We start from the raw sequence: 115,343 nt of genomic DNA, 5'->3' as shown, positions 1-115,343 counted from the left end.
ACTAATGGATGATCTTCTGAATGAAATTTTGCAAGCCTTACAAGGCTTGAAGCAATCAGATGAGGAAAATGGCTTACAATTCCAGTGAGAAAATCATGATCTTCAGGCTTTACGGTTAAAAGTTTAGCTTTTGTTCCTTTCAGCCATTCTTTTGCTTCATTCAATCTGCTTTCTGGTGTGTTTGACACAGGGGTCAACATATAAAAAGCATTTTCGAAAAGATGTACTTTCGCACTTTCTACACCCGTTTTATGGGAGCCTGCCATTGGGTGGCCGCCTATAAAAGCTATACCGTTTTTGGACAGTTTTTCTGCTTTTTGCATAATTGTATGTTTTGTACTTCCAACATCCATTACGAGTGCTTTGATAGCGGGAGATAATGAATCTAGCGTATCCATTATCCGTAATGTTTCTTCAACTGGCGTTGCGATAAGGATAAGATCTGCTTTTAAAGCATGTTTTTTCCATTCAGCAGCTATTTTATCAATAACACCTAAGGAAACTGCTGTTTCACAATTTTTATTTACTACGTCATAGCCAAATATGACAGCTTCGTGCTCTTTTTTAATCGTTAATGCTATCGAGCCGCCGATTAATCCTACTCCAATCAGTAATACATTTTTCATGGGAAAGCTCCTTTTTCTACCCCTCTTGCAAAAATTCATTCAGCTTACTTTCTAATTCATTTGTATCAATGCTTGATAAGTACGGTACTCCTATGTCTTTTAAAAGAACCATATTGATGTTGCCTTTTGTTGCTTTTTTGTCTTTTTTCATTCTGCCAATTAAAGAAGGTGCAGTTAGATGGTTTGGCAGTTCAGGATACCCTAGTTTTTTAAACCACTTTTTTAGATCCTTGCCAAGCTGTTGCGTTTCTTCTTGTAGTGATAAAGCAAACAGCATTCCAAGTGCAACTGCCTCCCCGTGGGTAATCCCTTTAAATAGAAGCTCTGCCTCTATTGCATGCCCAAGTGTATGTCCGAAGTTCAGATAGGCTCTGACACCCATTTCTCTTTCATCTTGTGTCACGACTTCATTCTTAATCTGAATGCCTCTAGTGAGGGATTTTAATAATTGATCCTGCGAAAATGTATGAAAAGTATGAACGTTTTCTCGAAGCCAGAGATAAAAGTTCTTGTCAGCAATTAAAGAATGCTTTACAACTTCTGCAAAACCTGACCTCACTTCATTTTCAGGTAAGGTACCCAGTAAATCGGTAGAATAGATCACCGCTTCAGGCTGATGAAAAACACCGATCATATTTTTGCCTTCAGGATGGTTGATGCCTGTTTTTCCACCTACAGCACTGTCATGTGCAAGAATGGTTGTAGGAATTTGTATGAACCTTATTCCCCTCATATATGTTCCTGCAACAAATCCGGCGATATCGCCTATCATTCCACCGCCTAAAGCAAGGATGACTGAAGTACGGTCAAGTCCATTTTCTAAGGCAAAGCTTTGACAAAAATAATAGTTTTCGAAGGATTTTTCGCTGTCTCCTGCTTTTAATTGAACAGTTTTATATGAATAATGACCTTCTAATAATTTCTCCACGTCTTTTAAATAAAGCTGTCCGACATTATCATCCGTGATGATTAATAAATTCTTTGGAGAAGGTTTCATTGTTTGTAACAGCGGAACCAATTGGGTTAAAGCGTTCTCTCCAATATGAACGGGATAACATTTAGATGGAGTTGTGATTTTAATGGTCTGCATTTTAAAACGTCCTAGCACGTTCTTGATGCTGCCTAATGTTTTTCTTAATGCTTTCCATGTTATCTAAGCCAAACTGTTCAACGACTGCTTTAGCCAGCTCCCAAGCCACTACTGATTCTGCGACAACGCTTGCTGCAGGAACGGCACAGCTGTCAGACCGTTCAATACTAGCTGCAAAAGCTTCTTTTGTTTCAATATCAACACTTTGAAGTGGTTTGTATAAAGTCGGAATTGGTTTCATAACGCCTCTGACAACTACAGGCATCCCAGTCGTCATTCCACCCTCAAATCCACCAGCGTTATTTGATTTTCTTGTATATCCGTTTTCAATATCCCACTGAATTTCATCATGCACTTCACTGCCAGGTTTTCGTGCTGCATCAAAGCCAATACCGATTTCTACACCTTTAAAGGCATTGATGCTCATAACTGCTGCAGCTAATTTTGCATCGAGTTTATTGTCATAATGAGTATAGCTTCCGACACTTACTGGCATTCCTTCAGCAATTACTTCGACTACGCCTCCAATGGAATCCCCATTCTCTTTTGCGGTATCAATTGCTTCCATCATCTTCTTGCCAGCTTTTTCATCTAAACATCTTACAGGTGATTCTTCTGTTATACTGCGTAATTCTTTTATATTTTCATACTTCGTTTCAGTAGCTTTAATACCGCCAATTTCGAGTACATGTCCTCCGATTTGAACACCAAGTTCGCTTAATATTTTTTTGGCGACTGCACCTGCAGCAACTCTTACAGTAGTTTCTCTTGCTGATGAGCGTTCCAGTACATTTCTCATATCTCTATGGTTGTATTTTATTGCACCATTTAAATCTGCATGTCCCGGACGAGGGCGTGATATCACCCGTTTTACCTCAGTTTGATCATCTTCTAATGGTTCGGCACCCATGATTTTTGTCCAGTGTGTGAAATCTTTATTCTCTACTGCAAGCGTAATAGGTGAACCTAATGTTACACCATGACGTACTCCGCTCAATATTTGGACCTGATCTTTTTCGATCTGCATTCTGCGGCCTCTGCCATGTCCTTTTTGTCTTCTTGCCAGCTCTTCATTAATGTCTTCTGCTAAAAGAGGCAGGCCTGCAGGAACTCCTTCTATAATTGTTGTTAATTGCGGGCCATGTGATTCTCCGGCTGTTAAATATCTCATTTCACATTCCTCCTGTTTAAATGTACAAAAAAATCCCTGCTAATAAGCAGGGACGAATTTCTCGCGGTACCACCCTAACAGCAAAGCATTTGCTTTACCACCTTCATTGAAATAACGGATAATCCGGCTTATAAAAAAGCAGCTCCAGAATTGTAATTCATGAGGGATTTTGTACTGATTTGCACCACCATCAGCTCTCTGATACAGGGAATCCATTCATTACTATTGTTCTATCATAGCGTTTTGTATTATAAAGTTATAGATAGTTTTAACACGTTGAAGCGTTGTTGTAAAGAAATTTTAAATCGTTTTTACAAATTTACAGCACACTACTATAATCGTCAATATATAGAAAAAAGAAAACACATTTTGTAAAAATTTTTAATAAGGTATTGACTTTCTTTCCATTTCCCTTTAAAGTTACAAACAATACTTTACGAGACACACGCTTTAAAGCGCGAAAGTGTCCTGTGTTTAATTATGATAAATGTTAAGCCTATTTGCGGCCGCTATATAGGATCTAAAAAACAGAGATATATGAGGAGGAAATGCTGTGTCAAACGAATTGGATGTATTACGAACTCAAATGGATGATGTTACCCTTAAAATTTTAAAGCTTTTAAATGAACGTGGTGACATTGCACAACAGATCGGCAAGCTAAAAGAAATGCAAGGAGTTAAACGTTTTGACCCAGTACGAGAAAGAGAGCTTTTAGATTTAATTGCTGCTCATAATGATGGCCCTTTCGAAACATCAACGGTTCAGCATATTTTCAAACAAGTTTTCAAAGCAAGTCTAGAACTTCAAAAAGATGATAATCGTAAAGCACTGCTTGTTTCCCGTAAAAAGAAACCGGAAGATACAATTGTTAATGTTAAAGGTGAAAAGATTGGAGACGGAAACCCTCACTTCATAATGGGTCCTTGTGCTGTTGAAAGCTACGAACAAGTAAAACAAGTGGCAGAAGTTATCGCGGGAAAAGGTTTAACATTAATCCGCGGTGGTGCTTATAAGCCTCGTACTTCTCCATATGACTTCCAAGGTCTTGGTCTTGAAGGTCTAAAGATTTTACGTAAAGTAGCTGACGAGCATCAGCTTGCAGTAGTGAGTGAAATTTTAAATCCAAATGATATTGAAACAGCCCTTGATTATGTTGATGTTATCCAAATTGGTGCTCGTAACATGCAAAACTTCGATCTATTAAGAGCAGCGGGTTCAGTTAATAAACCAGTCCTTCTAAAACGTGGTCTTGCTGCAACAATCGAAGAATTCATGTATGCTGCTGAATACATTTTAGCACAAGGCAACAGTCAAATCATCCTTTGTGAACGCGGCATTCGTACGTATGAAAGAGCAACCCGCAACACTTTAGATATCTCTGCTGTTCCTATTTTAAAGAAAGAAACGCATCTTCCGGTTGTTGTAGACGTTACTCATTCAACAGGAAGAAAAGATCTTCTTTTGCCCGCTGCAAAAGCGGCGATGGCTATCGGAGCAGATGCTGTAATGGCTGAAGTACATCCAGATCCGGCGGTAGCATTATCTGATTCTGCACAGCAAATGGATATTCCAGAATTTCACGAGTTCATGGATGCGTTATTAAGTAAAGAAAAGCTAAAATACAGTCACCAATAAGCTGGGAATATATAGAATTTAAAACAGACATGCTCTTGCAGCGTGTCTGTTTTTCTTTTGTTCCTAAGGGATGAAAGTTTGTTTACAGAAAATATTTAATTTTATTAATATTTTAACTTTTAAATATATACTTGAAGTTGAATATTTAGTAAATTATAATTATTTATGTTCGACAAAAAACGACAGGAGTGAAAACTATTGGAAGCAGCGTTAACTGATGCAAAGACAACTAGAAAACATCCCCGTGGTTTATATCTCTTGTTTATTACTGAGATGTGGGAAAGATATAGTTATTATGGGATGCGTGCAGTATTAGTCCTTTACTTGACTACTGCTTTAGTTAGCGGCGGTTTAGGTATGGATCCTGCTAAAGCTATGATGCTATATGGGTTTTACACAGGTGCAGTCTACTTTACTCCGCTTTTAGGTGGCTGGTTAACAGATAAGTTTATAGGACTTCGGACTGCTATAACAATTGGCGGTATTACGATGGCGCTTGGTGACTTTTCATTGTTTGCCTTTGATTCAAAGACAGGAGTGTATCTGGGACTTTTCTTACTTATTATCGGAAACGGATTTTTCAAGCCCAACATTTCTACACTTGTAGGAGAATTATATCCAGATCGAAATGACAAACGGAAAGATGCAGCATTCACCATCTTTTATATGGGAATCAACTTAGGTGCTTTCTTTGCTCCGCTAGTTGCGGGTTATTTAGCAGAAGACTTATTTCATTTTACAGATACAGACGGAATCGAGCATTTTGGTTTTCAATATGCTTTCTTAGCCTCTTCTATTGGTATGATTATCGGTCAAATTATCTTTACTATTTTCAGCCGAAAGTATTTAGGCGAAACAGGAACAAAGCCGATGAGAACCCAATCGGTAACACCAGAAGGTAAATCTAAACCATTAACCAAAAAAGAAAAACAACGTACCATTGGACTTATTATTGTGGCATGTTTCGTTGTCTTTTTCTGGGCAGGTTTTGAGCAAGCAGGAAGTTCCTTCACCCTTTATACTCAAAAGTTTGTAGACCGAAATGTATTTGGATATACAGTCCCAACTTCTTGGTTCCAATCGGTAAATCCATTATTTATCATTATTTTAGCTCCCATTCTTTCAGCTTTTTGGTATAGACTTTCAAATACTCCTAGAGGAGACTTGAAAGCGACAACGAAGATGGCATTTGGAATGATATTATTAGGATTAGGATTTTTAGTGCTTATTCCAGCAGTTCTGCAAACAGGCAGTGATGAATCTCATATTACGGTTAAAGCAAACATGTTATTTATCATTGTGACTTATTTATTCCATACAATTGGTGAACTGTTCTTATCACCTGTTGGATTATCTTTAGTTAATAAAGTATCTCCGGTAAAAATCGCTTCCCTTATGATGGGAGTATGGCTGTTTAGTTCTGCAGTAGCCAATTTTGTCTCCGGTAAACTCGCAGCTCTCACCCACTCATTGGGTTATCTGGAAATTTTCATGGTAATAGGAGTAGCGGCATTTGCATTAGGGTTAATTCTTCTTTTGGTTTCTAAAAAGCTGCATGGTATGCTTTTTAATGAAGAATTGTAATGAAATAATGAAAGCCTGGCTCATTTGAGCCAGGCTTTTTCGTATATTGATTAACCTTCGAAATATTCTTTGTAATACCCCCCTACTTTGCCGGTGTTATCGATAACAAAGTAGAATTCTTCTGTTTCATTTTTTAATTCATACGCTTTTCCTGCTGTAAGTGCCCGGTCAACCATATATTTCTCTGCATCCGTATGTACGCATTTTATTTCCCTAATTGTAGGTCTCTCTGCCCAATCTAGATGAATCATTTTGTATCTCTCCTTTTATCTATTTTCATTCTTATTAAAATTTGTTCTTTTTAAATTTTAATGTGGCAATAGGTTTCATGTCAAATTGGTATAATCAATAGACAATTTCATAGCCAAAGGCATCTGGATATGGTTACAATAATAGTGATAATAGCCAACAAGAGAAATGGAGAATGAGTATGAAAGCACTCGTGTTTGATAAATTTGGCGGACCAGAAGTCTTGGAATATCGAGAAATACAAGATCCTTCTATTGGACCGGATGATATTTTATTAGAAATGAAAGCAATTGGTTTAAATTATGCAGATGTTTATAGAAGAAAAGGCAACTATCATTTAGAAGGTCAGCCTCCCTACATACTTGGTTATGAAGGGGCTGGCATCGTAAAACAAGCCGGAGAAAATGTAGAAAATATTAAGGTTGGTGATTCAGTTGCGTTTGCAGATGTGCCATCCGCAAATGCCGAATATGTTGTTGTCCCGAAAGAAAAAGCGATTCCAATTCCTGATGGTGTTTCTTTTGAATCAGCAGCTTCCCTATTACTTCAGGGTCTTACTGCACATTATTTAACAAAAGATAGTTTTCCCATTAAACAAGGAAATCTTGCATTGGTTCACGCTGCTGCTGGAGGTGTAGGCCAGCTTCTTATTCAAATTATTAAATTGTTGGGTGGGAATGTAATTGGACTAACCTCTTCAGACGAAAAGCGTGAAAAGGCACTTTCTGCTGGGGCTGATGAAGTTTATCTATATAAGGAAGATTGGAAAGAGAAGATTAAGGAATATACGTCTGAAAGAGGCGTAGATGTAGTATATGAATCTGTAGGCTCAACGATAATGGATAGCTTTGAAGTAACTGGCATCGGTGGAACAGTCGTTTTTTTTGGAATGGCAGGCGGTGATCCTGTAAAAATCGATCCTCGTATGCTCATGGATACTTCTAAAACATTAACTGGTGGAGATCTCTGGAATGTACTTACATCGCACGAAGAACGAATAAATCGATCACAAGAGTTGTTTGAATGGGTAAAAAGCGGAAAGTTGAATGTTTTACAAACTACGTTTCCATTAAAAGATGGCGCACGTGCACATGACTATATTGAAAGCAGGAACAGCAAGGGTAAAATATTGCTTATTCCATAAACAAAAGTTAGATTCCTTTCGTTAATAAAAAGGATAGCATACCATTTTTTTATTAATGACATACGAAATTATGAAGCGGCTAAGATTTAGCCGCTTCATTTTGTGATTGAATGAATGAGATAAAACAAAACTTGCATTTTGCAAATTAGTTATATGCCCTTAACTTGCAATTAGCAAATGTTTTTACTTGCACTTTGCAATTAATGATCAAAAAAAGCCCTGGTCGCCTAAATGGACGATCAGGGCTTCGTTATATCAACCTTCTAATAATAATGATTCTGGATCTTCTAGCAGGTTTTTAACTGTTGAAAGAAAGCTTACTGCTTCTTTTCCATCAACGATACGGTGATCATAAGAAAGTGCAATGTACATCATAGGACGGTTTTCCATACGTTCTTTATCAATCGCAACAGGTCTCCACTGAATTGTATGCATTCCTAGAATACCAACTTGAGGCGCATTAAGAATCGGTGTTGATAGCATTGAACCGAAGATACCGCCGTTTGTAATTGTAAATGATCCGCCTTGCAGTTCTTCAAGCGTTAATTTCTTAGAACGTGCTTTTTGTGCGAGATCTCCAATTTCTTTTTCTATCGCAGCAAAGCTCATTCGGTCAGCATTGCGTACAACTGGTACAACTAGTCCTTCTTCAGCACCTACAGCAATTCCGATGTCATAAAACTTTTTCAAGATCATTTCGTCGCCTTGAATTTCTGCATTAACTGCAGGGAATTTTTTTAATGCTCCTACAACTGCTTTTGTAAAGAACGACATATATCCTAATTTAACACCATTTTGTTCAAAGAACTTGTCTTTTCTGCGAGCGCGAACTTCATTAATCGCAGTCATGTCGACTTCGTTAAATGTTGTAAGCATTGCAGCCGTTTGTTGTGCTTCAACTAAACGCTTAGCGATCGTTTGACGTCTGCGGGACATCTTTACACGTTCAACAGGCTTGTCCGGATTTACCGGTTCAGCAGCTTTGGTTTGCTGAGCTGCTGGCTTAGTAGTGCTTGGAGCCGATTTTTCACTTGGACCTTCAGAATGACGCTTTACATCTTCTGTACGAACTCGGCCAAGTGGATCACGAGTAGAAACTTCTGAAAGATCGATGCCTTTTTCTCTTGCAAGTTTACGTGCTGCAGGAGATGCGATCGGACGATCAGTTGCTTTCGTTTCTTCTGTCTCTTCCTTAGCAGCAGTAGTTTCTTGCTTTGGAGAAGCTTCTTCCTTCGGCGCATCTTCCGTCTTTTCTTTTGAAGGACTTTCTGTTTCAGCACCTCCATCAGCGATCATTGCGATAACATCTCCAACTGATACAGTGTCACCAGGCTGCACTTGAATGCTTTTAAGCACTCCATCACGTTCTGCACTTATTTCGATGTTGACTTTGTCAGTTTCTAATTCAACTAAATCCTCACCTTTAACAACTGCTTCCCCTTCTTTTTTTAGCCATTGAGCTACTGTACCTTCTGATATAGATTCGGCTAATTCCGGAACTTTAACTTCAAACATGTTCACGGCCTCCCTCTCGCGATTGAATGTCTATTGCTAACGATGTTTGGATGATTTGTTCTTGTTCTTTTTTATAAATGTCAGGCTCTCCGCCAGCCGTACTTGAACGTTCTTGTCGGCCAATGTAAGAAACATGTGCTCCATTTGGCGCTACAGCACGAAGTTTTGGTTCAATGTAAAGCCAAGATCCCATATTCTTAGGCTCTTCTTGAACCCAGATCAAATCTTCTACGTTCGGATATTCTTTTAAAAGAACATTCATTTCTTCTTCCGGGAACGGATAGATTTGTTCCACACGGACAATATGCAATTCTGTTCTTTCGATTTGATCTTGTTCAAGTGCTTTCTCAAGATCAATCGCAATTTTACCTGAACATAATAAGATTTTTTTCACTTTCTCTTTTTCCTTGCCAAGTCCCTGCTGCTCAAGTAATGGTTTGAAAAGATCGTTTTCAAAATTTTCTGCAACGGACGCGACTTTTGCATCACGAAGCAAACTCTTAGGTGTCATAACCACTAATGGACGTACTTCATCCATTGAAAGAAGCTTAGCTTGACGTCTTAAAAGATGGAAATATTGGGATGCTGTAGTTACGTTTGCAACAGTCCAGTTGTTTTCTGCACCAAGCTGTAAGAAACGCTCTAAGCGGGCACTTGAATGTTCAGGCCCTTGTCCTTCATATCCATGTGGTAAAAGCAGAACCATTCCGGATTTTTGTCCCCATTTCGCACGGCCGGCTGATAGGAACTGGTCGAACAATACTTGTGATACATTAGCGAAGTCCCCATATTGAGCTTCCCAAATAACGAGTGTCTCTGGTGCAAAAACGTTATATCCGTATTCAAAGCCAACTACTGAAGATTCAGAAAGCGGACTGTTGTGGATAGCAAAAGAAACATTAATATCGTCAACGCCATGAAGCGGCGAGAATTTCTTTCCGTTTTCGCTGTCATTTAGTACAAGATGTCTTTGAGCAAAGGTTCCGCGTTCAGAATCTTGACCTGTAATGCGAATAGGCGTTCCATCTTTTAGTATGGATGCAAATGCTAGAGATTCTGCCATTCCCCAATCAATTTTTTCATCCTGGAATGCCTTGCGTCTGCGTTCCAAAATACGCTTGATTTTAGGATAAACATTGAAGTTTTCTGGCCATTTTAACATCTTTTCTGTTAAATCCTGAAGCTCGGATACAGGTATTGTGGTATCGATATCAGGAAGTGCTTTTGATAGCGGTTCAGGAAGTCTAGTGTCTTCCAGCTTGAACTTTTCTTTTCTGCCTTGAACTTTATCGTATTCTGTTTGATGCTTCGTCAACACTTCATCTTCAATGGATTTAACATTTTCTTCAGTTATTGAACCATTTTTCACAAGCTGCTGTGCGTATAAAGTACGAACTGTCGCATGACTGTTTACCTGTTTGTACAGCTTTGGCTGTGTTGCAGATGGATCATCCATTTCGTTATGGCCAAAACGGCGATAACCGATAAGATCGATTAAGACATCTTTTTGGAATCGTTTGCGGTATGCATAAGCTAGACGAACAGCTGCAATACATGCTTCAGGATCATCAGCATTAACATGAATAATTGGGATTTCAAACCCCTTTGCAAGGTCACTTGCGTATTTCGTTGAGCGTGAATCATCACTGTTAGTTGTAAATCCAACTAAGTTATTTGCAATGATGTGCAGTGTCCCGCCAGTTTGATAACCTTTTAGACGGCTTAAATTAAGCGTTTCTGCTACAATTCCTTCTCCTGGAAACGCTGCATCACCATGGATAAGAATCGCTAATGCCTTAGATGTATCTTGTTCTGGATAACCTTTACTGTTACGTTTTTCTTGTGCAGCTCTGGTATATCCTTCTACAACTGGATCTACATATTCTAAATGACTTGGATTGTTAGCCAATGAAATTTTAATTTTATGCTCTTTATCTGCTTCTATAGTACGACTTGCTCCTAAGTGGTACTTAACGTCACCTGTCCATCCGAAATTGATTCCTCTTGAACCTTCAGAAGGTACAAGTTCCTTGTTCGGTGAATGGTGGAATTCAGAAAAGATCAGTTCGAGCGGCTTGCCAAGGACATGCGCAAGTACATTTAGGCGGCCGCGGTGAGCCATACCAATGAGCGCGTGCTCAGCACCATCTCGAGCGCATTCTTTTGCTGCTTCATCCAACATAGGTACAAGCATATCAACGCCCTCAATTGAAAAACGCTTTTGACCAACAAATGTTTTATGAAGGAATTTTTCAAATCCTTCTACTTCCGAAAGTCTATAAAGCAGTTCTTTCTTTTCGTCAGCTGAAAAATCAGGGTAATGCTGACTCGTTTCTACCATTGTGTTCAACCATTGACGTTCTTCTGTTTCGTGAACATGGCTAAACTCATAAGAAATGTTCTTTGTGTACACTTCCTGGAGCAATTGGATCGCTTCCCATCCGTTATTTACAGTCGATGGCGCCTCTTTCCAAATAAAGGAAGGTGGTATCGCTTTCAAATCTTCAATAGTTAAGTCGAATTCTTTCGGGTCAATATGGTGAGTGTCTTTTGGAAATTCTCCAACCGGGTATACGTTAGCTGCTAAATGCCCGTATGTGCGAATGTTTTCCGCAAGCTTATAGGCAGCTGCTAATTTTTCTAAATTCATTCCATCAAGATTCTGTACAGCAGGTTCTTGAGCTGAACCTTCACTTGGAGCTCCCCAAGCATCAAACTTTTCTTTGAATGAACTGTCAACAGATTCCGGATCCACTCTATATTGGTCATATAGTTCAAGGACATAAGCCAGATTTGGACCATTCAGTCCTTGCCAAGGATTTTCTGATTTGGAACGTTGATGACTCATCTTTTGTTCCCTCCTGCTTCCTTTTGAGAGTATTGTGCTGTTGCTGTTAACAGGTGATTCATGATGATAACGTCCTTAAATTTTTCCCCATTTAAAGCGCTGTCAAACTATGAACGGAAAGAACCTTATCCTGGATAAGGTTTCATCTGTAAGCAATGGTCAATTGCCATTATACTATATTTTCGCAGAAAGTGAATTTTGTTTTTTACGATTTATAAGATAATTTGCCCATTTTGTTTTACTTATAGTAAATATAAGGAGTGCTACCCAAATTAAAGTAAATGAAATCACGTGAATCATTGTAAAAGTTTCATGATAAATAAAGACACCGAGAAGAAGCATAATCGTTGGAGCAATGTATTGCAAGAATCCGGTCATAGTCATTGTGATTCGTTTAACGCCTTGTGCAAAACAGATCAGTGGAACAGCCGTTACCAATCCAGCTCCCCATAGTAAAACCGTCGTATTCATTCCTCCGAATAGGAAAGAACCTGTACCCTTCCATTCAATATATGCTAAATAAATAAAAGCGATCGGTACAACAAACATCGTTTCAAATGTTAGCCCTGTTAAAGAATCAAAACTCCCTAACTTCTTTGCCAATCCGTATAAACCGAACGAAAGGGCTAATGATAATGCCACCCAAGGAAATTTTCCGTATTGCCAAGTTAATAAGAAAACACCGCAAGCTGCGATAACAAATGAAGTGATCTGCCAGCTGTTTAGTCTTTCTTTTAAAACGATCATTCCTAAAACGACATTTACAAGCGGATTGATGTAATAACCTAAGCTAGCTTCGACAACATGGTTAGCATTTACTGCCCAAATATAAAGAAGCCAGTTTCCGCTTATTAATAGCGAAGCAGCAAAAACAGAAAAAAATTGCTTTTTACTTGAAAAAAGGAACTTCACATCTCGCTTAAGCTCTTTTGTTCTTTTTAATACAATCATTACTGCCAGCATTAAAACGAATGACCAAAAGATACGGTGTGCTAGTATTTCTCCAGAACCGACCATATTTAACGGCTTCCAATACAAAGGCAAGAATCCCCAGATTAGATAAGAGACAGCCGCATACCAGATTCCCTTTGTTTGTTCAGTGTATGTTTTCATTGATTTCCCTCGATTCCGATTGGGTTTAAGATTATAAGATTATATAACGGAATGTTTGGAATTTACCAGAAAAGTAAACTGAAAACATTAGGATTTATTTATCTTTTTATGAATGTAAATAAAATAAGTATCCCACCGCTCTTTAATTAATTCATTCGTTAGACCTTCTATTCCAAAATCAACCCATGGTTCATAAACGCCCGGTTCAGGGAGACAGTCCAATAATGTAATGAAATCCCAGTAGGACTGATCAAAAACATCAATTTGTGATCTTTCCTTATAATAGTTTAAAAATAACTCGGCCTCCTCGATCCCATAAAGCAATGCGAGGTTTAGTCTGCAATGTCCAATATCAACTTCCTTTGGGCCAAAGCATGCGTTTGGCCAATCCACAATGCCGGTAGCTTTCCCGTCTTCCCACAATACGTTTACGGGGTGAAAATCTCTGTGGATAAAACCAAGATTCGATTGGGGTGAATACGCTTTTGTTAGCTCTAATGCTTCTTGCAACTCCCGTTTATACTTAGACCAATTTGGAATCGTTATGGATTCAATTGTATTGTAAGGATAATAACGCCATGGAAAATCTATGTGAGTATCTGTTGAATGAAAATCAGCCAATAAATAAGCTAACTCTTTCAGCCATTCCGACTGATCCTCATATGGCAGAGTGACTTCACCAGGCAGATAGCTCATTAGAACAGCTGGATAAGGTGTAATTTCTTTGTTATACGTATATGCGAAAAGGGATGGTGTGTTAATACAAGTCTTTGCTGCTGTTTGTAAAGAAAACGCTTCATGTTTGGCAAGATCTGGTTCACGCCTGTTCCAATCCTTGTTCGTATAAAATCGAATAACGGCTTTCTTTTGATTCGAATCTGTTAACAGAAAGAGTGCAGATGATGTTGCTCCTTTTAGCCGCTGTATGGTGTTCAAATCTGAAATAATAGAATGTTGGAATATCCAATTTGATAATTTTGATGACCAGATAATGTCTGTCATTATTTCATTCCTTCCTACATTCTTTGGGGAGTTTTCATCCCTAATAATCGTAAACTTTCTTTTAAGACTATGAGGATACATGCACATAGAGCCATTCTTTCAGACGCTTCATTACCATTTAATATTTTGACGCTTCCATAATAATGGTTGAATTTATGAGCAAGTTTTAACGCATATTTAGATATTATGGAAGGCTCTCTGCGCTTAAACGCGGAATGAACAATGTTAGGAAAATCGTTCAGCGTCATTACTAACTCCCAGCTTTCATTTTCAACTGTTACTTCTTTTGGCAACTCCCCGTTAAATTTACCTTTAATTAATAAAGTTTGTATTCTCGCTGCTGAATACTGGATATATGGTCCTGTGTCTCCTTCAAACTTCAGCATTTGATCAAGAGAAAATTCTACATCGTTTCCTTTTTCATTTTTCAAGTCATGGAAGATTACCGCTCCTACCCCAACTTGTCTTGCTACTTCTTCTACATCCGTCAAATCTGGGTTTTTTTCTTTAATGTTTTTTTCAGCAAGCTGAATGGCCTCTAAAAGCACATTTTCCAGCAGAACCGTTTTACCTTTTCTAGTACTCATCTTTTTTCCATTTTGTAAAATGAGCCCAAACGGGATGTGCTCCATATCATTTGCCCAATTGTAATTCATTTTGGATAGAACTCGTTGTACTTGTTCAAAGTGCAAAGATTGCTCATGGCCCACAACATAAAAAGCATGATCAAAATGATAGACCATTTTTCTATAGATGGCTGCCGTTAAATCGCGTGTTGCATATAAAGTAGCACCGTCGGATTTTTTTATTAGACATGGAGGAAGATCATCTCCTACTCTTACGACTTCCGCTCCGTCTGATTCCTCCAACAGGCCGAGCTGCTTAAGCTGCACAACTGTACTTTCCATTTTATCGTTGAAAAAGGCTTCACCATTGTAAGAATCAAAGTTCACATCTAATAATTGATAAATTTTTTGAAACGCTTTTAATGAAACTTCTCTAAACCAAACCCATAATTCTTTCGCTTTTTCGTCTCCCTCTTCCAATTTTTTAAACCAATATCTCCCCTCGTCGTTTAAAGTTGTGTCTTGTTCCGCTTCTTCATGAAACCGGACGTAAAGTGAAAGCAGTTCTGGAATAGGATTCTTTTTAACAGCCTCCTCGTCTCCCCACTTTAAATATGCTGAAATTAATTTTCCGAACTGTGTACCCCAATCTCCAATATAATTTATCTTTACCGTTTTATAGCCGCATTTTTCACTAATGGCAGCTATTGATGAACCTATAACGGTAGAACGGAGATGACCCATCGAGAACGGTTTTGCAATGTTTGGAGAAGATAAATCCATTACGATTGTTTTATTCAAACCGAAAGTATGATTGCCGTAATGATCATTTTCTTCTAGTATTTTTGTAAGCAACTCGGAAACCAACTGTTTTTTATTAAGAAAGACATTCACATAGCCACCGACTGTCTCAACTTTTTCGAATGATACTGGCAGTTTTCCAGATGCTATTGTTTGAGCAATTTTATTCGGCGACGATTTATAAATTTTAGCTAATTGGAAGCAAGGGAAAGCTAAATCCCCTTGATTCAGTTGTTTTGGCTTTTCGATTAATCCTTCAATTTCATCTAGATTTAGTTCATCCTTTATATTTTGTTTTAGAAAGACGGCAAACTGTTTTTTTTCGTTCATTTTCTTCATCCTCCGAATCTTTTAAATAAATAGCGGTTTTCGTATTCGTTGTTGCTTTTGAAAGTAGTGATTTTCGTTCTAGCTTGCTCGCTTTCCGCGGGGCACGCGGTGAGGCTATTTGTTGCTTTGTGACTTTAAATGGTTCTGAAGGAAAAAAACGGGTCACCTTATAAAATTCTCGAGGCGCAACAGCCTTATGGAAAAAAGCCAAATAAAAAACCGTCTCTTCTATACAAATAGAAGAGACGGAATAATCCGCGGTACCACTCTCATTGCCTTTAAAGGCCGCTTAAACTTTTAACGGGAGTCCCGGCTTTTCCTATGAATTTAGAAAAGCATTTCCAAAGTGCGTTTCAACTGCAGTTTGTACCAGGCTTCCATCGTCCCCAGCTTGCTTAAACAAGCATGCAGTCTACTCTCTTTTTCATAAATGTTCGTGTATATTTTTAACATATTATATGAGGTGTTTATATAAAAGTCAACATATTCCAATTAATCAAAATCTAAGTAATTCCTCATTCTTTTTATGTAACGTTTTAAACGAAACATGGTTTCGGTTCGCAAGTATTTAGAAGTAAATGCTGAAGATATGGCATTGACGGATACAAAAACCCCATGTTCTGTAACTTTAACAGGGATTATACCTGTAAAGAGTGTTTCTCCGTTTTGTTTATGCAGCAGTTCCACTGAGACAAGAACTGTTTTTTCATTTGGGAAATTTCCAGGCTTTACAGAATTTACTTCAAATAAAAATTGGACACTCATAATGGCTCCTTTGCTTATATTCCATAATAGTATGATATAATGCATTAGCTTAATTTGTCAGGTGAAAACAATAAAGGAAGTATGCATATGTTTCAGACAAGTTCGATAAAAGAAAAATACAAACGATTTTTGCTTTTAGTTGTTCCGGTTTTAATTACTCAGCTAGGTCTTTATGCCATGAATTTTTTTGATACAGTTATGAGCGGTCATTCCGGTGCTAACCAGCTTGCGGGAGTAGCAATTGGATCAAGCCTTTGGGTTCCGGTCTTTACGGGATTAAACGGGATTCTAATGGCACTGACTCCTATTGTATCTCAGCTCGAAGGAGCCCGAAATGACAAACATGTACCAAATGCCGTTACACAAGCCGTATATTTAGCTGTTATGATTTCAATTAGTGTGATCGCGGTTGGCTTTTTAATATTGGATCCAGTATTGCAATCCATGTCACTTGAAAATGAAGTTGAACGAGTTGCTAAAGGATATTTAATCGCTCTCTCCTTTGGAATCGTTCCGCTCTTTATTTATGGAGCACTTCGTTCGTTTATTGATGCCTTAGGTCATACTCGAATTACGATGGTCGTCACACTTATTGCTTTACCCGTTAACGTTTTTTTTAACTACTTGTTTATCTTTGGAAAAGCAGGTTTCCCTGAACTTGGAGGTATTGGAGCGGGTGTTGCAACGGCCATATCTTATTGGATAACTGCGTTCTTTACCATTTTGATACTTTATAAATGGCAGCCATTTATAAAGTATCAATTATTTAGAACATTTTATAAACCTTCGTTAAAAGCATGGAAAGCACAACTGAAAATAGGAGTGCCAATCGGCTTCTCTATCTTTTTTGAGGTGAGTATTTTTGCTGCTGTAACTTTATTGATGAGTGATTTTAATACGGTTACGATCGCTGCCCACCAAGCAGCATTGAATTTCGCCTCATTTTTATACATGCTGCCGCTAAGTATTGCCATGGCCTTAACAATAGCAGTTGGTTTTGAGGTAGGTGCAAAAAGATACAAAGACGCAGCCCAATATAGTGTTATCGGCATTATCACTGCTCTAGGGTTTGCGGTAGTTTTTTCTGCATTGCTGCTTATTTTTGATGAACAAGTGGCCAGTATTTATTCCAATCAAAAGGATGTTATACAATTAACCACTTCATTTTTATGGTTTGCCGTTTTTTTTCAGCTCGCAGATGCGATTGGCGCTCCGATACAAGGTGCACTAAGAGGTTATAAGGATGTTAATGTCACCTTCTTTCTCTCGTTTATTTCGTATTGGGTACTCGGATTGCCTGTCGGCTACTATTTGGCAAATTATACTTCACATGGTGCCTATGGCTACTGGATCGGTCTGATATCAGGATTATCAGCTGGTGCAATCATCTTGTTTTTAAGGCTGAAATATATTCAATCGCACACATTTTCATCGGGAAGACAAAAATAAACCAGCCACCGGCTGGTTTATTTGTTTTGTACTTTAATAATCGATTAACTTGCTATCTATTCTTGACCTAGAGACAAGTTAATAAAGGTAATGGTATACCGTATGCCTTTAAAAAAGTTTAAGGTATTCTTCATAGCCTTCTTCTTTTAATCGTTGTTTAGGAATAAAACGAAGTGCAGCGGAATTGATACAATACCTCAAACCGCCTTTCTCTCTTGGACCATCTGTAAATAGGTGCCCTAAATGGGAATCGGCATCCTTGCTTCTTACTTCCGTTCGAATCATGCCATGAGAAAGATCTTCTTTTTCGTCAACACTTGAGGAACGAACAGGTTTTGTGAAGCTTGGCCACCCGCAGCTGCTGTCAAATTTGTCAAGAGAGCTGAAAAGAGGCTCTCCTGAAACGATGTCAACATAGATCCCTTCTTCAGTATGGTTCCAAAATTCATTTTGAAATGGAGGCTCGGTTGCATCATTTTGAGTAACATTAAACTGAATGGGACTTAATGTTTTCAATACTTCCTCTTTTTTCTTTTTATCTTCCCAGTGTTCTTTAATAAAACGGTCACGTCCAGAGCCTGTGCGATAACGTTTGTAATGGAAGGGATTCTTTTTATGATATTCTTGGTGGTATTCTTCAGCCGGATAAAATGGTTTAGCAGGCAAAATTAATGTGGCAATAGGTTTAGAAAATCTGCCGCTTTCTTCCAGCTCTTGTTTAGATTGCTCTGCCGTCTCTTTCTGTTTTTCATCGTGATAAAAAATGGCTGTGCGATAAGAGTCGCCTCGATCATAAAATTGTCCGCCTTCATCAGTGGGATCAATCTGTTTCCAGAAAACCGCCACAATTTTTTCATAAGAAATGACAGCTGGATCAAATGTGATCTGTACGGCTTCAAAATGTCCTGTTGTTTCACTGCATACTTCTTTATAAGTAGGGTTTTCTTTATGACCGCCTGTATAGCCAGATTCAACTTTTATAATTCCTGGCCACTCTTCAAAAGGTGTAACCATGCACCAAAAGCAGCCGCCGGCAAAAGTAGCTATTTCATATGTACTCATGAAATCAAACTCCTTTTTAATAGATTAATTTCATCATATAAGAATAAGAATAAAATGAACAGAAAAAGGAACTGCGCTTTCTTTAAGCTTGAAAATTGTCTCGTTCATCTTTTATTATAGAATCACCGTTTCTCGGCTTTGAAGTCATTTTTGCTGTGTTATTTTTATGTTGTTTACGGGTATTTTGTAGAAAGAAATATAGACCCAGAAGAACGATTAATCCCCCTATAAATTGGGTCAAAGACAAAGGTTCGTTCAGTAAAAGAATAGCGAGTAAACTTGCGCCAACGGGTTCCCCTAAAATGGCCATTGAAATCGTTGCAGCTGTCACTTGCTTTAAGAGCCAATTAAAAAGTACATGTCCAAATACGGTCGGTACTATTGCTAGAAGTAAAAAGATACCCCAATCGGCATGTGAATATCCTGTCATCGGAATATCCAGAGTCATGTTATAAAGTGCAAACACCATCACCGCAACTAAAAAGACCATAAAACTATATAAAGTAGATGGAATGGATTTAAGGAGACTTTGACCAATCAGCATATGAATAGCTACTACTATCGTACCTAGAACAGATAAAATATCTCCTTGTATATTTGTAATTGAAATTCCTATGTCACCCCAGCCGATCATACTAGCTCCAATGATTGCTACAACCATGCTTAACATGGCAGATTTAGAGGTCTTTTCCTTAAATCCGATATAGGCACCAATCATGACAAAAATCGGCTGTAATGATAACAAAATGGTTGAACTGGCCACGGTTGTTAATTTTAATGATCCCATCCAAAACAAAAAGTGAAGTGCCAATAAGATACCAGACAAAAATAACATGATATACGTTTTCACGGTAAGATTTTTCAGCCAGTTTCTATGTTTCCAAACAAATGGAATCATAAGGATCAAAGTAAACAGCAACCGAAACATGGCTTGTACAGAAACAGGTGCTGTAGACCACTTCACGAATATGGAAGAAAAAGAAATGGCGATGATACCAATTGTAATCGGGATAATAACAGGAATTTTGAACGAATGATTATTCAAGAAATGTCCCCTATTCGTTTATAGTAAAATGATGATAGTATAGCTCATTAACATAGATGTATTCTTAAGGAGGAAATATGAAAAAAAGATATATTTTTACGATCCTTCTTTTGTTTCTGATTATTGGAACGGCAGGATGGTATTACTATCCACAGTATAAAATAAATCAGATAAAGAAAGAATCGATGGTTGTAAAAAATGATAAGAAAGATACAAATCAGGAAACTTATCTAGAATATTTGAAACAAAGCCCTAAATCAAGTTTTGTTCACATCGTTTTAGGTGATTCTGTTGCACAAGGCAGAGGGTCTGATCAAGGCGGATTTCCTGTTAAGGTAAATAAAAGTTTAGAAAACCTTACTGGTAAGAAATTCGAACTTGAAAACCTTGGAGTTTCTGGCGCAACGAGCAAAGGGCTAGTGAATCAGCTGAAGCAGCCTGCCGTGTTGGAAGCTGTTCAGAAAGCAGATATTATTTCAATTAATATTGGCGGAAACGATATTGTACAGGTTGCAAAAACTGAAGGGCCTCTTAAAGCTATTCAAGGCTACGATCATGTAAAGAATGAATATGAGAAAAATTTGCAGGATATTTTTAAGGTTATCCGTTCACAAAATCCTAATGCCATCTTAGTATTAAATGAACTTTATAATGTTGTGAATACCGATAAAAACTATTATCCAGCAAGTGAAAAGCTCTTAAACGACTGGAATCTTATCGCATATGAAACAGCCCTTTCAAATAAACCTGCACTTGTAGTTCCCGTAAGTGAAGCACTCCCTACGAAAGATATGGATAAATGGCTATATGATTCCATTCACCCTAATGAAGAAGGATACGAACGGATAGCTGAAAAAACAATCACCGTATTTAAAAATCATTCCTATAAAACCGAACATTAAACAAGGATTAAATCTGATAATTCCAAAATATTTCCATTCCAGCGTTTTATCTGCGGCAAATAATAAAAAGTAGTTGCTTCCATATAATTATCTAGGACATCACAAGGGTCATACAGAAGGATACACTTGTTTCCTCCAAGTGCAATTCCTAGTTCTGTATGGCACCCTTTCCCTCCTGGAAGAATGACAATTACAACATCTGAATCCATTACCCCTTTATATTCTTTTGTCCCGATGTGGACAAGCTCCTCAAAAGTAATTGCCCGCTCATTTTTGGTCCAGTCATATGTAAGATTCCAACCTAATACCTTTTGAATTTCTAAAGACATATTTTTTACAAGTGTAAGATTCTGAAAACCTGAAGCAATGTAAAAATTCATAGTATCCCCCTTTTATCCCTCTAATTTATGTATTGTTAAAATCATATTACATTCTTGTAATAAAGGATAGATTGACTTGCAACTATTTGTGAGCATGTTAATATAAGAACTTGTATTCATTTAAAAATGATTTAAAAACGAAAAAATTTGGAAGAGGGGTTGCATGCTAAAATACAGAAATATTACTTTTATTGGTGCAGGATCTATGGCAGAAGCAATGATATCAGGGTTGATCAATAAAGAAGGAATTGCGCCTAACCAAATTACTGCAGCAAATCATTCAAATATTCAAAGAAGAATTGAACTTATTGATAAATATGAAATTAATGCTGTTTCGTTTGATGAAGTTTCTTTAAACAATACAGATATGATTATTCTTGCGGTAAAACCAAAGCAAGCGGAATTGGTATTACAACAATTGAAACCAAATCTTCAAGATCACCATATTATTCTTTCAGTGTTAGCTGGTATCTCTACTGGATTTATGGAAGAGATCATCACCAAAGAGCTCCCTGTTATTCGTGTCATGCCTAATACATCCAGTATGATAGGTGAATCGATTACAGGAATCAGTGCTGGAAAATACGTTAATAAAGATCATTTGGATTTAGCTCAAGAATTATCTGAAGCAATTGGGAAAGTTAAGGTCATTTCTGAAAAACATATGGATGTTTTTACAGGAATAGCCGGAAGTGGTCCTGCCTATTTTTATTATCTTCTTGAGCATATGGAAGAAGTGGCGGTTGAAAAAGGGATGGACCGTGAAATAGCGCGTGATATCGCAGCACAAACTTTATATGGTGCAAGCAAGATGGTTATTGAAACAAGTAATTCCCCAGAGGAACTACGGAAAAAAGTTACTTCTCCAAACGGAACGACTGCAGCTGGACTGCTCGCTTTAGATGAAAATGGCGGTGGAAAAGCAATCGAAGCTGCTGTTGAGAACGCAGCAAAGCGGTCTAAGACACTGCGTGAAGAATTTGAAAAAGTTCCGGTGAGATAATTTAAATAATTTGAAATCGCACTAGCCACAAGGCTAAGTGCGATTTTTTAATGTTAATAAAATTTTGTGAAATTAGCTTGGCCGTTATTTGTTTCCAATGCTCACCGCACACTGACAAAAAATACGAGCACATGTGAACGGATATCAACTATTATGAAAACTGTCAGAGTTATTCTAATTCTGAAAAACCTAATTCATATAGAACTACAGCAATTACTTGGTACCCTTTTTTATTTGGATGAACAGTATCAAATGATACAAGCTCTTTTTCTCTTCCTTTAAAGGCATCATATAAATCCCCCACTTTAACACAGGGGAATTTTTCAAAGGTTTTAATATACTTATTAAAAAGATTTACCCATTTCACAGCTGGTTGAAAGTTGGAATACGGATTATATAACGAACAGATTCTTACTAAGAACGGTTCCTTTGAATTTCTTTTGATTTTAAATATAAATTTGAAAATTTTATTGATATTCTTTTTACAATTATTTAAGGCTTCATACAATGGATTTTCTTCAAAGGTTAATAAATATTTGATTCCAGCCTGGATTAAATCGTTTCCACCAGCTGTTATAAGTATCATTTTAGATTTTCGAATCGATCGGATTACCTTTTTATCTCTCAGAGAATTTAAAATTTCCTTTGAGGTTAATCCGGTAATCGCAAAATTATTAACAAGAATTTGCTTATTAAATAGCTCTTCTGTAAAGCTGACGTATCTGCCAACATATCCTTTTCCTAATAAAGGTGCCCCTACTCCGACAGTTAAGGAATCTCCAATTGCAGTTAAAATCCAATCAAATTCTCTTGTTTTTTTGGGCATAATTCCTTCCCTCCATTTCGGAATCGCATCTTACTACTATAAATATGATGCAAGACAAAAATGGACAGGGCGTTTTAATCACTTCGCCAATAGGATTATGTCCCTTTTTAGAAAATTGAATATACATATATTGAAACTATTTTGAGGTGATTTTTTTTGAAAGAGAAGTTTGTAAGAATGTACCCGTATGGAGGGTATGATCCGTTTTCCACTCCTTCAGCAAAAGCTTTTTCACAAAGTCCTGTAATACCAGACCGGCCACCATACGCACAATCCCCGGCAGCGACACCATCTTCATTTACGCAGCCCTATGCACAAAACTATTCTCAAGGATTCATGCCTTATATGCCGCCAATGATGTCTCCAGGAGTGATGCCATATCCTATGATGCCTGGGATGGGTATGCCATTCATGCAGCCTCCGGGTAAACAAAATCCGATGATGATGGGTGCTAATAATCAGCAGCAGGGTTCGGGTCTTACGTTTGGAAAAGCAATGGGTGGAGCAAATCAATTAATGGGTCTTGCCCAACAGATGGGGAGCATACTTTCATTATTTAAATAGATGCCGGCTAATTCGGCATCTTTTTTTTATTCTGATAAAAGGCTTTTAATAAATAGGCAGCTTCTGTTTTATGAAGTCCAGCCCAATAGGTAAGCCATACATTTTGATTTGCTTTTATGTCTAGGCTGAATAAAGACGGATCTATTTCAAAATTAGAAAACCAGCTAGAAGATGAAAAGGGTCCTGTATACGGTTCTTTCCATACGTTCAACAATTCCGGACTATAAATTGGAGCATTCTTCGTTTTGAAAAAAGAGAGTTTTTCCTTTGTTTGTTCTTTTTGCAATGATTTACTTGTAAATACGGCGGGGTCATAATCTTTTCTAGACCCAGTATGAGTTCTACTGCAAGCAAATTTGAAAATACGATCATATATGTTATTTTGAAACAGTAAAACATATAGATTTTTTCCTAGCGATATACGTTTGTTAAGATTTTCAAAGTTCATCATTGTTTTTCCTGTTGCTTTTTTAAATGGAATGACGGGAAAAAGGATCTGTGATAATTGCAGCCAATTTTGCAGCCGGAAAGGAAGACTGTTTTTAATTGACTGAAATTCTTCCGTTTGAATTAAATGCTGCTCGATATGGTTTTGTTCATTAATGATCTGGGCTACAGGTAATAAAGGACTGACTTCACCATCAAAGCACAGCTCCCATATTCCTTCCATAAAGGGAGATACATTAAAATATTTACATAAATAAAAAAGTGATTGTTTTTCCTTCTTGCTTTCTTCATATAAAAGCAGCTGTGGAAAGGCATCCTGAAAAATCAGGCTGTTCCCCTTTTCCAGCATCTCATACAGCTTTTCCCTGGTAGAGTGCTCTATTAAGTGGGGTAAAAACTCTCCTTTCAAGTCGGTCATAAAATAACCAGCATTACGAGAAACCATATGAGCTAAAAAAGCCCAATGTATTTCTGGGTGTTTCTTGAAAAAAGTAAGATAAGCGGCTGTTCTCGTTATATTATTTTGATTGCAGTGCTCCGTTTGTTTTTTTATTTGTTGAATTAATTCTGTATTTCTTTTTTGAAAATGAATAATGGGAAGTGTTTTTGCAGATTTAATTTTACACCACTTTTGTTTGAGTTTTTGATAAAGTGTGTCATCAATTAACCAGATATTCTTTTCTTTTTTAACTAAATAAAAAAACTGAATAAAGAAATGAAACGGCAGAAGTGTTAATTTTGTAAGTATCCTTTTTGATCTTTTCAAAGTTAACACCACCTTTGTTTAAGAACAATATATGTTCCGATTACTTACGTAAACACAAAAAAACATCCGCTCTAGAAAACGGATGCTTTTTCATATTATTTGGTTGCGACGCCGCCCGATAATAAAAATTTCATTGCCTCTTCTGGTTTAACATCAAGGATTTTTAATTTTTCTTTTGGTACTAAAAATGTAAAGCCGGCAATCTGAAAGGTTTGCGGGATGTAGACCGCTACATGCCCTTCTAAATCTTCGCCTAGGCTGCTAAGTTCTTCTGTTGTAATAAAACCAATACTTTTCATGCCGATTTCAGGATATTCAATTAATACAACTGTTGAAAAAGAGCGCTTTTCGCCAAAAAATGAATGTATGGTATCTTTAATTACTGTGTAAACCGTTTTAACAAAAGGTGTTCTTTCTAAAATTCGGTCAATCAGTCTGAATATTTTCCCAGTAACATATTGCGTTGACATCCATCCAAGAAGTGTAATTAATAAGATGGTAGTAATTAATCCAATTCCAGGGATATAATCTTCTTTTAAAACATCCTTTAATAGGTTTCCAAGGATGCTATCTAGGAATGTAAAGATCTTATAGATGATATATACAGCTAGAACGATTGGAAGGATTGTCAGTAATCCATTGATAAAATATTTAAGTAATCTCTTCATGTTTTCCTCTTGCTTTTTATTTTAGGTTCTTCGATAAATGATCGTTGCTTTCAGGTCATTCTGCAAAGCTCTTTTCTAAACGCTCTTTTTTGAAAGATTGTTGCTATTTAGTAAGTGGTTTTCAAGCAAACCTTCTTTGGAAAGTTAATTGGAGCGAAAGGGCGAGACTCCTGCAGGATGAGTGGGCTCACCGCACACACTAAGGAAAGCGAGCCGCTGCAGAGGAGATTAACTCATTCAAAAGCAACAAAGTTTGCGAAAACAGTCTAATTTTATGATTTTAATGTTGAAGCACTGTTTTGAATCTTTGCCTTAAAGTGCTTTTGCAGCTCTGACGTAACAGGACCGATCTTATAGGATTGTTCCTGCTGCCCTTTCAATTTTACAACAGGAGTAACTTCCATCGTTGTACTTGTGATAAAAACCTCGTCAGCTCCAAGAAGATCATCAATCAAAAACGCTTCTTCCAAAATTGGTATTTGAAGCTCCTTTGCGACTTGCAAAACGATTTGTCTCGTAATTCCATTCAAAATAAGATTACTTGCAGGATGAGTTTGCAAAGTCCCATTTTTTACGATAAAGACATTTGAAGAAGACCCTTCAGTAACCATTCCTTCCCTATGCTGAATCGCCTCTTGGCAATCATAATCAGCGGCTTTTCGTTTAGCCATGACATTTCCAAGTAAGTTCAAACTTTTAATGTCACAGCGCAGCCATCGAATGTCTTCAGTTAAGTATGTTTGAATGCCGTTAGCATGAGATTGAGCGATTGATTCTAATGTAACCGATTTAGCATAGCCTGTAACTACACTTTGCATGTTTCGTTCATACAAATGATTTCGGGGTGCAACTCCTCTTGTCATCTGGATATAAACCATACCGTTCTGTACATTATTTTTCTTGATTAACTCATCAGTAAGGTGTTTAAACGTTGGAATATCGTAAGGTAAAGCAAGTTCCAGTTTGTTTGCGCTTTGAACAAAACGGTCAAAATGTTCATCAAAAGCAAAAGGCTTGCTGTCATAAACAAAGACGACTTCGTAGATCCCATCTCCGAATAAATAGCCTCTATCTTCAGGATCAACAGGAATCGAACCGTTTTTTATGATTTGGTCATGATATAGAACATATGAATTTTCCATTGATTTACCACCTCATCTACATATTATGTATACAATTGAGCTTTCATCTACTTTAAATGAAAAAGTGACTCCATTCAAGGGTCACTTTCAATTAAATTCATATTATTTCGAAGGTTCTTTCTAAGCTGTAGCTTTTTTCATTTGTTCCCTATTTTTATCAAGAAGAGGAACAGTCGATTTAAATAATAGGAAACCAATGATCGCACAAACGGCAAAGATAGTGGTCATACTTAGTGGAGATAGATAATGTCCCAAAGTGATACTGGATGCTGCAATGACCATTGCTCCATTATAAATCATGCCGCTGACAGCCATATACGCACTTCGGGAATCTTCAGGCGGAATTTCTGCCATGTATGCTTGTTTTACAGGAACATACATTAATTCACCGATTGTTGCGAGGATCATAACAGATAGAAGCAGCCAAACAGAGCTGCTGTAGGATATAACGAGATATCCAATGGAATATGTAATTAAACCTATATATAATACATTCCTATCCTTATATCGATTAATTAATTTACTGATGAACACAGCTAATAAAACGACAAGCACGGTATTCTCAGTACGAAGTATTCCTAACATCTGAACTCCATCAATATGAAATTGAAATAGATCTTGTGCTGGCATATGTTTGCTCAGTTTAACAGATATGTAGTTTGTTAAATGGAATTCTAAAGAAAGAATAAGTAAATAGCCTATTGTGAATTTAATAAAGATAGAATCTTTGAAGACTGTTTTATAATTTGAAAACATATCTTTTATGACATTAGGCTTAACTTTCTTCTCTCTCTTTACAGGTGTGTATGTTTCTTTAATAAAAAAGATAACGAGTAATGCTGATAGTAATGAAGCACCGGTTAATCCTAAAAAGAGTTCAAAGAGATAATTTTTAAATAAAAAGCCACCTAATAAACCACCAATCGCAATAGATAGATTACTAGTCCAATACGTAATACCATACATGAATTTGCGGTTTTCAGGTGTACTTACATCAATTAACATCGCTTGTGATGCGGGTCCTGCGAGTCCCCAGCAAATGCTGTTTACCATCATCATTCCTATAGTTATATAGGCGGCCAGTGTATTTGAGCTGACTAATGGACTGTTTGCTATTGCCATTACTAGGATCCCTGCAAAACGAAGAGACTCTGCATAGGCCATTATTTTTTTCCGCCCCATTAAATCTGCGTAATACCCACCGTAAAAACCAACAATGAATCCTACAAAGATATTAACGATAAGCAGTATCCCGGTTAATGTTTCTCCTACTCTGTCGGCTAGATAAATAGCCATAAAGGGATAAATCATTCCACCGATTGAACCAGAAATCAAAGATTCAATGATTCTAATTTTAATATTAGGATGAAAATCTCTAAAACGCATGGTTAACACCCACCTTTACACATTCATAATCAACTTTCTAACTATATGAAAAAAAGTAATATAATGTCAATGGAATCGTAAAAAAAACCGCAAAATGAGCGGTTTCAATTTACTGTTTTACAGTCTTAACGACCTTATTATTTTTCACGGTTACCACATAGTAAGCTTTATTCATACTAATGAGAAAGTCATCATCATATTGGTCTTTTAATTCTTCTTCTAATTTAAAAGACTGTTTAAAATGCTCATCTATTGCATTAATTTTTTCTTTACGTGCATTCTCTCGATTGATCGTATTAAAAACAAAATAAATTAAAAATAACGTTCCTAGGATGATGATCGTTTTTGCAGTTTTACTCAATTTGACTTCCCCTCTCCCTTATCTCCAAAATTCAGTATAACTCAATTGTCTCAAAACAAAAACACCCGGATTTACCAGGTGCCGAAATTATTTCCACCACGTATCATGCAGTGAGGCTGGGAGGTGCCGTTTATGTTTTGTGATCAGAAACCGTTTTTCTATTTTTTCTTTTGAGACAGTAGATATTTCCTTCCCCTCTAAATAATCATCGATTTCATCATAAGTAACACCTAAAGCTGTTTCGTCAGGAATCAATGGTTTATCATCTTCCAAATCTGCAGTCGGGACTTTTAGGTAAATTTTCTCTTCTGCTCCAAGTTCTCTTAATAAAGCTCTTCCCTGGCGTTTGTTTAGACCAGTCAAAGGTACGACATCACATGCGCCATCACCATGTTTTGTGAAAAAGCCGGTTATCGCTTCAGCAGCATGATCCGTTCCGATTACTAGCGATTGATATGCTCCTGCAATATCGTACTGTACTTTCATCCGTTCACGTGCTTTATTATTTCCTTTTAAAAAATGGGAAAGTTCCTTGCCAGTTGCATCCGTGAAATTTTGTAAGGATGCATCAACTGCAGACTTAATATTAACGGTTAAGGATACATCAGGTTTAATAAATGATAATGCTCTTTGTGCATCTTCTTCATCCTGCTGAACGCCATAAGGAAGTCTGACAGCTATAAACCGATAATTTTCTCCAGTCTCTTCGCGAAGCTGTTCCATCGCCATCTGTGCCAGCTTACCAGCTAAACTGGAATCTTGTCCTCCGCTTATTCCTAATACATATCCTTTTGCACCAGATTTTTTCACATAATCTTTTAGGAAATTTATTCTTTCATTGATCTCCTTATTAGCCTCTATCACTGGTTTTACAAGAAGTTCTTTTATGATTTCTCTTTGTAGTTCCATGAATATCGCCGCCTTTATTAATGATTTATTTCCTCATTTTCCACAAAGCTGACTTCTTTAATCAAGATTGTAATCTTTCTCTAGCTCTTCAAGGCAATGCAGTGATCGTTTGGACCAATCACTATTCTCTTCTCTTAATTTGATTTTATAAGTGTTCAGTGCTTTTCTTAATGACTCATTATAATCAGGAATGGTGTCCTCTTTATATTCTGCAACTGTATGTACCGGCATCCATGCGCGCTCCCGGTAGCTTAAAGCTTTTCTCTCTTGAAAGAATGGTACATTTGCTTGTTTAGGGTTATGTAGATCACCTTGCCAGGGGTGCTTTTGAACAGCAAGTACTTCAATCAGCACCATTTGGTTTCTTTCGTCCTCTGCCTTGCCTATATATTGCCCTGTTTTATAACTGGCAACAACAATATTTTTACTTTCTGTCATTTCTGGCCTCCAAAGCGCGGATCTCTTCTGAAACGGTGAAAGCTAGATCTTCATTCCCGAATAAGGATAAAACTTGAAGCAAGGTTTCATGAGGGATCATTTCTGCTTCATCTTTTGATACCGTTTGTTCAAGCATGTGCATCACATATTCATTTTTTACTTGGTCAGGATATGCTTTTAAATAGACAGCCTTTGGATCTAAATCATTATTTACACACCATTGTGCATAAATGATAATCATCATCCCTTCATCTTTTTGATAATTATTAATCACTTTTTCCGAGATCTCATCGGCACGATTCATCGGTTTTTTCCTCCTAGGCTCATTTCTACAAGATTGTTTACCACTTTATTGAAAAGTTGATTGTAGTGCAAGGTGCGAAACTCATCGAAAATGAAAAACACATTTTCTTCATTCGATATTTTGCGGCCGTTGCCTTCCTTGTTCTGCGGGATCAGTGGGGTCATCGCACGCCCCGGGAAAAGCCAGCATCCTGAAACGGAGATAAACTCCACCAAAAACAGCCTTTAGATTAGAATGTTATAATTTAAGTCTACATTAATTCAGGGTAAAAGAAAAAGCCAGTAAATTACTGGCTTCAATGATTAGGCGTTCTGTTTCTCTTTTTTCTCTTCTTCATAACGGTTACGTGGATGTTCAAGACACTCTTTCGTACAAGAACGTTTATGCTTTACTTCACACTCCGTACAGCAAACATGCTGTTTGTTGCATTCAGGATTCGCACAGTTCACGTATCGGTCTTCTGTTTTACCGCAATAATAACAAGTTGAGATAACTGTATCTTCTTCTGTTTGATTAACGGGTACAGAAATTCTTTCATCAAAAACATAACATTTCCCATCCCATAAACGGCCTTGAACTTCTGGGTCTTTCCCGTAAGTAACAATTCCGCCTTCAAGCTGTGATACGTCTTTAAAACCTTCTTGCATCAGGAATCCAGAAAATTTTTCACATCTGATTCCGCCAGTACAATATGTTAATACTTTCTTGTCTTTAAATTCACTTAAATTTTCACGTACCCATGTAGGGAAATCACGTGAAGCTTTTACATCAGGTTTGATTGCACCACGGAAGTGGCCAATCTCATATTCATAATCGTTTCGGCCATCAATTACGATTACATCTTCATCTTGAAGTGCTTCGTAAAATTCTTTTGGAGACAGTCGTTTACCTGAAAGCTGATTCGGATTAACATCTTCCTCAAAGCGCCATGTAACAAGCTCCTTTTTATGCCGGACGAATATTTTTTTAAAAGTATGTTCTTCAACTTCATCTATTTTAAAAACGATATCCGCAAACCTTGAATCCGATTTTAGATGATTCATATAAATTTCTGTTTGTTCGTATGTTCCTGAAACGGTTCCGTTTATTCCTTCAGGAGCTACTATAATTCTCCCTAAAAGTCCTAAATCCTTACAAAACTTTAAATGTTCGTTTTTAAAGTTTTCCGGATCATCAATCTGTACATACTTATAATACAAAAGTACTCGCATTTTCTCTGACATGATTTAATCACCAACCTGCAACGTTAGTTATTTTATGACGCCAAATAAAAAACCACTGGTCCCAATTACATAACCCCGTGATCCCCTTGGTGAATACCGGATAAACCGATAATCATTATTAAATTGGAAGTGGCGCGCCCACCAGGATTCGAACCCAGAATACGAGAGCCGAAATCTCGTGTGATATCCATTTCACTATAGGCGCTTATTACGTCACGATTATTATCATAAACAATAAATCGTGATTTTACAAGTACTTTTTACAGCATTTTAATAAACAGTCCTTAATTTACCAAATTAAGGGGATTGAGGGCCTTTTCATTACTCTCATATATCGTGATTAACGGTTCTTCGGGATGCCATTTGAATACACCGTTTTCTCCGTTTAAGATAGCCGGAATATGCAGTGTTGAAGAATATGGATCTTCAAACCAAACTCCATGAGATAGAATATTGGCAATGAACAGTTCAGCTTCGAGTTCCAAGTATTGAATCCTTTTTTCCCATTCCATCTTTTCTTGAGGGTTCAATTCAGATTCAACCTGCTGAAAAGATTGATGCCATAAGTCAAATTCTCTTTGCAGGTTATGCAATGAATCGAGCTCTTTCACTATAACAGGCAATAATTGGTTCGCTTCTTCTAGTGTATAACGCTTCATCGTATAAACTCCTTCACATTCTTGAATGTATTATATCAAAAGAAGGAATAATTGCCCATAAAGAATACTTGGTTGAATTTAAATGTTTTCCGTCAGTCTTTATTGGACTTATACTTTAATCAGAAATTAATCTTTATTTAAATGGCAGTATTCGTAAATCTTTGTTGTTTTTTGAAGTAGTTGATCTCCGTTTCAGAATACTCGCTTTCCGCGGGAATTAAGGGATCATACTAATTGAACCTGATGTGACTCTCCAGTACCAAAGAAAAAACCTTTTGGTTTCCCAAAAGGTTAAATGGTAAGACATAGATCTTTTTTAGGACATTTCAAATCTAAATAAAAATCTCTAACCGTGTCATCCTCAAGCAATTCTGGAAAATCTCTTCTATATTCGGAACTGATTAAAATTTGTTCAACGAGGTCAGAAGATCCTTTTCTTAACAGCAATTTTAACGTTAGCCATTTGTTTCGTTTTGACTTTAGATGGAATTTTGTAATGAAAAGCATGATTCTATCATCGCTTGAAAATGTCTTTTCCTTTTCTTTTCGTAAATTAATATGAGAAACGGTTTTCATAGTGAAACACCCTCCTTTAATTTGCGAGCTCTTAATACCATTATTATTCAGTTTTTTCTGAAATATACTTGTCCATTTACAGAAATCTAGTTTTAATGTGGACGGGTATTAATAGAACACCTTACATTTGCTGTGAAACTCAACATTTGATTTAATAAATCTATGAAGCAAATACTAGGAGCTGTGTTAAATGAAAAACTTACAAAAAGAAATTATCTTAGGTGATTTTCAATCGATTCTCTCTGAATCAGGTACTTGGAAAATGGGTGGCTTCCCTCTTCCAGATGGATCATTCCATGAGTTTAGAGAACCAGAGGCAGTAGTTATCGTTCGGAATAATGAATTATACGTTCGAGTGAGCCCTTTTACAAAATCACACCCTTCTGTTCAATTTTTAGATAATGCCAAACACATGTATTATTCAAATGAATCCATCAAGGTTCCAAATGAAGGAATGATTTCTTTCCAATGGAAAATGCGTGCCCGCCCAATTGGAACAAATCCAAATGATCTATATGATGGTTTTGTTTCTGTAAATTTATTAGATTTTACTACAGGTGCTGCTCTTGATTTTTTTGCAGGCAATGATCAGTTTGCCAGTGTATATGCCGTTTTGCCGTTTCCTGGTGTTCAAGTACCTGAAATAAAGCAAACAAGATATTTTTGTATCTTTAAAGAAGATTCATCTTTTCACAATAGAGAGTGGAATGACTATCAAATTAGTTACAATCGTGAGCTTGATGAAGTGATGTTCTCAATAAATGGTACAGAAATTCGCAGAGAAAAAAATGTGCCAATTAAGTTCAATGAATTTACAGTTGCACTTGGATTAATGACAGAAAAAGATTTATCTCCTGAAGGGAGTACTTCTCTTCATGGACAAGGCATCATTGGAGAATGGTCACCAATGAAAGTTACAATTGACAGCTGATAATAGGAACGATAGATTGCCAAAGGTCTGCAGCATGCGGGCCTTTTTTTATTTATTCTATCAATAGTATGAAAATTCCTTTTTTTGCGACAGTTTTATATAATAAGTATTGAGATAATAAGAGAGGATGCGGCAAAATGAAACAAATTAATCAAATAAGCATTAAAGAATTAACATTAGATGAGCTTACCCTCTATCTTGAAACCGGAGACTTAACATCTGTTGAACTCGTAAAAGGCTATTTAGAACGCATTGCAGCCTTTGATCAAGCTGGTCCTAGTATTAATTCTGTGCTGGAAGTGAATCCAGAGGCTTTATTCATTGCAAAAAAGATGGATTTCGAACGTTCAAATGGAAAAATCAGAGGTCCGTTGCATGGAGTACCCGTTATCATTAAAGATAATATTGATACAGCCGATCAAATGCATACAAGTGCAGGTTCTCTCGCTTTGCAAAATCATTATGCTGAAAAAGATGCGTTTATTGTAAAAAAATTGAGAGATGCTGGAGCCATTATTCTAGGGAAGGCGAATATGACAGAATGGGCTAACTTTATGGCTTATGATATGCCTAGTGGATACAGTTCTAGAGGTGGTCAAGTATTAAATCCTTATGGCCCTGGAATTCATGATGTAAGTGGATCGAGTTCAGGTTCAGCTGCTGCTGTCGCTTGTAACTTTACAATGCTTGCGGTTGGTACTGAAACTGCCGGTTCTATACTTTGTCCAGCTGGAAACAACAATATTGTAGGCATAAAACCAACTGTAGGTCTTGTATCAAGAACAGGAATTATTCCGATTTCTATTAGTCAAGACACCGCTGGCCCTATGGCTAGAAACGTGAAGGATGCTGCTAGGCTGCTAGAAGTACTGGCGGGTTATGACGATGGGGACGCTGCAACACATTCTGCTACTATTTTACATTCGTATACAGACGGATTGGAAAATGCAACGTTGAAAGGAAAAAGAATCGGAATCTCCTATCAATTCTGTATAAGAGATCTAAATGATAAACAAAAATCTGTATTTGATGAATCCCTGGCTTTGCTGAAAACTAAAGGAGCAGAAATTATCTATTTAGATCAAATATCCCCATTAGAAAATGAAAATTTCAATTATAAGGTATTACTTCATGAATTCAAATCAGGAATTAATAATTACTTGAAAACCGTTTCCCCCGCGTTAGGTATCAGGACTTTGTCGGACATTATTGAATACAATAACCGTCATCAAGAGAATTGCCTTCTACATAACCAGGAATTGTTGATAGAAAGTGACCAAACAGATGGAAAATTAACGAGTGCAGCCTATTTAAATGCCAGATTAAACGATTTGAGAAGCTCACAAGACGACGGCATTGATTTAGTAATGAAAGATCATCAGCTGGATGCATTAATCAGTCCTAATGATGTTTGGTATGGAATTCCGGCAAAAGCAGGCTATCCCTCCATATCTGTGCCATCGGGATTTGATGACAATGGTTTGCCGTTAAGTATAATATTAACAGCAGGGGCATTTTCAGAGAAAAAGCTGATCGAAATCGCATATGCATATGAACAAATCACACAGCATCGAGTCCCTATTAAATATTAAATTGACGGTGTTAACTCGGCTTTTATAAAAAAAGGTTTAAAAAAAGGAAGGGTCTGTCCCGGGACAGACCCTTCCTTTTATACAACTTTGCTGATAATATCAATAGCTTGTTCAATATCATTTGAATCTACATCGTAATGAGTAGTGAATCGAATAAGCCCTTCGCCAAAAGAAACGGCGAGTACTCCCTTTTTCTTTAACTCTTCTAAAAATTCTTCATTTGATTTATGAGTTTTTTCAATGTTTACGATTACGATATTAGTCTCAGGCTTATTGACTAATGAAATGCCTTCCATATTTTCGATTGCATCCGCTAGTCTTAAGGCTTTAACATGATCTTCTTGAAGTCTGTCCACCATTTCTGTTAAAGAAATAATTCCGCTAGCGCCTAAAATACCCGCCTGTCGCAGTCCGCCACCAAGCCGTTTTCGCCATTTTCTTGCTTTTTGTATCATTTGTTTGTTTCCTGCCAAAATAGAACCAACAGGTGACCCCAGTCCTTTAGATAGGCAAATTTGTACACTATCGCAATATTGTGTATAATCAGCTGCTTTTTTATGTGAAGCAACAACCGCATTGAATAAACGTGCTCCATCTATATGTACAGGGATTGATGCAGTTTGGGCAATATCATAAATGGCCTTCATGTTATCAAAAGATACGATGGAGCCTCCGGAACGGTTATGGGTATTTTCTAAACAGATGAGTGAAGTATCGGGAAAATGAATATCTTGTGATCGAATGGCATTTCTAACATCCAATGGTTTCATCTCGCCATTTTGGCCGCTAACCACACGAGGCTGAACCCCAGCTAAAGCTGATATTGCTGCACCTTCATAGAAAAATATATGTGATTCAGATTCCACAACGATTTCATCGCCGGGTGAACAATTTGCTAAAACAGCTAATTGGTTGCCTTGAGTGCCGCTTGTAACAAATAATGCATTTTCTTTCCCTAGCATATCTGCTGCAAGCTCTTCTAATTTATTAATGGTTGGATCTTCACCATAAACATCATCACCAACGGTTGCTTCAAAAATTGCTTTCCGCATTTTTTGTGTAGGCTTTGTAACAGTATCACTTCTTAAATCAATCATTTTTCACACCTCTTTTTTCTATTACTCCAAATATAAAACCGGCATTTCGTTGTATCACATCGAATCCTAATTCTTGAAACTTACTGCTCTTTTTATTGTCTTTCATCACAACACGCTGCGATGCAACCCTTTTCGCTTCAGTTATTATTTCGGGTGTTATCGAGCTATAATTTGCACTTCCCTTTAGTCCTTCTAATCCAGGTGATTGAATAGTAGATTCAAACATGGGATCGAAATAAACAACATCATAGCTGTTCGTTTTACATTTTTTTAAGTAATCAAAGTGATTCGCGTGAATGACTTGGATTCTTCGCATGGCTTCGTTCATGTCTGAAACTTGGCTATCCCATATTTTCAATCCGCTTTCTACAACAAAAGAAATAGCTTTGCTGCTTTCTATGCCAGTTACACTCCCCTGTTCTCCAGTTGCCAGACTGGCAACGATAGAATCAGATCCTAAACCTAATGTGCAATCCAGTACTGACATTCCCTGCTTAAGTTTTAATGCTTCGATCAATGGATCAGTTTCTCCTCTAAGAATTTGCTTGACTCTGAACATGGAAGAATTGGGATGAAAGAAAAAAGGTGCAGTTCCCTCTTTTGGATGAAAAGATATTTTATCTACTCCAATCATCATAACATCATCTTTATACTCTTCAATTATGGACGAGATTGATTGTTTTTCTCTTACTAAAAAAGAACATTTTAAGGTTAGTGCAATTTTTTCTGCCTTGCTGCGAATTTTATTTGCATTTTTTCCAGCTGTTGTAACAATCATATAACCCACCTATCTAAATATTAACCTTTTTAACATATTGCGTAATATTTGCATAACTTTTGGAACAAACCTAAAATATGGGAAGATACATATGAGGAGGCAACATCATGAAAAGTAACTCTCCCTTCCTTCGCTTAGGAAGAATGATATACCGTTTCCGCAAAACTATTATATCATTTTGGATATTGACGACCATTCTTTTAGGTTTTTATGCTTTAAAACTCCCTGGTATTTTAAATGGGAGCGGGTTTGAAATGGATGGTTCTTTTCAAAAAGTAGAAAACATCCTGAAAGATCAATTTCACCAGCCTAAATCATCCGTTATGCTTGTTTTTGATTCTAAAAAATTTCAGACTGGCGATCCCGCTTACAAAAAGTTTGTTTCGAGCACACTAGCATCTATGAGGGACGTGGATGATGTTGTAGGCGTGCAAAACCCGTATGATGTACCAGACAAAATGATGAAAGAACATGTATCATATGCTTCTGTTCAGTTCGATAAAAGTTTTGGAGATTTAAAGAAATCAATAGAACAAATAAGAGACAGGCTGCCGAAAGAGGATAATATCTCAGTAGCACTGACAGGGGGACCTGTTATTGCTGAGGACATGAATACGGCTAGCCAGCAAGATTTAGCAAGAGCTGAAGCAATTGGCATTCCAGCTGCTCTTATTATTTTGTTATTTGCATTTGGAGGATTAATTGCGGCAGGTTTGCCCATTATAGTGGGTTTAATCAGTGTTGCCAGTTCTCTTGGTCTATTATATTTTTATGGTTTAGAAGCTAACGTAAGCATATTTTTACTAAATGTTGTACCGATGATAGGGCTTGCACTAGGAATTGATTTTGCCTTATTACTCGTTAATCGTTTTCGAGAGGAACTTCATCGCGGTATTGAACAAGCAACGATTATCTCTGTTCAGACAGCAGGAAGATCGATTGCCTTTTCTGGCCTATGTGTGTTTTTAGGATTGTCAGGCATGATGTTAATCAATGTAGATATCTTTAAAACAGTAGCAATAGGCGGTATGGTAGTAGTTATCTTATCCGTATTAAATGCAATTACGTTTTTACCGGCGGTTCTTGCTGTTCTTGGGCCAAAAGTGAATGCATTAAAATTATTTAAGACGAAAGAACAGTCTAAATCAGTATGGTACAAATTTGCTTCTTCTGTTATGAAGCGTCCTGTCATAATGGCTGTATTAGCAGCTCTTATACTAGGACTTTCTGTTACACCTATTAAAAATATGAAACTTTCAATCCCAGAAGCAGAGGCACTGCCCCCTGATTACGAATCACGTACAGCATTTGAAAAGTTTGAAAAAACATTTGGTGAAGATGAATTATATCCAGTGTTACTTATTGCTAAGGCAAAAGGATCGTATCTTAAAAATGAGGATTCATTTCAATCTTTACAGCAATTAGTTAACGACCTTAATAAGGAAAAAGAAATTTCAAAAACAGAATCGATTTTTGATTATACGAAACAATTTAGCAATAAAGAATTATTTCAAATGCTGCAGACCGATGAAGGGAAAAAGCAACTTAATCCGATTATCAAACCTTTTATTAATGGAGATACTGCGGTTGTGCGAGCCTACTTATCCGTTGATGTCACAGGCAGTAAAGCTAAACAGTTTGTAAAGGATTGGGAAAAGGAACATGATGGCCTCAAGCTTACTATTGGAGGAGCCACAAAATTTAACCAAGAAATTTTCGATGAGATTATTCAAAAAGCTCCCTATGGCTTAGCTATTGTACTTATTACAACTCTATTTATTTTGATGTTTGCTTTCCGATCAATTTTTATTCCGATAAAAGCAATCATCATGAACATGCTGAGTCTTTGTGCTACGTTCGGTATCGTTGTATGGATTTTTCAAAGCGGAATTTTTATGGAGCCAGTAGAAATAGGATTGATGATTCCCGTCTTTACATTCGGTATTGTTTTTGGATTAAGTATGGACTATGAAGTATTTTTGATATCAAGAATACAAGAGATTTACGAAGAAACTGGCGATAATGATCATGCAACTCTATCCGGTTTAACTTCTACTTCCAAAATTATAACTTCAGCTGCAGCGATTATGATTGTTATAACAGGATCGTTTGCATTTACAGATGTTATGCCAGTTAAACAAATTGGAATCGCCATCGCTCTTGCCATCTTTATTGATGCAACGATTGTAAGGATGATTCTAGTACCCTCTCTCATGAAACTGCTAGGACACTGGAACTGGTGGATGCCTTTCTCCAATAAAAATAAAGCCAAAAAACACAGTACTCTTTCATAAGAGTGCTGTGTTTTTTAATTAGGCTGTTTTAGTAAAGTTTGTTGCTTTTGGAAGTAGTTGATTTCCTTTCCAGATTGCTCGCTTTCCGGGGGGGGGGGTGCGGTGAGCCTCCTAAGCGCTTCGCACTTTCCGGAGTCTCACCTGTCTAGCTGCAGCGGTTAGCCCCTCGAGGTCAAAAGTTAAATGGTCTGAAAGCAAAAAACGCCTTTTTAACCCATTTTCCTTTTGCTTGTCGGGGCTGTACAAACCGTTACCGCTTTTCGTTTGTCCCACTAATCCCCCAGGAGTCTCGCACCTTGTACTTCAATCAACTTTTCAATGAAGTCAGCAAAAATGCCTTGAAAGTAACAATCCATCAGAAAAAGAGCATTCTATAAAAGATTTTTATTAAGAAAAGATTGAGAGGTTTAGTAAACGCATGTCCTCAATCTGGTTTTATTTAAACAGTTGTGGGAATTCAGGATGTTTTGTCCTATAATAAGAATAAGCTTTTTATATGTAGAGGTGTATATATGGTTGAAACTGTACTTATTCTGATTCTTTCTTATTTACTCGGCTCTATCCCCTTTGCACTTCTTGTCGGAAAGCTCGGGTTTGGTATTGACATCAGACAGCATGGAAGCGGCAATTTAGGCGGGACAAATACTTTTAGGGTGTTAGGAAAAAAAGCTGGATTTATCGTTTCAGCTTCAGATGTACTAAAGGGTACACTTGCAGCAAGCCTTCCCTTTTTGCTGAATGCCGATCTTCACCCATTACTTGCAGGCATTCCTGCTGTGATTGGACATTGTTACCCGGTATTTGCAAAGTTTAAAGGTGGAAAAGCAGTAGCTACTTCTGGCGGGGTATTGTTATTTGTGGAACCTTTATTATTTTTGTTAGTCGTACTGATCTTTTTTATTGCGTTATACATATGTCAGTTTGTCTCACTGTCATCCATAATTGCTGGAATTGGTTCAGTTGTTTTAGGTTATTTTTTCTCAGATTTGCTTACAACTTATATTCTTATTGGGTTTACACTATTCCTGGTATATAGGCATAGACAAAATATTGTGAGAATCGCAAATGGGACTGAGCCAAAAGTAAAGTGGATAAGAAAACGTTCTTCTTCTTGAGAACGTTTTTTATTTTGTGCAATAACATAAATACAGGCTGTTGCCTGCTTAATTCATCCTATAAGTATTATTTTTCATTTAGGTTTTGTATGAGCTTTTCGAAAAAATAGGCTCTTCTCCCAAAAAAGTACAGGCGATTTCACTAAAAACTCCGCATTTGTCCGTGTCCGTTTTATGGTTTTGGTCATATGGTGTAATGTGACGTTGACCTATACTTGAAAATTTGGAGGGACAATAATGGAAAATAAGAAAATGAATATGCCTTATGGTGAAAATATGAACATGAAGCCAGTTGCAAACATGCCATTATATCATCACCATCATCATGGTGGCGGATACGGACATGGCTGTGGATTCCTTATTATCGTTGTGTTGTTTATCCTATTGATCATCATCGGTGCGACAGCTTTTCATGGTAAAGATGACTGTGAAAAAGACGAGTCATCATCCTCATCTTCTTGTCATTAATAAATATTTATTCTATTAAAAAAGAGCTGCTTAATAGCTGCTCTTTTTTTTAGTATATGTTACCATATTTATGTAAATAAAAATCCAGCAGAGCTGGATTTTTTAGCAGTGTTTATCATATGCACTGATCAGATTTTCAAGAATTTCTTCCGGTGCGTGATTTTCAATATTATGCCGGTGAATAAAGTGCACCACTTCTCCGTTTTTTAAAAGGGCCATAGATGGTGATGATGGCGGGATATCACCAAAAAATTCTCTAATTTGAGCTGTTGCTTCTTTATCCTGTCCTGCAAATACTGTAACGAAGCTATCAGGCTTTACTGAATGATTTAGTGAAGCAACTGCGACAGGACGAGCTAAACCTGCTGCACAACCGCACACTGAGTTAATTACGACAAGTGCTGTACCTTCTGTTTCATTCATAAAATAATTTACTTCTTCTGGTGTTTTTAATTCCTCAAAACCAGCACGGGTTAATTCATCTCTCATAGGCTGAGCCATTTGTTTCATATATTCTTCATAGGCATTCATAAATGTTCCTCCTGAAAACAAATTCTTTTACATACATTGTTATTATAACGGAGAAACCGTAATTTTTAAATGTTTCTACTTATTTTGTGAATCATTACGTTATCTATTACATTTACTTTCTTATTTGCTTCGTTTGGGAAAACGAATTGGTTAATCATCACCTTTGCTACGATTTCAGCTTCAATAGGCTGATATTTTTTTGGGAAAATGAATGGAAAAGCTTTATATAGTTTCTCAGCAAACCTTTCACCAAAACGGAATTCATCACGATCTCCGATTAGCAGCGACGGTCTCATTATTGTTAAATGATTTAAGTAAAGCGCTGATAATTGATTCTCCATCTCACCCTTTACTCTATTATAAAAAAAGGCTGATTTTGAATCTGCTCCCATAGCTGATATTACTACAACATCAGCTTGCATTTTTTTAGCAAGCACCCCTAATTTAAGAGGAATATGTAAATCAACTTCTTTAAAAGACTCTTTTGTTTTTGCCTTCTTCATTGTAGTTCCGATACAGATCAACATACAATCAGCAGAGACATCATTCAATGTATATTCTTTTTTGGAAAAGTCGAATTCAATTTGTCTTATTTTAGGGTCATCCACATTTATTGGGTTTCTTACGAGTAAAATAATTTCTTTAAATGCAGGGTCGTTAATAAGCTGCTTTACTGCTTCTCTCCCAATCAGACCGCTAGATCCTGCTACAATTACGGTTTTATTTTCCATAACATGATTATCCCTTCAATTGGATTCTTTTTTATAAAAGGCCGTTTTCGCAATCATTGTTGTTTTTGAATGCAGAAGAGCCTAAAAAAATAGACAGGTTGGTGTTTAAATTTGGAACATACTTATTTTATCACTGGTTTTCCTGGATTTATAGCTACTAGACTTTTGAATGGATTACGTAAAAAGTACCCAAGTGCCTCTTTTTATTTATTAGTCTTAAAACAAGAAATGGAACTGGCAAGTAAATCAATTAAGGCAAATGACGCCAATATTCATCTTATTGAAGGTGATATTACACAAGTAGATCTTGGCATACCACAGACAAAAATGGATGAATTAAAAGAGAGAGTTACCCATTTCATCCATTTGGCAGCATTGTATGACCTAACAATACCATATACTCCAGCCTATGCATGTAATGTACAAGGAACTGAACATATCATTCAACTCGTGAAAAAATGTAAACAAATGAAAAGGTTTTGTTATTTCAGCACTGCCTATGTTTCTGGTAATGAAAAAGGAATAGTTGTTGAAGACCGTTTAATTAAACCTGTTAGTTTCCGAAACCATTATGAACATACCAAATATTTGGCAGAACAAAAGGTGCAGGCTATTAAAGATCATATTCCTGTAACCATAATTCGGCCAGGGATTATTGTTGGCGATTCAAAATCTGGAGAAACAACAAAATTTGATGGTCCATATTTCATGATGAAATTTCTAAAACGATTTGCATACTTGCCTGTACCTTATATAGGTAAAACGGAGTCTCGTATTCACTTGGTTCCAGTAGATTTTATTATAAATGCCTCTATTTTTTTGATGCATGATATCCGTGGTATCTCAAAGACCTATCATTTAGTAAGTCCTGATTCTCCTACTGTAGAAGAGGCATATAGGTTAATTAGCCATGAGCTGAATAAAAAAGAACCAAGCTGGTATTTACCTAGAATTGCAGCAGAAAGTATTTTATCTATTTCTTTTATTTCAAAATGGCTTGGTGTACCAAAGGAAGTTCTCTCCTATTTTACACATGAAGCACACTACGATACTTCTCAATTGGAACACGATTTACATGGAACAGATATTGAGTTTCCACAATTTGAACAATTCATAAAACCAGTTGTTCAATACTTTAAAGAAAATGCACATAATCATACATTAAAGCGATATTAATGGAAGCTCTTTAATCTTGTATTAACTAGCTATTTTCAAAAACAGCACTATAGCAACAATCTTATAGAATAGAGCCATTAAAAAAGAATTCAGGAAATTCCTGAATTCTTTCTCTTTAAAAAGCTTGTTTTTGCAAAATAGTTGCCCCGAGTGTGTTTTTAAAATGTGAGAGTGCCCATGTATGTCCTGCTTGATCGAAACTTTGAACTGCATCTTCGTGGATAACGATTTTAAATCCTTTATTGTAAGCATCAACGGCAGTATGCAAAACACAAATATCCGTACATACTCCTGATAGATGAATTTCACTAATATTTCTTTCTCTTAACTTTATTTCTAAATTGGTTCCCGCAAATGCACTATATCGGGTTTTATCAAGCCATAATAGATGTTCTGAGTTCCGGTTCTCGATATGTACATTTTTTAGTAATCCATACAATTCTCTGCCTTCTGTATCCCGGATATTATGCGGAGGGAAAAGTTTGCTCTCTGGGTGATAATCGTCATTTTGATCATGTACATCTACTGCAAAAACGACAAAATCATTATTTTTTAAAAAATCGTTCGTTAAGGAAACAATTCTTTCTTCGATTTCCTGGGCTGGCTTTCCGCACGTTAATTTTCCTTCATCAGCTACAAAATCATTTGTATAATCAATAACCAATAATGCCTTCATAAAATCCTCCTATTAATTAAGTGTTTCAATTTCAATGCTTTTAATCCCGTTAATTTTCTTCAAGTCATCATAAAGATCTGTCGTATATCTTCTTTCATAGATTTTTGTAGCCAATTCCATCTTTCGATTGTCGTTCTCCAAATCCTTTATTCTTACATTCACAATTTTAACTTTTAACTCATTTATTTGTCTCATCACTTCACTCATGTTGGTATCGGAATCTACAATAAGTTTTAATTTAATCTCGATTTGCCTCAGTGCTCTTGGGCCAATCCACTTCATTATTAGGGGTACTAATTCAACACTAATCATAATAAAAAAAGCACCAATAGCGGCTTCTTTAAAAAATCCAGCTCCAGCTGCGATTCCTAAACCTGAAGCTCCCCATATCATAGCTGCGGTTGTAAGACCGGATATCACATCGTTATTTCTTCTTAAAATGACGCCAGCGCCTAAAAAACCGATGCCGCTTACAATTTGAGCGGCTAAACGCATAGGGTCCATAACCGTTTGTCCGGTAAGCTGTGAATAATTTTCAGCTGACTCAATGCTGACAATCGTAAGAAGACAGCTGCTGATCGAAATAACAAGGCTTGTTTTAAGCCCCACCGGTTTGTTTTTTAATTCGCGTTCAATGCCGATAATTAATCCAAAGATAGCGGAAAACCCTAGTTTGACAAATATGATGCTCATGATGTTAACACCTCTCTCTATAAATGCTCTTATATAATAATACGCAAAATAAACCATAAAATCCTTCTGAAAAATGATTCACCGAATTGAAAGAAAGGTTGTTTGCGTTTATAATAGGATTTAATTGTCAGAAAATAAAAATAATTCAGTTAAAAGGAGGTTTTGGTATTTTTTTCACCATTAAAATAAAGGAGGAAGAGCTATGCTGCCAAAAAAACAGCCAAACGTTAATGTTTCCAATTACAGTGCTATTGTTCAATCCAGCTATTTTAAACAACTTATGGAAAAGAAAAAACGTTTCATTGTACCGATGACTTTGTTTTTTTTCGTGTTTTATTTTAGTCTTCCCATTCTTACTGCTTATACAGATGTCTTAAATAATCCAGCCATTGGAAGTATAACATGGGCATGGATTTTTGCTTTTGCTCAGTTTATCATGACATGGTCACTTTGTGTGCTGTATACGAAAAAAGCTAAAACATTTGATGAACTCGCTGATCAAGTAATTGCAGAAATGGACAAGGAGGCTTCTTCATGAATGTTACTGCCTTTTCATTGTTTTTAGGAATCGTCGCTTTAACACTCGTTATTACGTATTTTGCTTCGAAACGGACGAATACAACTAGCGAATTTTATACGGCAGACGGCGGCCTTACAGGTATGCAGAACGGACTTGCTATCGCTGGAGATTATATGTCTGCTGCCTCATTTTTAGGTATTGCTGGGTCTATCGCTTTATCTGGTTTTGATGGTTTCTTCTACAGTATCGGATTTCTTGTTGCCTATTTGGTGGTCCTTTATTTAGTAGCCGAACCGTTAAGGAATTTAGGCAAATATACAATGGCAGATATGATTGCAGCCCGTTTTAACGACAAGAAAATTCGCAGTGTTGCGGCATTAAATACAATTTCAATTTCAACGTTTTATATGGTTGCTCAGCTAGTTGGTGCAGGTGCACTTATTAAATTATTGCTTGGATTAGATTATGTTTATTCCGTTTTAATCGTCGGGGTATTAATGACGGTTTATGTAGTTTTTGGAGGTATGACAGCAACATCATGGGTTCAAATTGTAAAAGCTGTATTGCTGATGCTTGGAACATTTATCATATCTGTAATGGTATTTGCTAAATTTCATTTTAGTTTTACAGAAATGTTCGATCACATGAAGTCTGCTACTCCACTTGGAGAATCCTTTTTAAATCCAGGAAACAAATTTAAGGATCCGCTCGACACGATCTCACTAAATTTAGCACTGGTTTTAGGCACGGCTGGACTACCGCATATATTGATTCGATTCTTCACAGTAAAAGATGCGATTACAGCCCGGAAATCAGTCGTATATGCGACTTGGTTAATTGGTGTGTTTTACATTATGACGATCTTTTTAGGATTTGGTGCTGCTGCGTTTGTTGGCAACGACAATATTATTGCTGCAAATGCCGCTGGAAATATGGCAGCACCACTATTAGCTGAAGTTTTAGGAGGCGAATTTTTATTTGCATTTGTTTCCGCTGTAGCCTTTGCTACTATCTTAGCAGTTGTAGCAGGATTGGTTTTGTCAGCAGCTTCAGCATTTGCGCATGATTTTTATACCCACATCGTTAGAAAAGGGAATGCCACTGAAAAAGAACAAATGAAAGCAGCGAAATGGGCATCTGTCGGTGTGGCTGTAATATCAATCATACTTGCTCTATTTGCACAGAAATTAAATGTGGCGTTTCTTGTTTCCTTAGCATTTGCGGTAGCAGCAAGTGCCAATTTGCCAATCATCTTACTTACAATATTTTGGAAGCGGTTTAATACTGCCGGAGCAGTGACTGGCATGCTTGTTGGTTTGTTGAGCTCACTTCTGTTAGTAGCTATTTCTCCGAGCGTATGGTCACCAGTTGAAGGTGCAGCCATTCTAACGGGAGATCCGCTCTTCCCTCTATCTAACCCAGGAATTGTTTCAATACCACTTGGATTCATAGGTGCTTTTGTTGGTACTCTTCTTTCTAAACCATCTGATGAAGAAAAGTTTAATGAAATATTAGTAAAAGCAAATACTGGATCAGGGATTAGAAAAGGAGCGTAAATACAGGAAAACCCGGTTGTTATTCAACCGGGTTTTTTTCTTTATGATATCCTTTTTTAGGTACAAGAGGATAGAATACAATCCCCGAAGCAAGAAGTGCTACACCAAATAAAAATGTTTTAATGTCAGCAGTCCCTGCATAGATCACCCATATTGAGTAGATCGTTGCAATCGCTGCAATGATTCCATCAACCATTCGTTTATGATCTGATTTTTCGTATGTGTCTCCTGTAATTACAAGCTTTAATTGATATAGTGCTGCAAAGATGTAGGGAACTAAAAATGCCAGTGTAGCTATAAATATCATAAAATCAAAAGCCTGGGCCATTGAGTTGGATACCACTGAAAATATAAACAGCTGAGTACATAAGTTCGTAATCCATAAAGAAATAACAGGTGCTCCTTTTGGATTTTCTTTTAAGAAGGCAGGTATAAACATTTTTTGCTGAGCTGCTTGAAAAGGAACTTCAGCAGAAAGTAAAACCCACCCAATCGTTGCTCCTGTTAAAGAAATAATACCTAAAAGGGCCATAATCATACCCCCGGAGGGTCCAATTGCTACCTTTAAAGCATCCACTAATGGTTTTTGAGAAGAAACAAGATCATGCTGTGTTAAAGTGCCCATTACTAATAGAGTAATGCTGAGATAGAGAGCAAGTGCAATTAATAAACCAAGAATGGTAGCCTTTTTAACGTCACTTTTCTTCTTAGCCCTTGTTGCAAATACAACTGCCGACTCTACTCCGACAAATGCCCAAAGAGTTGCTATCGCAGCGCTATTTACCTGTCCTAAGAAACCGGTAGATACGCCGCCTTCCCCTTCAACAGGCTGATAGAAAGGCAGAAGATTGCTGCTTTGAAAAGCGAACAGACATGCCATAATGAATAATACAAAACCTAATACTTTAGCTGCTGTTGCAGCAAAGTTAACTTTCCCTGCACCTTCAACTCCATTTAAAATCAGGATATGAACACCCCATAGAAGAATCGAACAAACAATAAAAGTAATTACTCCGCCGCTTGTTATCGTTGTTCCGGCTATTTTAAAGAGCGGGTTTTTACTTTCCATCACCGGAAAAAAAGTAGAAAGATAACTTGCGAATGTTGTTATGATTGCTACGTTTCCAGACCAGTTAGCTACCCAATATCCCCAACTTACAAGATATCCGCCTAATAAAGAAGAATGCGTGTTTTCTTTAAATAATGCTTTTGCATAGTTTTGAGGGCCGCCATTTAATTCAGGTTTTCTTAATGACAAATTCCCAAACACTAATGCGGTCATCAATACTCCAAATCCGGTAATCACCCATGCTGATATGACACCGCCAGGACTTGCTACTTCTGCTAGAGATCTTGGCAGCATAAAAATACCAGATCCAACCATGTTTCCTACTACTAGGGCAGTTAATACCCATAAACCAAGGTTTCTTTTATCCAATGAAATACCACCTTTCAATCACTTACTATTTTTACCCTAAAAGATAGTATTCAATTCCTCTTTCAGAAAAAAAGAACTTGTACGGATACAAGTTCTATCAATACTATATTTGAAGATAAGTCTTACCGTTTTCTTGAATAATCTTCTCTTCTTTCAGGAGTTTACCCAATGCACGTTTGAACGCTGCTTTACTCATTTGAAACACAGCTTTTATTTCTTCTGGCGAAGATTTGTCTGTCAGTGGCATTTGGCCTTTATTTTCACGAAGATATTGATAGATACGTTCAGAGTCTTCGTTATAAGCTTGTTCTTTTCGGGGACGCATCGATAAGTTCATTCGACCATCTTCTCTGACGAACGAAACTCTAGCTTCTAATTTTTGTCCAAGCCGAGGTTTTACTTTTAATTCATCGTTGTGAATAAATCCAATATGCTGCGAATCAGTAAAGATCAAAACACCTGATTCATTCATTTTATACACATGACCCGAGACATGTTGGTTAAACATTTCTTCAGTTGCGGCTTCAGCTTGTTCAACCATCTCTTCTTCTGTCCCTAAGTCAGCGAACAAACGTCCTTTTTTATCTAGTTTCAAACCAGAATATAATTTATCGCCAAGCTTTGGCCATTCTTCCCATGATTCCGGAAGATCATCTTTAGACAACAGCACATCTTTTTTTATGCCGACGTACAAAAACACACCGAGTTTATGATTCACACCTGAAACATCAAGCCAGGCAAGTGAATCCAGCTGTACTTTTGGCATTGTTTCAGTAGCTGCCAATCTGCCTTGGTGATCTTGGTACAAAAATACTTCAACGATTGCTCCTTCTTCATGTTTTCCCTTTGCTTCAGATTTATGGAGAAGAACTTCTTCTCCATTATCTAAGTCTAAAACAAATCCTAAGTCAGAATCGCGCTTGACTTTCAATGAATATACTAATCCAGGTCTTTTTGATTCCATGTTTTCATTCCTTTTCATAGTTGTAGTTAATAATGCTGTTTTCGTTTTCTTTGTTGCTTTTGAAGGAGGTTAATTTCCTCTACAGGGGCTCGCTTTCCACAGGGTGTGCGGTGAGCCCCGTTAGTCTCGTCCTTCCGATCCAATAATCTTTTCTATGAAGCACTTCTTTAAAAATCTTTTAATATCAACAATCTTTTAAAAAGGCTGTTTTCGCATTCATTGTTGCTATTGAAAGTAGTTGATTTCCGTTTCGGTTGCTCGCTTTCCGCAGGGCAGGCGGTGAGCCACATTCGTACGTTTCACTTTTAAGTGTCTCACCTGCCCGCCTGTCCTGCAGGAGTCTCACACCTTACACTCCGATCAACTGTCAAAGAAGACAATATATAAGATTAAAAGCAACAATCTTTAAGAAAAGAGCTTCTAAAAAAGAGCCAAAAAGAAAAACCTACATTAGTAGGTTTTCGCCTTCTTGTTCTTAATTATTCATCCTTTTTATCTTTGGATGCTTCAAGTTCCATCAGTTTTTTTACTAAAATATGCTGAGGCATGTGCATTAACTGTTCAAGTGGAACATTTAATTCTTTTGCTAATTTTACAGCCGTATCAGCAGAAAGTTGTAATGGTTTCATATGCATCCCTCCTAGCAAAGTATAACAGGGTTATTCCTTTATGACACTAAAAGACTATAAATTTTAAAACAAGCCAACTGCTTTTCCATCTGCTGTAACATCCATATTGTTTGCGGCGGGCACTTTCGGTAAACCTGGCATTGTCATTACATCACCTGTAAGTGCAACAATGAATCCGGCTCCAATCGATGGTTTTAACTCTCTAATTGTTATAGTAAAGTTTTCGGGTCTGCCGAGCTTTTTAGGATCATCTGAAAAAGAATATTGTGTTTTTGCCATACAAATCGGAAGGTTATCCCATCCAAACTCTGTATATTGTTTGAGTTGTTTCATAGCTTTTGGTGAAAATTGTACATCACCAGCACCATATACTTTTTTGCATATCGTTTCTACCTTTTCTTTAATTGGTAAGCTTAATTCATATAAAGGTTTATAGTTATTTTCTTCTGTGTCAATAACTTCTATTACGCGGGCTGCAAGGTCTTCTCCGCCTTCTCCCCCTTTTGCCCATACATCTGCTTCTTCTGCTGCAATACCTTTTGCGGCACACCACTCTTTAATGAAAGCAACTTCTTCTTCTGTATCTGTTATAAACTTATTAATCGCTACTACGACAGGTACGCCAAACTGCTTTAATGTGTCTAAGTGTTTCTCCAGGTTAGGCATACCTTTTTCTAAAGCTTCTAGATCTGGATTTTTTAAAGCGTCTTTAGGAAGTCCTCCATGCATTTTCAAAGCACGTACAGTAGCTACAATAACAACTGCACTTGGATTAATTTCTGCATATCTGGCTTTAATATCCAAAAACTTTTCCGCTCCAAGGTCAGCTCCGAAGCCTGCCTCTGTTACGACCATTTCTCCTAGTTTGGATGCCAGTTTTGTTGCGATTATACTGTTACAGCCATGTGCAATATTTGCAAACGGACCACCATGTACAAGAGCAGGTGTGTTTTCCAGAGTTTGAACGATGTTTGGTCTGATTGCATCTTTTAATAAGAGTGTAAGTGCTCCTTGTGCATTTAAATCGCCTGCAGTGACAGGCTGATTGTCATAATCAAATGCCACTACCATTTTTGATAGACGAAGCTTTAAATCTTCTAAGTTGTTTGCCAAACAGAAAATTGCCATGATTTCTGAAGCAACGGTTATATCAAATCCATCTTCACGCGGCACACCTTGTACAGGACCGCCTAAACCAATAATAATTTTTCTTAAAGCACGATCATTCATGTCTAGTGCTCGTTTCCAGACAATACGACGAGGGTCAATATTCAGCGCATTACCCTGATGAAGGTGATTATCGATTAAAGCGGCAAGGGCATTGTTTGCTGTTGTAATCGCATGAAGATCACCAGTAAAATGAAGGTTAATGTCCTCCATTGGCATAATCTGCGAATATCCGCCGCCAGCAGCTCCGCCTTTAATACCCATACTCGGGCCAAGAGAAGGTTCACGCAAAGCAATAATTGTCTTTTTCCCTACACGATTCAAAGCTTGTCCCAATCCAACAGTAACAGTAGATTTTCCTTCTCCTGCAGGTGTAGGACTAATAGCAGTAACTAACACTACTTTTCCTTCTTTAACAGTTTGCAGCTTTTGAAAAAGATCTAATGAGAGCTTCCCTTTATATCTACCATATGGTTCCCAGTCTTCATCATCAATTCCTAGCTGGCCTACAATTTCTTCAATTCGCAGCATTTTTGCTGATTGGGCAATCTCGATATCACTTTTAATGGTAATCTTTTCTAACATATTGACAAAACCCTCCATCACATATATTGAAGTCTCATCTTCTATCTTATAATAAACAAGTATTTGATTCTATCAGTTTTTCTATTACAACTACAGTTTAGTTTACTTGAAGTTAGGATATCGTATAATAAGATGGTAAGTTATTCCCTAGGAGGTAGTTGAATGGCAAAGATTGATGTTCAGGGTTATGGCACTTATAACATTGAAAACGGTAAAAAACTAGTTAACGCACTAGAAGACAATGGAGTTGACATGCTTCACCGCTGCGGCGGAAAAGCGAAGTGTACAACTTGCCGTGTTGAAGTTCTTTCTGGTGACTTAGGTCCTATCGGTGAAAAAGAAGCAAACATACTTGAAACGAAAGGACTTTCTGGAAACATTAGACTGTCTTGCCAGATTTGTGTTTCTGAAGATGCGGCGATTAAACCTATCGTAACAGTGAGTTCTGAAGGCTTAGATGCAGGGCCTCGTCCTGTAGAGGAATGTGAATAAAATATTGAATGAGAGCTGTCACAAAAATTTTGGCAGCTCTTTTTATATGCTCGCAGGAAGTAATAGAAGTAGGTCGTTTTAATGTCGGATTTTGACGACCCGTCGATATATGACTGAAAAGTTTCGATATATGATTCAAAAATCTCGATAATCTACTTAAAAACCTGGATATATGAACGAAAAATGTTTCGATAAAAAACAGATGCTTAAAAGGAACATTATTTGTCCGCTAAGCATCATTTTTTATATATTATTACTTTTTCCCTTCCCACTCTGAGAAGAACTGATCGAGGAATTGCTTTAAAAAATTATGGCGTTCTTCTGCAAGCTGTTTGGCATAGGAAGTATTCATATAATCTTTCAGTTTCAGCAGTTTCTCATAAAAATGATTGACCGCTGTACTTTTTTGATTGCGGTATTCATCTTTTGACATTGTTTCTCTTACTGGTATTTCAGGATCATACATCAACTGTCCTTTTGCTCCTGAATAAGCAAATGTCCTTCCGATGCCGATCGCTCCGACCGCGTCCAGGCGATCTGCATCCTGAACTACTTGTCCTTCGATTGTTGTCATAGGTGATTGGTTTCCGCCTTTAAACGACATCGTACTAATTATAGAAAGAATATTTATTAAATCTTCATTGTCCACATGAATGGATTGGAGCCATTGTTTAACATCAGCAAGCCCTTTTTCTTCGCTTCCGGCAATCTTTTCATCGGCTAAATCATGCAATAAAGCTGCCATAATGCATATAAATCGATCTGCTTTTTCTTGTTCTGCTATATTTTCTGCTAATTGTTTTACACGGTAAATATGATACCAATCATGTCCACTGCTATCATTTACTAATTGCTTTTTCACAAATGCTTCTGTTCGATCAATCATTAACTGTTTCATATGTTACCCCATTGTACAAGACTGTTTGCTTTCATTATTTTCTTCTAACTGACTAAGTAAAGCATATGCTTTTTTCTTTGAAAAAACGTTTTCTTTCACAAACGATTCAAGGAGCGCAATAAAATAGCTTCCATCAAAAGAAAGCTGATTGATCAGTGTTATTTCAAGTGCGATTTTTACTTGATAATCGGATGCATCTGTATAATGTCTTCCAAAATCAATAAAATAAAGATCTCCCTCAGGCAGACGAAAGCCTTTTGAAGCGAGCAAATCTATGTAATCTTCTAACATATTATCTTCCATACATCTCAACCCCAAAATCAACAGATTCTAGTAAATTGTACCAGTTGTATTCAATAATTATCAATGACTTCTTTTACAGCCTTAATTAATTTACCATTGAGCGCCTGTTGACTTAGTTGATCGGCAATTTTATTTTCATTACGAGTTACCCACTCGTAAATTGGTTCAACTTGCATTTTCTTAAATAATGTTTCGATTTTATCTGCCCAGTTCTGGAGGTTCGGTTCATAACATGGCCATTCACCTTTCATTTGTTCAATAACTACTTTGGAATCCCCTTTAATGCGGATTTCTTCGTATTGAACCCCAAGAGCTTCTAGTTCTTTAGCAGCAATCCAAAGAGCCGCATATTCTGATTCATTATTAGATTCTAAGTGATCCAAGCTGGTGTTTTTCTTGAGTCTATATTGTACCCCATTCTGGGAGTATGAGATTACGATTCCCTGTCCGCTTTCTCCTGTTTCTGCTTTGAATCCGCCATCAAAGGCTACACTAATATCACGCGGTTCTTCTTTTTTTACTTTTGTAAGTTTTAACAGTTCTTTTTTGTTCCAACTCACGCCTTTACTATCGATAAAAGCAACCTCAGAGAGCCGGCCGGTATTATCGAGATCTGATGCAGTGAATAATGCTTCTTCTAATGAAACTGGATCCGAAACGAATCGAATCTTAACTTGAGACTTCGGATGTTTGTATACATATTCGATAGAAAACTTCATAGTCAAACTCCTTTTTGATTTTATAAAAGTGCTTTATAATACATATCAAATGACGTTAAACGAAGGAGAGACACAATTGATAGAGGTGTATATAGATGGTGCTAGCGCGGGTGATCCCGGAAAGTCTGGTGCAGGTATTTATGTAAAAACTGGCGATGGACAGACACATTCTTATCGTTTCCCATTAGGCAGCATGTCTAACCATGAAGCAGAATATCATGCTCTCATCCATGGATTAAAGATATGCGTTGAAAATAACTGGAAAATTGTTTCGTTCCGAACGGATTCACAAGCTGTTGAAAAAGCAGTAGACAAACGTTTTGCTAAAGATAAAAGATATGTTCAATTATTAGAACAAGCTTTATCCTATGCAGATCAATTAGAATTATTTTTTATTAAATGGATCCCTTCAAAACAAAATAAAATGGCAGATGAACTGGCGAGACAAGCGATTCAGCTGAATGGGAGACCAAATCATGATTAAAAAAACTTGGTTTGCTGATGCTAACTTATTATTGGTAGCTTTGGTGTGGGGGACAACATTCGTTATCGTTCAGCGAGCTATTGCCTTCCTGCAGCCCTATTCTTTTAATACGATTAGATTCAGTTTTGCAGCCATTATATTACTGTTTTTTATCCTCTTTTTTAAACGTAAACCTCTATTTCACTTTAAAAACACAGCTTTATTAAGAAATGGAATGATCTTAGGGTTTTTTCTTTATTTAGGCTATGGTTTTCAGACGGTTGGACTTTTGTATACCACTTCTTCAAAAGGCGGGTTTATTACTGGACTTAGTGTTGTATTGGTACCTTTATTCAGTTATCTATTTTTAAATCAAAAACTAAATTGGCAGATTGGAATCAGTTCTTTATTGGCCCTCTTTGGATTATATTTATTAACGATCCAAAACGCTTTTTCGATTAATATGGGTGATGGGTATATATTATTGTGTGCTATTTCCTTTGCTTTGCACATTGTCTTCACGGGTAAGTTCGCCAAAACCTTTGATGCATTGTGTCTTACGGTTGTTCAATTGCTCACAGTCTCATTATGCAGCTTTATTACAGCTTTATTTTCAGAGAATTGGCAAGCTATGTTTGCATCCAGCAAAGTTTTTAAACCCGAAGTAATCGTTGCCCTTCTTATTACGGCATTGTTTGCAACAGCATTAGCTTTTTTGGCTCAAACATATTTTCAGTCGTTCACAACTCCAGCGAGAGTGGCTTTAATTTTTGCGATGGAACCAGTATTTGCTGCTGCAACAGCATTTATTATGATAAACGAGCGTTTGGGATCAAAAGCAGTATTCGGTTGTTTTCTCATTTTGTTAGGCATGATTTTATCAGAAGTAAAGATTAGCAGACTAACTTTTAAACAGCAAAAAGAGTGGGATATCCATTAGCCCACTCTTATTTGTATTTCTAAAGCTTGCAGCGCTTCTCTGACAGCTTGTTTGTCTAGTTCGTATTTACATATTTCAAGATCATGTTCAATAAGATCAGGGACATCAGTAAAAATGGTACAAAGATCCTTGCTTAAGATTGCCATGTCTCTTCCTGCTTCTAACTTCTTAAGGTACCGTTTGTACTTTGGATCTAGTGTTTCAAAATTCTCATAAATAAATTCAATAGCTCCATACTGCTGAATTAAAGGCAATGCTGCTTTATCACCCACTCCTGCAACACCCGGTATGTTGTCACTTTTATCGCCGAGCAGTGCTTTAACATCGATCCACTGTAATGGTGTAATTCCATACTCTTCCTGGAAATGTGAAAGTGTGTATTTTATTTCATCTCGTTTGATTGAAATAAGCTGAGACGTTTTTTCACATAATAGCTGCAATAAATCACGATCATTGCTGTAGATAATACATTCTCCATCTTTTTCTTTTCTCCAGCGATTCACGAGCGTACCAATAATATCGTCTGCTTCATATCTCGGGATCGTTAGTTGGCTGATGCCAATCGTATCAAATAATTCAACAAGTGTTTCGAACTGCTGAATCAACGGCTCTGGTAATTCGTTTCGAGTTCCTTTATAATCTGCATACTTTTCGCGGCGCAATGTTTCATCTCTTTTTACATCCCAGGCAACTGTGATATGAGTAGGTTCATGCTCTCTTACTAACATTAATAATTTTTGAATCGTTACTCGAATCGCGTTCGTGAATTGTCCTTTAGAGTTTCTCGGAAGATCGTGCATTTCTTTACCGTAAGCTGTAGCAAAATAACATCTGCTCAGCAAATTAAATCCATCAATTAAAAGCAATGTTTCTTTCTTTTCCATGTTTTCTTCCCCCGGTATCACTGTACTATGTTATGAAAAAAGCGCATTTTACAATGATGTAAAATACGCTTGTTAAAAGTTAAGTAAAATCCGCTCTGCCGTGACTTTATATGCCTTTGGAACCTGATCTCTCAGGTGGGTATCCGCAGCTGCCGTTACAGTCTTCCAAGTCGAATGCAAGGCTTGACTGCCTGACAGATCATATTGGATTCCCGTCGTTAGCACATAGGTTAAAGACATTGGAAAGCCACGAACATCGCAGATTTTTATTATACAATCTCTTTATTCAGATGTAAAATTATTTTGTTTTTTTACCGTGATGCATTTTTTGAACTTCCATTTCAGCATATGAAGCAAATTCGGTTTGGTTTTCTGCTCCGTTTTCTTTCACATTGTTGTTTCGCTGCGCATTTGCGTTTGCCTTCTTCTGTTTGCCCATGTTTAATCCCTCCTTTTTACTTACTATGGCTAAATTGCATCTAAATATTTATTACATAAAATTTCCTTATTTGGTTAAGCTATTTATTAAAAGGAGGGATAGATTATGACGAATCCTTATTTATGTCCAAACTGTAAAACCAATCGAACACGCTTTAATGTGATCGAACAAAATCCGGTTTCAGTTAAATTAGATCCTGCGACTGGCAGTGTTGTTCAGCAATATGGCGATGGCGATGAACTCGATATGTTTCATCTCCCCTACAAAGGTGCTCAAAAGCTTATTCAATGTGCAGCATGCGGAGTTGTCGGCGAAGAAGAAATGTATATTAAACGAGCTCAAAATAATCCAAGAACTTAACTAAAAAGACTGTCAGTAAAAGCAACATACTGACAGTCTTTACTTATTTGTGTGGAATTTTTAATGGAATAACAACTGGCCTTTTTAATGGTTCAATACTAACTAGATTTGAAAGAGTGACGGTAAGATCTTCGGTTGGCAGACCGTTATTAAAATAAATAAGAAAGGCTTGTTCATCCTGATTGAAAGTTTCGTGTATTTCAAAATTTTCGTACTCATTACCATTGTGATTTTTTATCGATATTAAGTTGGTTAAATTATTTTCTTCAGACCCGATCTCTTTAAATTTATATTTTGGACGCGGATAGATCAAATAATCAAAAGCTTTTGATACAGTGCTTATTTTGAATTTTATAACAGGTTTTTTAGTTTCAGGATCCAGCGTTAAACCGTTATATGCTCCTGTAATACCGTTTTCATTAACTATCATGAAGTTTTTAATTACATCTTCATTAGAATTAGCTTTAAAGTTATTTATTTCTTCTTTAGAAACGGTAAAATCGTATGAATTATTTGTTTTATGTATGGAATGAGAAATGATTAATTCTGCTTTTTCCTTTTCCTCCAGAGAGATTAAGTCATAAATTATTCCATAGGCTTCTATATAATTTCTTCCTTTTCCATCTCTTGAAATTTGATATTCAAATGAATGGACTTCTTCATCACTGTCTCTAAAATATTTCTTGAAATTACCAACAAGTGAAATTAAGGTAGGATCATCCTGTTGAACAACGGATAATCTTGAACCCATTTGATAAAATTGTAAATTACCAATTTTTATCTCCTTGTTATTTTTCAGTAAAAATGTCTTATTTATTGGTTCTGAACTAATAATTTTTGGTTCTTCATTCACATTAATTGGAGTGACCTTAATAGAAATAGGATCAAGTTTAAACGTGCCTTTTTTTGAGTATAAACTTAATTTTGTAAACTCCAACCGGTCACTTTTGATGATTTTTTCCCAATCAGTCTCATCTTTTACATTTTCAAAATTAGAGCGTAAGATTACGGACCGATATAATCGATGTTTATAGACATATCCATCTAGTGAAATTTCCCCATTATAACTTTCAGCAGGAGTTTCGAATGAATCTCCATTACTCGATGAAAGTTTAATTTTGTCTACAAATAATTTTGGAATATCGTCCAAGTTATTATCTCTTTCTAAAAGATCTACACTGTATAAAATATATAACTGATTGGAATAATACCATGTTTTCTCGATTTTGAATTCTCGTTGCTCGTTAGGAATGGGGATTATAATTTTACTGTCTTTCAACAAATGAAAGTGATTAACGAACTTCAAATCTTGGAATTTCAATTCTTCCCATTTCAATAATTCGTTCCAGCTATCTGCAACTTGGAAATGATCTGTATTGACTTCCCATGCCGGTTCAGCACTTTTTTGAAACTGGGTATACGAGATAAATGCAATGATTAAAACAAGACCGATGAATAATTTTTTCCATCTAGTATGCAAAACACTATTCCCCTCGCTGTGTAGATTCCTATTTTATCTTTTAAATAAGGTGGCTTTCATTTTTGGAATTTTATAGGTGATTGTCACAGGGTTGGGCAATAGTTTCGAATATACGAGATCAGAGATGGAAATCGTTAAAGTCTCTTCTGGTATATTAATCGTGTTTAATGCCCCATTATTTATCTCCTCTTTAAAAAATGTAATAAAATATTGCGTTTTCAAGTCGTCTTCCGTGTTAAACAAATCAAAATTTTTCAATGCTTTATTATGACTGTTGAATACATGCAGTATGTTTTTTTTGAAGCTTCTTTCGTATTCTTCCTTTACACCATTATCTGCAAAATAGCTTCCAGGAAGCAGTCCATCTGTCATGTGATTTCCTTTTTCCTTTTTCATGGCACTGATTTGTATGGAAGGCTTGCCGTTATATATTCGAAGCCCCTCATAAATGAAAGTGTAATTATTATCTGTCTTTATGGGCTCATTTCTCACAATTTCTTCATCAGGATTTGAGTTCATTTTAACGATATCTTCTTTAGGAATTGTCCATGAGTAAGATCTTTTATCTTTATATAAGGTGGCATCAATAGTAATCGCTTTTTTCTTTTTTGAATTCTTTTGCTCTAATTGTTCCTCAAAGGTCGGCAATGAAAATCCTTTCTCCGGTGTACCTACAAGATCCCATGAGAAGGGGGTGCCGGGTTGATCAATCCATCCGGAAAAACCGATTAAATCTTTATCATCCCTTGGAATATTAACCGCAAACTGGCGGCTGTACAATAAAATCTCATACGCGTTTATTTCCGCTTTTTTGTTGCCATCATAAGTGAATTGTTTATGTATTGGAGATGATTCCAGTACTTTTTCTAAAATGTTTTCTGATGAAACTTTAAAACCAATATTTTTAATTTTGTCAAAACCATCTCTATTAAACACTTGAAGATTTTGAAGTTCGAAATGATCAGCATCTGTTAAAATGCTCCAATCATCTCGTTCAAGTTTTTCAGGATTAGGAACTAAAAACATGGAGCGATACAATCTATGCTTAAACACAAATCCAGAATCTGCAGTGAAATTATCGCTTGCTTGAAATGAGAATTCTTCGTCTTTTTCATTTGAAAGCTGCATATTTTTAACGAGTAAACGCGGGACATCTTGTGCATTTTTGTCCCGTTCTTTTAAATCTACACTGTATAAGATATATAAACGGCCTTCTAAGTTCCAAACTCTTTCTATCGTTAATGTCCTTAATTCTTTTTCTAATGGAATAGTTTTATTTATTTTTTTCACAAGCTTATAACGATCTACTACTCTAAGCTCTTCAAATTTTGTGTATTCCTTTTCCATTCCTTCATTGAAACTGTCCACTACATGGAATTGTTTCTCATTAACTTTCCAAGCGGGTTCAGCGCTTTTGGCAAACTGGGTATAAAAGATGAAGCCGCCTAGCAAAATACCCCCAACGGCTAGCTTTTTCCATTTAATCAACTATGACATCCCCTTTTTCTCTCTATATAGAGAAATAATACCATAATATTTAGAATAGTCGCTAAAATAGTTTCCCTTATTTTTACATTGGAAAAACCTTGCCAAATTGACAAGGTTTTAGTCTGCTATAAAGAAACAGTTTCACTGATTTTATTCAATTGAGCTTCCATGATATTGAGTCCTTTTTGAAGCTGCTCTTTTGAAATAACGAGAGGTGATAATATTCTGATCACGTTGCTGTATAAACCTGCTCCCATTATGGCTAGCCCATTTTGATTGCATGCAGCTATAATTTGTTTAGCTTTGAACGCATCCGGTTTTTTACTAGACTTGTCTTGAACGATTTCGAGTGCACACATGGCACCTATCCCTCTAACATCTCCGATAAAATCAAATTGATTTTTCCATTTATTAAATGTATTTAATATGATTGAACCAATTTCTTCAGCTTTCGTTAACAATTCTTCCTCTTCAATCATGGCAATAACCTCTAAAGCTGCCACACATCCGAGGGGACTTCCTCCATACGTTCCTCCGATTTCTCCAGGTGCGGGTGCATCCATAATCTCAGCTTTTCCAGTTACAGCTGAGATCGGAAGTCCTGCTGCAATAGACTTTGACATCGTCATAAGATCAGGAACAACATCAAAGTGTTCAATCGCAAACATCTTGCCTGTACGGCCAAAACCGGTTTGGATTTCATCAGCAATGAGCAGGATATTATATTTATCACAAATCTTCCGAAGACCTTGTACAAACGTTTTAGAAGGAACGACAAATCCACCTTCACCTTGTACAGGCTCAAAAATAATAGCTGCTATTTCTTCTGGCGGAACTTCACCTAAGAAAAAATCCTCAAACTTACTAAGAATAGCTGCATCCGTTTCTTCCACATTACGTTCATCACGATAGTAATAAGGATATGGCATTTTATACGTCTCAGGTGCAAAAGGGCCAAATTCAAATTTATAAGGTTTTACTTTACTTGTTAATGACATCGCTAAAAGGGTCCGGCCATGGAAACCGCGCTCAAACGAGATGATTGCTTTTCTGCCTGTATACTTACGTGCAATTTTTACTGCATTTTCAACAGCTTCAGCACCGCTATTTAAGAAAAACGTTTTTTTGTGATGATTACCCGGAGTGATTTGATTCAGTTTTTCTGCGAGCTGGATATATGGTTCGTACATCATGACGTGAAAACATGGATGTATATATTTTTCGATTTGATTCTTTAAGGCATCTACAATACGAGGAGGACAATGACCTACGTTTAATGTCCCGATGGCACCGGCAAAATCAATGTATTCTCTTCCATCTACATCTGTCATCGTACTGCCGCTGGCATGATCTAAAAAATTTAATACTGTATTAAAAGGGCCTCTAGGAACATTCAGCTCTTTTCGTTTTAAAAGGTCTTCAGATTTCTTCATTCGCTATACCCTCCGCACCAGTCATATATAGTTAAAGCAATAATCTCAGCAGCTTCTATGATCTTATGAATCTCTATATATTCATTTGGATAATGAGCTACAGCCGTCACACCTGGTCCAAACACGATGGAAGGTGTATTACCGGCTTGTGTTAAAAGGCCGCCGTCTGTTCCCCATGGTGAAGCCTCAATCATTGGCTTTTCTCCCAGCACTTGTTCATAATTATGAACAAGATTTTTCATTAAGGGGTGCGATGTGTCAATGGATCCCGGCAGCCACTGTGCCCCAAACCATTCAATAATCACTGGATGATCTTTTATCCACGAGTCACCAATAGCAGCCAGATGTTCTTCCAATTCTTTTTTTACTTGTTCAAGTGTCTCATGAGGAGCAACCCCGATTCGACCTTCAAGAAGAACGGTGTCCGGAACGCTAGATGGCCAATTTCCTCCAGAGATTTTACCGATATTTATAGGGACAGGTATGGGAATATTCTTATATAATGGATCAGTTATTCGCTGATTCCGTATTTCTTCAAGTTTTTTAACAGCTGCAAGGACGACAGCTGCTTTTTCAATGGCACTGACACCTTCATACCGTGTACCGCCATGTGCCGCTTTTCCTTTGACAGTTAGCCTGAACCACATGGAGCCTTGCTGTGAAGGGAATATTTTCATGTTAGTAGGTTCTGGTATGATAGCTGCGTCAGCTTTATAGCCTCTAAGTACTGCGGCAAGTGTACCCGCACCGCCGCTTTCCTCTTCTATTACACTATGAAAATACAGATCTCCTTTAAGTTTGGTACCTGATTCTTTTAATGCCTGAATGGCTAATAAAAGGGCTAGGTTTCCACCCTTCATGTCAGTTGAACCGCGGCCGTAAAGTTTACCATCAATAACTTTACCGCTGAAAGGGTGATCATCCCATTGTTTAAGATCCCCTTCAGGTACAACATCAATATGTCCATTTAATACCAGTGACTTTCCATTTCCTGTACCTCGCCAAATGCCAACAACATTAGGACTCTTGCTAAAGTCTGTACGTCCTGCACAAAAATAAGGATGGGCTGCCAGCTCTTCTCCATCCGGATACCACATATCAACTTCCAAGCCAATCTCTTCTAATTTTGAAGCAATTAGTTTTTGTACGCCTGCTTCATTTTCAGTCGTACTAGCTTCTTGAACCGTTTTTTGTAAAAAGAAAACTGCATTTTCTTGTTCTTGAAGAAGCCAATTAGAGAGTTTTTCTTTTACAAACATCTATAACTACCCTCTTTCTTTTTATTGGACGTTGTTTTCTAAAAGATTTTTTCAAAAGGCTCATTTCTAAAAGGTTGTAGTTTTTAAGGCATTTTCAATAAGAGACTTCATTGACATGTTGATTGGAGTGCAAGGTGCGAGACTCCTGCGGGACAGGTGGGCAGGTGAGACACTTATACGTGAAACGTACGAATGTGGCTCACCGTCTGCCCCGCGGAAAGGGAGCAACCTGGAACGGAAATAAACTACTTTCAAAAGCAACAATGAAGACGAAAAAATCCTTATAGAAAGACAGAAACTTTTTCGTCTACAATTACGTTTGCCCCTGTAGAGCTCAACACATCTTCTACGGTATATGGATTCATCACTTCTTTTAATACTAATTTTCCATCTGCACAATGAAATACTGCTTTTTCTGTAATGATCATATGTGCTCCTTCTTTAACTGTCAGCGGCAGTGAGCACTCCTTGACAATCTTTGGATTTCCATATTTATCTGTATGATTCATTAAGATAATGACCTTTTTTGCCTTTTGTGCCAGGTCAATCGCCCCACCCATTCCCGGAACGCGTTTACCTGGGACGATCCAGTTGGCGATATCACCCTTTTCACTTACTTCCAGAGCACCAAGTATCGTTACATCAAGTAACCCTTTACGAATAATTCCGAATGCTGTAGCGCTGTCAAAATAAGAGGCTCCTGCCTTAATGGTTACTGGATATCCACCGGCATTTGATAAATTCCCGTCCTCTTCTCCTTCTCTAGGTGAACCGCCCATTCCTAATATGCCGTTCTCAGTATGCAGCATGATATGTAGATCACTGGAAATGTAATCTGCAACGAGGGTAGGAATGCCTATTCCTAAATTAACAACCATTCCATCTGTTATTTCGAGCGCTGCTCTTCTTGCAATCCTGTGCCTTGTTTCAGCTCCCAGACCCATTTCCAGTCCACCCCTTTACTTTGAATAATATAATCAACAAATACACCAGGTGTAATAATTTCTTCAGGGTGCAAAGAGCCGATAGGAACGATTTCTTCAACTTCAGCTATTGTAATCTGTCCAGCTGTTGCAACGAGAGGATTCGTATTTCTGGCGGTTTTATCATAAACAAGATTGCCGTAAAAATCTGCTTTTTGTGCGTAAACAATAGAAACATCTGCAGTTAATGCAGGTTCAATCATATATGTCTTATGATTCACATCCACTTTTTGTTTGTTCGTTTCAACAACCGTTCCAAGACCGACATCAACCAAAATTCCGCCTAGTCCCATTCCTCCAGCTCTTATCTTTTCGGCTAAAGTACCTTGAGGAACAAACTCAACTTCGAGAAACCCTTCCTGCATTTGCTTTCCTGCTTCTGGGTTAGATCCAATATGGGAGGCAATTAGTTTCTTTACACGTTTTTCTGTGATTAATTTACCTGGTCCAATCCAAGGAAAACCTGTGTCGTTACTAATTAACAAGATGTCGTGTATATTTTTCTCCAAGATCATATTAATTAAGGAAGGAGGAGCACCAACCCCTCCAAATCCCCCTGCCATCAGTGACATGCCGTTAAAAAAATACCGAGAGGCGTCTTCAATGGATATTTGCTTATTCACTTTTTGTTCCACTATTTGCACCTCTTTCAACTTGTGGCCTTTGTAATATACAATCCTTCAGTGATTAGTAAACTTGTGAGTTCGCCAACTGCATGATCGAGAATATCAATGATGTCATTAACTTGTTCCTTCGTTATTATTAAAGGAGGAGAAACAAGTATCGAATCCCCTGAAAACCCAGTAACACCTCCAACTGCAGGATAAACAAGCAGCCCTTTTTCAAAACAGATAGATAATAAACGCTCTGTTACTTTACTAGAGATTTCAAAAGGTTCTCTTGTTATTGGATCCTTAACAAATTCAACTCCGCACAATAGCCCTTTTCCCCTAATATCACCGATTATTGAATGTTTCCATTGAAGTCTTTGTAAGCTGTTAAGCAAATACTCCCCAATTGTTTCTGTATTTTCGATAAGGCTATTTCTCTCCATGAATTGTATTACGGCTAAACAAGCAGCTGCTGATTGAGGGTTTGCACTAAATGTATGTCCACCCATAATGATTTTGCTTCCATTTTCTATTTCTTTCATTACACGATCTGAAATAATAGTGGCTGCCATCGGCGTATAACCTGCACTCATCCCTTTTCCAAGTGTGATGATATCAGGAATAACATCCCAATGTTCCATAGCAAACATTTTTCCTGTCCTGCCCATACCAGTCATAACTTCGTCTGCAATCATTAAGATGTTGAATTTTGTACAAATCGATCTTATCTTGGTGTAATATTCATCTGGAGGAACGATAGCGCCGCCTGACGCTCCGATTACGGGTTCAACAATAAAAGCTGCAATTTGCTCTGGACCAATTGCTTGAATGATCGTTTCCAATTCATCAGCGCATCTGACCCCGCACCCAGGATACGTATCTTTTAATGGACATTGATAGCAATACGGTGCAGGAGCAACAGGGAAATCCTCTAATAAAGAACTAAAACGCTGTCTTCTTAAAGGGTGCCCCGACATTGAAAGGGCTCCTAAGGTGATTCCATGATAGCTGGTCCATCTGGATAAAACTTTGTTCTTTGTATGAATTCCTTGTTCTTGAAAATATTGAATAGCAATTTTCAGTGCCGTTTCCGTTGCTTCTGAACCACTATTAACAAAGAATACGGAGTTAAGATCTCCTGGTGCATATTCTGCTAGTTTTTCAGCCAATCGTTCAGCTGCTTCATTCGTAAACTGAGACCGATAAACAAAGGATACGTGCTTCGCTTGATTCCACATGGCTTCAGCAATCTCTTCAACACCATGACCAATATTTGCTGTTATAGCACCTGAAGAGCCATCGATATATTGCTTACCATCTTTATCGTATAAATAAATTCCTTTTCCGTGGCTGATCACTGGGTAATCATTTCCTAGAACCGGTTTAATGAGATGTGATTTTCTCATAAAAAAGGCTCCTTCCTCATGAGGTTAAAACGGAAATGACACGGATGGCATTTCCGTTATCAATAAAACGCTAGAGTTTAAAGTAATTCTTCTTTAAGAATCTTGGGATTGCCATCAGCTCATGATACGAAATAGATGAATCTATCTTTTTAGTGTCAATTAGCATTAATTGATCTTCTATTTCATCAACAATATGATCTTCCTGATATTCCATTCCGCAAGAACGGCAGGAAACAGAAGGAATAACTGTGATTTCTACTGCTTTGGATCCATCCGGCAGTTCCCAATATCCCGTTAATTCTGATTGTTCTGCTTTTTCGTTTTCACACCATAAACACTTCATGATTTCCTCCGTTCTTATGCATTCTTGTGTTCTTCAGAAGACGAAGAATTTCCTTCATTTTTCTCTTGCTCAAATTTATATTTTTTCTCTTTCAGTTCATCACGTTTATCACGTTTATCTTTTAATGAGCTATGTTCAGGATTAGTGTGATAATCTTGTCTTCTTTCTAACCGTTTAAGACCTTTTGGAACTAGATTAAAAGCCTCATCGTTCATAAGTGCAGATACTCCGATGGCAGGCTTAATATGATTTGTGCCCATGATCTCATTAAAGTAGGCATCAGCTCTGCCAGCTTGATAGTTTTGTGGTTCAGGATATGAGGTAATAACACCCTCAAAGTTTCTCAAAACTACTTTTTCGGGTGATTGTGAAATCAGATAGTTTGGCTGTACAGCAATTTTCCCACCACCGCCTGGAGCATCCACTACAAATGTTGGGACGGCGTAACCGGAAGTATGACCGCGAAGACCTTCAATAATTTCAAGACCTTTTGAAACAGGTGCTCTGAAATGGCCAATTCCTTCTGAAAGGTCACATTGATAAATATAATAGGGACGCACTCTTATCTTGACCAAGTCATGCATGAGTTTCTTCATGATTGGAACACTGTCGTTGATTCCAGCCAAGATTACAGATTGGTTTCCAACAGGAACTCCTGCGTTGGCTAGCATTTCACAAGCTCGTTTAGATTCTTCGGTAATTTCCAATGATGTATTGAAATGAGTGTTCAGCCATACTGGATGATATTTCTTTAAAATATTGCATAAATTCTCCGTAATCCTCTGCGGAAATACGACCGGCGCTCTTGTACCTATCCTGATGATTTCCAAATGAGGGATTTCTCTTAAGTTCTTTAATATATATTCTAAAATATTGTCATTGATTAATAATCCATCACCGCCGGAGATCAAACAATCTCTTACTTGCGGATTACTGCGGATGTAGTTGATTGCTGCATCCAGCTGTTTCTTCGGCACACCCATTCCTATCTGACCCGAAAATCTTCTTCGCGTACAATAGCGGCAATACATGGAGCATTGATTTGTCACTAGAAACAATACACGGTCCGGGTATCGGTGAGTTAGGCCAGGTACAGGGGAATCCTCATCTTCATGCAGAGGATCCTCTAAATCATACTTTGTTTTTAAAATCTCTTTTCCAATAGGAACAGATTGCATACGGATCGGACATCTAGAATCATCTTGATCCATTAGCCAAGCATAGTAAGGTGTAATATTCAACGGAATCGTCATCGTTGAAATTTTTACTCCTTCTTCTTCTTCTGGCGTCATGTTAATGACTTTTCTAAGATCTTTCAGATTTCTGATGGTGTTCGTTAGCTGCCAAAGCCAATCATTCCATTGTTCTTCCGTAACATCCTTCCATAGATCGTACTCTTTCCAATGTTTCTTTGGTTTGAATAGTCCGTTAACGATAGGCATTCTATGACCTCCTTTATTTCTGCACCTGTAAACTACATGCAAGTTCTGTGCCAAAATATCTGAAATTTCCGAATATGTGCGTCGGCCTTATAGTTTATGCATCTTTCTTTCATTTCGGGCCATGATGATTATGAAAATAACAAAAGTAACCGCCGGATTTCCGGCGGTTACTTTTGCTTCATTTTATATTGTAAAGTTTGCCTAGGGACTTGAAGAAGCTTTGCAGCTTGCTGAATATTCCCTGACGTTTGTTTTAATGCTTTATCTATTAATTGTTTTTCTAATTCATCCAATGCAAGTTTAAGTGGTGGTATATCTGCATTCTCAAAGCCTGTTTGTCCTTGGTCTATAGCACCTGCTTGTTTTACATGACTCGGTACTAAATGCAGTTCGATTACTCCTTCTTCATCAGCAAAATTCATTGCGTGTTCGATGGCGTGTTTGAGTTCTCTAATATTTCCTGGCCAGCCATAATGACAAAATGCTTTTTCAGCTTCAACTGACAAACCGCTGATTTTTTTATGAAATGCTTCATTAAATATTCGAATAAAATAATTTGTTAAAAAAGGGATGTCCTCTCCCCTATCTCTTAATGGAGGAAGTTCTAAATAAACAACGTTTAATCTGTAAAATAAATCATGGCGAAGGATTCCTTTTGTTAAACAGTCTTCCGGCTTTTCATTCAGTGCCGAAATAATTCGAACATCTACTCTATGCGCTATACCGCTGCCAATTCTCTGAACGATTCCTTCTTGGACCACTCTTAGAATTTTACCCTGAAGTTCAATAGGCATGGAGTTAATTTCATCTAGAAATAACGTCCCTCCATCAGCCAATTCAAAAACACCAGGCCGGTCAACAGCTCCTGTAAAGCTTCCTTTTGTAGTCCCGAACAATATACCTTCTAAAAGCGGACCTGGAATAGCAGCACAATTTTGCGCAATAAAGGGTTTGGTGTTCCTATTAGATGCATTGTGGATGGCTTGAACAAACAATTCTTTACCCGTACCAGTCTCTCCGTAAATCATAACAGGTGAATTCGTCCTGGAAGCCATTTCACTCTGATTCTTAAGTTCATTCATAAGTGGATTTCTGCTTAAAATATCTGAAAAGTGATAGGAAGCAAATACTCGTTTATTCGCTTTCTTAGCTGGACTTTTGATTTTTGCTTGTAGATCTAAAAGCTGATCTGAAAGCTGTTTAATTTTCGAAATATTTTTTGCTACTTCTACAGCACCAATTAATTCACCATCCAGCCATAAAGGAAGTGTTGAATTGATTGTATCAATTTGAATGCCTTTTCTATTTCGATAAGATTGGTGCTGATTATGAATCGGGATTCCGGTTTGAATCACTTTTAATAACGTACTTGTTTCTTTAGTTAAGGATGGAAAAGCATCCAGCACATGATAATTATGAACTTCTTCAGGAGATAAACCATCTAATGAGGCAGCTACTGAGTTATAAAAAATCGTCATTCCATTTGCATCAACTACATGTATTCCTTCATCAATTGTTTTTAAAATCGCTTTTAAAGTTTCTGCTGTTTCTACAGTTCCAGAAATCATGAAGTTCCACCACCCCAGGCGCCGAATATTTGTCAGTACATGCCGGATTTTAAGCACTACTTATTATCGAGATAAATCCTTCACCCATATATTCATATCTTCAAATTTGTCAAATATTTTACAGTTATTTGCAAGCCTGCCAGTATACGTGTAACCTCTTTGATAAAATACAGCGTTCATTCCAAAGGATAAAGCTCTTGCGATGGAATAAGAGCAATAAATATTGCGCATAAACAATTCTTTTTCAAGTTGTTCAACAAGGTGTTTCATGAGACCATATTTGCGGTGTTCAATTAAAGTCGCACAGTCTGTTATTTCCGCATTATGATAAGTTGAATTAATATCTGCTGAGGCAGCGCTTACAATTTTTCCATTGTGCAGTACTAAACAAAATAACGTCCCTGCTTGCATCATTTCACGAACGTATTGGGGATCGTTCATTGGTGTAGGGTAAATTTCAAAAACAATTCCATATAATTCAGCTAATTCTTTAGCATCCTGTTCATTTGCCATACGCATGTTATACTCGACCGGCAACTGATTTGGCAAATTGCTATTTGAAAGCTGTCGAACCTTTTTTAGGATGTTATCCTCTTCTGCCCAATAACCGCTGTTTCTTCTATCATTCGAAATATACTTGCACATTGCTATTGCGGCAGCACCATTAAAATAACTTGAAAACTCACCTTCAAATATAAATCCATATTGAAGCCAATAAGACACATCATCTGCACGTGATTTAATAATGACCTTTTGAAACGGATGTATTGCTGTTGTTTCATTGATCCATTCCACAAGTACGCGGACATTCCCACGGTAATCATCTATACGCAGCCGCTCATTATAATAGTCAAAACAAGCATCTGCTCTGAATTGCGGTTGTTGTATTTTACGATTTTCATAATAGGCCGTGTTCATAATACCCCCTCCTGTCTCTATAAAATAACTTCCATATTTATACGGATAAATCCTGCAATGAAGAAAACTTGGGTGACGCAAGCCATTTTCGTCAGCCTTAGTTGCACATATACTATCGACTTTGACTTGATACTGTGCTTAGAACATCATTTTGTTAACAAGTTATACTTTATGATAGTGCAAAAAAACCACCCGTAAAGGTGGTTTATACTCAAACTATAGTGCTCGATGGGGAAGCTTCCAATTGTATTTAACTGAAAGCATTCTAAAACATACGAGAACGATGAAAAGTATCATGTAATCAACTAAACTGTTTACCATGTTCAATCCTACAATTAGTCCTCCAAGCAAAGCCCAAACGGCATAAATTTCTTCCCTTAGTACTACTGGTTTTCTCCCAGCCAAAATATCACGAATAATACCTCCGCCGATTCCGGTTAAAATCGCGGCAACGATCACTGCACTTATTGGATGGTTCATGCTCGTAGCTGCAATAGCACCTTGGATGGCAAACGCCGATAGACCGATAGCATCAAAAAAGTGCAGACTTTTTTTAGAAAACTGTATGAAGTTAGATGGCATGAAGAATACAATTCCCATTGCTGCTAGTGCTGATTTAAGCAATAAACCCTGCTGCCAAATAGAATCTACTGGTATTCCAATAAGAACATTTCGAATGATTCCCCCTCCGAAAGCAGTAACTAAGCCTAAAATTATAACACCGAGCAGATCATAATCCTCTTCCATTGCAACTAATGCACCTGAGATGGCAAAAGCTATTGTTCCAATGATGTTTAATAAATCCCAAGTCAAACCCGAACTTCCTCTCTACATTCAATATTACTCCGTATTGAATACTATAAGGTTATGGGTTAGCTGGCAAGTACTATTTTCATTTGTTTCTTAATTTTGTTAATGTGCTGTATGGAACTGTACAGCAACCGATGTCTCCATGAAAAACCTCACCGTTTCGAAAACCATGAAAATCACTGCCTGCAGTTTTTATTAACGAATATTTTTCCGCAAGTCTTTCATAGTGTTTTACTTGTTCTGCTGTATGATCGGGATGAAAATATTCCATTCCTGCCAATCCGTTTTCACACATTATAGGGATCAGCTCATCTGCTTCATATATGCCAGGGTGTGCTAATACCGGTATTCCATTAGCTTTCTTAATAAGTGTTATCGCTTCGATCGGAGAAATTCTTTCGATCATTGCATAGGCTGCCTTGCCTTTTCCTAAATACTTTTCAAATGCGTCAGGTATTGATTTTACGATTCCTTTTTCCATTAGAAGTTCCGCAATATGACCTCTTCCCACATTGCCATCTCCATGTCTTTTAGCTTCTAGCTCCGATTCCTCAATGTGTATACCTAAATCGTTCAGGTTTTTAATAATCAGATGATTTCGTTGATCTCTAACTGACTGCAGTTTTTGTAAACTGGATAAGAATTCTTCATCTTTATAGTTGATGAAATATCCTAAAACATGTATGTCTTGACCATTGTATAAAGTACTAATTTCAATACCAGGTATACATTCAATGCCTTCATGCTTTGCAGCTTCTGCGAGGCCCTCTTCTATACCGTTAATGGTGTCGTGATCTGTGATGGCTATGGCTTTTAATCCTTTTTCTCTGGCTCTCAAAATATTTTCTGCGGGTGAAAAGGTGCCATCCGAAGCCGTTGTATGTGTATGTAAATCGATTTGTTTCATTGTTTATCCCTCACATTTTATAAAACAATTACGGTACGTGAAATTTTAATGTTAATCTGTTTCAACTTCATTTTCTTCATAACTGATCCAATCACTCCAGCTCCCTGGATATAAGGAAACATTCCCTATTCCTGCTTCATCCATTGCAAGAATATTGATACAGGCTGTAACCCCTGAACCGCAATAAACGATTTGTTTTTCTTTTTTATCGGCGTATGACTTGTAGATGGTTCTAAGCTCTTCCCTGCTCCGCCAAATTCCTGGTGACCGATAGTTTGATTTCCAGGGAATGTTTACTGCTGTTGGTATATGTCCCGCTTTATGATCAATAGGTTCAAAGATCCCTTTGTATCGTCCTTCTTCTCTTGCATCAATAATGGTGTCTTCACCACTTTTAATTTTCCTTAATAGTTCATCCTTATCTATCTTCATAGTGTTTTGGACGTTTGGAGTAAAATTCCCGGACTTTTCTGCAGGCATTTTACTTGAGATTGAATACCCTTTTTCCTTATAGTGTGTGTAGCCGCAATTCATGACAAAAACTTTAGAATGCCCAAGGTACTTTAATATCCACCAAAGTCTGGACGCATAAGCACCAGCTTCATCGTCGTATGCAACGACAATTTTTTCACCGTCTACTCCACAATTACTAAAAAATTGTGATAGTATGTTTACGGAAGGCAATGGATGGCGGCCGCCGTGAGTTGATAAAGGTCTTGATAGATCGTTATTTAAATCAGCAAAATAAGCTCCTTTAATATGATCCTTTTTGTATAGCTTAAATCCCGCTTGAGGATCTGCCAGTGAAAACCGGCAGTCAAAAAAAATGACCTGAATATCATTAACATGCTCATTCACCCATTCAGGACTTACAAAATTGGACATAATAAAAACCTCCTTGTAAAGTTTTCGTTAATTTTACTTCATGCAGGGAAAACTAACACATAAACAACAGATAGAAAGAAGTGACTTGTAAAATGATACATAGTATTCCGAATGCTTCTATTGTAATTTTTGGAGCTACAGGTGATCTGGCTCATCGAAAATTGTTTCCTGCACTCTATCAATTGTATCAAAAGGGACATATGAAAGAGAACTTTTCAGTAGTCGGCGTTTCTAGAAAAGAATATTCTCACGAAGAGTTCCAAAAAGATGTTTATGGTGCAATTGAAGAGCATACTCCTGGTGCTGAAACTGAGAAGATAAAAAAATTCGCCTCCCATTTTTATTATTTAAAAATGGATGTAACAAGTGAAAAAAGCTACCACGATCTAGAAGAACTGCTGAATTCGCTTGACCGCGACTACAGTACGAATGGAAACCGACTGTATTATTTAGCAATGGCGCCAAGCTTTTTTGGAACCATTCCAACGTTCTTAAAATCAGAAGGTATTACAAACACAGAAGGCTGGCAACGAATTGTCATTGAAAAACCGTTTGGCCATGACTTGCCTTCTGCCACAGAATTAAACAAAGAGATTCAGCAGAGCTTTAATGAAAACGACATTTACCGCATTGATCATTACCTTGGAAAAGAAATGGTTCAAAACATTCAAGTGATTCGTTTCGGCAACGCCATTTTCGAATCGATTTGGAACAATAAATATATTGATTCCGTACAAATAACTTCCAGTGAAACGCTGGGTGTGGAAGATCGAGCCCCGTATTACGAAAAATCGGGAGCGCTTCTTGATATGGTGCAAAACCACATGCTTCAGATGGTCATGATGGTTGCTATGGAACCTCCTGGCGAACTTAAGCCAGAGCATATCCGTGATGAAAAGGTAAAAGTTCTCCGTTCTCTTCGCTTCTTTAATGAAGAAGAAGTTCAGAAAAATGTAGTTCGTGCCCAATATGGCGAAGGTAAGATGAAAGGGGAAACGGTTCCAGCCTATCTTAATGAGGATAAGGTTGACCCTGAGTCTAAAACAGAAACATTTGTAGCCGCTAAACTCTTTATTGATAACTTTAGATGGACAGGTGTTCCATTTTATATTCGTACTGGAAAGCGGATGGCAGTAAAATCAACTGAAATTGTAATTCAGTTTAAACAAGGACCAATGGCACTTTATCACGCAAACAAAGAGCAATATCAGCCTAACTTGCTACGAATTCATATTCAGCCTGATGAAGGTGTAAGCTTGACACTTAATGCGAAGCCAAAAGGAGACACTTCTGATCTTCTTCCTATCGACATGAGTTACAATAATCAAGCAACTGCTGATATGAACTCTCCTGAGGCATACGAAAAACTCATTCATGATTGCCTTCTAGGAAAATCAACTTATTTTACCCGCTGGGATGAAGTCGCTCTAAGCTGGGAGTTTATAGACCGCATTACGAGTGCATGGCATAACAATCCTGATGCATCGTTAACACATTATGAATCAGGAAGTATGGGACCTGTTGAAGCGGATGAGATGCTGCAACGTGACGGACACTCCTGGTGGGAGCCTACAAACTTAAGAAAGGACTGTGATTGATGAAAATACATGACATTTCACTGCCTATATTTGAAGGAATGCCCGTCTATAAAAACAAGCCTGAAAAACAGCCTTCGTTTAATACTGGACAATCAGGACACGTAACCGAAACACGTTTAGAAATGGATGTTCATACAGGGACACATGTTGATGCCCCACTGCACATGATTCCTGGCGGAGATACAATCGAAACCCTTCCGTTAGATAAGCTTGTAAGAAAAGCAAAAGTAATCGATTTAACCAATGCAGTTGATTCAATCAAAGCAGATGACCTGCAAGGTAAAGACATTAAACAAGGTGATTTCGTATTATTTAAAACAAAGAATTCTTGGGATACAGAATTTAACTTTGAATTCATATATGTTAATAAAGAAGCAGCTAAGCTTCTTACAGAAATCGGGGTTTCTGGTGTTGGAATTGACGCACTCGGTGTAGAACGTGCACAAGAAAACCACCCTACTCACAAAGAACTGTTTCAAAACAATGTCATTATTATCGAAGGTCTTCAATTAAAAGATGTAGCTGAAGGTGAATATTTGATGATCGCAGCACCATTGAAAATCAGAGGACTTGATGCATCTCCTGCACGCGTTGTGTTAATTGAACAATAGAAAACATAGCTAATATAAGGTAAAACAAAAGAAACAGCGGAATAATCCGCTGTTTCTTTTTAATGGTTCTATTTTTTAAAATTGTTGCTTTTGGCTGATATTTTACATTCTCTTCATTGAAAGTTGATTAGAGTGCAAGGTGTGAGACTCCTGCGGGACAGGCGGGCAGGTGAGACACTTATACGTGAAACGTACGAATGTGGCTCATCGCCTGCCCCGCGGAAAGCGAGCAACCTGGAACGGAAATCAACTACTTTCAAGAGCAACAAAGATTGCGAAAACAGCCTTTTTATTCAAGCGCAGGCTTTAAGTTATCAACTTGCTGTTGCTTTTTGTCTTTATTTTCTTTGTCTCCTCCCCCGCCTTTTTCTTTTTCTGGTTTAATCGCAAAGAATGCTGCCAGTGCTGCTACAGCACTTACTCCAGCTGATGTATAAAATACCATCTCATGTGATGACTTCATTAAAATAGCGTATATGGGTGGTCCTAATGCTACCCCGACAAATCGCATGGAGCTATATATAGAAGTAATTGTACCTCTGGCTTCTTTTTCTATCCCTTCCGTAATCAGTGCATCCAGACTAGGAAGTGCTGCTCCAATTCCTATACCAGCTACAAAAAGTGCACCAAGAAGGAAATATACATTTTCGGTAAAGGTAATTAAAAAAGCGGATCCTCCTAATAAGACCATCGATAAAAAAGTACACCATTTCATGACAACTTTGTTTTGTTTTATTTTTTTTCCGGCTATATAAGAACAAATGGATAATGCAAGAAGAGGCACAGCAATTACGAGACCTTTCATTACTCCATGTATGTTATATTTCTCCTCTAAAATAGTGGAAAGGTAAAATAATATACCAAATAAAACAAACATAATAATTCCACCGATCAAGAAGATAGCAGTTAACCACTTACCTTCAATATGAAAAATCTCTTTAATATTTTTAACAAATTCTTTAAATGATTGCTTTTCTTGTTCCTTTTTTTTAGGAACTTTAACTAAAAATAAAACGAATACAATGGAAATAACACAAAAAACCGGAATCAGCCAGAACGGTAAAAACCAAATAATGGTCGCTAAATAAGCGCCCAAAATGGGACTGATTACTTTCCCGATTGTATTAGATGTTTCAATTAGCCCTAATCCAGAACTGACTTCTTTTTCATCTTGAAACATATCTCCTACTAGTGGCAGAACAACTGGTGCAGCACCTGATGAACCTATTCCTTGAAGAAAACGTCCAATTAAAATCACCATAAACGCATGATCGGATTGCCATGCGGCCCATCCAGAAATTAACCCTCCAATTCCTGCAATGAGCAAACTAGGAATTATGATTTTCTTCCTTCCGAAACGATCAGATAAATAACCAGCAATCGGAATTAACAATATAGCTACAACAGAATATACCGTGATAATCATAGAAACCTGAAACGAAGAAATATTTAACTTCTTTTCAATATCAGGCAATACTGGTATCAGCATAGAATTCCCCAAAGTCATAACGAGAGGAATTGATGCCAAGGCTAAAAGGTCCCACTTTTTCTTTGCTTCCATAATATCCTCCACAACCGTACTATTACCTTCATTAGTATTGGGAAAAGCCTTAAAATCATACAAGAAAATCCACCCATTGACGCACGAAAGGAATTAAAGATACACTTAGTGGAAAAGTCATCTTTAGACCCACCGATTCAACAGTATGAAAGGAAGATACATAATGGAACATTTATTAAACAATCGTGCAAAATCCATTCAAATATCAGGGATTCGGAAATTTTTTAACGAAGTAGCACAATATCCGAACGCTATTTCCCTTACTTTAGGTCAGCCTGACTTTCCAACACCTCAACATGTAAAAGAAGCTGCCATCATGGCAATACATCAAAATAAAACGGTTTATTCACATAATGCAGGATATGAAGAACTTCGATGTGCAGCTTCTGGTTTTCTTTTGGAAAAATACGGCTTACACTATGACGCATTAACTGAGGTCATTGTAACAGCAGGCGCCAGTGAAGCAATCGATATATCGTTACGGTCTATTTTGTCTGAAGGCGATGAAGTACTCGTGCCTGGCCCGGTTTATCCTGGATATGAACCCGTAATTACGTTATGCGGTGCGAAGACTGTACATATAGACACGACAAATACATCCTTTAAAGTGACTGTAGAAGAAATAGAAAAAGCAATGACCGACAAAACAAAAGCCCTTATTCTTCCCTACCCTTCCAATCCTACAGGTGCGGTTCTTGAAGATCATGAACTTGAAAAGTTAGCTCAGTTCTTAAAAGATAAAGATTTATTTATTCTTTCGGATGAGATTTATAGCGAACTTCGCTATAATGGACAGCATCGTTCTATTGCTTCATATAAAGGAATGCGTGAGAAAACCATCGTCATAAACGGGCTTTCGAAATCACACAGCATGACAGGTTGGAGAATCGGACTTTTATATGCACCACAAGAAATTACACAGCATGTACTAAAAGTCCATCAGTATAATGTGACATGCGCTTCTACAATCTCACAAGCTGCTGCGATAGAAGCTTTGTCAAATGGAAAAGATGATGCACTGGAAATGAGAAATGAATACAAAAAGCGGTTAGAATACTGCTGTGAAAGGTTAGAACAAATGGGGATTTCCTTTGAAAGACCTAATGGTGCATTTTATTTGTTTATCAATATTAAACCATTTAAGCTGTCTTCCCATTCATTTGCCCTAAAACTTTTACATTCTCAAGCAGTTGCTGTCATTCCTGGCGATGCATTTTCTCATCTTGGAGAAGGATATGTACGGATTTCATATGCAGCTTCTTTAAAAAAATTAGAAGCAGGAATGAATGGAATTGAGAAATTTATTAAAACTCTCCTTTAAACTGTCCTAAATTGGGCAGTTTTTTCGAATAGTTTACATAAACATATTACGGTTAATGTTTATGTATAAGAACTCGAAATAGAATAACACTAAAAATAATTCAAATAAAGGATGACGTTTCAGTGAAATTAAAAGCTTTATTAGCACACTTGCACATCAAAAGTGAAAATATCGAAAATCTCAATATTACGGGTATTACATCCCATTCAAAACAAGTAAAACCAGGCTACTTGTTTTTTGCTATTTCTGGTGTGCAAGCTGATGGGCATCAATACATACAAGAAGCTTATGAGAACGGTGCCGCAGCTGTTATAGGCGAATATCCTGAAACGAGGAGCAAAGGGATCTACTTTTATTCAAAAGATACAAAAAAATTGTTAAGCAGAGCCGCATCTTTTTTTTATGGCCAACCTTATAGAAAGCATAAAATGACCGGTATTACTGGCACTAATGGGAAAACAACTACATCATTCATACTTAAGCATATCCTTGAATCCCAAGGCGTCTCTTCATCATTATTCGGGACTGTTCATCATTATATCAATTCTGAAATCGTAAAAAGCTCCCACACAACTCCCGACCCTGTTACCTTGCAAAAATTGCTCCATGAGAGCCAAGACGAAACTGTGGTGATGGAAGTAAGTTCTCATGGGATCGAACAGAAAAGAATTGAAGGCATTATTTATGATCAGGCCATTTTTTTGAATCTAACGCATGATCATCTTGATTATCATGGTACGATGGAATCTTATTTTCAATGTAAAGCTCAGCTATTTAATTATTTGAAATCGGAAGGCACAGCTATTATTTGCAGTGAAGGAAATTATGGAAAAAGACTTGTTGATGAATTATCACTGCGAAAAGATCTTCAAATATGGACATATGGGAGAAAGGAAACAGATCAATTTTATATTGAAAATGTTGGAAAAAATTCTTTCGATCTCGTTTATGATTCTAAGCAAGTTATCGTCCCTCTTCCCTTGCCTGGTGAATATAATGCGTTAAATACAACCGCAGCCATCGCGGCAGCTTATGATTATGGGATTTCAATACAAAAATCCATTTCTTCCCTCGCAAATTTTCCGGGAATTCCTGGAAGGTTTGAAGAGCTCATGTTAAACAATGGAACGCTTGTTATTATTGATTACGCACACACACCCGATGGCGTTCATCAAGTTTTAGAAGCCGCTCGCAAAAAAGCTGGAAACAGAGCACTATATCATGTATTTGGTTTTAGAGGAAATCGTGACGTATCAAAACGAACAGAAATGATTCAATTATCACTAGAATATAGTAATCATACCGTTTTAACAGTAGATGATTTGAATGGAATTCCGCAGCATCAATTAATTGAAGAAACTAAAATATCGCTTGCAGACTGCAATCACTCTGCTGCAATTATTCCAGACAGAACAGAAGCCATCTTTTATGCACTGAAAGAAGCTCCCGCAGAGAGTGTTGTAATAATTACAGGTAAAGGGCCTGAAAACTATAAAGAGTCTTACCGTTATCCAACAAAAACAGATATATCAACGGTTGAATATTACAAGAGTGTAAGCCATAAAGCTCTCTAACCTTTTATACTTCATATCAAACGAAAAAGCTGGCTCAATTAAGCCAGCTTTTTTGGTGCAATCTTATTATAAATTTTCGATCTGTTTTAAACTGCTTTCAAGAACTTCGATTCGTTTTCCAAGATCCCCTGGCTTTTTCAGCTCTGTAAAATAATGATTAATCTGCTGAATATAATGAGCCTTAGTGTGCTCAGCCGCATTTTGGGCAACAGTTTTATAATGCTCCCTCAATACATCTTCCACCGTTTCAATCCAGACTGTGATTTCTTTTTCTACTGTTTTAACAAGTTCATTTCTTAAGTCAGAAGATCCGCCTTTTTCAAAGAATTGTTTTGTGTTTTTGAAATATGATAACCATTCATTGTTTCCTTCAGCCGCTATGTTTGCTAAAGCTGCAGGAACCGGCGGTGTTAGATAATTCTCCTTGTCCTCCGGAGAATGCTGAAGACTAACTTGTTTCTCGTTTGCATCATTCAAAATGATTTTTTCTTTTTCATCCAGCCGTAACTGAATCCATTTGTCTAATCTAAGTGAACTTGCTCTGTATTCTTGTTGAAGGTCATGAGCCACTTTTTCATACAATTCTTGGAGACTTTGTACTAAATCAGGTTTAGCTGTTTTTACTGCAGCAGGATGAATCGTTTCTTTGTAAAAATCATGATACCGAATGAGCGCTCTTTGTTTTACATAAAAAAGAAGTTCTTTCATCTCCTGGTGTAATCGCTTTGTTGGTATAACAATTTGGTCCTCGCAAAGCTTTAATAGTTCATCTTCTCTTTGCTGAACAGCATGTATATATTCGTCTTCTTTTTCTATTCGTAAATTTGTTTCAGCGATCATATTCTGTATGACTTTTTTGACATGATTTTGTGAGTTTTCTGCACTTAAAACCATAGCTCTTTCTAAATCGTTTTCCAAATAGTCATTTAAACTGCTTCTAAAATCAGAAAAGCCCGGATCTAATCCTTGTGCACCCATTAGTTCATTTTTACTCGAAACAGGGAACAACCTTGGATGTCTGACTCCAAAGGTTTGGAGGTTGTTTTTGACATGATCAACTACAGCCAATTCATCTTCTTTGGTTTCTGCAAGATCTGAAGCATTTATCGCAAAAAACATTTTATCGGAGGAAAAAGTATCTTTAATTCTGCCTAGCTGAATCAAAAATTCACGGTCGGTATAAGAAAAGGCATGATTAAAGTAAGTCAAATAGATAATGATATCTGCATGTTTCATATACTCAAATGCAACTTCCGTATGTCTGGAATGAATCGAATTTGCTCCAGGTGTATCGACAAGAACGATCCCCTTTTCTGTTAAAGGGCAGCTGTAGTAAATTGTAATTTTTTTTACGAAGCAAGCGTTATATTCTACCGCCGCATATTTAGATACCTCAGATAAATCCGTTGTGATCGTTTTGTTCAAGGCATTTTCTGCCCATTGATATCCTTCTTTAAAGGCCTGTAAATGCTTGAGATGTTTTCCTTGTTCTTGTTCTAAAGATTCAAGATTTAATTGATTCATAATAGATGGCAAATGATCAGAATCAAATTTTAGTATGTTGTTGATTTCATCTCGAACTTCAATCTCTGATTTCATTTCGATCTTCACTGTACCGTGTGCGTAACCCTTTTCAGGTTTCCGTACTTCATTGATTGCAGCTGTTGTTGGATTGGGTGAAGACGGAAGAATATTTTCACCTAAAAGAGCATTGGCGAATGATGATTTCCCTGCTGAAAATGCACCGAACAAGACCATTGTAAAGTAACGGTTTCCTAATCTCTTTGCTAGATCATCGAGCTCTTGAGATAGATGTTCAAGCTGTGTGATTGGTTTTAATAGTGAAGCTGTTTTAATAAGCTTTTCCGTTTCTTTTTCTAGAGACCCGGAAGTTTGATTATCTTGTGAAGTCACATTTACTGATTCTTTTTCAACTTCTAACTCTTTTTCATCCTTTTGGCCAAAGTATTCCTCTTTAAATTGTTCAGCTGATATCGGCTTAAACTGAGAAAGATAATAGCTTTTGAATTCATCTGCATCATACAAATCTTTTGTTTTTACTGAAAGAATATGGTTCAATTCATTTTTATTGTCTTCCCATTTCATTGCACTTTCTTTCTCAATTGTTAATGACTCGATTTTCTTATTTAGTACTTCTTCATCCTTATTAGAATATAATGAAGCTTCATTGTATTCTTTATATATTTCCTGCATCACTAAGCTCATAATAGCAGCAATCTGCTTTCGAGCTTGTTTTTTTGCCTCTCCAGCGATATTATCACAATAATTTAATAGTCCTTGACCTTGTGAGGACAAACCGGGTTGAACAAATGATAAAAGGGTTTCTTCATTTAAAACAATTGGATCCCATTGGGGAATCTCTGTTTTAAGCTCTTTCTGCAAATTATTTATTTGGTTTTGAGCGTGCCAGTTAATATGAGCATCTATTGATTCTTGTAACTTTTCCTGAAATGCTTCTTTTCTAGCATTGCGTTCTTGATTGGTTTTTTGTTTTGAGAAAAACAAACCAACTTTAAAATCATTCTTGACAGAGTCTATGAACAATCCTGCTTTTTCTCTTGTTTCATAGGGCATCAGCTGTGCCGAATCAACAATTTTCATAAACTGGGTTCTAATCGACTCTTCTTTTTCATTCATGATTTCTTTTTGCTTAATCCGATCGGAAAGAAGTTTATCTTTTTCTGCTTGCCATGTTTCTAGCTTTTCTAAAATAATTTCTAAAGAAACCCTATTCTCTTCTTCTGTCTCAATGTATTGATTAACCAATTCATTGATTTGGCGTCCTGTCCCTTCCACTAAAAGACGATCTTTGTTCATTTCAATTTTCTTAAGATAGGCTGTTAAAGCTGACAGATCATTTTGTGGAAATGTTCTGTTTTTAACACTTGTAAAAAAGATATTTTCTTTCTTGATTCCGTAAGTGTTAAAACTATTAAAGACCTTCTCTTTAAAATCTTTAAAAGAAAGCTCTTCATCTCTATGCTTATCGATTTGATTTATGATTAAGCGGACTTCTTTACCTTTATTTATTAATTCTTTAATAAATTCTACATTGGTTTCTGAGAGTATATGATTGTAATCCATCACATAAAAGATTAAATCTGCTAAATGAATAACATTTTCTGTTGCTTCCCTGTGAGCTGGATCAGTAGAATCAATTCCAGGCGTGTCATAAAAAGCTAAATTTGTACCACTTTGATCTGATTCATAAAAGATTTCGATCGAATGAACAAAATCTCCATCTTTGCAAAATTGTTTAATTTCTTCAACATCATAGGGATAATTAAATGTTACTTCTTGTTTAGTCTTTAGACGGACTACGGCTTTCGGTGCTCCTTTTTTCATTTTTACAATGTTGGCACTCGTAGGGATCGGACTCGCAGGTAAAATACCCGTACTCGATAAAGCGTTGATCAAACTAGACTTGCCAGCTGAGAAATGTCCACAAAAAGCGATGGCATATTCCTCTTGTGCTGCTTTTAAAAACAGCTCGCTTAACTGTTCTTCTTTTTTTTGTTCGTTCATATTATGGAACGTTTCGCAAAGAGCGATCAAACGCTGTTTTTCAATGGTTAATAATTCTTTTTCTGTTGATTTCATTATTCGTCACCTATCTATATCCTAGTTATCTTTATCCACTTTACCATATATATGATAACGATTTCACCTATGTTTATTTCGAAGGCACATTCAAATTGTTTTATAAATTCATGAATTTAAAAAACTGCAGTGATATACCGCAGTTTACTGAGGAAAAAAATAACTCATATAAATTTCATCTTCATACTTTCCGTTTATTTTAACTTGATCTTTAAGTCTGCCTTCAATTACAAACCCCACTTTTGAATAAACATATGCTGCTTTTTCATTTCCCGAAAAGACAGTTAGCCAAAGTTTATGTAATGAGTTTGCCTTCCCCCATCTTAATGTGTAGTTCATTAATTCTTTTGCAATTCCTAGTCCTTGGCTATCAGGGTGAATCCATGTTCTGAATACGCCTGTGTGCCTTTTCATTTCTAACTGGCCTCTAAGGATTCTTGCAATGCCTACAACCTTACCTGCCCTTTCTACGGCTGTATACATATGATTTAAGGTGTTTACTTGTTTAATAAATGTTATTTCTTCGAGCAGAGAACGCGGCTCTTCTTTTTGAATGTATTTCCCTTCCTTGATTATGGTTTCAACACTCTTAATAATTTCTTCCGCATCACTTTCATTGACTGGCCGTAATATAATATCTTCATCGCTCTTTGACCTAAATGTGTAAACTTCCCCGTATTTCATTTCTCAATTCCTTTCGTTACTTACCTATTTCCTTATTATCCCTTTCTTGAAATTACTTCATACACATATAAAAAAGGATGGCTCAATAATAGAGCCATCCTTTTACTTGTTTTATCTGTTTTTATTATCTTCACGAACTCTTTTTTGTGAACGGTATGATTGATCACGGCTGCTGCTGCGGTTTCCGCCATCTCTGCTGGAAGAGCTGCTGCGTTCTCCTCTTGGAGCTCCGCTTCTTTCTCCGCCTCTTGAAGAATATCCAGAACGACGGTTGTTGTTATCAGGTCTTCCACCTTCGCGTTTACCACCAGAACGTCTGCGATCTGAGAAACGATTGTTTGGACGTCTCTTTTTCACAGAAAGCGGCGGCTCATCCGTCAAGTTAATTGGAGTTGTATCAGGTTCTTTTGTAAGAAGTTTAAGTGCAGCTGCTACTAGCGTTACTGAATCATTTTCTTCTAATAATTCTACAGCTGTTTGCTTATAACCGCTTAAGTCATCCTGCTGAATAACTTCCATTAATTTTTCTAATGCAAGCTGCTGCTGTCCTTCCATCGCTTCTGATACAGAAGGAACAGCACGCTTAATCATTTTACGCTGTGTAATTTTTTCAATCGTGTATAAGTGATCAATTTCACGCGGTGTAATAAAAGTTAATGCATAACCTGTCTTTCCTGCACGCCCAGTACGTCCAATACGGTGAACATAGCTTTCTGGATCTTGAGGAATATCAAAGTTATAAACGTGTGATACTCCAGAAATATCAAGTCCGCGTGCTGCTACGTCTGTAGCAACGAGAACTTCAATTGTATTGTTTTTAAATGCACGCAATACCTTATCACGTTTCGCCTGTGGAAGATCACCATGAATCCCTTCCGCAGAATATCCGCGTTTGCTAAGAGCTTCAGATAACTCATCAACACGGCGCTTTGTACGTCCAAAAACGATTGCAAGTTCTGGTGAGTGAATATCCATGAAGCGGCAAAGCGCATCGAATTTTTGACGTTCTTTTACTTCGACATATTCTTGTTCAATGTTTTTAACTGTCATTTCAGAAGCTTTTACTTTTATAAGTAATACATCCTTCATGAACTTAGCTGCAAGATTTTGAATTTGTTTAGGCATTGTAGCAGAGAAAAGCATAGTGTGACGTTCTGTTGGAACGTTTTCTAAAATCTTCTCGATATCTTCCACAAAGCCCATGTTTAACATTTCATCAGCTTCGTCCAATACTACTGTATGAACGTTTTCAAGCTTTAATGTTTTTCTGTTGATATGGTCTTGTACACGTCCAGGTGTACCTACAATGATATGTGGACCATTCTTTAATGCTTTAATTTGACGCACAATGGATTGTCCACCGTAGATCGGTAAAGTTTTAATTCCTTTAAACTGACCGATTTTATTAAGTTCTTCAGCAACTTGAACAGCTAGCTCTCTCGTTGGTGCAAGAACGATTCCTTGTACTAATCTTGATTTTGTATCCATTTTTTCGATTAGCGGAATACCAAATGCAGCTGTTTTTCCCGTACCTGTCTGTGCCTGACCGATTAAGTCAGTTCCTTTGAAAGCTGTAGGGATGGTGTCACGCTGAATTGGTGTTGCTTCCTCAAATCCCATGTTATTGATTGATTGAAGCAACTCGGGACTAAGTCCCAATTCTTGAAATGTTGTCAATGTTCTATCTCCTTTTCTTTGACGAAAAAGGTTTTACGATAACCTCGTGGACCTGACATTTTTTTAAGATCATGCAGAATGTCAGCCAATTGTTTTTCAAAATACATCATGAATTGCACATAAAATAGCATTTCCTAATAATAATTGACTGGAAATGCTTAGCCATGTGAATATGCGTAAAGGTTAAAAGTTAAAAGTTACAAGGCTATCCGTAATTCAAACTTGTTCCGTCCATATATATTCCGTTGTTTAACTTATCACGTAACAATAATAAATGCAACTGTTTCCCGTGACGGTACTTTTAATTTATCCCATGTTAGGTCAAATGAAACATATATCATTCAACAAATGTGATTCTTATTTCACTGACTTAAAAAGAATATTTTTTTAAATCCATCACACGCTAACGTTATGACTTTAATGAAAGAAGGACAAAGATGGATAACAACTGGGTTTCAATCATTCCCTTTTTGGTCGTCATACCGATCGCAATAAAAACAAGACAAGTATTACCCGGATTGATTGCTGGTCTTTTAACAGGCTCCTATCTGCTGAAGCCATCATTCGTCGGCGGTATGGAAAAAATGGTGCACTATCTTGTTAAAGGGTTAATCGACCCAAAGAATATTAAAATCTTAGTATTTCTATATGTCTTTTCAGGACTGATATCCATGATAAAACTTTCAGGTGGCATTCGTGGATTTGTAGAAGAAGCATCCAGCAGAATACAAACGAAAAAAGGTGCTTTATTATTAACTTACGTATCAACGATTGGAACATTTGCAGCTCCAAGCTTCCGATTTGTAACAATCGCTCCCATTATGAGAGCACTGCTGAAAAAAGTCAAAATGTCTACACAAGAATTAGGGTTTGTAATTGAAACGACTGCTACACCAATCATTGTATTGATTCCAATAGCAACTGCTTTTGTAGGGTATATGACATCTATCGTTGGTTTATCCTTGAAAAATGAACATTTGAGTGCAGATCCATATTCCATGTTTCTTAAAAGCATCCCTTTTAATTTTTTTTCAATTGTCATGATTATCGTAGGTATTTATTTAAGTTTTTTTCACCATTCCAAATCTACGGAAGAATCGGATCCGGATGATGTTGGTGAAAGCAACGACGACGATTGGCACTCCTGTGATCCTGCAGTAGGCAAAGATTTGCCGAACAAGCCATGGAATTTGTTGATCCCGCTAATAATGGTTGTATCCTTAACGTTATTACTTACATGGTGGGATGGTTATAAGAAAACTGGTGGATTTATTAAAGCTTTCATCTCTGCTGATGTTATGGATGCTATGCTTATTTCTCTTCTTTTTACAGCGATTTTCACTTTTCTTTTCTTAAGATTACAAAAGATGAAGATAGGAGAACTATTGAGTGGATTTATTTTAGGCGGAAATGAATTAATGAGCGTTATCGTTCTGTTGACCATTGTCTGGGGATTATCATCAGCGACTGAAGAACTTGGTTTTTCAGAGTTTGTTACGAAATATGCGGCTTGGATCCCCTCATCCTTAATTGTTCCCCTCTTATTTCTCTTTGGTTGTGCAGTTTCTTATTTTATAGGATCTGCTTGGGGAACTTGGGGTATATTAATGCCGCTCGGTGTTTCTATGTCGGGTGTAGCAGACGTATCAGTCCCTCTCGTGATAGGAGCTGTTTTTGCAAGTGGTACTTTTGGCGCTTTCGCCTCGCCATTAAGTGATGACACAAATACGATCGCAAGAATTTTAAATTTATCCGTTATAAAATATGCGCGGTACAAATTAAAGCCCGCATTGATTGCAGCCGGAATAACTGCTGTGATGTACGGCGTAACCGTATTCTTCTTCTAAGGCTGTTTTCGTATTCATTGTTGCTTTTGAAGGTAGTTGATGTTTTAGAAAGACTGTTTTCGCATACTTTGTTGCTCTTGTGAGTAGTTGATCTCCGTTTCAGGATGCTCGCTTTCCGCGGGGCAGGCGGTGAGCCACATTCGGACGTTTCACTTTTAAGTGTCTCACCTGACCGCCAGTCCCGCAGGAGTCTCGCACCTTTCACTCCAATCAACTTACTAATGATGAGCGGAATAACAAGCTCCAAAAGCAACAATCCTATAGAAAAGAGCCTTTAGAAAAGAGGATGACAATAATTATGTCATCCTCAAATTACAAATAGTAAATAGTTTTTGTTTAATAGCCCTGCATTTTTGTTTAACTTGTTTTGATTTTTCCTTCTTCACGTACACGATCTATAACATCTTTGTATCGCTCTTTTGCCCATGAATTATATGAAGGATGCGGAACCCCGCTGATTATTTCGTATTTCTCGTTTAATTGAAGTTTATCCACATATTTTTGAGCAAACCTTCCGCACGGCACAATGACTGTGTCTTCTGTAATTCCTTTTAAAAGTCTTTCTTTAAAATCATGAATTAACATGGCTTGAAAATCGGCTTTATGCTGATCGCGAAATATTTTTGCCATACTTGTTCTAATGGACTCTGCCAAATTTAATTCCGATGCAAATTGTCGAGCAAATTCTTCTGGATAAGCCGATGCTTGAAGTGGAAATGGACAAATATTGACTATAGCGTATACTGAATTTTTCTCTTTTTTTAAATATTTCCCCATTGCGTCTATTTGATTGGTTTCAAAAAGTATTTTCGCCATAGATTTTCCAGACAAACCCGCTAAAGGTACACCATATTTCAATTCTTCTTTATGTGGTGATTCAAGAATAAATAATACACGAGAATCCTTAGTACGAATATCATGGACTTGAAAATTCGCTTTAGCCTCTTGAAAAAATTTTTCTATGTTCATTACATTCTCCTCCATGTAAATCTGCGTTGAGCTGTTTTCCAGCCTTTATTAATTTTGAAGTGGCTCTTCATACTAAACCTTGCGAGATGAATACTCCTTTAATAGGCGCGCTTCTCCTTGATGTCGTATCACACATAACCAAATATAGAAATCCCAAAACTGATTACAATACTGTCTGTTGAAAAAACCGGCAAACGTTTGTTTGCCGGTTTAATTTTTATATTGTAGCTGAATATTTTTTCACTTTTGCTGATTCCGAATGTTTACCGATAACTTCTCCCATACGTACCGAAGTTCCTACTTGTAAAGTATCAGCAAATGTAAAATCTGCATCTTCAAATAATAGAATCACCGTTGATCCAAATTCAAAATGACCCAATTCGTCTCCTTTTTTATAAGAAACTGGCCCAATGACTGATTTCATGATTTTTTTCCATTTTCGGACTTTATTATCGTAATTCACTTTCACACTTCCTACGATAAATGCTCCTACTTTTACAATTGCTAATTTTCCGTAATCAGAATCAGCAAATGTAACAACACGTTCATTTTTCGTAAATAATCCTTTTACGTGATTTACTCCGATATCATTTACTGGGAACAAACGGCCTGGAATATATGTGCTGCTATCAACGGTTGCTTTAACCGGCATATGAATTCGATGATAATCTTTCGGACTTAAATAGATCGTAATAAAATGACCATTCTCAAAATTGGTCTTTCCTTCTTCAGCCAATAACCGCTGAACAGGATAAGAAATCCCTTTTGCCTGAATGATTGTTCCTTTTTCAATGCTTCCCATTTGGGTAACTAAACCATCTACAGGAGAAATTACTTCATTTTCCTCTCCGCATATCGGCCGCGCGTCCACTTTAAGTTTTCTTGAGAAAAACTCAGTTAAATGGGCATATTCATGTATAGGTTTTTCAATTTCTGATAAATTAATTTTGTAATGCTTAGCATACCGTTTTACATAACGTTTACTTAGTTTTGAACGTCCTGCTTTTCCTACTAAGGACGAAATTTTATTTTGAGGCAGTAATGTTAAAAATAATTTTGCAACTCGCTGTTTCATTTAATTTCCCCTTCAGCTAATAAATCCTTCAATATAAATTGCTATATTTATTATAACCATTTTAACATAGATGGAAAGTCATTTTTATTGTTTATTAAATAAGCTTATGACACAATAGCAAAACTAAGACAAAGGCAAAAGGAGCTGACTATATGAAAATTCATATGAATGATGAGACTGCAGATTTTATTATAAATGATCTTCAAGCAGACCAAGGAGATAAAATCAGGTTTTTTGTCAGGTTAGGAGGATGCAGTACAGCCCAGGAAGGCTTTTCATTAGGGATCACAAAAGATACCCCTAAACATCCTGCTGCGTCTTTAAAACTGCAAGAGCACGAGTTTTTTATCGAAGAGGAAGATGAGTGGTTTTTTGATCAAAATGATTTAAAAGTAAAGATTCAAAATGGAGAGATCGATTATGATTACATTGAATCCAAATCATAAATTCACAAAAATTTTTTTAACTCGTTAAAACGGCCCTCTTTTTTCATAATCAACCTTTGCTTATCTCCAATAAGGTCAAAATGGGGATAAGCTTCCCTTTTATGAATCCATTCCGCCTTTAAGCCATGTCTTTCTCCCCACAGCGTTAACTTGTTTAAATCATTGCATCCAACCTTTGTGACACTTTTTTCCCCAGGAAAACGTGGATCCATCCAGAAGTGTGTAATAAAAGCGATATTTCCGGCTCGTACTTCTTTTTTCCAGTTCTTCAGTTCGTGTTTATTAATTCCAAAAGCCATTACTCTTCTCTTTTCGCCTTCTCATAAGCTGCATGCCAATCCGGAAAGTGTTTTTTTATGGAAATGGGTCTGAATGTCTCTTTTTTCACACAAACATGTGCCGAACTCCCCGTAACACATAACTCGCCTTGCTCATTATAAATTTCATAGCCATAAACGACTTTAATACCTGAGTATTCTAATACTGCTGTTTTCACAACGGCACTTTGCCCGTATGTTAAAGGTTTCTTATAAGACACTTGAATATCTGTAACAGGTGAAAGCACACCTTCTGCTTCCATATCTGCATATCTAAAACCTAATGATTCAATAAACTTTGTTCTTCCAATTTCAAACCAGACCAAATAGTTCGCATGATAAACAACACCCATCTGATCTGTTTCTGCATATCTGACATCAATAGTCGTTTCAATATATTTCACTTTATTGCCACCCTTTTTACTTTTCTTTCACTGTATTAGAAAACGTAGAAAAAGACCAGCAATATGCCGGTCTTTACTTTAAATCGTTGCCTTCGCGATAAGCTTTTTCTTCTTGAATTTCATTTTGAAACTGTTCCAGAGATTCTTGTCTATGCTGATTTTTCTCTTTAATTTGTTCTTTTTGACTTGCCGTTAGTGAGGCGTTATCCATTGTTTCGTTTGCTTCTTGCATGTTTTGCTGTGTATTTTCTGCCATTTCTTCCAAACGCTCTACATTGTTGCTACGATCGTCTTTATTTGGTTTTTGCATGCTGCACACTCCTTTAATTTGATCTTCAATAGTGTGTGCAAAAACCTTTGAACATTATTCGTTATTTTTATGAAGTAATATCGGGCTCATATTATCAATACTGCTTTGACAAAGATCAGTAAGATATTTCCAAAGCTCAACTACATCATCATCTTCTGAATTTTTCATCGTAATTTCCAGCCATGCCAACTCTTCGGCTAAACGGATCGATGAGCCAATCCAGTATTTTTTGTTTTTTACGGTGATTTGGAACGGTTCTTCAAAACGAAACGGTAAATAAAAACCTTCTGTATTCGGATGCAGAATAATATGCTGATAAACGGTGCCTTTAAAAAGCTTTGCATAAAATAAAAAGACCCCATCGTTTTTAGCTGCTGCTTTTTTAAGCTTATCTAACGTTTCTTCATTCCCTAAGTCAATGGTTGTAATCTCTTTATCCCAGTTAAGCTCTTCGCGAAAAGGAACAAGATGTCCTAAACGCTGCATCTCGATCTCTAATTGTCTGTATAAATAATCCTGATCATCTTTGTTATGTGATACAGGTAATGGTTTGACAGCTGCCGTAATCAAACGTACCCCTCCTAATTCTTTCACTACATACATTTTTTCGACAAATCCAAGAAATTATGGGAGTCAAAATGAAATTAGGAGTCAAAAATTTAAATTATTTTCCTTTCGGAGGGTTATAATCCGCATGATCATGTGATTTATTTGCCATTTTCTTTCCATTGTTGCTATTGCTTTCTCTTGGCTGTGTGCCAATATGGTTCGGTACAAAGTCCTCTGGAAATCGTTTTGGGTTACTCACATTCATTCACTCCTTTCCGCCTTTCTCTTAACTTTCCTTTAAATAAAATCAACTATTCATTTTGTACCAGTCATGACAATTCTGATAAGGAATGATTATTTCGGCACTTTTTTGGCGATATTGATACTATTCAAAGTAAATGAGGTGTCTGTATGAGAAGAATTAGAAAAATGAATTTCCGTGATTTAGTGAATGAAAATAGACGACAATTGCTAAAAGATGAATCATATATCGAAGCACTAGAAAAAAAATTAGATGAGAAACATATGAGAAATGCATAAATAAATTAAGGCGGTTTGAACTACACGAATAAAAAAATGTACTAAAAAATGCGGATAGAAAAAAATCCTTTGCCGATTAGGCAAAGGATTTTTTAATGAATTAGTTATTTTGTGTTTGTGAAGAATGAGCCAATTTATTACGAAGTACCATTGGTAAAATACCACCATGACGATAGTATTCAATTTCAACTTCGCTATCAAAACGCGCTAATACTTCAAATGTCTTTTCTGAACCATCTTCGAACACTGCAGTTACTTTAACAAGATCACGCGGCTTCACCGTTTCGTCAACTTCAACGGTAAACGTTTCTTTTCCTGTTAACCCTAATGTTTCTGCGTTATCTCCATCTTTAAATTGAAGAGGAAGAACACCCATCAACACAAGATTACTGCGGTGGATACGCTCAAAGCTCTCAGCAAGTACAGTTTGAATACCAAGGAGAGTCGTTCCTTTAGCTGCCCAGTCACGAGATGATCCCATACCGTAATCTTTACCAGCGATTACCATAAGGCCTGTGCCGTTTTCCTTGTATTTCATTGCTGCATCGTAAATGCTCATCACTTCATTTGTTGGCCAGTACGTTGTCCAGCCGCCTTCAGTTCCAGGAGCGATCCCGTTGCGGATTCGGATGTTGGCAAACGTTCCGCGCATCATTACTTCATGATTACCGCGTCGTGAACCATAAGAGTTAAAGTCGCGAGGTTCTACACCGTTTTTAATTAAATATCTTCCTGCTGGAGTATCTTTACCAATCGCTCCTGCTGGAGAAATGTGGTCAGTTGTAACAGAGTCCCCAAATTTTGCAACCAATTTTAAATCTTTAAGTGGTTGAATCTCTTTTAGTTCTGCAGAAAGGTCTTCAAAGAACGGCGGATTTTGAATGTAAGTTGAAGAGGTTTCAAAACTATACAGCTGGTCAGCAGAAGTTTTCAGCTCATTCCAGCGTTCGTTTTCTTCAAATACGCGCTCATATTCTTGCTTGAACAATTCTGGTGTGACCGCTTTTGCCATCGCATCTTTAATCTCATCAGCTGACGGCCAGATGTCTTTGAAATAAACTTCATTGCCATCTTTATCTGTTCCGAAAGAGTCTGATTGAAGATTGAAGTCTACCGTTCCTGCAAGTGCATAGGCAACAACTAGCGGCGGTGAAGCTAAGTAGTTTGCTTTAACTAGAGGATGGATGCGTCCTTCAAAGTTTCTGTTACCTGAAAGAACAGATGTAACTGTCAGGTCATTTTTAGAGATTGCATTTTCCACTTCTAGAGCTAACGGTCCGGAGTTTCCGATACATGTTGTACAGCCATAACCTACAAGGTTAAATCCAAGCTGATCCATGTAGCTCATCAAACCAGCTTCCTCTAAATAACGAGTTACTACTTTAGATCCCGGTGCCAATGATGTTTTCACATATCCAGGTACTTTTAAGCCCTTTTCTACTGCTTTTTTAGCAACTAAGCCTGCTCCAAGCATAACATATGGATTAGATGTGTTTGTACAGCTTGTGATCGCAGCGATCGCTACTGCACCCGTTTTCATTGTAGACGTTTCTCTGCCAGGATGCTTAACTGTCACTTCTTTATTAATTTCGTCTGCTGTTAAGCCAAAACCTGCATTTCCTTGTGGTGCTACTAATGCTTTATTGAAGCTGTCTTTCATTTGTGAAAGAGGCACAAGATCTTGAGGACGTTTTGGTCCAGATAAGTTTGGCTCGATTTGAGACAAGTCAATTTCAACTACATCTGTAAAAACTGGGTCTTCGCTTGTTCCAGCCGTATAGAACAATCCGTTTTGTTTGCAATAAGCTTCAACAAGCTGGATCTGCTCTTCTGTTCTTCCAGTAAGACGAAGATAGTTCAATGCTTCTTCATCAACTGGGAAGAATCCGCAGGTTGCTCCATATTCAGGTGCCATGTTTGATACCGTTGCACGGTCTGCAAGCGGCATTTCTGCTAATCCAGGACCGAAGAACTCAACAAACTTCCCAACCACTTTCTTTTCACGCAGTACTTGCGTTACTTTAAGAGCTAGGTCAGTTGCAGTTGTTCCATTTGGAAGTGAACCAACCAATTTAACGCCGATAACTTCCGGCACAGGGAAATAAGAAGGCTGTCCAAGCATTCCTGCTTCTGCTTCAATTCCGCCTACACCCCAGCCAAGTACACCAAGACCGTTTATCATTGTTGTGTGGGAATCAGTACCTACTAGTGAATCAGGAAATGCTACTGTTTCTCCTTCTGATTCATTTGTCAATACAACTGGTGCTAAGTATTCAAGGTTTACTTGGTGAACGATTCCTGTTGCAGGAGGAACAGCACGATAGTTATCAAATGCTGATTGTGCCCAGCTCAATAATTTATAACGCTCTTCGTTTCGGGCAAATTCGAGGTTCATGTTAAACGCTAATGAGTCTTCAGTTCCCGCTTTATCAACTTGAACTGAATGGTCAACTACTAGATCTACTGGAATTTCAGGGTTGATTTGAGATGGGTCTCCTCCCATATCCTTCATTGCTTTACGCAAAGATGCCAAATCAACTACTGCAGGAACTCCAGTAAAATCTTGAAGAATTACACGAGATGGTTTGAAAGGCACATCGATATCTTGTAATTCACTTGTACCCCATTTGGCAAGGTTTTCAACGTGCTCTTTGTTAATTACTTTTCCATCATACTGTCTTAAAACAGATTCCAATAATACTTTTACAGAGTAAGGTAATTTTGATACGTTACCGATACCCGCTTCTTCTAACGCTTCTAAACGGTAGTAAGCATACTCTTTCCCGTTTACATCAAAAGTAGAACGAGCTTTAAATACGTCATTCTTTTTCATATGTTCCACTCTCTCCCTTCAGTAACAATCATACACGATTATGAGAAAAATTGTCGAAAAAATGTGTGAGTTTTCCTATATAAAAACCACAAAAACTTTTTTTCCCTCTACTATCATATGTAAAACCTTTTCATAAGTAAAATAGTTAATCGTTATCAATCGACATAAGTTTTTCTTATAATAAGAATATTCACCATTATTTTCGATTGTTCATAAGATATATCAATTAATGATTACTCATTTTTAATTTTTCCTATAACTTATATGTCTTAAGAAGACAGGAGGAGAACAAAATGGAATGGCTAAAGAAATTAGCGGCATTACTTGTTCTAATTGGAGCTCTAAATTGGGGACTTATCGGATTGTTCAAACTGAATGTTGTTACAGAAGTATTTGGAAGCGGTTCAACTGTCACCCAAGTGCTTTATAGCCTGATCGGACTTTCGGGATTATGGCTGCTTATATCAAAATTTAAATCATAACAGGTTTGAAGCACTCCAAAAAAAGGAGTGCTTCTTCTTTTTTCATTTTGCACACACTAGTCATACGGGGGTGAATGAAAAGATGAGCAAAGATAAAGCAAATCACACGCGTCCTGGTATGAATGCCGCTAAAGCTCAAGGTAAAGGTGCCGGATATAATACTGAATTCGGTAATGAGTCCTTAGCATTACCGAACGAAAAATTAAGCGAAGCCGAACGCCAAAACAATAAAAAAACAAAAAAACGCCATTAAGGTTTTGGGAATTGATTCTTTAATGCTTCCAGTTCCTCTAAATAACTTTTCAGTGTTTTATCCTGATGTTCTGATGCCGTTTCAAGTGCATTTGCGATTTGCTGACAAGCTTTTTCGTTTTCTGTCATAAAATTTGAATAATACACACCATATTCACTTGTTGAAGTATCTAATTTTTTGGAAACTTCAATTGCATGGTGATACCCTTGTTCAGCTGCTTGATAATCTGTTTGTTGCTTGTTATTACGGTAAGGCATATTCAACCATCCTTTTTTGTTTTGATATACCTTAAGTTGCCAAAAGTAAAAAATAATTATTCAAATGGAGGCAATTCATGGCTGAAAGAAACTCTTTTAAAGATATTCGTAAAAATGCTCCAAAAGGTGAAAACCCAGGACAGCCTGCGCCTATGAGCGGTTCCAAAAAGGTAAAACAACGTAACCATACGAGAAATAATCATGGTGAAGGACATTGAAAAAAGTGCTGGCTCATAAGTGAGTCAGCACTTTTTTATGTGATGGATCGCATTGCTTCTATTAATAATGATTCTTCTTCTAACGTAATCGTCCTTAAGTCCATTAATACGGAATCGTCTTTGATCCTGACGATAATCGGAATTCTAAATTCTTTTAGCTGTTTTGATACATATTCAGCACCATTCTTATGCTTTAAAACAAGGCAGTATGTCGGTAATTTAACATCAGGCATTGTGCCTCCGCCAACTTGAGAAAATTCAGCCATGATTTGAAGAGTCAGTGAGGAATGCTCACCTACCTCGTCCTTAATCCAGCTCACTCTCTCTTTTATAAAACCTTCACTTTTTAAAATATCCCTTACTGTAGGAATCGACAATATTTCATCATTTACATAAGCGTGAAACGTTTCATTTAAAGCTGCAATGGTAAACTTATCTACACGAAGCACACGTGCAAGCTGATGCTTTTTTAAAACATCAATGTATTCTTTTTTTCCTGCTATGATTCCAGCTTGTGGGCCGCCAAGCAATTTATCACCGCTAAACGAAACGATATCGATGCCTTGCTCGATGACTTTTGAAACTAACGGCTCTTCTCCAATACCATATTGCTGGAAAGGAAAAAGTGCTCCACTTCCTAAATCTTCGTAAAGAATTACTTCTGCGTTTTCTTTTTTCAATTGCAGCAGCTCATGGGAAGTTACTTCTTTTGTAAATCCAATCACTTTAAAATTACTGGTATGTACTTTCATGATAATAGCAGTATTTTCGTTTAATGCTTTTTCATAATCTGATAAATGCGTCTTATTTGTTGTTCCTACTTCCTTTAAAACAGCTCCACTCTCTTCCATTATGGAAGATATGCGGAACGACCCGCCAATCTCAACAAGTTCTCCACGAGAAACGATAACTTCTTTATTTTTAGCAAATGCTTTTAAAATCAAATAAACTGCTGCAGCATTATTATTAACGACCATAGCCGCTTCCGCACCTGTTACTTGTTTAATAAGATGCTCTGTCAAGTCGTGCCTGGATCCACGTTTCCCCTCGTCAAGATTAAATTCCAAATTAGAATAAGCGAGTGCAGTTTCCATCATTCGGCTTACTGCTGCTTCACTGAGTCTGGAACGGCCCAAATTTGTATGTATGACGACACCGCTTGCATTAATTACAGAACGAATAAGGTTTGAAGGGTTCACCAGCTCTTTAATTGCTCTTTGCTTAATTAACTTTACTAGATCCGCATTTTTTTCAAGAGTATTCGTCCCGTTAAGTATCAGATTACGCCAATACGAAATTGAATCCTGTACAGCGCGTGTTATTTCTTTTTCAGATGATCCTTCACACTCACGGCTGAGTTCTCTAACTACTTCATGTACAGCCGGAAGCATCCTCAATAGCGCTGAATTCGACACATAGAATCCTCCTTAAAGGTGAATAAAGCAATCCTAGAAGGACTGCTTTATTTAATCTAAAAAATTGTTGCTATTTTATCTTTTTTATTGTCTGCTTTGACAGCAGATCGGAGTGAATACGAAAGTACCCTTAAGATTTAAGCTTTTAATTTTTCAAGTTCTTTAATGATAAGATCGTGATCCGGAAATTCCCCGGTTGCTTTCTTCGAATAAATATTTTGTCCATTCACTTCAATTTCAAATACACCGCCAGAACTTGGTATCATTTCAAGAGATGATATTTGTGAACGAAAATGGTTAAAAAGGTCTTCCGCGAGACTCGCGGCTTTAGGTGCAAAGTTTCACATCATGCAAAATTCAATACTTACCTTCATATCATTACCTCCTTTTTTATTACCTATTTTAGTATATCCTTCGCCAAGAAACAAAAATAATGTTTATACTACATATAGGAGGTGTGTTTACATATGAATGAGAATGAAAAAATAAGGCTGACTCAATATTCATCAAAAGGTGGCTGAGGATGCAAAATTGGTCCTGAAGACCTGGCGCAAGTTTTGCGCTATTTGCCAAAACGTGAAAATGATCCCAACTTATTAGTGGGTCTTGATACGTCTGATGATGCAGGTGTATATAAATTAACGGATGATATTGCGATGATTCAAACTGTGGATTTCTTTACGCCTATCGTAGATGATCCCTATATGTTCGGTCAAATCGCAGCTGCAAATTCACTAAGTGATGTATATGCTATGGGAGGAAAGCCGAAAACAGTTATGAATATTGTCGGATTTCCTATAAACACATTAGGTCATCATGTACTTGCAGAGATTTTAAGCGGCGCTGCAGACAAAGTAAAAGAATCTGGTGCTGTTTTAGTTGGCGGACATTCCATAGATGACTCGGAGCCAAAATTCGGTTTATCTGTTACAGGGCTTGTACACCCGTCAAAGGTATTCAAGAACGTTGGAGCAAAAACCGGTGATGTTATCGTTTTAACAAAACCGATCGGAGTTGGCATCCAAACAACTGCTATTAAAAGCAATAAACTTTCTAATAAACAGTTAGAACTTGTCACCGCAACAATGGCTGAACTTAATAAAGAGGCTGCAGAATGTCTGGAAGGACTTTCTCCAAATGCAGTAACAGATGTAACCGGATTTGGGTTATTGGGGCATGCTTCAGAAATGGCAAAAGGAACAGGCGGAATTTCTATACACCTGGACTTTAATAAAGTACCCCTTTTACCCGGTACTGAAGCACTCGCAAAGGAAGGCATTGTTCCTGGAGGATCGAAGGCAAACCACAGATGGATTAAGGATGATGTTTTTTATGATGAACAACTAGAAGAATGGCAGCAGCTCATTTTATGTGATGCCGTTACTTCAGGAGGTTTACTCATCAGCTTGCCGGAGAAAGAAGCCCAAATGTATGTAAATCGCATGATAGAAAAAGGAAAAGACTGTACAAGCATCATTGGTCATGTCACTTCTTTACTAGAAAAGCCGATAATGGCAACTTAAAAAACTCCAGACGATCGTCTGGAGTTTTTTTTAATGATTATAGAGTTGAGTGTACATTTCATGATTAAAATCGTCTGGAACACCATCAAAGAAAAGGGCTCCATTTTTTAAAGCAATAATCCGTGTAGCGAATTTCTTCGCGAGACCTACATCATGAACATTAATAATGGTTACTAGATTCCGTTTATCATGCGTTTCTTTTAATAACTGAAAGATCCTGTCTGCAGTCCCAGGATCCAGACTAGCAACAGGTTCATCACCTAAAAAGACTTTTGGGTTTTGAAGAAGTGCTCTTGCAATGGCAACTCTCTGTTTTTGTCCCCCGCTCAAATTCTCTACTCGTCTTGTCGGTTCAACAAACAGTTCAACCTGATTAATCGTGTCAATTGCAAGTTGTCTTTCTGCTGGTTTGAACAAACCAAATAAATTTTCATACGATTTTTTATATCCGAACAAACCCGTTAAAACATTTTGAATGACGCTCATTCTAGGTATTAGATTATAATGCTGAAAAATCATTCCTGTTTTCCTGCGAACTTCTAATTTTTCTTTAGAAGTCATGGAGGAAAGAGGTTTATATCCCCATCTGATTTCTCCATCCGTTATAGGCTGCAAGCCGTTTATACAGCGAATAAACGTTGATTTCCCTGCTCCGCTTTGTCCTAGTACACAAACAAATTCACCATTTTGTATGGAGATATTCAATTTTTTTAATGCCGGCTCTGCAGCACCTGGATATCGAACAGATACATTCTCAAATTGAATCATTTTACCACCTAAATAACCTTCTCGCGTATTTTACCGCCTGTAAAATCAACTAAAATAACGATAATCATGATTAACATTACATCAACTGATACAAGCTGATACTGAAATGTTTTAAAATGGATAAAGAGCTGCTGTCCAATCCCCCCGCCACCAATCAATCCCAATATTAATGAAGTCCTTATCGCTACTTCAAATCGATAAAAAAACTGAGATAGAACATTCGGCCAAATTTGCGGCAATATTCCAAACACATTACCAATCCATCGAGTAGTTCCTACAGCAGACATCGCTTCCATCGGACCTTTATCCGCGGCTTCAATCAATTCAGCAATTAGTTTACCCAAGACACCTATATTATGCAGGACAATTGCAATAACAGCTGGAAAAGGACCGAGTCCAAGAGTTGTTAACAATATGAGTCCAAACACAAATTCAGGAACAGATCTTAAAAAACTAAGAAAAAATCGGATTATCGTATACAAATACGTATATCCCGCCGTATTCTTTGCTGCCAAAAAACTGACGGGCAAAGCGATCATCAGCCCAAACAAACTGCCTAAAAATGCAACAGCAATTGTTAATAGACTTTCTTGAAAAAGATAGGGAAGATTCTGTGTATTCATAGGAAACCACTTTGATAGAAAATCCCCCATATTTTCAAAGTCTTTAAACTTTGAAAGATCAAATTCCGTAAGCCTCGCGCTAAAGAAAACGAGTACTGCTAGTAGCAATAAGACGAAATACTGACTTTTTTTAAACCAAACCATTTTTCCCCTCTATTCTGTTATCATACCCTCTTTTATTGCAGCCTTTCGGATACTTGCATAATCTTTATTTTCCGCTTTTGTAAAACCAGTTGCACCATACGCTCCTAATATCTCTTTATCTTTAATAGATAAAAAAGAGTCTTGAAGCTGTTTTATCGTTTTTTCATCCGTGTTTTTTGAAACAGCCCATGGGTATTGAAATAATTTTTCTGATTTCCAAATGGTCTTAAACTGTTTTCCGTCAACTGTGCCTTCTTCCACAAGTTTATCAAAAATGGCGCTGTCGATTGCACCAACATCTACTTGTTTGTTTTGTACAGCTAAAGCAGTGGCATCATGAGAGCCCGTAAAACGAACATTTTTAAAATCATTTTCTGATTCACTCTTGTATACTCCTTCATCCTTCAACTTAATACCGGGTATTAGCGAACCTGATGTTGAAGAAGGATCACCAAAAGCAAATTTCACATTTTTAACATCGCTAATCATATCTTCTATGGAATTATATTTGCTGTCTTTATGAGTAATTAAATATGAATAATAAAATGGTTCACCTTTTATTAATTGAGTAATAATTGCTTTTGCTCCACTTTGTTCATGAGCAACAACATATGTAAGAGGACCAAAATAAGCCATATCAATTTTGTTATAGTTCATCGCTTCTACTACACCGTTATAATCCGGATAAGATGTAATTTTCACTTTGCGATCTAATTTATTACTTAACACCTTTTGCAGTTTATCTAGGGAACTTTTCATTTCTCCTTCTGTCTGTGCTGGAATAACACCGATTGTAAATACGTCATTGGTCTTTTTATCCGCATTTTTATCTTTATCCTTCGTACCGCATGCAGATAACACCAATACGAGGATGATGAATAATACACTTAATTTTTTCATTTCTGTTCTCTCCTTATTGCGTATAGATTTGTAAGTAAGATTCAATTTCTTGTTTCATCGTGTGCTTTTCTTTTACTGTCTGGTAACCATGAAAACATATTCTTTCATATAATTGGCGGTCTGTAATTAGTCTTTTTAATGAACGGTACAGACCTTCTTGATCGTCAAACAAAAGACCATTATAGCCATGGCTGATGATGCTTGTATTGCCGGGAATATTTCTAGCTGCAACAGGCTTCTTCTCATGCATTGCCTCTAATAAAGAGGTGGATTGCCCTTCTGATATAGAAGTATTGACTACAATATCTGCCCATTGATACACATCTCTCATAAGGGATAAATCAATTTCTGATCTGTAATGAAACCATTCAAATTTGCTTGTCAATGAATTAACTTGTTTATAAACTTGATCATCTAGATTAGCCCCTAGAATCAAAAAAATGATATCAGGATAAACCATTTGTAATTTTTGAATAGACGCCACAGCAAAAAGCACATCTTTTACTGGCCGTAATCCAGCAGGCAACAAAATTTTTGGAAAGCCTGAGGGAAAGTGAATTCCATCCTTTCCACCTTTGCCTCGTTCAGGGAAATAAGGGGTTTGAGGAATAACCTGAACAAAATTTTCATGGAATTTTAAAATCTTAAGCAAGTTTGTCTTTGCATCATCTGTAAACACTGTAATGGCTTTAGCTTCTTTTAAGATGGGCAAATATTTCTCTTTATGTTCCTTTAGAGAATGATTGATATCGGTACCGCCTGATGTAATAACATATGGTCGATCTAATTTAAAATCGTTCTTTTCACACCAATTTGTAAACCTTGCAAATTGAAGAACATGAAACAAATCAGCTTGTTCCATTTGTGCAATTAATTCTCTCGTTATCGAATCTTCCTCGTATGCAAAGACAGTTACATTTACCCCTTTCTCATTTAGTCCTTGTTCCAGTCTCCTTGCAGTTGCTGAGTTTCCCCTGCTTTGATGATAATAAGGTGTAAAAAACAAAACATTTAACTTTTTCATTCATTACATCCATTTCCTTACTGTTTCATTCCTAACAGTATACCCCTTGGAATCTATACATTCCAAAACAGGTATTAAAAACTTTCTTGATAGGTTTAGAGCATTTTTTGCATCTTGAACCGTGAATTGGCAATCCGTGTTCTTTTTTAGTAGTTCAACAGCATGAGAAAAAGCTTTGCTGCTTATAAAAACATCATCAAATAGTTTGTACACTAGTTCATTTTTCAATAAGAAATATTTAAAATCGGAATATAGTTCTTCAGGAAGCTGCTGACTTCTATAAAGTGATAATAACTCTTTTGGTTCTAATCCCATCTCTTCCAGCATACTTGCAACTTTCAGCATTCGTTTTTCCCATTTAGCAGGATACGTTGGAGCGAAATCCGGCAAGTGAATCAGCTGATCACTTAATTTTATGGCTGTCTGTTCGATCATCATTTCTACAAATCCTTGAACCGCTTTTTGATGCAAATGCTTGTCCAGTGATTGAACGATCTCAGCCTTTGGAATTCCCGGACGCAACGAATGAACACTATGATAATTTTGTAATCTAAGCTGCAAATCTTCTTTTAAGCTATTAAATGTTGTGAAAGACATATAATAACCATTTATGACTAACACCTTGCCAGTTTCCATTAATTCGTTCAAAACAGTTTGGATTCCAGTACTTATACCCGTCCATTTTTTTAAGTTTTCTAAATCTGCTGTCCCTTCTTTTTGAAGCGTTTGTAAAATTCGATCTTCCGGAGTTCCTGCAAATTTTTCTTTTAGTAAAGCAGCTGTATCGTGGCCAAATTTATATTTTTCTCCATTTGGATCGATGACTTTTCCCCCGCCGATCGTTTCTTCAGGTGAAGGTCGTCTAACAATAAAGTGATCTTCCCTTTTCGCTACAATCATTTCATCAAGGCGCACTTGACAAAAAATTTGTTCAGTCGACGGTTCTAACTCATTCCGATCAAAAAAAATGAGTTTTCCCATTACTTCAGCTGTTCCGGTATAAAACTTAACAAGTGATCTCTGCTTAAGTTTACCTGTCCACTCTTTGCCTGTCGTCATAACAAGATCAATCGTATTCGTTACAGTATACGAATTAGGAGAAAGTAAGACATGCCCGCGTCTCCATTCACGTTTAGCCCCTCCTGAAATATTAATGGCAGTCCTTTGTCCAGCTTTAGCAGAATCTACCTTCGTTTTATGAACTTGGATTTTTCGTATTTTTACTTTTTCACCGCCTGGCTGAATTTCGAGCTCTTCCCCTTCTTTTATTTCACCTTCATAAATAGTTCCTCTTACAACTGTTCCTTGTCCTTTAACTGTGAATATATGATCCAGCGGCATACGAAATGGTCCAAGTGCTGATCTTGTTTTCATATTTCTCAGCCTTGCTGCTATAGCTTCTTTTAAAACTTCAATACCATTCATCGAAATACTGTCTACAAAAAACGGATGTGCACCTTCAAAAGTTGAATTTTTTGTCAGCTCCATAATATCTTCTTCAACTAGAAGCTTCATATCGTCATCAATTAAATCAGATTTTGTGACGACAATCATGCCGTTTTGTATGTTCAAGAAAGATAAAATTTCAAAGTGTTCTTTCGTTTGAGGCATTACCCCTTCATCTGCTGCGATAACAAGCAATACGAGATCAATTCCAGCCACACCAGCGATCATTTGCCTGATCAGCTTTTCATGTCCAGGTACATCAACTATTGCCGTATGAAGATCATCGGTTAGCTTAAAGGGAGCAAAACCAGGTTCAATCGTAATTTTTCGTTCTTTCTCTTCTTTTAAAGTATCAGTATCAATACCACTTAATGCTTTTGTCAGGGTTGTCTTCCCGTGATCGATATGTCCAGCCATTCCTATTGTATAACTGTTAGTTGTCATCTGATGAACCACCTATTTAAAGTCTCTTATTCACTTTAAGAAAATCATAAACGAAATTCGACAATTATGCACATCTGCCCGCTTGATAAATTATTTCCCGGACTTTTTATGCAACGCTGCATAATTATTCACTATTGATTACACACAAGTTATCCACAGGAAAAGTTATGCACAATTGTCCACAGGTACATCTGTTATAGTGTTTAGAATCATCTGTTATATACTAAAAACTGTTATAGTCTGTTTTTGCATCTGTTTCACTTGTCTGTTGAGGGGAGTTAAAGCAGAATGATAAAGATTTACAATCCATACATGCATTAATGAATTAATTCAACGATCACGACCATTTGTGCAGTAACCACCCCCTCCCCTGCTTTAGGTGATTTAAATCTGCACAATATTAGAAGGATGGACTTGGTTTTTTATTTTTAATAGTCTATACTAGTTTTTGTGGCACATGTACATGGGGCCAGTTGTGTAGCTGGTGCTTGCCTGGGTCTTCAAAACCTTTTGGGAGGCGCGTGCCGTCTCTGGTGGGTTCGATTCCCACATGGTCCCGCCATAAATTTATACATATGAGGTGGACGCATTGTCTGGATGGTTCATCACCTTTATCGTGTTATGGTCTATCTTTTTATTTACGATGTTTGCGATTGGCGGATACTTTATGTTTCGCAAATTTTTAAAACGGTTGCCGAAAGAAGATGGGAAATCGATCTTGGATTGGCAAGAATATTATATTAACGAGACCTTGCACCTTTGGAATGACGATCAAAAAAAATTGTTAAATGAATTAGTTGCACCAGTTCCTGAACTTTTCCGAGATGTGGCTAAAGGCAAGATTGCGGGTAAAATCGGAGAATTGGCTGTAGAGGAAAACGCGAGTATCATAACAGAGGATTTAATTATTAGAGGATATATTATCGCAACGCCGAAGCGGGACCATAAATGGCTGATTAAAACATTAAAACAAAAAGAGATCGACTTAAAGCCTTATCAGCAATTACTCGCATAAAAAACCCTGAATCCAAAAGATTCAGGGTTTTATTATATCGCAATTTCATTTTGTTTCTTTTTAAATTGAAACAGCATCGCTAAACGCCAAGGCATGATCATCCCGAATGCTACGATAAAAAATAATGAACTCGTTTCTAAATAAGAAACGGTTGTACCAATGTACCATTTCAATGCTAAACGTATAGCGAACAATCCTACTAAAATGAAGATGAACGCTTTCGAACGAATTAAATATACTTCGTTATTCTTTATTTCAAATTTACTTGTAACGATAAGCAATATCGAGAAAATCATTCCAGCCAAAAACGCCTCCCCTGCTTCTGCCCACGGTACGCGAAAAAATGGCATGGTAAACATCAGGAATCCTGTACTCATAAAAACAGGCGGTAAAATGATTTTTTTTAAGGTTACCGGCTCCCTCGTTTCCCTCATTCGAAATTTAAAAATTAAGATACCCATTACTATAGCAAAAAATGTACTCGCAATTAAAAACACAGTCAGTTCCCTTTCTCTTCAGCTTTTTCTAATTTATCTTCTGCAATTGTTAAAATGATTGTCATTGTCACGCCAATAACCGTAAAATAAACGCCAAGGTCAAAAAGCATTGCAGTTGCAAGCTCTGTCTTACCCAAAAGCGGGAGGTGAAAATACCCGAATGTATGACTTAAAAACGGGACACCTAAAACGAATGATCCCGCACCAGTTAAAAGGGCTATGAGAAGTCCAGCAGCAATCATATATGTGAAATTTATCGGTAATATCCTATGTACAGGCTTTAATCCATATGAAAGGTAAAGAAGTAAAAAAGCACCCGCTCCCATTAATCCCCCTATAAATCCGCCACCAGGGGCATTATGTCCAGAGAGCAGCATATTTACAGAGAAAGCTAAAATAACAAAGACTATCGTATTTGTTGTAGTTTTTAATATCACATCATTTGAGCGTGTATTCATGTTTCACACTCCTTTCTTCGCTGCGGTTAAAATCCTTGAAAACCTCCGAAAACACGATTTACTAAAAAGGAAGTAAATTGAGTCATCCAGTTAAAATAAAGCAGCACACCCATTACAATCATGAGACTGCCGCCTATTTTCATGAATTGACGATTAAACCGTTTAATTACTCTTAGTTTATCCAAAAAGAAGCTTAAAACAAAAAATGGAACTGCAAATCCCAGCACATAAGCAATCATATAAGTTAATGATGCTGCTGGATTCGAAACACCCAAAGCGATAACTCCTGCAAGTATAGGTCCCATACATGGAGTCCAACCAGCAGCAAATCCTATTCCGATCAGAACAGAACCTAAATAACCAGCTGGTCTTGATTGAAAACGGATTTTTTTATCTTTCATCAAAAAGGCAGGTGCTATAAAGCCCATTACCACAAGCCCGAAAAAGACAATGACAATCGCTCCAACTTGTCTTAATAAAGATTGATATTGGACGAAAATATCTCCAATCATCGTAGTCGATAGTCCAAGAACAATAAATATAATCGAAAATCCTAATAAGAAAAAAGCAGTATGCAGCATAGCCCTTTTTTTAAGCATGGCTTGTTCTTCTTTTAATTCTTGGACAGATATACCTGTTATATACGACAAAAATGCTGGGTACAAAGGTAAACAGCATGGAGAAATAAACGAAAGCAGCCCGGCTGCAAATGCAAGCCAAATATTGATATCATTCATCTTAACAATAGCTCCTTCAACATATTCTCTCTCTATCTTAATGTGAATTAACAATTTGTTCAATCATTAAGAAAGACAGCTCCATTTCAAAGCTGTCTTTCTTTCGTAAAGAATTATTTTTTGTTTAAGTATTCTTCGAGTGTAATTCCTTGTTCATGAATTTTTTTAGCATGCTCTTTTCCTACATAACGAAGGTGCCAAGGTTCGTAACTGTAACCTGTGATTTTTTCTTTCCCTTTCAGATAACGGATAATAAAACCGTATTTATATCCATTTTCAGCAAGCCATTTTCCTTCTGGTGTTTCACCAAACTTCTCTTCTAGACCATAATTTACTTTCGGAGAAGTGACATCCATGGAAAGCCCCGTCTGATGCTCACTTTGTCCTGGCTGCGCACTCACTTGGTTTGCCTTTTCTTTACCACGCTGATTAGCGTTGTATGTGAAAATAGAAACCTGTGTTTTATAAGAACGGTAACCTGATTGTGCAAGTAATTCCAGCCCTTGATCTTCTGCTCCTTTAAAGAGTTCTTCCAAAGCAGATGCAGCTTCTTTTCTCATTTTCTTTTTAGGCAAGTCCTCTTTAAACGGGAAGGGTACGTTAGGTGTAACAAGGTCTTTAGGTACGTAGTCCCCTGGAAGATTTCTCTCCTTATTCGCTACGACTAAAAGGTCGTCAGGGTTTTGAACAATTGATTTACCGTCTGATGAAGCTTGTACAGTATCTTTAAGCCACGGTAAATTTTTTTGTGCCGGTTCCTCTTTGTTATCATTTTCCGAAGGCGTCTCAGCTTGATCAGCATGCTTGTTTTGATCTTTTTTCTCAGTTCCATGTTTTTCTTCTTCTGCTTGGTGGTTTTTCTCTGAATCGTTAAAGGCAGCATTCCATTCTTTCTCTACCCAGTCAATTGGCTTACAAGCAGATAGAACAACCATAGAACCGATCAGCATTGATGTTTTAACAAATCTCTTCAAAACATTATCATCCTTTTAAATCAGTTTGTTTGTATGCTATCTAATCATAGGACAATATGCAAATAAGTCAATATGAAAGAGAAGATAGTCGAATTTTCGATGAAATTTAGACAAAAAAAGGAACCAGAAGATTTGGCTCCTAGCTCACATCTTCAACTGAATCTTTGCCATGCTGTAATATAAACATCTTATGATAAAGACCTCTTTGCTTGATTAAATCTTGATGTGTTCCGCGTTCAACAATTTCTCCTTGATGCAGAACCAGAATTAAATCAGCGTCTTGTATCGTTGAAAGTCGATGAGCAATGGCGATAGTTGTACGACCGCTTCTCATTTTATATAGAGCAGCCTGTATTTCTTCTTCTGTTTCCGTATCTATATTTGCTGTTGCTTCATCTAAAATCAAAATCCGGGGCGAAAAAGCCATTGTTCTCGCAAATGAAATCAATTGTCGCTGTCCGCTTGAAAAAGTAGAACCTCGTTCACCTATTTCTGTCCGGTACTGATGCGGCAGTTTCTCAATAAAAGAAGATGCCTGAACAAAACGCGCAGCCTCTTTTACATCATTTTCTGTAATCGATGAATTATAAAGTCTTATATTTTGTGTAATGTCACCTACAAACAAAAACGGATCTTGAAGCACCAGCCCGACTTTTTTACGTAATTCATCATTTTCAAATGCATTTAAAGAGATATCATCAAGTAATATTTCTCCTTTACTGATATTGTAAAAACGCATAAGCAGATTAATGATGGAGCTTTTCCCGCTTCCCGTATGACCTACGAGAGCTACAGTTTGTCCTGGATACGCTGTAAATGAAATGTTTTTTAACACTTCCTGCTCACCATCATAGGAAAATGAAACGTTGTTAAATTCGATCTTCCCTTCTTGTATGAGAGGATCTCCTTCTCCCACTTTAACTGGAGCCTCATCCTTTTCATCCATCACCGTAAAGACTCTTCCTGCTGATACAATGGCTTGCTGAAAGATCGAAAGTCTCATCATCATCATATTTACAGGTTCAAAAAACCGGTCCAAATAATTAATGAACGCATAAACAACACCTATTTCAATACCAGTACCAAATGACTTTATTCCAAAAAACGATAGAATCATAACCAAAGCAACCATATAAACAAGGTCTACTGCCGGCCGTAAAAGGAGACCATTAAATTTAATGTTCCTCATTTGCGCATCATTATGTTCTTTATTGATTTGAGCAAACTCATGACGAAGCCGTTTTTGCTGATTAAAAACTTGTACGATCGACATTCCTTGTAAAGATTCATTCAGCTTTGCATTCAGCTGGCTCAGTTTTTCTCTCATTTCATAAAAGGATTTAGAACTGTATTTTCTGTACAGCCACATAATCGCTGCAACAAATGGTAATATCCCTAAACAAAACAAAGCCAATTCTACGTTTAAATAAAACATGAAGCCGAAAATCCCAATCAAGATTACAACATTTTGAACAAAAGTCGAGAGAACACTTACATATAAATCTTTTACTGCCTCTGTATCATTTGTAATTCGAGAAACAAGACTTCCAACAGGTGTTCGGTCAAAAAATTTCAGGCCAAGCGAGTGTACTTTCGAGAAAATCTGTATTCTTATCTCATGAATAATATCAAGCGCAACCGATTGAAAAAGAACGAATTGAATATAATGAATCGTTGCTGAAAAGATAATCAAGCTTATATACCCAGCTGCAAGCAGCCACAACATTTGATAATCAAAGCTCCTTGGTGTCAACTGGTCATCAATAAAAGTCTTAACTAAAATGGGGCTTGTTAATTCTGCTCCAGTAGCAAGCAATAACAATAAAAAGGCAACCGTTAATTTTCGTTTATGTTGTGCAGTATAAGATAGTAAACGCTTAAACACGTCCCATTGTTTCATTTGGTTTAATTCCTGCTGAACTTCAAACTCTTTAGCTGCGCTCACGAGTGGATACCTCCTTGTGCAATAAGCGACTCTAAAGCTTGCCGCTCATATGTTTCTTTATACCATCCTTTTTCACTAAGCAAGGTTTGATGTGTACCACTCTGAATAATCGATCCGCTTTCCAATACGATAATAAGATCACAATGAGAAATAGAAGATAGCCGGTGAGAGGTAATGATTGTCGTTTTATTTTGACGTTTCTTTTTTAAATTTTGAAGAATGATTTCTTCCGTTTTTGCATCCACAGCTGATAATGAATCATCCAAGATCAAAATTTCGGGTTCTGGGAGAATGGCTCTTGCAATAGATATTCTTTGTTTTTGACCTCCTGATAACGTTACACCACGCTCACCTACTACAGTTTCGTATCCATGTTTGAATTGAGTAATATCCTGATGGATAGAAGCAAGCTCCGCAGCCTCTTTAATTTTCGAAAATGGAGAATCTATTTTAGCAAAAGCGATATTTTCTGAAATGGTCGCTGAAAATAGGAAATGATCCTGCGGGACATAGCCAATCGATTCTCTTAATTTATCGAGCCGATATTCGCAAATATCAGTACCATCAATAAGAATCTCACTCTCTTTGAGGTTAAATTCCCGTAATAGAACCCGGCAAAGTGTCGTTTTCCCGCTGCCTGTCTTACCTACTATACCAAGTGTCTGTCCTCTCTTTAACGAAAATTGAATATTAGTAAGTACGGGAGTTTGATCTGTATAACAAAACTTATCTATTTGATACACAAGATCTCCTTTTGGACTAAAATCAATAGAACCTTGATCATCGATTTCTTCTTTGACCGCAAGCAACGCTTCCACCCGATCATACGAAGCTCTTCCCCTTTCCACAATATTAAATAGCCATCCGAATGCGAGCATTGGCCATATCAATAAACCAAGATAACTAGTAAAAGACACGAGTTCACCAATCGTTAATTCATTTTGCACGACCAATCTTGAACCATAGCTAACAGCCAGAAAAAATGAAAATCCGATAATAAGAGATATCGTAGGATCAAATAAAGAATCTATTCTCGCTACAGCCATATTTTTCTTTACTGCATCATTCGAAAGATCAGAAAAATGATTTAGGTCATCCTTTTCCTGTCCAAAAGCTTTTATTACACGTGTTCCCGAAATGCTTTCTTGTACTTTATCATTCAATGCTGAAAAAGCTTCCTGAGCACTATGAAATCTTTTATGCAGCATCGTACCATATTTATTTGTTGCCCAAGCCATTACGGGAAGCGGGATTAAACTCACAAGTGTTAATTTCCAGCTGATTGTTGTCGCCATAGCTACAAGGGTCATTCCACCCATCATTAATGAATCTACTAATGTCAGCACCCCGTCACCAGCTGTTTGCTGAATAGCTTGAAGGTCGTTAGTGGAATGTGCCATCAAGTCCCCAACACGGCGTTTATGATAAAATTCTTGAGATTTTTTCGTAAAATGTGTGTACAATCTGTTTCTTAATATCATGGCAAGTTTAACAGCTGCACCAAAAATAAAAATTCTCCATATGTAACGAAGTATATATATACCGAGTGCGATGATGATAAGAATCCCTCCATAATGCCAGAGTAATTCTTCAGTCAATGTTCCTTGTTTCATGTGATCGACGATTCTTCCAACGATTTTCGGCGGTACCAATAACCCTAAAGATACTAACGCTAACATAAAAATGCCGCCTAAATATCGCCATTTTTCTTGTTTGAAATACCACATTAATTGTAAAAACACCCTCACAATCTGTCCCCCCCTGTAAGCAACTTAACGCCTTTTTAGTTTACCAATATATGAGAGTTATTGGGAAGAAAAAAAGGAGCAGACCTTTTGGCCAGCTCCTAATTGATTATGACATCTATTTCATTCTTTACTTTCTGATACAATTCCTCAAAGGTGCTCGCGGCTACGTCAACACATGTACTATCATACTTTTCTTTTGCATAAGCATATTTAGGATCATAATACGATTCTAATAAACGAGAGACAACCTTTTCATAATCATTATTTAAGACAGCTTCTTCAATATCTGCCCTAATTGGAGGAGAAATTCGTTTAGCAAGCTTATTAATCGCTTCCTCAATTTGCTCTTTATGCAAAGATGGATTATACACTTCGCAAATATGCTTTACTCTCATCGTAAACGGAATATGAACATGTATTCTTGTTCCGAAAAATTTTCCTTCTAATAAAAATTGAGGAATAATTACCCTGCCAATCCTCTTACTTTCTGATTCAATAATCAGGTAAGGTGAATGTTGAATTTCTTTTAAACGCTCATAAAGTCTTGATTCAAACTTTTTCTGCGCGGCCGCTTCCTCTCCAATTCCTCCGAAAATAGAACCTCTATGGCCTGCCAATTTTTCTAAGTTAATGACAGGATAATCCTCGTTCTGTAATTTTTCGAGAAGTTTTGTCTTCATTGCTCCCGTATGACCTTCGATAACAATAATACGTTTTGCATTCTTGGCCATTTCATGAAAAAATTGTTCGATCGACTTACGATAAGAGCGGATTCCTCCTATAAGCTGCAAACATTCAATGCCCATCAAATTCATTGTCTGCGAGATACTTTTACTCCGCATTCCGCCGCGAGCACAATAGATAACAACTTGTTTTCCTGGATTATTTTGCATTTCAGATTTAATCTTTTGAAAAATTCCAGTTAATTTAGGGGCTACGATTCCCAACCCGCGTTCAACTGCATATTCTTTACCTGATTGCTTATATAGAGTTCCAATTTCAGCTCTTTCTTCATTTGTAAAGATACTTAAACTCTTTGCTCCAGGAATAAAATACTCTTCATATTCTTTTGGAGATCTGACATCGAACAGAAGATAATCTTTGCCCATTAACTCATCGATAGTAATTGTAGTTTTCTCTTCTTCCACAGCTATCACCCTTTAAAATATGTGAGTCTTAATATGATAAATAATAAAGATTGATTAACGAAAACAAGCACCCAAAAATAGGGGTGCTTGTCCATTTTACTTCATTTGTTTGTTCATAGCCTGCATCATTTGATTAATCTTCTTCTGAGAAGGCTTTTGCCCCATCTGCATCATCATTACACGCAGCATATTTTCATTAATAGGCGGATTTTTTTGTAAATAACTCATCATATACTTGCGGGCAATAAAAAATCCGATTGCAACGCCTGCAATCAGTGAAAGTGCACACACAAGGATTATCATCCAAGTACTCATTGTTAAAACTTCCTCCTTCATGTTGTCTAGAACTAGTTTACTACAAGTTATAGGTTACATACAAGATTTGAAAGTGATTTATGTAGCATATACCTTATTCAATTTGAACGGAGTCAGCCAACCGAATTTTTTAAGATGGTAATCCATGCCTAAAAAGTAAGGCTCAAATCTTCTTAGTGCTTCAAAAATGACAGTTTCTGCTTCCATGTCTCCAAAACTATATACATGCAAGTTTCTTTTATTTATTTCCAATCGCGCCGTACTGTTCTTACAATCTATTCGATAGGAATGCCCTTCATATTGCCATTGATATTTATCATTTAATTGTTCCCAAAAATGTTCTTCAAGCTGTGAGATGGGTAATAAAGAAGTTACATAGCTAATTTGTTTTTCTAATATTTCTTTTGTATTTCCGGCGGCTCCTCGCTCTTCCAAAAATAATTGAAATAATTTATTTTCTTTTCCGTAGTAGGCATGAGCAACTTCTTTCGTTATTAAATAAATATAAAATTCTCTCATGAAAACTGCTCCTCTCCGACTGCTTTGTTGTAGTATAAACAAATCTTGCCAAAAAGCTTGTCTAAACGAAGGAGCGAAAAGAAACTTTTTTTGTCGAATAACAAAGAAAAGAAGACTTTCGGTTGAAAGCCTTCTTTTTCAAATGATTCTTATATTATTTGTTTAACAAGTTCTTCACTTTGCTTACTACATTTTCCGGAGTGAAGCCATATTCTTTTATAATCGTTTCACCTGGAGCTGATGCACCGAATGTATCGATCGTAAGTGTGTCACCATCTAGACCAACATATTTATGCCAGCCTAATGAAGAACCCATTTCAATCGCAAGTCTTTTTGTAATATGTTTTGGAAGAACCGTTTCTTTATAATCATTGTCTTGTTTGTCAAAGCTCTCCCATGAAGGCATGGAAATAACTGATGCGTTAATTCCTTCTTTTTTCAACAGTTCTTGAGCATCTACCGCTAGACTTACTTCAGATCCTGCAGATAATAAAAGAACTTCAGCTTCACCATCCGCCGGCGAAATCACATAGCCACCCCGTTTTACGCCTTCATACGCTTTTTCTTTTGAATTTTTTAAGATTGGCAGGTCTTGACGACTCAACACTAAAGCAGTTGGCTGATTCTTACTTTCAACAGCTACTTTCCATGCCGCATTCGATTCGTATCCATCAGCTGGACGAATCAGATTTAAATTCGGAAGAGCTCGTAATGAAGCTAACTGCTCAACAGGTTCATGTGTTGGTCCATCTTCACCGACCGCTACACTGTCATGTGTAAATACATAAGTGACAGGAAGACCCATTAATGCAGATAAGCGCACTGCTGGACGTACATAATCGGAGAACACGAAGAATGTACCACCATAGACTTTAAGCCCACCATGAAGTGCCATTCCATTCAATGCTGCGCCCATTGCAAATTCACGGACACCAAACCAAATATTACGTCCGCTGTAATCGTCGCGGCTGAAATTTACTTCATTTTCTAAGAGCGTTTTATTCGATCCGGCTAAATCCGCAGAACCACCAAAGATAGCAGGTACATTTTTTGCTAGAACGTTAAGTGCTTTACCAGAAGATGAACGTGTAGCAATAGCTTTATCATATTCAGGCATGTTCGCATCAAAATTAGAAGGAAGTTCTCCTTTAATAGCACCTTTAAGCTCTTTTGCTAATTCTGGGTATACTTCTTCATATGACTTGAACAATTCGTTCCATTTATCCTCTTTATCTTTACCTTCAGACTTGAGTTCTTCAAAATGTGATTTTACTTCATCAGGTACATAGAAGTCTTCTTCAAATGTCCATTTGTAAGCTTCTTTTGTTAATAAAATCTCATCTTTACCAAGTGGTGATCCGTGAGAAGCTGATTTTCCTGACTTGTTAGGTGAACCATGACCAATCACTGTTTTTACTTCAATAAGAGTAGGTTTGTTTAATTCTTTCTGAGCTTCAGCAATGGCTTTTTCGATTTCATCTAAATTAGTTCCATCTTCAACAAACAGAACTTGCCAGCCATATGCTTCAAATCGCTGCTGAACATTTTCAGAAAAAGAGTGGTGCAATTCACCGTCTAACGAAATATCATTTGAATCATAAAGCATGATCATTCTGCCTAGACCTAAGTGGGCTGCTAATGAAGCACTTTCAGAAGAAATTCCTTCCATTAAATCACCGTCACCACAAATCGCATAAGTAAAATGATTAATGATCTCATATTGATCACGGTTATATTTAGCAGCAAGATGACGCTCTGCCATTGCCATTCCAACCGCCATAGCCATACCTTGGCCTAAAGGACCTGTTGTTGCTTCAACTCCTACAGTATGACCGTATTCTGGATGTCCGGGAGTTTTACTGCCCCATTGTCTAAATTGTTTCAAATCTTCTATTGTTAATCCATAACCGCTTAAATGCAATAAACTGTAAAGCAATGCAGAACCGTGCCCTGCAGATAAAACAAACCGATCACGGTTGAACCAATCTGGATTGGCCGGACTATGATTCATAAACTTCGTCCATAGGCTAT

General features: G+C 37.1%; 115 protein-coding genes, 2 tRNA genes, 1 other RNA gene and 2 other annotated features (2 of these 120 cut by a window edge). Of the genes, 32 read left to right on the top strand and 86 right to left on the bottom strand.

Translation table 11 applies throughout. The annotated features are described in order from the left end of the window. The 3 genes in view from J2X07_RS06560 to aroC are tightly spaced (at most 16 nt apart) and all read right to left on the bottom strand, a layout consistent with a single transcriptional unit that may run on beyond the window. Positions 1-626, bottom strand: partial view of a prephenate dehydrogenase gene (locus J2X07_RS06560; RefSeq protein ID WP_310257662.1) — the 5' portion only. The gene continues 472 nt to the left of window position 1, outside the view; 626 of the gene's 1,098 nt are visible here — the first part of the coding sequence; it begins with the start codon at positions 624-626; its stop codon lies off the left edge, out of view. Between the two features lie 16 nt (positions 627-642). After that, the gene (gene aroB, locus J2X07_RS06555) at positions 643-1,716 is read right to left on the bottom strand and encodes a 3-dehydroquinate synthase (protein WP_310257661.1); all 1,074 of its coding nucleotides are present in this window, start codon (positions 1,714-1,716) and stop codon (positions 643-645) included. A gap of 1 nt (position 1,717) precedes the next feature. After that, complete coding sequence (gene aroC, locus J2X07_RS06550; RefSeq protein ID WP_310257660.1) at positions 1,718-2,887, bottom strand: chorismate synthase; 1,170 nt, start codon at positions 2,885-2,887, stop codon at positions 1,718-1,720. A gap of 45 nt (positions 2,888-2,932) precedes the next feature. Beyond that, positions 2,933-3,133 (bottom strand) — a binding site (T-box leader). Between the two features lie 307 nt (positions 3,134-3,440). On the opposite strand from aroC, the gene J2X07_RS06545 reads away from it, so the two are divergent. Both J2X07_RS06545 and J2X07_RS06540 read left to right on the top strand, forming a co-directional pair. After that, a complete protein-coding gene (locus J2X07_RS06545) occupies positions 3,441-4,523 on the top strand; it encodes a bifunctional 3-deoxy-7-phosphoheptulonate synthase/chorismate mutase (protein ID WP_310257659.1) in 1,083 nt (360 codons plus the stop codon). Positions 4,524-4,721: 198 nt separating this feature from the next. After that, positions 4,722-6,107 carry a peptide MFS transporter gene (locus J2X07_RS06540; protein WP_310257657.1) on the top strand — a complete coding sequence of 462 codons (1,386 nt, stop codon included), beginning with the start codon at positions 4,722-4,724 and terminating at the stop codon, positions 6,105-6,107. Between the two features lie 50 nt (positions 6,108-6,157). Here J2X07_RS06540 and J2X07_RS06535 read toward each other — a convergent pair whose 3' ends face one another. Further along, entirely contained in the window at positions 6,158-6,358 is a 201-nt protein-coding gene (locus tag J2X07_RS06535) for a DUF6501 family protein (protein ID WP_310257655.1), read from the bottom strand. Positions 6,359-6,537: 179 nt separating this feature from the next. Between J2X07_RS06535 and J2X07_RS06530 the strand changes: the two genes are divergently transcribed. Next, complete coding sequence (locus tag J2X07_RS06530) at positions 6,538-7,500, top strand: quinone oxidoreductase family protein (RefSeq protein WP_310258183.1); 963 nt, start codon at positions 6,538-6,540, stop codon at positions 7,498-7,500. Between the two features lie 255 nt (positions 7,501-7,755). Here the strand turns inward: J2X07_RS06530 and odhB are convergent, their stop codons facing one another. The 6 genes from odhB to J2X07_RS06500 form a co-directional block, all read right to left on the bottom strand. Next, a complete protein-coding gene (gene odhB / locus J2X07_RS06525) occupies positions 7,756-9,015 on the bottom strand; it encodes a 2-oxoglutarate dehydrogenase complex dihydrolipoyllysine-residue succinyltransferase (protein WP_310257653.1) in 1,260 nt (419 codons plus the stop codon). Further along, complete coding sequence (locus tag J2X07_RS06520; RefSeq protein ID WP_310257651.1) at positions 9,008-11,863, bottom strand: 2-oxoglutarate dehydrogenase E1 component; 2,856 nt, start codon at positions 11,861-11,863, stop codon at positions 9,008-9,010. The genes odhB and J2X07_RS06520 overlap by 8 nt, the downstream gene beginning before the upstream one ends. A gap of 174 nt (positions 11,864-12,037) precedes the next feature. Beyond that, positions 12,038-12,976, bottom strand: a complete 939-nt coding sequence (gene rarD, locus J2X07_RS06515) for an EamA family transporter RarD (protein WP_310257649.1) — start codon at positions 12,974-12,976, stop codon at positions 12,038-12,040. An 87-nt stretch (positions 12,977-13,063) separates the two neighbouring features. Then, positions 13,064-13,978, bottom strand: a complete 915-nt coding sequence (locus J2X07_RS06510) for a phosphotransferase family protein (protein WP_310257647.1) — start codon at positions 13,976-13,978, stop codon at positions 13,064-13,066. A 14-nt stretch (positions 13,979-13,992) separates the two neighbouring features. Beyond that, the gene (argS, locus tag J2X07_RS06505) at positions 13,993-15,675 is read right to left on the bottom strand and encodes an arginine--tRNA ligase (protein ID WP_310257645.1); all 1,683 of its coding nucleotides are present in this window, start codon (positions 15,673-15,675) and stop codon (positions 13,993-13,995) included. A gap of 238 nt (positions 15,676-15,913) precedes the next feature. After that, positions 15,914-16,112, bottom strand: a binding site (T-box leader). A gap of 55 nt (positions 16,113-16,167) precedes the next feature. Beyond that, on the bottom strand, positions 16,168-16,440 hold the full coding sequence (locus J2X07_RS06500; RefSeq protein WP_310257643.1) for a hypothetical protein: 273 nt from the start codon (positions 16,438-16,440) through the stop codon (positions 16,168-16,170). An 87-nt stretch (positions 16,441-16,527) separates the two neighbouring features. Between J2X07_RS06500 and J2X07_RS06495 the strand changes: the two genes are divergently transcribed. Beyond that, the gene (locus J2X07_RS06495; protein ID WP_310257641.1) at positions 16,528-17,889 is read left to right on the top strand and encodes an MATE family efflux transporter; all 1,362 of its coding nucleotides are present in this window, start codon (positions 16,528-16,530) and stop codon (positions 17,887-17,889) included. Between the two features lie 108 nt (positions 17,890-17,997). Here J2X07_RS06495 and msrA read toward each other — a convergent pair whose 3' ends face one another. Together msrA and J2X07_RS06485 are read right to left on the bottom strand one after the other, a co-directional pair. After that, positions 17,998-18,951 carry a peptide-methionine (S)-S-oxide reductase MsrA gene (gene msrA / locus J2X07_RS06490; protein WP_310257639.1) on the bottom strand — a complete coding sequence of 318 codons (954 nt, stop codon included), beginning with the start codon at positions 18,949-18,951 and terminating at the stop codon, positions 17,998-18,000. 82 nt (positions 18,952-19,033) lie between these two features. Continuing rightward, on the bottom strand, positions 19,034-19,996 hold the full coding sequence (locus tag J2X07_RS06485; protein ID WP_310257637.1) for a DMT family transporter: 963 nt from the start codon (positions 19,994-19,996) through the stop codon (positions 19,034-19,036). A 77-nt stretch (positions 19,997-20,073) separates the two neighbouring features. Between J2X07_RS06485 and J2X07_RS06480 the strand changes: the two genes are divergently transcribed. Continuing rightward, positions 20,074-20,898, top strand: a complete 825-nt coding sequence (locus J2X07_RS06480) for a GDSL-type esterase/lipase family protein (RefSeq protein ID WP_310257636.1) — start codon at positions 20,074-20,076, stop codon at positions 20,896-20,898. Here J2X07_RS06480 and J2X07_RS06475 read toward each other — a convergent pair. Beyond that, positions 20,895-21,278: a group-specific protein gene (locus J2X07_RS06475; RefSeq protein WP_310257634.1), complete on the bottom strand. Its 384-nt coding sequence runs from the start codon at positions 21,276-21,278 to the stop codon at positions 20,895-20,897. The genes J2X07_RS06480 and J2X07_RS06475 overlap by 4 nt on opposite strands. A 163-nt stretch (positions 21,279-21,441) precedes the next feature. Between J2X07_RS06475 and proC the strand changes: the two genes are divergently transcribed. Then, the gene (proC, locus tag J2X07_RS06470) at positions 21,442-22,281 is read left to right on the top strand and encodes a pyrroline-5-carboxylate reductase (protein WP_310257632.1); all 840 of its coding nucleotides are present in this window, start codon (positions 21,442-21,444) and stop codon (positions 22,279-22,281) included. Between the two features lie 169 nt (positions 22,282-22,450). Here the strand turns inward: proC and J2X07_RS06465 are convergent, their stop codons facing one another. Continuing rightward, positions 22,451-23,107, bottom strand: a complete 657-nt coding sequence (locus tag J2X07_RS06465) for a GDSL-type esterase/lipase family protein (protein ID WP_310257631.1) — start codon at positions 23,105-23,107, stop codon at positions 22,451-22,453. 156 nt (positions 23,108-23,263) lie between these two features. On the opposite strand from J2X07_RS06465, the gene J2X07_RS06460 reads away from it, so the two are divergent. Further along, complete coding sequence (locus J2X07_RS06460; RefSeq protein WP_310257630.1) at positions 23,264-23,671, top strand: hypothetical protein; 408 nt, start codon at positions 23,264-23,266, stop codon at positions 23,669-23,671. A gap of 7 nt (positions 23,672-23,678) precedes the next feature. Here the strand turns inward: J2X07_RS06460 and J2X07_RS06455 are convergent, their stop codons facing one another. From J2X07_RS06455 to J2X07_RS06400, 12 genes are all read right to left on the bottom strand, one after another. Further along, positions 23,679-24,884 carry a DUF2515 family protein gene (locus tag J2X07_RS06455; RefSeq protein WP_310257629.1) on the bottom strand — a complete coding sequence of 402 codons (1,206 nt, stop codon included), beginning with the start codon at positions 24,882-24,884 and terminating at the stop codon, positions 23,679-23,681. A gap of 95 nt (positions 24,885-24,979) precedes the next feature. Further along, positions 24,980-25,552 carry a DUF502 domain-containing protein gene (locus tag J2X07_RS06450; RefSeq protein ID WP_310257628.1) on the bottom strand — a complete coding sequence of 191 codons (573 nt, stop codon included), beginning with the start codon at positions 25,550-25,552 and terminating at the stop codon, positions 24,980-24,982. A gap of 272 nt (positions 25,553-25,824) precedes the next feature. After that, on the bottom strand, positions 25,825-26,694 hold the full coding sequence (dat, locus tag J2X07_RS06445) for a D-amino-acid transaminase (RefSeq protein ID WP_310257627.1): 870 nt from the start codon (positions 26,692-26,694) through the stop codon (positions 25,825-25,827). Positions 26,695-26,814: 120 nt separating this feature from the next. Next, complete coding sequence (locus tag J2X07_RS06440; protein WP_310257623.1) at positions 26,815-28,080, bottom strand: MDR family MFS transporter; 1,266 nt, start codon at positions 28,078-28,080, stop codon at positions 26,815-26,817. Positions 28,081-28,189: 109 nt separating this feature from the next. Beyond that, positions 28,190-28,441, bottom strand: a complete 252-nt coding sequence (locus J2X07_RS06435) for a hypothetical protein (RefSeq protein ID WP_310257622.1) — start codon at positions 28,439-28,441, stop codon at positions 28,190-28,192. Between the two features lie 87 nt (positions 28,442-28,528). Continuing rightward, entirely contained in the window at positions 28,529-29,350 is an 822-nt protein-coding gene (gene nadE / locus J2X07_RS06430; RefSeq protein WP_310257620.1) for an ammonia-dependent NAD(+) synthetase, read from the bottom strand. A gap of 57 nt (positions 29,351-29,407) precedes the next feature. Further along, positions 29,408-29,788: a kinase-associated lipoprotein B gene (locus tag J2X07_RS06425; RefSeq protein WP_310257619.1), complete on the bottom strand. Its 381-nt coding sequence runs from the start codon at positions 29,786-29,788 to the stop codon at positions 29,408-29,410. Further along, positions 29,775-30,092, bottom strand: a complete 318-nt coding sequence (locus J2X07_RS06420) for a hypothetical protein (RefSeq protein ID WP_310257617.1) — start codon at positions 30,090-30,092, stop codon at positions 29,775-29,777. Before J2X07_RS06420 ends, J2X07_RS06425 begins: the two co-directional genes overlap by 14 nt. Positions 30,093-30,394: 302 nt before the next feature. Then, complete coding sequence (locus J2X07_RS06415; protein WP_310257615.1) at positions 30,395-31,315, bottom strand: rhodanese-related sulfurtransferase; 921 nt, start codon at positions 31,313-31,315, stop codon at positions 30,395-30,397. Between the two features lie 130 nt (positions 31,316-31,445). Then, positions 31,446-31,520 (bottom strand) — tRNA-Arg (locus tag J2X07_RS06410). Between the two features lie 79 nt (positions 31,521-31,599). Next, positions 31,600-31,974 carry a DUF2203 domain-containing protein gene (locus tag J2X07_RS06405; RefSeq protein ID WP_310257613.1) on the bottom strand — a complete coding sequence of 125 codons (375 nt, stop codon included), beginning with the start codon at positions 31,972-31,974 and terminating at the stop codon, positions 31,600-31,602. 291 nt (positions 31,975-32,265) lie between these two features. Then, complete coding sequence (locus J2X07_RS06400; protein ID WP_310257612.1) at positions 32,266-32,550, bottom strand: hypothetical protein; 285 nt, start codon at positions 32,548-32,550, stop codon at positions 32,266-32,268. Between the two features lie 190 nt (positions 32,551-32,740). On the opposite strand from J2X07_RS06400, the gene J2X07_RS06395 reads away from it, so the two are divergent. Next, positions 32,741-33,481, top strand: coding sequence for a DUF6081 family protein (locus tag J2X07_RS06395; RefSeq protein WP_310257611.1), 741 nt, complete (start codon positions 32,741-32,743; stop codon positions 33,479-33,481). A 137-nt stretch (positions 33,482-33,618) separates the two neighbouring features. Continuing rightward, positions 33,619-35,073 carry an amidase family protein gene (locus J2X07_RS06390; protein WP_310257610.1) on the top strand — a complete coding sequence of 485 codons (1,455 nt, stop codon included), beginning with the start codon at positions 33,619-33,621 and terminating at the stop codon, positions 35,071-35,073. Between the two features lie 77 nt (positions 35,074-35,150). Here the strand turns inward: J2X07_RS06390 and ltaE are convergent, their stop codons facing one another. Then, the gene (ltaE, locus tag J2X07_RS06385) at positions 35,151-36,170 is read right to left on the bottom strand and encodes a low-specificity L-threonine aldolase (protein WP_310257609.1); all 1,020 of its coding nucleotides are present in this window, start codon (positions 36,168-36,170) and stop codon (positions 35,151-35,153) included. Next, a complete protein-coding gene (locus J2X07_RS06380; RefSeq protein ID WP_310257608.1) occupies positions 36,163-36,948 on the bottom strand; it encodes a class I SAM-dependent methyltransferase in 786 nt (261 codons plus the stop codon). Before J2X07_RS06380 ends, ltaE begins: the two co-directional genes overlap by 8 nt. A 107-nt stretch (positions 36,949-37,055) precedes the next feature. Here J2X07_RS06380 and J2X07_RS06375 point away from each other — a divergent pair, with 107 nt between their 5' ends. The 3 genes from J2X07_RS06375 to J2X07_RS19965 all read left to right on the top strand — a co-directional run bounded on the left by J2X07_RS06375 (position 37,056) and on the right by J2X07_RS19965 (position 40,825). Then, on the top strand, positions 37,056-39,242 hold the full coding sequence (locus J2X07_RS06375; protein ID WP_310257607.1) for an MMPL family transporter: 2,187 nt from the start codon (positions 37,056-37,058) through the stop codon (positions 39,240-39,242). A 512-nt stretch (positions 39,243-39,754) separates the two neighbouring features. Continuing rightward, complete coding sequence (gene plsY, locus J2X07_RS06370; RefSeq protein WP_310257606.1) at positions 39,755-40,357, top strand: glycerol-3-phosphate 1-O-acyltransferase PlsY; 603 nt, start codon at positions 39,755-39,757, stop codon at positions 40,355-40,357. Between the two features lie 237 nt (positions 40,358-40,594). After that, positions 40,595-40,825 (top strand): YjcZ family sporulation protein, encoded by a 231-nt coding sequence (locus tag J2X07_RS19965; RefSeq protein WP_396193687.1) that lies wholly within the window; start codon positions 40,595-40,597, stop codon positions 40,823-40,825. A gap of 102 nt (positions 40,826-40,927) precedes the next feature. On the opposite strand, the gene J2X07_RS06360 is transcribed toward J2X07_RS19965, so the two are convergent. Continuing rightward, a complete protein-coding gene (locus J2X07_RS06360) occupies positions 40,928-41,356 on the bottom strand; it encodes a BrxA/BrxB family bacilliredoxin (protein WP_310257605.1) in 429 nt (142 codons plus the stop codon). Between the two features lie 65 nt (positions 41,357-41,421). Next, positions 41,422-42,087, bottom strand: coding sequence for an oxidoreductase (locus J2X07_RS06355; RefSeq protein ID WP_310257604.1), 666 nt, complete (start codon positions 42,085-42,087; stop codon positions 41,422-41,424). A 111-nt stretch (positions 42,088-42,198) separates the two neighbouring features. Between J2X07_RS06355 and J2X07_RS06350 the strand changes: the two genes are divergently transcribed. Next, positions 42,199-43,263, top strand: a complete 1,065-nt coding sequence (locus J2X07_RS06350; protein ID WP_310257603.1) for an SDR family oxidoreductase — start codon at positions 42,199-42,201, stop codon at positions 43,261-43,263. A 115-nt stretch (positions 43,264-43,378) separates the two neighbouring features. Here J2X07_RS06350 and J2X07_RS06345 read toward each other — a convergent pair whose 3' ends face one another. After that, positions 43,379-43,939 (bottom strand): cysteine hydrolase family protein, encoded by a 561-nt coding sequence (locus tag J2X07_RS06345; protein WP_310257602.1) that lies wholly within the window; start codon positions 43,937-43,939, stop codon positions 43,379-43,381. Positions 43,940-43,951: 12 nt separating this feature from the next. After that, positions 43,952-44,632 carry an MgtC/SapB family protein gene (locus tag J2X07_RS06340; RefSeq protein WP_310257601.1) on the bottom strand — a complete coding sequence of 227 codons (681 nt, stop codon included), beginning with the start codon at positions 44,630-44,632 and terminating at the stop codon, positions 43,952-43,954. A gap of 202 nt (positions 44,633-44,834) precedes the next feature. On the opposite strand from J2X07_RS06340, the gene J2X07_RS06335 reads away from it, so the two are divergent. Beyond that, positions 44,835-45,170, top strand: coding sequence for a DUF485 domain-containing protein (locus tag J2X07_RS06335; protein WP_310257600.1), 336 nt, complete (start codon positions 44,835-44,837; stop codon positions 45,168-45,170). Beyond that, the gene (locus J2X07_RS06330) at positions 45,167-46,708 is read left to right on the top strand and encodes a solute symporter family protein (protein ID WP_310257598.1); all 1,542 of its coding nucleotides are present in this window, start codon (positions 45,167-45,169) and stop codon (positions 46,706-46,708) included. The genes J2X07_RS06335 and J2X07_RS06330 overlap by 4 nt, the downstream gene beginning before the upstream one ends. Before the next feature lie 19 nt (positions 46,709-46,727). Here the strand turns inward: J2X07_RS06330 and J2X07_RS06325 are convergent, their stop codons facing one another. The 4 genes from J2X07_RS06325 to J2X07_RS06310 form a co-directional block, all read right to left on the bottom strand. Then, positions 46,728-48,146, bottom strand: coding sequence for an amino acid permease (locus tag J2X07_RS06325; protein ID WP_310257596.1), 1,419 nt, complete (start codon positions 48,144-48,146; stop codon positions 46,728-46,730). A 103-nt stretch (positions 48,147-48,249) separates the two neighbouring features. Next, positions 48,250-49,110: a CvfB family protein gene (locus J2X07_RS06320; RefSeq protein WP_310257594.1), complete on the bottom strand. Its 861-nt coding sequence runs from the start codon at positions 49,108-49,110 to the stop codon at positions 48,250-48,252. A 479-nt stretch (positions 49,111-49,589) separates the two neighbouring features. Continuing rightward, positions 49,590-49,739, bottom strand: a complete 150-nt coding sequence (locus tag J2X07_RS06315) for a YycC family protein (RefSeq protein WP_310257591.1) — start codon at positions 49,737-49,739, stop codon at positions 49,590-49,592. A gap of 63 nt (positions 49,740-49,802) precedes the next feature. Then, positions 49,803-51,491, bottom strand: coding sequence for a formate--tetrahydrofolate ligase (locus J2X07_RS06310; RefSeq protein ID WP_310257590.1), 1,689 nt, complete (start codon positions 51,489-51,491; stop codon positions 49,803-49,805). 162 nt (positions 51,492-51,653) lie between these two features. Between J2X07_RS06310 and J2X07_RS06305 the strand changes: the two genes are divergently transcribed. Beyond that, complete coding sequence (locus tag J2X07_RS06305) at positions 51,654-51,983, top strand: 2Fe-2S iron-sulfur cluster-binding protein (protein WP_310257588.1); 330 nt, start codon at positions 51,654-51,656, stop codon at positions 51,981-51,983. 253 nt (positions 51,984-52,236) lie between these two features. Here J2X07_RS06305 and J2X07_RS06300 read toward each other — a convergent pair whose 3' ends face one another. Genes J2X07_RS06300 through J2X07_RS06290 form a run of 3 tightly spaced genes read right to left on the bottom strand, consistent with a single transcriptional unit; the run spans position 52,237 to position 53,903 of the window. Continuing rightward, the gene (locus J2X07_RS06300; protein WP_310257586.1) at positions 52,237-52,881 is read right to left on the bottom strand and encodes an HD domain-containing protein; all 645 of its coding nucleotides are present in this window, start codon (positions 52,879-52,881) and stop codon (positions 52,237-52,239) included. Positions 52,882-52,884: 3 nt separating this feature from the next. After that, the gene (locus tag J2X07_RS06295) at positions 52,885-53,184 is read right to left on the bottom strand and encodes a DUF6123 family protein (RefSeq protein ID WP_310257584.1); all 300 of its coding nucleotides are present in this window, start codon (positions 53,182-53,184) and stop codon (positions 52,885-52,887) included. Between the two features lie 50 nt (positions 53,185-53,234). Then, positions 53,235-53,903, bottom strand: coding sequence for a reverse transcriptase-like protein (locus J2X07_RS06290; RefSeq protein WP_310257582.1), 669 nt, complete (start codon positions 53,901-53,903; stop codon positions 53,235-53,237). 76 nt (positions 53,904-53,979) lie between these two features. Between J2X07_RS06290 and J2X07_RS06285 the strand changes: the two genes are divergently transcribed. Further along, a complete protein-coding gene (locus J2X07_RS06285; protein ID WP_310257579.1) occupies positions 53,980-54,387 on the top strand; it encodes a reverse transcriptase-like protein in 408 nt (135 codons plus the stop codon). Then, positions 54,380-55,306, top strand: coding sequence for a DMT family transporter (locus J2X07_RS06280; protein ID WP_310257577.1), 927 nt, complete (start codon positions 54,380-54,382; stop codon positions 55,304-55,306). Before J2X07_RS06285 ends, J2X07_RS06280 begins: the two co-directional genes overlap by 8 nt. On the opposite strand, the gene J2X07_RS06275 is transcribed toward J2X07_RS06280, so the two are convergent. From J2X07_RS06275 to J2X07_RS06265, 3 genes are all read right to left on the bottom strand, one after another. Beyond that, positions 55,303-56,190, bottom strand: a complete 888-nt coding sequence (locus J2X07_RS06275) for a 5'-3' exonuclease (protein ID WP_310257575.1) — start codon at positions 56,188-56,190, stop codon at positions 55,303-55,305. The genes J2X07_RS06280 and J2X07_RS06275 overlap by 4 nt on opposite strands. A gap of 83 nt (positions 56,191-56,273) precedes the next feature. Further along, positions 56,274-56,458: non-coding RNA, 6S RNA (ssrS, locus tag J2X07_RS06270), on the bottom strand. 30 nt (positions 56,459-56,488) lie between these two features. Further along, positions 56,489-56,629 carry a hypothetical protein gene (locus J2X07_RS06265; RefSeq protein ID WP_310257573.1) on the bottom strand — a complete coding sequence of 47 codons (141 nt, stop codon included), beginning with the start codon at positions 56,627-56,629 and terminating at the stop codon, positions 56,489-56,491. Positions 56,630-56,734: 105 nt separating this feature from the next. Between J2X07_RS06265 and J2X07_RS06260 the strand changes: the two genes are divergently transcribed. Next, positions 56,735-56,989, top strand: a complete 255-nt coding sequence (locus J2X07_RS06260; RefSeq protein ID WP_310257571.1) for a DNA alkylation repair protein — start codon at positions 56,735-56,737, stop codon at positions 56,987-56,989. A 43-nt stretch (positions 56,990-57,032) separates the two neighbouring features. Here the strand turns inward: J2X07_RS06260 and J2X07_RS06255 are convergent, their stop codons facing one another. From J2X07_RS06255 to J2X07_RS06190, 14 genes are all read right to left on the bottom strand, one after another. Continuing rightward, complete coding sequence (locus J2X07_RS06255; protein WP_310257570.1) at positions 57,033-58,469, bottom strand: hypothetical protein; 1,437 nt, start codon at positions 58,467-58,469, stop codon at positions 57,033-57,035. Between the two features lie 33 nt (positions 58,470-58,502). Next, positions 58,503-59,957, bottom strand: a complete 1,455-nt coding sequence (locus J2X07_RS06250; protein ID WP_310257569.1) for a hypothetical protein — start codon at positions 59,955-59,957, stop codon at positions 58,503-58,505. Positions 59,958-60,082: 125 nt separating this feature from the next. Continuing rightward, the gene (gene gabT, locus J2X07_RS06245) at positions 60,083-61,390 is read right to left on the bottom strand and encodes a 4-aminobutyrate--2-oxoglutarate transaminase (RefSeq protein WP_310257568.1); all 1,308 of its coding nucleotides are present in this window, start codon (positions 61,388-61,390) and stop codon (positions 60,083-60,085) included. Then, a complete protein-coding gene (locus J2X07_RS06240; protein ID WP_310257567.1) occupies positions 61,387-62,649 on the bottom strand; it encodes a peptidase in 1,263 nt (420 codons plus the stop codon). The genes gabT and J2X07_RS06240 overlap by 4 nt, the downstream gene beginning before the upstream one ends. A 281-nt stretch (positions 62,650-62,930) precedes the next feature. After that, positions 62,931-63,593, bottom strand: a complete 663-nt coding sequence (locus tag J2X07_RS06235) for a 3-oxoacid CoA-transferase subunit B (protein WP_310257565.1) — start codon at positions 63,591-63,593, stop codon at positions 62,931-62,933. Next, positions 63,536-64,276, bottom strand: a complete 741-nt coding sequence (locus J2X07_RS06230) for a CoA transferase subunit A (protein ID WP_396193889.1) — start codon at positions 64,274-64,276, stop codon at positions 63,536-63,538. The genes J2X07_RS06235 and J2X07_RS06230 overlap by 58 nt, the downstream gene beginning before the upstream one ends. Positions 64,277-64,281: 5 nt before the next feature. Beyond that, positions 64,282-65,649, bottom strand: coding sequence for an aspartate aminotransferase family protein (locus tag J2X07_RS06225; RefSeq protein WP_310257563.1), 1,368 nt, complete (start codon positions 65,647-65,649; stop codon positions 64,282-64,284). 70 nt (positions 65,650-65,719) lie between these two features. After that, positions 65,720-65,992 carry a YokU family protein gene (locus J2X07_RS06220; RefSeq protein ID WP_310257562.1) on the bottom strand — a complete coding sequence of 91 codons (273 nt, stop codon included), beginning with the start codon at positions 65,990-65,992 and terminating at the stop codon, positions 65,720-65,722. Between the two features lie 14 nt (positions 65,993-66,006). Next, positions 66,007-67,434, bottom strand: a complete 1,428-nt coding sequence (gene ablA / locus J2X07_RS06215; RefSeq protein ID WP_396193675.1) for a lysine 2,3-aminomutase — start codon at positions 67,432-67,434, stop codon at positions 66,007-66,009. A 167-nt stretch (positions 67,435-67,601) separates the two neighbouring features. Continuing rightward, positions 67,602-69,002, bottom strand: a complete 1,401-nt coding sequence (locus J2X07_RS06210; RefSeq protein ID WP_310257561.1) for a sigma-54 interaction domain-containing protein — start codon at positions 69,000-69,002, stop codon at positions 67,602-67,604. Between the two features lie 63 nt (positions 69,003-69,065). Beyond that, positions 69,066-69,920, bottom strand: coding sequence for a putative beta-lysine N-acetyltransferase (gene ablB, locus J2X07_RS06205; protein ID WP_310257559.1), 855 nt, complete (start codon positions 69,918-69,920; stop codon positions 69,066-69,068). Positions 69,921-70,136: 216 nt separating this feature from the next. Continuing rightward, positions 70,137-70,733, bottom strand: a complete 597-nt coding sequence (locus tag J2X07_RS06200; RefSeq protein ID WP_310257558.1) for a trimeric intracellular cation channel family protein — start codon at positions 70,731-70,733, stop codon at positions 70,137-70,139. A 79-nt stretch (positions 70,734-70,812) separates the two neighbouring features. After that, positions 70,813-71,637: a PHP domain-containing protein gene (locus J2X07_RS06195; protein WP_310257557.1), complete on the bottom strand. Its 825-nt coding sequence runs from the start codon at positions 71,635-71,637 to the stop codon at positions 70,813-70,815. A 51-nt stretch (positions 71,638-71,688) separates the two neighbouring features. After that, positions 71,689-72,522, bottom strand: a complete 834-nt coding sequence (locus J2X07_RS06190) for a sulfurtransferase (protein ID WP_310257556.1) — start codon at positions 72,520-72,522, stop codon at positions 71,689-71,691. 92 nt (positions 72,523-72,614) lie between these two features. On the opposite strand from J2X07_RS06190, the gene zwf reads away from it, so the two are divergent. Continuing rightward, a complete protein-coding gene (gene zwf / locus J2X07_RS06185; protein ID WP_310257555.1) occupies positions 72,615-74,120 on the top strand; it encodes a glucose-6-phosphate dehydrogenase in 1,506 nt (501 codons plus the stop codon). Further along, positions 74,120-74,731: a cyclase family protein gene (locus tag J2X07_RS06180; protein WP_310257554.1), complete on the top strand. Its 612-nt coding sequence runs from the start codon at positions 74,120-74,122 to the stop codon at positions 74,729-74,731. Before zwf ends, J2X07_RS06180 begins: the two co-directional genes overlap by 1 nt. Before the next feature lie 289 nt (positions 74,732-75,020). Here J2X07_RS06180 and J2X07_RS06175 read toward each other — a convergent pair whose 3' ends face one another. Next, entirely contained in the window at positions 75,021-76,361 is a 1,341-nt protein-coding gene (locus J2X07_RS06175) for an MFS transporter (RefSeq protein WP_396193887.1), read from the bottom strand. 94 nt (positions 76,362-76,455) lie between these two features. Between J2X07_RS06175 and J2X07_RS06170 the strand changes: the two genes are divergently transcribed. Both J2X07_RS06170 and J2X07_RS06165 read left to right on the top strand, forming a co-directional pair. After that, complete coding sequence (locus J2X07_RS06170) at positions 76,456-77,613, top strand: aminotransferase A (RefSeq protein WP_310257552.1); 1,158 nt, start codon at positions 76,456-76,458, stop codon at positions 77,611-77,613. 122 nt (positions 77,614-77,735) lie between these two features. Continuing rightward, positions 77,736-79,187, top strand: a complete 1,452-nt coding sequence (locus tag J2X07_RS06165) for a UDP-N-acetylmuramoyl-L-alanyl-D-glutamate--2,6-diaminopimelate ligase (RefSeq protein WP_310257551.1) — start codon at positions 77,736-77,738, stop codon at positions 79,185-79,187. 66 nt (positions 79,188-79,253) lie between these two features. Here J2X07_RS06165 and J2X07_RS06160 read toward each other — a convergent pair whose 3' ends face one another. The 3 genes from J2X07_RS06160 to J2X07_RS06150 form a co-directional block, all read right to left on the bottom strand. Continuing rightward, a complete protein-coding gene (locus tag J2X07_RS06160) occupies positions 79,254-82,808 on the bottom strand; it encodes a dynamin family protein (RefSeq protein WP_310257550.1) in 3,555 nt (1,184 codons plus the stop codon). 144 nt (positions 82,809-82,952) lie between these two features. Then, positions 82,953-83,492, bottom strand: a complete 540-nt coding sequence (locus J2X07_RS06155; RefSeq protein ID WP_310257549.1) for a GNAT family N-acetyltransferase — start codon at positions 83,490-83,492, stop codon at positions 82,953-82,955. A 111-nt stretch (positions 83,493-83,603) separates the two neighbouring features. Then, the gene (locus tag J2X07_RS06150) at positions 83,604-85,169 is read right to left on the bottom strand and encodes a DEAD/DEAH box helicase (RefSeq protein ID WP_310257548.1); all 1,566 of its coding nucleotides are present in this window, start codon (positions 85,167-85,169) and stop codon (positions 83,604-83,606) included. A gap of 437 nt (positions 85,170-85,606) precedes the next feature. Here J2X07_RS06150 and J2X07_RS06145 point away from each other — a divergent pair, with 437 nt between their 5' ends. Further along, complete coding sequence (locus J2X07_RS06145; RefSeq protein WP_310257547.1) at positions 85,607-87,016, top strand: Na+/H+ antiporter NhaC family protein; 1,410 nt, start codon at positions 85,607-85,609, stop codon at positions 87,014-87,016. 357 nt (positions 87,017-87,373) lie between these two features. Here J2X07_RS06145 and J2X07_RS06140 read toward each other — a convergent pair whose 3' ends face one another. After that, on the bottom strand, positions 87,374-87,985 hold the full coding sequence (locus tag J2X07_RS06140; RefSeq protein WP_310257546.1) for a uracil-DNA glycosylase family protein: 612 nt from the start codon (positions 87,983-87,985) through the stop codon (positions 87,374-87,376). A gap of 217 nt (positions 87,986-88,202) precedes the next feature. Next, on the bottom strand, positions 88,203-89,060 hold the full coding sequence (gene asd / locus J2X07_RS06135) for an archaetidylserine decarboxylase (RefSeq protein ID WP_310257545.1): 858 nt from the start codon (positions 89,058-89,060) through the stop codon (positions 88,203-88,205). Positions 89,061-89,212: 152 nt separating this feature from the next. Between asd and J2X07_RS06130 the strand changes: the two genes are divergently transcribed. Further along, the gene (locus tag J2X07_RS06130) at positions 89,213-89,506 is read left to right on the top strand and encodes a HesB/YadR/YfhF family protein (RefSeq protein WP_310257544.1); all 294 of its coding nucleotides are present in this window, start codon (positions 89,213-89,215) and stop codon (positions 89,504-89,506) included. A 2-nt stretch (positions 89,507-89,508) separates the two neighbouring features. Here J2X07_RS06130 and J2X07_RS06125 read toward each other — a convergent pair whose 3' ends face one another. From J2X07_RS06125 to J2X07_RS06105, 5 genes are all read right to left on the bottom strand, one after another. Further along, on the bottom strand, positions 89,509-89,805 hold the full coding sequence (locus J2X07_RS06125; RefSeq protein WP_310257543.1) for a hypothetical protein: 297 nt from the start codon (positions 89,803-89,805) through the stop codon (positions 89,509-89,511). Next, on the bottom strand, positions 89,805-90,227 hold the full coding sequence (locus J2X07_RS06120) for an acyl-CoA thioesterase (RefSeq protein WP_310257542.1): 423 nt from the start codon (positions 90,225-90,227) through the stop codon (positions 89,805-89,807). Before J2X07_RS06120 ends, J2X07_RS06125 begins: the two co-directional genes overlap by 1 nt. 73 nt (positions 90,228-90,300) lie before the next feature. Then, a complete protein-coding gene (tlp, locus tag J2X07_RS06115) occupies positions 90,301-90,537 on the bottom strand; it encodes a small acid-soluble spore protein Tlp (protein ID WP_310257541.1) in 237 nt (78 codons plus the stop codon). 54 nt (positions 90,538-90,591) lie between these two features. Continuing rightward, positions 90,592-91,107 carry a hypothetical protein gene (locus J2X07_RS06110; RefSeq protein ID WP_310257540.1) on the bottom strand — a complete coding sequence of 172 codons (516 nt, stop codon included), beginning with the start codon at positions 91,105-91,107 and terminating at the stop codon, positions 90,592-90,594. 94 nt (positions 91,108-91,201) lie between these two features. Beyond that, positions 91,202-91,345, bottom strand: a complete 144-nt coding sequence (locus J2X07_RS06105) for an acid-soluble spore protein N (RefSeq protein WP_310257539.1) — start codon at positions 91,343-91,345, stop codon at positions 91,202-91,204. Between the two features lie 152 nt (positions 91,346-91,497). On the opposite strand from J2X07_RS06105, the gene J2X07_RS06100 reads away from it, so the two are divergent. Continuing rightward, positions 91,498-91,626: an FbpB family small basic protein gene (locus J2X07_RS06100; RefSeq protein ID WP_310257538.1), complete on the top strand. Its 129-nt coding sequence runs from the start codon at positions 91,498-91,500 to the stop codon at positions 91,624-91,626. A 100-nt stretch (positions 91,627-91,726) separates the two neighbouring features. On the opposite strand, the gene acnA is transcribed toward J2X07_RS06100, so the two are convergent. Beyond that, the gene (acnA, locus tag J2X07_RS06095; protein ID WP_310257537.1) at positions 91,727-94,459 is read right to left on the bottom strand and encodes an aconitate hydratase AcnA; all 2,733 of its coding nucleotides are present in this window, start codon (positions 94,457-94,459) and stop codon (positions 91,727-91,729) included. A 293-nt stretch (positions 94,460-94,752) separates the two neighbouring features. On the opposite strand from acnA, the gene J2X07_RS06090 reads away from it, so the two are divergent. Together J2X07_RS06090 and sspO are read left to right on the top strand one after the other, a co-directional pair. Continuing rightward, positions 94,753-94,941 (top strand): DUF378 domain-containing protein, encoded by a 189-nt coding sequence (locus J2X07_RS06090; protein WP_310257536.1) that lies wholly within the window; start codon positions 94,753-94,755, stop codon positions 94,939-94,941. Between the two features lie 82 nt (positions 94,942-95,023). After that, the gene (gene sspO / locus J2X07_RS06085; RefSeq protein ID WP_310257535.1) at positions 95,024-95,194 is read left to right on the top strand and encodes a small acid-soluble spore protein O; all 171 of its coding nucleotides are present in this window, start codon (positions 95,024-95,026) and stop codon (positions 95,192-95,194) included. On the opposite strand, the gene J2X07_RS06080 is transcribed toward sspO, so the two are convergent. Beyond that, a complete protein-coding gene (locus J2X07_RS06080) occupies positions 95,191-95,451 on the bottom strand; it encodes a hypothetical protein (RefSeq protein ID WP_310257534.1) in 261 nt (86 codons plus the stop codon). The genes sspO and J2X07_RS06080 overlap by 4 nt on opposite strands. 77 nt (positions 95,452-95,528) lie before the next feature. Between J2X07_RS06080 and J2X07_RS06075 the strand changes: the two genes are divergently transcribed. Continuing rightward, a complete protein-coding gene (locus J2X07_RS06075) occupies positions 95,529-95,669 on the top strand; it encodes a small acid-soluble spore protein P (protein WP_310257533.1) in 141 nt (46 codons plus the stop codon). Positions 95,670-95,704: 35 nt separating this feature from the next. Here the strand turns inward: J2X07_RS06075 and selA are convergent, their stop codons facing one another. Beyond that, positions 95,705-97,084, bottom strand: a complete 1,380-nt coding sequence (gene selA, locus J2X07_RS06070; RefSeq protein WP_310257532.1) for an L-seryl-tRNA(Sec) selenium transferase — start codon at positions 97,082-97,084, stop codon at positions 95,705-95,707. Between the two features lie 137 nt (positions 97,085-97,221). Further along, positions 97,222-97,458 carry an Rdx family protein gene (locus tag J2X07_RS06065; RefSeq protein WP_396193662.1) on the bottom strand — a complete coding sequence of 79 codons (237 nt, stop codon included), beginning with the start codon at positions 97,456-97,458 and terminating at the stop codon, positions 97,222-97,224. Between the two features lie 93 nt (positions 97,459-97,551). On the opposite strand from J2X07_RS06065, the gene selD reads away from it, so the two are divergent. Continuing rightward, positions 97,552-98,607, top strand: coding sequence for a selenide, water dikinase SelD (gene selD / locus J2X07_RS06060; RefSeq protein ID WP_310257531.1), 1,056 nt, complete (start codon positions 97,552-97,554; stop codon positions 98,605-98,607). Positions 98,608-98,637: 30 nt separating this feature from the next. Here selD and phnC read toward each other — a convergent pair whose 3' ends face one another. From phnC to selB, 5 genes are read right to left on the bottom strand one after another with little or no spacing between them, the layout of a single operon-like run. Continuing rightward, positions 98,638-99,375, bottom strand: a complete 738-nt coding sequence (gene phnC, locus J2X07_RS06055) for a phosphonate ABC transporter ATP-binding protein (protein ID WP_310257530.1) — start codon at positions 99,373-99,375, stop codon at positions 98,638-98,640. Between the two features lie 8 nt (positions 99,376-99,383). Continuing rightward, the gene (gene phnE, locus J2X07_RS06050; protein WP_310257529.1) at positions 99,384-100,142 is read right to left on the bottom strand and encodes a phosphonate ABC transporter, permease protein PhnE; all 759 of its coding nucleotides are present in this window, start codon (positions 100,140-100,142) and stop codon (positions 99,384-99,386) included. A gap of 9 nt (positions 100,143-100,151) precedes the next feature. Then, complete coding sequence (phnD, locus tag J2X07_RS06045; protein ID WP_310257528.1) at positions 100,152-101,042, bottom strand: phosphate/phosphite/phosphonate ABC transporter substrate-binding protein; 891 nt, start codon at positions 101,040-101,042, stop codon at positions 100,152-100,154. Between the two features lie 13 nt (positions 101,043-101,055). Then, positions 101,056-102,066 (bottom strand): glycosyltransferase, encoded by a 1,011-nt coding sequence (locus tag J2X07_RS06040; RefSeq protein ID WP_310257527.1) that lies wholly within the window; start codon positions 102,064-102,066, stop codon positions 101,056-101,058. Between the two features lie 3 nt (positions 102,067-102,069). Continuing rightward, entirely contained in the window at positions 102,070-103,956 is a 1,887-nt protein-coding gene (selB, locus tag J2X07_RS06035; protein ID WP_310257526.1) for a selenocysteine-specific translation elongation factor, read from the bottom strand. Positions 103,957-104,421: 465 nt separating this feature from the next. On the opposite strand from selB, the gene J2X07_RS06030 reads away from it, so the two are divergent. Next, positions 104,422-104,518 (top strand) — tRNA-Sec (locus tag J2X07_RS06030). 27 nt (positions 104,519-104,545) lie between these two features. Further along, on the top strand, positions 104,546-104,971 hold the full coding sequence (locus tag J2X07_RS06025) for a DUF2621 domain-containing protein (protein ID WP_310257525.1): 426 nt from the start codon (positions 104,546-104,548) through the stop codon (positions 104,969-104,971). A gap of 32 nt (positions 104,972-105,003) precedes the next feature. On the opposite strand, the gene J2X07_RS06020 is transcribed toward J2X07_RS06025, so the two are convergent. The 10 genes from J2X07_RS06020 to tkt form a co-directional block, all read right to left on the bottom strand. After that, positions 105,004-105,468, bottom strand: coding sequence for a CcdC family protein (locus J2X07_RS06020; RefSeq protein ID WP_310257524.1), 465 nt, complete (start codon positions 105,466-105,468; stop codon positions 105,004-105,006). A gap of 2 nt (positions 105,469-105,470) precedes the next feature. Continuing rightward, the gene (locus J2X07_RS06015) at positions 105,471-105,926 is read right to left on the bottom strand and encodes a Na(+)/H(+) antiporter subunit B (protein ID WP_310257523.1); all 456 of its coding nucleotides are present in this window, start codon (positions 105,924-105,926) and stop codon (positions 105,471-105,473) included. Between the two features lie 26 nt (positions 105,927-105,952). After that, positions 105,953-106,663, bottom strand: coding sequence for a cytochrome c biogenesis CcdA family protein (locus J2X07_RS06010; RefSeq protein WP_310257522.1), 711 nt, complete (start codon positions 106,661-106,663; stop codon positions 105,953-105,955). Positions 106,664-106,776: 113 nt separating this feature from the next. Further along, positions 106,777-107,637, bottom strand: a complete 861-nt coding sequence (locus J2X07_RS06005; protein WP_310257521.1) for a M15 family metallopeptidase — start codon at positions 107,635-107,637, stop codon at positions 106,777-106,779. 139 nt (positions 107,638-107,776) lie between these two features. After that, a complete protein-coding gene (locus J2X07_RS06000) occupies positions 107,777-109,537 on the bottom strand; it encodes an ABC transporter ATP-binding protein (RefSeq protein WP_310258180.1) in 1,761 nt (586 codons plus the stop codon). A gap of 41 nt (positions 109,538-109,578) precedes the next feature. Beyond that, positions 109,579-111,330 carry an ABC transporter transmembrane domain-containing protein gene (locus tag J2X07_RS05995; protein WP_310257520.1) on the bottom strand — a complete coding sequence of 584 codons (1,752 nt, stop codon included), beginning with the start codon at positions 111,328-111,330 and terminating at the stop codon, positions 109,579-109,581. A 98-nt stretch (positions 111,331-111,428) separates the two neighbouring features. Further along, the gene (gene mnmH / locus J2X07_RS05990; RefSeq protein WP_310257519.1) at positions 111,429-112,478 is read right to left on the bottom strand and encodes a tRNA 2-selenouridine(34) synthase MnmH; all 1,050 of its coding nucleotides are present in this window, start codon (positions 112,476-112,478) and stop codon (positions 111,429-111,431) included. Between the two features lie 96 nt (positions 112,479-112,574). Continuing rightward, positions 112,575-112,793 (bottom strand): YneF family protein, encoded by a 219-nt coding sequence (locus J2X07_RS05985; protein WP_310257518.1) that lies wholly within the window; start codon positions 112,791-112,793, stop codon positions 112,575-112,577. A 78-nt stretch (positions 112,794-112,871) separates the two neighbouring features. Then, the gene (gene sirA, locus J2X07_RS05980) at positions 112,872-113,312 is read right to left on the bottom strand and encodes a sporulation inhibitor of replication protein SirA (RefSeq protein WP_310257517.1); all 441 of its coding nucleotides are present in this window, start codon (positions 113,310-113,312) and stop codon (positions 112,872-112,874) included. Positions 113,313-113,466: 154 nt separating this feature from the next. Next, positions 113,467-115,343 carry the 3' portion of a transketolase gene (tkt, locus tag J2X07_RS05975; RefSeq protein WP_310257516.1) on the bottom strand. 118 nt of this gene lie beyond the right edge of the window, so the window shows 1,877 of its 1,995 coding nt (coding positions 119-1,995); its start codon lies beyond the right edge, outside the window; the stop codon is at positions 113,467-113,469.

Source organism: Fictibacillus barbaricus (genome assembly GCF_031457135.1).
Taxonomy (GTDB): Bacteria; Bacillota; Bacilli; order Bacillales; family Fictibacillaceae; genus Fictibacillus; species Fictibacillus barbaricus_A.
This window is presented reverse-complemented; position numbering and strand designations above follow the sequence as displayed.

Excerpts from the sequence above, each read along its gene's own strand:
- aroB (WP_310257661.1), bottom strand. The coding sequence starts at position 1,716 with ATGCAGACCATTAAAATCACAACTCCATCTAAATGTTATCCCGTTCAT.
- aroC (WP_310257660.1), bottom strand. The coding sequence starts at position 2,887 with ATGAGATATTTAACAGCCGGAGAATCACATGGCCCGCAATTAACAACA.
- J2X07_RS06535 (WP_310257655.1), bottom strand. The coding sequence starts at position 6,358 with ATGATTCATCTAGATTGGGCAGAGAGACCTACAATTAGGGAAATAAAA.
- J2X07_RS06530 (WP_310258183.1), top strand. The coding sequence starts at position 6,538 with ATGAAAGCACTCGTGTTTGATAAATTTGGCGGACCAGAAGTCTTGGAA.
- odhB (WP_310257653.1), bottom strand. The coding sequence starts at position 9,015 with ATGTTTGAAGTTAAAGTTCCGGAATTAGCCGAATCTATATCAGAAGGT.
- J2X07_RS06520 (WP_310257651.1), bottom strand. The coding sequence starts at position 11,863 with ATGAGTCATCAACGTTCCAAATCAGAAAATCCTTGGCAAGGACTGAAT.
- rarD (WP_310257649.1), bottom strand. The coding sequence starts at position 12,976 with ATGAAAACATACACTGAACAAACAAAGGGAATCTGGTATGCGGCTGTC.
- J2X07_RS06510 (WP_310257647.1), bottom strand. The coding sequence starts at position 13,978 with ATGACAGACATTATCTGGTCATCAAAATTATCAAATTGGATATTCCAA.
- argS (WP_310257645.1), bottom strand. The coding sequence starts at position 15,675 with ATGAACGAAAAAAAACAGTTTGCCGTCTTTCTAAAACAAAATATAAAG.
- J2X07_RS06500 (WP_310257643.1), bottom strand. The coding sequence starts at position 16,440 with ATGAGTGTCCAATTTTTATTTGAAGTAAATTCTGTAAAGCCTGGAAAT.
- J2X07_RS06495 (WP_310257641.1), top strand. The coding sequence starts at position 16,528 with ATGTTTCAGACAAGTTCGATAAAAGAAAAATACAAACGATTTTTGCTT.
- msrA (WP_310257639.1), bottom strand. The coding sequence starts at position 18,951 with ATGAGTACATATGAAATAGCTACTTTTGCCGGCGGCTGCTTTTGGTGC.
- J2X07_RS06480 (WP_310257636.1), top strand. The coding sequence starts at position 20,074 with ATGAAAAAAAGATATATTTTTACGATCCTTCTTTTGTTTCTGATTATT.
- J2X07_RS06475 (WP_310257634.1), bottom strand. The coding sequence starts at position 21,278 with ATGAATTTTTACATTGCTTCAGGTTTTCAGAATCTTACACTTGTAAAA.
- proC (WP_310257632.1), top strand. The coding sequence starts at position 21,442 with ATGCTAAAATACAGAAATATTACTTTTATTGGTGCAGGATCTATGGCA.
- J2X07_RS06465 (WP_310257631.1), bottom strand. The coding sequence starts at position 23,107 with ATGCCCAAAAAAACAAGAGAATTTGATTGGATTTTAACTGCAATTGGA.
- J2X07_RS06450 (WP_310257628.1), bottom strand. The coding sequence starts at position 25,552 with ATGAAGAGATTACTTAAATATTTTATCAATGGATTACTGACAATCCTT.
- dat (WP_310257627.1), bottom strand. The coding sequence starts at position 26,694 with ATGGAAAATTCATATGTTCTATATCATGACCAAATCATAAAAAACGGT.
- J2X07_RS06440 (WP_310257623.1), bottom strand. The coding sequence starts at position 28,080 with ATGCGTTTTAGAGATTTTCATCCTAATATTAAAATTAGAATCATTGAA.
- nadE (WP_310257620.1), bottom strand. The coding sequence starts at position 29,350 with ATGGAACTACAAAGAGAAATCATAAAAGAACTTCTTGTAAAACCAGTG.
- J2X07_RS06425 (WP_310257619.1), bottom strand. The coding sequence starts at position 29,788 with ATGACAGAAAGTAAAAATATTGTTGTTGCCAGTTATAAAACAGGGCAA.
- J2X07_RS06420 (WP_310257617.1), bottom strand. The coding sequence starts at position 30,092 with ATGAATCGTGCCGATGAGATCTCGGAAAAAGTGATTAATAATTATCAA.
- J2X07_RS06415 (WP_310257615.1), bottom strand. The coding sequence starts at position 31,315 with ATGTCAGAGAAAATGCGAGTACTTTTGTATTATAAGTATGTACAGATT.
- J2X07_RS06405 (WP_310257613.1), bottom strand. The coding sequence starts at position 31,974 with ATGAAGCGTTATACACTAGAAGAAGCGAACCAATTATTGCCTGTTATA.
- J2X07_RS06400 (WP_310257612.1), bottom strand. The coding sequence starts at position 32,550 with ATGAAAACCGTTTCTCATATTAATTTACGAAAAGAAAAGGAAAAGACA.
- J2X07_RS06395 (WP_310257611.1), top strand. The coding sequence starts at position 32,741 with ATGAAAAACTTACAAAAAGAAATTATCTTAGGTGATTTTCAATCGATT.
- J2X07_RS06390 (WP_310257610.1), top strand. The coding sequence starts at position 33,619 with ATGAAACAAATTAATCAAATAAGCATTAAAGAATTAACATTAGATGAG.
- ltaE (WP_310257609.1), bottom strand. The coding sequence starts at position 36,170 with ATGATTGATTTAAGAAGTGATACTGTTACAAAGCCTACACAAAAAATG.
- J2X07_RS06380 (WP_310257608.1), bottom strand. The coding sequence starts at position 36,948 with ATGATTGTTACAACAGCTGGAAAAAATGCAAATAAAATTCGCAGCAAG.
- J2X07_RS06375 (WP_310257607.1), top strand. The coding sequence starts at position 37,056 with ATGAAAAGTAACTCTCCCTTCCTTCGCTTAGGAAGAATGATATACCGT.
- plsY (WP_310257606.1), top strand. The coding sequence starts at position 39,755 with ATGGTTGAAACTGTACTTATTCTGATTCTTTCTTATTTACTCGGCTCT.
- J2X07_RS19965 (WP_396193687.1), top strand. The coding sequence starts at position 40,595 with ATGGAAAATAAGAAAATGAATATGCCTTATGGTGAAAATATGAACATG.
- J2X07_RS06360 (WP_310257605.1), bottom strand. The coding sequence starts at position 41,356 with ATGAATGCCTATGAAGAATATATGAAACAAATGGCTCAGCCTATGAGA.
- J2X07_RS06355 (WP_310257604.1), bottom strand. The coding sequence starts at position 42,087 with ATGGAAAATAAAACCGTAATTGTAGCAGGATCTAGCGGTCTGATTGGG.
- J2X07_RS06345 (WP_310257602.1), bottom strand. The coding sequence starts at position 43,939 with ATGAAGGCATTATTGGTTATTGATTATACAAATGATTTTGTAGCTGAT.
- J2X07_RS06340 (WP_310257601.1), bottom strand. The coding sequence starts at position 44,632 with ATGAGCATCATATTTGTCAAACTAGGGTTTTCCGCTATCTTTGGATTA.
- J2X07_RS06335 (WP_310257600.1), top strand. The coding sequence starts at position 44,835 with ATGCTGCCAAAAAAACAGCCAAACGTTAATGTTTCCAATTACAGTGCT.
- J2X07_RS06330 (WP_310257598.1), top strand. The coding sequence starts at position 45,167 with ATGAATGTTACTGCCTTTTCATTGTTTTTAGGAATCGTCGCTTTAACA.
- J2X07_RS06320 (WP_310257594.1), bottom strand. The coding sequence starts at position 49,110 with ATGGAATCAAAAAGACCTGGATTAGTATATTCATTGAAAGTCAAGCGC.
- J2X07_RS06315 (WP_310257591.1), bottom strand. The coding sequence starts at position 49,739 with ATGAAACCATTACAACTTTCTGCTGATACGGCTGTAAAATTAGCAAAA.
- J2X07_RS06310 (WP_310257590.1), bottom strand. The coding sequence starts at position 51,491 with ATGTTAGAAAAGATTACCATTAAAAGTGATATCGAGATTGCCCAATCA.
- J2X07_RS06305 (WP_310257588.1), top strand. The coding sequence starts at position 51,654 with ATGGCAAAGATTGATGTTCAGGGTTATGGCACTTATAACATTGAAAAC.
- J2X07_RS06300 (WP_310257586.1), bottom strand. The coding sequence starts at position 52,881 with ATGAAACAGTTAATGATTGATCGAACAGAAGCATTTGTGAAAAAGCAA.
- J2X07_RS06295 (WP_310257584.1), bottom strand. The coding sequence starts at position 53,184 with ATGGAAGATAATATGTTAGAAGATTACATAGATTTGCTCGCTTCAAAA.
- J2X07_RS06290 (WP_310257582.1), bottom strand. The coding sequence starts at position 53,903 with ATGAAGTTTTCTATCGAATATGTATACAAACATCCGAAGTCTCAAGTT.
- J2X07_RS06280 (WP_310257577.1), top strand. The coding sequence starts at position 54,380 with ATGATTAAAAAAACTTGGTTTGCTGATGCTAACTTATTATTGGTAGCT.
- J2X07_RS06275 (WP_310257575.1), bottom strand. The coding sequence starts at position 56,190 with ATGGAAAAGAAAGAAACATTGCTTTTAATTGATGGATTTAATTTGCTG.
- J2X07_RS06265 (WP_310257573.1), bottom strand. The coding sequence starts at position 56,629 with ATGGGCAAACAGAAGAAGGCAAACGCAAATGCGCAGCGAAACAACAAT.
- J2X07_RS06260 (WP_310257571.1), top strand. The coding sequence starts at position 56,735 with ATGACGAATCCTTATTTATGTCCAAACTGTAAAACCAATCGAACACGC.
- gabT (WP_310257568.1), bottom strand. The coding sequence starts at position 61,390 with ATGAAGAAATCTGAAGACCTTTTAAAACGAAAAGAGCTGAATGTTCCT.
- J2X07_RS06240 (WP_310257567.1), bottom strand. The coding sequence starts at position 62,649 with ATGTTTGTAAAAGAAAAACTCTCTAATTGGCTTCTTCAAGAACAAGAA.
- J2X07_RS06235 (WP_310257565.1), bottom strand. The coding sequence starts at position 63,593 with ATGGGTCTGGGAGCTGAAACAAGGCACAGGATTGCAAGAAGAGCAGCG.
- J2X07_RS06225 (WP_310257563.1), bottom strand. The coding sequence starts at position 65,649 with ATGAGAAAATCACATCTCATTAAACCGGTTCTAGGAAATGATTACCCA.
- J2X07_RS06220 (WP_310257562.1), bottom strand. The coding sequence starts at position 65,992 with ATGAAGTGTTTATGGTGTGAAAACGAAAAAGCAGAACAATCAGAATTA.
- ablA (WP_396193675.1), bottom strand. The coding sequence starts at position 67,434 with ATGCCTATCGTTAACGGACTATTCAAACCAAAGAAACATTGGAAAGAG.
- J2X07_RS06210 (WP_310257561.1), bottom strand. The coding sequence starts at position 69,002 with ATGATTTCTGGAACTGTAGAAACAGCAGAAACTTTAAAAGCGATTTTA.
- ablB (WP_310257559.1), bottom strand. The coding sequence starts at position 69,920 with ATGAACACGGCCTATTATGAAAATCGTAAAATACAACAACCGCAATTC.
- J2X07_RS06195 (WP_310257557.1), bottom strand. The coding sequence starts at position 71,637 with ATGAAACAAATCGATTTACATACACATACAACGGCTTCGGATGGCACC.
- J2X07_RS06190 (WP_310257556.1), bottom strand. The coding sequence starts at position 72,522 with ATGTCCAATTTTGTAAGTCCTGAATGGGTGAATGAGCATGTTAATGAT.
- zwf (WP_310257555.1), top strand. The coding sequence starts at position 72,615 with ATGATACATAGTATTCCGAATGCTTCTATTGTAATTTTTGGAGCTACA.
- J2X07_RS06180 (WP_310257554.1), top strand. The coding sequence starts at position 74,120 with ATGAAAATACATGACATTTCACTGCCTATATTTGAAGGAATGCCCGTC.
- J2X07_RS06170 (WP_310257552.1), top strand. The coding sequence starts at position 76,456 with ATGGAACATTTATTAAACAATCGTGCAAAATCCATTCAAATATCAGGG.
- J2X07_RS06160 (WP_310257550.1), bottom strand. The coding sequence starts at position 82,808 with ATGAAATCAACAGAAAAAGAATTATTAACCATTGAAAAACAGCGTTTG.
- J2X07_RS06155 (WP_310257549.1), bottom strand. The coding sequence starts at position 83,492 with ATGAAATACGGGGAAGTTTACACATTTAGGTCAAAGAGCGATGAAGAT.
- J2X07_RS06145 (WP_310257547.1), top strand. The coding sequence starts at position 85,607 with ATGGATAACAACTGGGTTTCAATCATTCCCTTTTTGGTCGTCATACCG.
- J2X07_RS06140 (WP_310257546.1), bottom strand. The coding sequence starts at position 87,985 with ATGAACATAGAAAAATTTTTTCAAGAGGCTAAAGCGAATTTTCAAGTC.
- asd (WP_310257545.1), bottom strand. The coding sequence starts at position 89,060 with ATGAAACAGCGAGTTGCAAAATTATTTTTAACATTACTGCCTCAAAAT.
- J2X07_RS06130 (WP_310257544.1), top strand. The coding sequence starts at position 89,213 with ATGAAAATTCATATGAATGATGAGACTGCAGATTTTATTATAAATGAT.
- J2X07_RS06125 (WP_310257543.1), bottom strand. The coding sequence starts at position 89,805 with ATGGCTTTTGGAATTAATAAACACGAACTGAAGAACTGGAAAAAAGAA.
- tlp (WP_310257541.1), bottom strand. The coding sequence starts at position 90,537 with ATGCAAAAACCAAATAAAGACGATCGTAGCAACAATGTAGAGCGTTTG.
- J2X07_RS06100 (WP_310257538.1), top strand. The coding sequence starts at position 91,498 with ATGAGAAGAATTAGAAAAATGAATTTCCGTGATTTAGTGAATGAAAAT.
- acnA (WP_310257537.1), bottom strand. The coding sequence starts at position 94,459 with ATGAAAAAGAATGACGTATTTAAAGCTCGTTCTACTTTTGATGTAAAC.
- J2X07_RS06090 (WP_310257536.1), top strand. The coding sequence starts at position 94,753 with ATGGAATGGCTAAAGAAATTAGCGGCATTACTTGTTCTAATTGGAGCT.
- sspO (WP_310257535.1), top strand. The coding sequence starts at position 95,024 with ATGAGCAAAGATAAAGCAAATCACACGCGTCCTGGTATGAATGCCGCT.
- J2X07_RS06080 (WP_310257534.1), bottom strand. The coding sequence starts at position 95,451 with ATGCCTTACCGTAATAACAAGCAACAAACAGATTATCAAGCAGCTGAA.
- J2X07_RS06075 (WP_310257533.1), top strand. The coding sequence starts at position 95,529 with ATGGCTGAAAGAAACTCTTTTAAAGATATTCGTAAAAATGCTCCAAAA.
- phnC (WP_310257530.1), bottom strand. The coding sequence starts at position 99,375 with ATGATTCAATTTGAGAATGTATCTGTTCGATATCCAGGTGCTGCAGAG.
- phnE (WP_310257529.1), bottom strand. The coding sequence starts at position 100,142 with ATGGTTTGGTTTAAAAAAAGTCAGTATTTCGTCTTATTGCTACTAGCA.
- phnD (WP_310257528.1), bottom strand. The coding sequence starts at position 101,042 with ATGAAAAAATTAAGTGTATTATTCATCATCCTCGTATTGGTGTTATCT.
- J2X07_RS06040 (WP_310257527.1), bottom strand. The coding sequence starts at position 102,066 with ATGAAAAAGTTAAATGTTTTGTTTTTTACACCTTATTATCATCAAAGC.
- selB (WP_310257526.1), bottom strand. The coding sequence starts at position 103,956 with ATGACAACTAACAGTTATACAATAGGAATGGCTGGACATATCGATCAC.
- J2X07_RS06015 (WP_310257523.1), bottom strand. The coding sequence starts at position 105,926 with ATGAATACACGCTCAAATGATGTGATATTAAAAACTACAACAAATACG.
- J2X07_RS06010 (WP_310257522.1), bottom strand. The coding sequence starts at position 106,663 with ATGAATGATATCAATATTTGGCTTGCATTTGCAGCCGGGCTGCTTTCG.
- J2X07_RS06000 (WP_310258180.1), bottom strand. The coding sequence starts at position 109,537 with ATGAAACAATGGGACGTGTTTAAGCGTTTACTATCTTATACTGCACAA.
- J2X07_RS05985 (WP_310257518.1), bottom strand. The coding sequence starts at position 112,793 with ATGAGTACTTGGATGATAATCCTTGTGTGTGCACTTTCACTGATTGCA.
- sirA (WP_310257517.1), bottom strand. The coding sequence starts at position 113,312 with ATGAGAGAATTTTATATTTATTTAATAACGAAAGAAGTTGCTCATGCC.